The sequence below is a fragment of the Veillonella rodentium genome (assembly GCF_900187285.1).
Classification (GTDB): Bacteria; Bacillota; Negativicutes; order Veillonellales; family Veillonellaceae; genus Veillonella; species Veillonella rodentium.
This window is the reverse complement of the sequence record NZ_LT906470.1, coordinates 1,101,200-1,216,542: the sequence shown is the minus strand read 5'-3', so window position 1 is coordinate 1,216,542 and position 115,343 is coordinate 1,101,200. Positions and strand designations below refer to the sequence as shown.

Below are 115,343 nucleotides of genomic sequence, written 5' to 3'. Positions count from 1 at the left end.
ATGATGCAAGGAACTATCCTATCAACGCTTGCTAGACAACCGACAAATGCGATGCCTAAGAAACGTGATTACACGAAAATTAAGGCAAAGTTTAATGCTATGTTCAACAATCGTCAAAAGTACGTTGCTAAGTGGAAAGATATTCGAGATTATCAACTACCTTTCCTTGGACTGCTTGACGATGAACAAGACCAATCGAAAGTCTACACCGACAAAATAAATAATGGTGTGGCTTGGGAAAGTTGCCAAATATTTGCATCAGGTGTAATGAGTGGCATGACACCGCCTAGTAGAAAGTGGTTCAAGCTGACATTAGAGAATACTGACCTAGCAGCTAATAGTGATGTTAGTAAGGTATTAGATGAACGTGAAGAAATACTCTATGCAGTATTTGCTAAGTCTAATTTCTACAACGTAGTGCATCAAGCCTATATGGAGTTACCATTTGGTCAAGCGCCTATGTCAATCATGCCTGACCCTAAGTTTGGTGTAAGGTTTACATCTTATCCAATCGGTACATATGCATTAGAGTGTGGCAGTAATGGTGAAGTAAACACCTTTGGTAGAAAATACCGCATGACCGCAGACCAGCTTGTTGAAGAGTTTGGGTATGATGCTTGCACCGAACAAGTCAAACGTGAATATGACGATGGCAAAGGTAATGCAACAACTCATGTTGTGTGTTGGTTGGTAACACCTAATAAAGACCGCAACGGAAAACTAGGTAATAAGAATATGCCTTACTCATCCATTTATTGGATAGAGGGGAGTAACTCCGATGATGTACTACGGCATAGTGGTTTTGAGGAATGGTCTATTCCTATTGCTAGACATACCACACATGATCTAAGTGGTTATGGTAAGGGGTGTGCATGGTTCGCACAATCAGATGCACAGATGTTACAACTACTTGAAAAAGACTTAGTAACCGCTATTGAATTAGGTATTAAACCACCTATGAGTGCTACATCCGATGTAATCGGTAGTGTTAATCTATTTCCGGGCGGTGTAACGGAAGTTGATACTGGCGGTAAGGTTGAACCAATATTCAATGTAGGTATTGATGTTGCAAACGTACAAGCTAAGATACAGTTTGTATCTGAAAGCATTAAACGTGCCTATAGTGCTGACCTATTCTTAATGCTAGATAACCTAGATGCTGGACAAATGACCGCACGTGAGGTTATGGAGCGTACACAGGAAAAAATGCAACAGTTAGGTCCTGTAGTTGAACGCTTACAAAGTGAGTTTCTTAACCCAATCATTGAACGTACTTATGGCATCCTAGATAGGGCTGGAATATTTCCGACTATTGATGAACAAACTGCTGAAATGCTAAATGGAATGGATGTAAAGATTGAATACATTTCACCACTAGCACAAGCGCAGAAAATGTCATCTTTGGTGAATATTGAACAGTACTATGCTTTCATAATGTCATTAGCACAGGGCAATGCGAACATCGTTCAGAAGTTTAACTTTGAAGAGGCAGCTGACATTTATGGTGTAAATCTTGGTGTACCAGCTAGGGTTATTCGTTCTAATGATGAGTACCAACAAATCATGGAACAACAACAACAAGCACAACAAGAGCAAGAGGAACAAGCACAAGCCTTACAAATGGCACAATTAGCACCTCAAATGGCTGGAGCAGCTAAACAAGCAACAGATGCAGCCAATGACGGAAACCCAGTAATGCAACAGTTAATGGGTATGGGGGTGTAGATGAAAACAAAACAAGAATATATTCGTGATCGTGATATTGATGCACTTAACCACGTACTAAGTACTGAACTTGGTAGGTGGTTTTTTTGTAGGCTTTTAGACAATACGGACATTCTAAAGCGTTCGTTTACTGGCAATTCAGAAACCTTTTTCAATGAGGGGAAAAGAAGTGTAGGTCTAAAGTATATGCAAATGCTTGGCGCTATCGGTGATGGTGTTGAGGGTGTACTCAAATACCATCAAGCACAACTGGAATATATCAATCAACAGAAACTATTTAAAGATTTAGAGGAAAAAGGTGAATGACTATGGCAGAAGATTTAACGCAAGGCACGAATGATAACACAACGAGTGCAGATAGTAGTACACCTACTACGGATGCTAACACGAATACCCAAGACACAATCTTAGGCGGTGGTAGTGCTGACACAAGCGGTAACCAAGAACCACCTACAGAACCTACTGTGTATGACTTTACACAAGCCTTTGATAGTGGCGAAGTAGACCAAACAATCGCAGCTGACTTTTCTAAGCTACTCAATAGCGTAGGTGCTACGCAAGACCAAGCAGTCGAGATGGCTAAGTTTGGTAATAAGTACGCTACTGATCTTGTAACTGCTTATGAAGAAAAAAGACAAGATGCTTTGATTGAACAGTATAAAGGTTACGCAGAGCACACAAAAGAGGTATTAGGTAATAAATACGATGAAACAGTTGGTAAAGCTGGGGCAGGTATTGAGTTGATTGAAAAGACAATTCCTAATATTCGTGAAATTCTAGCTGAAAATGGTTTGGGTAATCGTATTGAGATTGTCCGTGTATTTGAAAAGATTGCTGATATGGCTGCAGAAGATAATAACGCTGGTGGCGGTCAACCAACTGGCAGTACACAGTCAGAAGATGCAATCAGAAGAAACTTATATCCGAGTATGTTCAAATAAAAGGAGAAAATAATTTATGGCTACAATCGGAACACAAAACCCTACTTTAATTGATTTGCAAAAGCGTATGGATCCTAACGGAAAAATCGCACAAATCATTGAACAATTAAACCAATCTAACGAAATCGTTCAAGATATGACAATGATTGAATGTAACGATGGCACATCTAACAAAACAACTGTACGTACTGGCTTACCTGAGGCTACATGGCGCATGCTTTATGGTGGGGTACAACCTAGCAAATCTACTACAAAACAAATTACCGACACATGCGGTATGTTGGAGGCTTACTCCGAAGTAGATGCTAAGTTGGTTAAATTGTCTAATGACCCTGTGGCATTCCGTGCTACAGAAGATGCTGCATTTGTTGAGGCTATGGGGCAAGAAATCGCACGTACTATTTTCTATGGTGATGAAAGCACACCTGAAAAATTCGTTGGTTTGTCCGCACGTTTCAACACATTAGACCCTAAGAAAGCTGATAGCGCTAAAAACATTATCGATGCTGGCGGTACTGCTAACCTTGCATCTATGTGGCTTGTGGGTTGGGGTCCACTTACTGTACATGGTATCTATCCACGTGGTACAGAGGCAGGTTTACAACAAGAAGATAAAGGTATAACAACAATCACTAAGCCTGATGGTTCTTTATTCGAGGCATATCGCACTCACTTTGAACAAAACATCGGTTTGTGTGTTCGTGATTGGCGCTATGTAGTACGTATCGCTAATATCGATATGAAATCTATTAAAGAAGATATTTCCGCAGGTCCTAACTTAATTAACTTGATGATCCGTGCAGAAGAAAAAATGCAATCTCTTACTGGCTGCCGTCCTGTATGGTACATGAACCAAGAATTGCGTACATTCTTACGTTTGCAAAAGAACAAAGTGCATGGTTCTACAATTACAGAAGATATGGAAATGGGCAAAATGGTTACACGTGCTAATGGTATTCCAGTACGTAAAATCGATGCATTGCTTTCCACAGAAGCACGAGTTACTGCTTAATTAATAGGGGGATAAATATATATGATTATTGATACTCAAAATACATTCTTTTTCAAAAAAGACATTACAACAAACACTAACTCCGATGTAGTGATGAATGGTAATGGTGGCGATGCTGACCCTAACTTATTCCTTGTAATTCGTATCGACAAAACAGTAACAGGCACACCTTTATTTAACGTGTACACTTCTGATACTGAAAACATGGCTAATGCGGTATTATTACATGGCATTACTATGGCTGCTAATGCTCCAGCTGGTACAGAATACAAAGTACGTTTGGCTAATGGTGCTAAGAAATATATCAAAGTAAATGCCAATAATATGACTGGCGGTCAAATCTCCGCATTCTTAACAAGTGGCATTAATATTAAATAAGGTGGTTAATATGGAATACGTTGCAAAAGTAACCCTTTATCATAATACAAAGGGTTTAATTGAAGAGGGAACAACAGTTGAATTTACAAAAGAAGAAGTAGCTGAATACGATAAAGACTACTTCAAAGATTTGTTTGAAACTGTTGGTGCAGAAGAAGTCGCAGAAGTAGAACCTACAGAAGAAACTGTAGAAACTACACCAAAGAAACGTGGTAAAAAAGCGGAAGAAACTGCTGAATAATTGAACGAGGGGGTATTTTGCCCCCTCTTTTTTTATAGAAAGGTGGAAATATGACACCTACTGATATTTGTAATCAAGCATTATCGCTTATCAATGCAGGTAGAATACGTTCCATGACGGAAGAAACAGAACCTGCTAGACAATGCAGATTGCATTATGATCTAACACGTAGAGTATTGCTAGAGCAGTTTGAGTGGAACTTTGCACGAAAGCGTGAACGAGCGGTGCTATCTGAACATAAGATAGATGGTTGGGGTTATGTGTATGCATACCCTGAAAAGTGTGTTCGCATCCTTGCGGTAATTCCACAAGGTGAACGATACCGAGCGGAAAAGCAACGTGAATATGATGTTTACCTAACTGATAACAATACAAAGTACATCGTATCTGATGTGCCATTGATGCATATTGATTATGTGTACGATATAACCGATGCTGATGTAATGAACCCTATATTCGTTAAAGCGTTGGTGTGTAAGATGGCATCTGATTTAGCTATGCCGTTGACTGGTAATAGTGGTTTATTCGACCAATCATACAAGTTATATCAAGCAGCATTACAAGAGGCAAAATCTATGAGCGCAAAAGAACGTAGACTAGATATGCCTTATGTATCTAGCTATTTGAAAGCAAGGAGTTGGTAATATGCAACCGATGTTTATCGGACAAGTCGCATTTACTACAGGCGAGGTATCGCCTGATGTATCTAGTCGATTTGACTTAGAACAATATAAAAGTGCATTACTGCTTGCTGAAAATGCGGTAATCAGACCTTATGGAGCGGTGGCACGTAGGCAAGGTTCGCAGTTTATTGGTTATGCTAAGTACAATGATAAACCTGTTAGACTGTTTGAATTTACCACCAATAAGAACCAATCGTTCATGCTTGAATTTGGTGATAGATATGTTAGGGTGTGGCGAAATTGTGTGTATACAAATGTTGAAGTAGCGACACCATTTGAGGCGGACGTTGTAGGCGAATTAAACTGCATACAAAGTGGCGATGTAATGTTCATTTGTAGCGGTAAATATCCTATTCAAACGCTATCACGATATAGCGATACTGACTGGCGAATGAGTGCATACAAGCTAACTGAACAACCTTATGATGAAATCAATACCGATAATGGACATACATTAACTGTTAATGGCGATACGATCACATCTACAAAAGACCTCTTCACACAAGATATGGTAGGTAGTGTTATTCAGATTGCTTACTATGTAGAGGCGGTACACACTAAGTCCGCTGGCGAAGTTGTAGAGAAAAAGGTTAGAAAAAATTACCTTGGCGGAGAAACAACCGAAAAGACCTATAACAACATCAATTACAATGTTGGCACGTTTAGTACCGATGCAGAATTATCATGGAAATTCACAACGCATGGTACATGGGAGGGTACTGTAAAACTACAGATTTCTAACAACGATGGACAAACATGGAAAGACTACAGAACGTACACATCTAAGAATGACTACAATGTTACTGATACAGGTAAGATAGAGGCTGGAGCAAGGTTAAAATATATCTCCGATATTAAAGGTGGTTCTGTAAATTGCGACTTATCTATCATGCCATTCACTCAATATGGTATCGTTGAGCTTAAAAGCGTAACCGATGCTAAGAATGCAAAGGTTAATGTTCTGAATGGTATTAAAGAGGGTGAACCTAGCCACCAATGGAAGTTAGGCAGTTGGAATAGGGGTAGAGGTTATCCAAAGTTATGCACATTCTATCAAGACCGATTTGTGGTCGCTGCTACTGATAGTAAGCCTAACTATATTTGGCTTAGCCGTACTGGTGATTATCCTAACTTTGGGGTTGAAAAAGTAGGCGGTACAATCACAGATGATAGTGCAATCACACTACCAGTAATCAACCGCAAGATGTATGAAATTAGACACCTTGTACCAGCTAATGACTTGATTGTTTTAACAAGCGGTAATGAATGGATAGTAGATGGGAGCAAGACTATTACACCTACTAACTGTTACCTTAAAACACAAACACAACGTGGTGCATTGAAATGTGAACCACAGTTTATCGGTAATAGATGCGTATTCGTTCAAGAGCGTGGCGGTACTGTTCGTGATATGGGTTACTCTTACGAGAGCGACAACTACACAGGGCAAGACTTAACACTATTTGTTAAGACATTAGTTAAAGGTCATGTAGCGGTAACAAGTGCTTATGCACAAGACCCTGACAGTATTATTTACTACGTTCGAGATGATGGACAGTTGAATTGCTTAACCTACATACCTGAACAAAAGGTGTATGGGTGGTCGCATTTTGTTACAAATGGTAAATACCGATATGTAGAGAGTGTGGCAGAGGGTGAACAAGACACAATCTATTTTGTAGTAGATCGTGTGATTAATAATAAGAATGTGAAATGTATTGAACGTAGTATTCCGTTGTACACAGAAGATAACTCCGATGTGTTCCTAGACTGCTATGTTAAAGTCGATAATTCAATTAAGACCGATTACATCAACGCACCTCATCTAGTAGGGCAAATGGTAGATATAGTAGTTGATGGACAACAAATGCCATCTAGGGTAGTACCACCAACTGGTGTTATTAAATTAGATGGTAAAGCAAATGTAATTACTGTTGGGTTACCATACACTACTAAAATAAAAATACCTAGCGTAGAGCAACAAATAAACGATGGCACGTTGCAATGTAGGTTGGTAACTATAACACGAGTTGCGTTACGTTTATATCGTTCGTATGGTGGCAGCGTAGGTAAAACATTTGATGATGTAGACGATTTAATTTTAAAACCTAAATCGCTATTTACTGGTGATACTGTAATAATATTACCTAAGATAGCAACTAGCGTTAATACAAATACAGAAATTTGCATAAAGCACTCAAAACCTTTCCCATTTAACCTATTAGCGGTTACAAGAGAGGTAGAAATTGGCGGTGGTTTCCCAAATGTTCATGGAATGTAATATTTGCCCCTCTAAGCACGTTTCTTTAATTCGTGATTTATATATCAACTTACGTTCGATAGATGCCTTAGAGGTTAAATATATCAATCGAAAAAATTCAAACTATAGCGAAAAAGACTTTGTAAACGATATTCTTGGGGAAGATTATCAAAGTCGTATTGTTATTGATAATGACAAGCCATTATGTGTATATGGTGTATCGAATGCATCACTAAATGGTATGCATTGCATTTACTTTTTGGGGAGTAAAGATTTTGAACGTAGTTTAACACTACAAAAACAATTCATAAAAGTTAGTAAAAATATCATTGGGGAATGGTTAAAAACTAGGGAAGTACTTTTTAATTATATACACAAAGAAAATCACCGCACCATTAGATGGCTAAAGTCTTTAGGTGCGGTTATTCATTACGATATTAACGATGGGGATATGGTTTTATTCACATTGAGAAAGGGGGATGCGAATGTGTAACCCTATTGCATTAACCGCAGCGAGTATGGTTGGTACATTGTTTACACAACACCAACAAGGTAAGGCGCAAGCTGCAATGTACAATCAACAAGCAAGGGTAGCAGAGGCTAACGCACGCATAAGTGATCGCAAGCAAGAACAGATTGCAGATCAAGCCTTGCAAGAGCGAGATAAAATGTCCGATAAGATGCGACTTATCCAAGGGCAGAATACGGCAGAAACTGGTGCAAGTGGCTTGACTATGAGCGGTACACCATTACAACTTATGGCATCTAGCTATGACGAATACAACAAAGATATTCAGAATTGGGAAACTAACAAGAATAACAGTATCTACAATGAATACCTTAATGGCATGAACTACCGCAACGAGGCAAGCACCGCACGTGCAGCGGCAAGTAACGCTAAGAAACAAACTAGAATGGCAATGCTAGGTACGATATTAAGTGGTGCATCTAGTATCTATGGTTTGAAAGGTCAATATGCAAGTAAGAGCATAGGTAGTGGTAATAATTACTACTCACCAGCTAGTGATGCGCTAGAGGCCGCAGGTATGCCTAAAATGAAATTCGTAACCAAAGGTACTATCAGAAATAATAGGTGGGGTATCTAATGAAGTTAATAGGCTATGATAGTAATCAACGCTTAAACACAATTAATGGCGGTGTACAAGCTAATGTAAATGAAATGGCTTATGGTGGTAACACACAAGGCATGGATAACCTCACAAAAGCCATTGGTGATTTAGGCAACACAATGCTTACAATACAAAAGCAAAAGGAAATGACCGATGTTGTAAATGCAACGAATGAATATAATGCCATGATGAATGATTGGCTATATAACCCTGATAATGGTGCTATGAACCGAAAGGGCGAAAATGCTTTGACTATTCCACTTGATTATCAAAACCAAGAGAAAAGAGCAAGGCAGGTTATATCCGAAAAGTATGGCTTTAAATTCAATGATGCGGTCAATGCTTTTAATAAAGTTGCAGATAATGATATGACTAACACTACAAACACGATCAATAAGTTTGTACGAGGTCAATTTGAAGATAGTGCTATGAAAGCACTAGATATGAATGTACAAAACATATCTAATAATGCGGTAGTAAATGCTAGTCCTGATGCATTCGATGATGCCATGAAACAAGTAAGTGGTAGTGTGGCAGCACAACTATCTAATCTTGGTTATGATGATAATACTATCCGCTTACAGGTTAAGAAAGCACAACAAAACATTGCTACAACCATGATTGAAAAGAAGATGGCTGATGATGATTTAGATGGTGCTAACAAGATTATCAATCAAGTTGCTATGTCAGGCTTAATCGATGAAGAAAAAATCATGGGTTATCGTCAAAAGGTGCGTAATGCATCAATGGTGTTGGCTACATCAGATGATAACAAGATTGATGGTGTCATTGGTGAGTTTGACCCTAATGACCCTGACTTGCTAACTAAAGTAACCAACAAACTATATGATGCTGGTTTTGGTAAAGTTGCTGGCACTACTGGAACTATCACAAAAGAGATGTTCATTAAAGCTGTTTCGGCAAATGAAAGTAGCAATAATGATCATGTAGTAAATGGGGATAGTGGTGCATATGGTCGATACCAGATAATGCCTGAAAATTGGCCTGAATGGAGTAAAGAGGCTGGAATTCCCGGCGCTGATATTTCAGACCCTGAAGCACAACGTAAAGTCGCTACTTATAAATTAAGTGAATATATAGATAAGTATGGTGTAGAGGTGGCTGCAGTCGCTTGGTACGCAGGGGAAAGTACTGCTGAACAATGGGTAAAAGATGGTGCGAAAGCACATGTAAAAGGTAGTGGCGGTGATGGTTGGGATAAACCTCAATATAGCAATGGGAATGAATATCCTAGTATTCGTCAATATGTTGTAAATACATTAGCTGAGATTGGTGGAGGTCAAGCAAGAGAAGAAACACCAGCAGAGGCACAAAAGCGAAAAGATATGATCCAACGTAACGTGGCAACACGCTTACAAGTTATGGCTAAACGTAAAGCACAAATTCTTGAAAACCAAAAAGTAGAGATTGAGCAACGTGTAGCAGCAGCGGTAAGAAATGGTGCGACTGATATTGAAGTTTTGAAGATGCGACAAGATTATGCGGAAACTCATCCTGAATATCAACGAGCAATGCAAGGTCAGTTAAACCAAGCACAAATATCTGTAAACAAAGCAGCTGCCAAAGCATTGCAAGCTAAATCAGCTAATGTTTTAGGTGTTAAAGTTGCAATAGCAAATGGACAGTTTAAGTCTATGGGTGATTTAAACAACTTCATTGGTCAAATGGGTGTATATTTTACACCACAACAGTTAGCAGAAATTAACCATGAATTTGATGAATATTCAAATGGTACAGGGAAGTATTCTCCTGATATGGCTGGCATGAAAAGTAGCATAGAAAACTTGGCTGGTAGAAAAATAGATGGTGTTGAATGGCAAGGGGTATCAACTGCAGTTTACCCTAAAGTACAAGAGTTTAGGGAGAAAAACGGATATGACCCATCGCCAGCACAAATGGCACAATGGGGTGCTGATGCGGTGGCAGAACAAACAATCGCATCAACAGAAACTGGTAAATATTGGGGTGTAGGTAAGTTAGCAAATACCTTTGGTGGTAAAGGCGCTGCAGTATCTTACACGAACGCACAACTAGCATCACAAGGTATGTATGGTTTATATAACACAACTGGTGCAGATGGACAACCATATTATGTGTACAAAGATGCTAGGGGCGAAGAATACACCATTACACCAGCAGAATTAGCTGAAAGGTTAGGACAATAATGAGTGATTATAAGATTACACCTGAACAAGCGACAAATGGTACGTTTGGTGTCAAATCACACGCAAACGTAAGATTTGAGGGCGGTGTTCAACAACAAGTAACAGACAATTCATATGGTAAAGCTATTAGCAATGCAGCTAGTGGTGTTAGTGATTGGCTAACAAAAGACCCATCAACCGCTACAGTTGATATGAATGCTATGAACGCATTAACACAAACTGATGTTACACCGCAACAAAGCGAAAACTTTGTGAATAAAGCTGGTGAAATCTTACAACCTGTAATGCATCGTGCAGAGCAAATCTATTTGTGGAATAAAGCGGACTGGGCGCAATCAGCATATGATAGTGGTGAGGCACTAGGTATTAGTCCTGACCTTATCATGGCAAGCGGTCAAGATGGTATTAGACGAGCAGAGGCAGCGGCAGCACAAATCAATAGAGGTAAAACTCTTAATGAAGTGTATGAGTTGTACCATGAATTAGTTGGTATCAACTATAAAAACTCCGCAGAGGCGATCACTACTCTTCAAAACCTACAATCTGTAAAAGATACGTATGGTGTATGGGATAGCATCCAACAAAGCACATGGGCGATTAACGACCAAATCAAACTAGGCAAAGTGGGTATGGAGTTATCAACTGCTACTGACCCTAAACGTATTCAAGAACTTAACGATGAGGTAGAGCGGTTACAATCTAACTTATCTAAATATCGTAAAGCGGATGAGTACGATGTATTGGAAACGGTAGCTGGTGCAACTGCTAGTCAAGCATACATGATGGCTGCACAAGCTATCATGGGTTCTAATCGTGCTGCAGAGGGTATGGCGTTGGGTGCAGCGGCTGGTGCTATTGCTACTGCTCCAGCTGGTGGTGCTGGTGCTATTCCAGCTGCATTAGCTGGTTTGAGTACTGGTGTTCAGGTTGGTATGGCTGAACAGATGTATCAAATGTCTTTTGGTAACAAATACCTTGAACTTATTCAAAAACGAGATGCAAACGGAAATCAAGTATATTCTAATGAAGAGGCTAGAAAGTATGCTATGTCATACGCTGCTATTGATGCTGGTATCGAATTTGTATCAACTAAAGCTATCGGTAAAAGTATAACTAATGTTGCACCTAAATCAGCGTTAGCAAAAGTAATTACAAATGGCACAACAGATGTTGCAGCAACTTTTGATAGAGGTATTGGTACAACTGTTGCACAAATGGCTAAGAACTCTATTAAAGCTGGTGTACCTGAACTTTTTGAAGAGGGTTTGCAAGATGTAAACGAAAAGGTGCAACACAACCTAACACGCAAGGATAATGACCTAGAGGGTTATTATAGCGTAGGTGATATTGCTATAGGTTCACTAGATGCAATGAAACAAGCATTGCCAGCGGTAATAGGTTTTGGTGCTATTGGTGGTGCAGTAGGTGGTGTGCGTACTGCAAAGGCTTTTCGTGATTTTCAAAAACTAACACCTGAACAACAACAAGCAGCTATCATTGCAGAGCAAAACCGCAACGGCGCAGTTATTATGGATAATGTTCGTAAAGATAGTACTACCAATAAAATCGCAAAAGAAAACCCTGAACTATACGGAAAAATCGTACAAGCACAGGGGGATAAGGTTGGTGTGTCAACTCAATATGTAGATGTAGCGGAATTAGTACAATCTGAAAACGGACAACTTGCTATCCGTGATATGGTTGATAACGGCTTGGTAACACAAGAGGAAGTAAAAGCAGCTATCGAGGCAGATGCACCTGTTGAAATTCCTATTGGTAGTTATGCACAAGTATCAATGAACTTATCCGATGAAACAGTAGATGCATTGAAACGAACCTCTTACTTTACTAGAGGCGGTATGTCATTAGCTACACTAGAACGTGCAAAACAAGAAGTAGATGTTGCTAAATCTGTATTGAAAGATGATACATCTAAACGTGCGGAACGTATCAAGGATGATATTATTCGTAATGAATTTGAGGGTGCAAGTGATATAGATCGTGAAGTACTTAATGAAGTATTGGCAGACCCTACGAACATTAAACGCAACTTTAATAATTTATTGCATACGTTAAAGGAACAATACAGAGAAACCTATGCTAGTGATTTTGACAATGCGGATAAATCTATCAATGATGCGGTAAGTACTGGTATTGAACCACAATGGTTAGTTGATTATAAAGCTAACAATGGCGGTAAAGCACCACGTACCAATGCAGAACGTAGACGAGCAGCATATGAGTATAGCCGAGCAACTACAACGGCAAGCCTTGATGGTAATACTGATGCACTAGCACAATCTGATGCACATTATGCAGATATGGAACATATGTTGATGCAAATCGAAAGTTTAGAGGCAATGAAAGATAAAGTCTTTGAATTGGCGAATAATGACATAGCATTACGGATGCAATTATCTAAAAGTGGATATGATGTATACAACGAAGTAGTTAAAGCTATTAGCGAAAGCACGAATAGAAAACAACGTGAAACTGCAAAAGCAAATGCATTATTGATGGCACAACACGCTGATATAATGGCACAATATATGCGACAAATGGGAAAAGGCGGTTATACTGCTATGGACTATTTGCGTGATAGCGTGCGAATTAATATGAATGCTAAATTAGGAGAAAAAGGCGGATATGCACAACCATTAAATACAAATGTTGACTTAAATCACAGATTACAAGTTGTTGATTTAACAAATCTCCAAACCAATCTGAAAACAGAAAAAGACATAATAGATTTATTTAAAAATACACCACCACAAGCGGTTATGATTGAGGATGGTAATGTTATTGTTTTACCGCCTGATGATATTAATGGTATTAAACATATTCCATATGGTACGCAAAAAGGTAAAAAAATAGCAAATAAAAAAAGAAGAATTGTAGAAGATATTGCAAATATATTGCAACATAGTGTATTGATTGATAGCTCACCTAATAATAAAATTGGTAAATCAAAATCTGGCATGAGCGCTAATCAACGTAAATCGCAAAATAGAAAAAATACTATTGTTAATTACCACAATTTACTATCGGCAATTCGTATTAATGGAAATTATTATGCAGTTAGATTTGTAGCAGAAGAAAAACAAGGACATTTAACAGTAGACCCAAGAACAGTTTATTTATACGATATAATTATGCAAAAAAGCAGTACTACTAGTCGCCCGACTCAGAGTGGCAATAGCCAAGCGGTCGGTCAAATGACCAGTAGTACTGCTTTTGATACTATAAGTATAAAAGACATATTGAATGGAGTCAAGGACGGAAAAGGTGTTTTGTATGTAGATAATAATGGAAATGGCAATTATTACACACAAACATATAATCAAACTGCATGGCATGGTTCGCCACATGACTTTGATGAGTTTGACTTAGGTGCTATTGGTAGCGGTGAGGGCGCACAATTTTATGGTTGGGGTTTGTATTTTGCTAAAAATAAAGAAATGGCAAAAAACTACAAAGAGGTTTTATCTAATGTCCATGAAACGGATAAATCATCTTTATTTAAGGTTGATATTCCTGAAAGCAATAAAATGTTAGACTGGAATCAAACCCTTAACATTCAGCCAAAAGAAATTCAAGAACAAATTATTGATGCTATAAACAGTTTAGATACATTACAGAAAGATGCATTTATAAATGCTTATCGTTCTGATCATTCTTATAATGGTAATAGACACGTTAAAGAAGTTAATGATATTTACCAAGTCTTAGAGACTGATTTAAATTACGTTGGCAAGTATGAAGAAAAAGAAACATTAAATAAAATTGTACAGAGAAATGCTGATAGACTAGCTAAAAAGTATGGTTTTGGTGATTGGGGTAGTGCTGATAAAAATAAGTTAAAAGCTATCATTGGTGATAATTTAGAAAAAGCACGAATTGAGTTAGATGCATTAACACAAGAAGATAATCAAAAAGTTATAAGCTATAAAGATAACATAAATAATCTTTTTAGTGAGGGTAATTCGTTTGGCTTAAATATCTATAAATCACTATCAACTGCATTAGGTGGTGATAAACTAGCATCTGAATATTTGAATGAACATGGTATAAAAGGTATCACATATGAGGGCATAGAAGATGGTAGATGCTATGTAGTGTTCGATGACAAGGCAATAAAAGTCATTGAAAAGTACAACCAATCTATAAACGGCACGACAGAAATCATGAGCGATGGTGAACGCATTATCAGTATTTTCAAAACCGCAGATAGAAGTACATTCTTACATGAAATGGGTCATGTATTCTTTGATGATATTCAAAAGCTAGCATCTATAGAAAACGCACCTGAGCAACTTGTAACTGATTGGAACAAGTTGAAAAAGTGGAGCGGTTGGGTTGATGGTGAAAACGTAGATAATACGAAAGCACACGAAAAATTCGCACGAGGTTGGGAAAGCTACTTGCGAAGTGGTGAAGCACCAGCAAGTGCATTGCAAAGAGTATTCCGTCAATTCTCCAAATGGCTAACTCGTATTTATCGTAGCGTTCAACGATTAGGTGGTGAAGTACCAACTGATATTAAAGATGTTATGGCACGTATGATCGCAACCCAAGAGGATATTGAGTCATATGCAGAGCAACAACAGTTAGAGCAGTTTGAGAAAACTGAACTGTATAAACAACTATCCGAGCAAGACCAAGCACGTATGCAATCCTACATCGCAGATGTTAAGGAAAAAGCAAAAGAACGTGTGATGCGAAAACTCATGAAAGAATTGGACAATAGACCAATTAAAGAATGGGAAGAAGAAAAGGATGCAATACAAGTCGAAATCGAAAAACGATTGATTGAGCAATATCCTATCTACAAAGAGCATCAACGATATAACGTGTTTGGTGAGGGTGCTTTAAAAGATACACAATACAATTCTATTGAAGAGTTAGAGAAAGCGGAAGTAGAACAAACTGGTGCTACATTTAACGATGCTATCAATCAAGAAATGGACAATGCGAAAGCAGAGTTTATGCGTGATAACAACGTAGGTAAAACCAACGAGCAAATCGCAGAAGAAATCTTGCTTAGTACCCAAGGCCAAATGAAACTCACCGAAGAGGAAAGTAAGATTATTCAAAAGTCTACTAATCGTGAATTAGCTAAGAACTGGGAGTTGTTAGAGCGTATTCGTAAACTAGACCCTAACGCAGAAACTATTGATACAGAGTTAAGTGAAATCGAAAAAGAGGTTAAACCTACTAAGTACGATGAGTTGAAAGCTGATAAGAAAAAAGTAGATGCTGCTTTGACTGATACTACTAAGCAATTAGAAAAAGCAGAAGAACGTATCAAACGCTTACAAGATATGCTTAACAATCGCATCAATAACGTACGTTCTATTCGTGGTGCAGGACTTGGCACAATATCAGACTACATGAACCGAGCAAGAAAAGAGTTAGGTGAGTTACCTATCTCTAACGCTATTCAGTTTAAAACGTATCAGAATAAAGCGGTAACTGCTGGCAAGAAAGCAGATAGAGCATTGGCAATCGGTGATGTTGATAAAGCACTTGGCTTTAAGCGTGAACAGATGCTACAACAAGCAAGGGCAAGAGTAGCGTTTGAAAACTTTGAAAAGTCCAAGAAATTGCGATTGAAATTGAAACAACAATTACAACGCATGACTAGACCTAAAAACCCTATTGCTATTGAACCTAATATGCGTTATTTCTATGCACATATGGCATACCAAATGGGTTTAACTAAGTACGATGGACTAGCACCTACAGATGGTTTCGATATGAACACAGTACTATCCGCACTTGATGTGGATGCACTCATTCTTAATCAACAATCTATGGTTCAATTACAACCTTGGATAGCAGAAATGTTCTATGCTAAAACACCTAAATCTTTCAAATCAATCACAATGAATGAGTTGGAAACCTTAGAAGAACTCATGACTGGTATGTATAAAAACGGCAGAAATGAGTATGAGGGTACAACCATTTTGAATGATGAGGGTAAAAGCGTATCATTTGAAAATGCAGTACAAGAAATCATCGGTGAGGCTACAGAAACATTTGGTAGCGCAACTGGTGATGTATTTAACATTCTTAATAACCAAAGCAAAACAGATGCAGTTAGTGGCAAGCTATATGGTTTCCACTTAGCATTAATGAAAGTTGAAACATTCCTAAGACGAATGGGTGGCGGTAAAAATGGGTTCGCAGTTAAATATATCTATGACCCAATCAGTAGAGCAACACAAGCGTTCAATGAACGCAAAGAAGTATCAATGCGTAGATTGGCTAAGGATGTAGGAATATATTCCAAGCGTGAATTATTCGATATGCGTAATGACCACTTATACACAGTTGGTAACTTGTATGGCTTAACAAAAGAGCAACTTATCATGATTGCCCTTAACTGGGGTACAGAAAGCAACCGACAACGTGTAATGGAAACCACAAAAGCAAATGAGGTTGAAATTGAACGTGCGTTCCAAGAACACATGACTGATAAGGACTGGGAGTTTGTAATTCGTACATGGGATCATATCAATTCATTCTTTGAAGAACGTAGTAAGGTACAAGAGGAACTTTATGGAAACCCATTAAAGAAAGTAGAGGGTTTGACATTTACTATCGGTGGTAGAAATATTGAGGGGCAATATTTCCCTATCGTGTATAACCCTAAAGTAAATGCATCCGTAAGTGATAACCAAGTTGAAGATATTGCAAAAACTATGGTTAGTAGTAATGCAGTATGGGGAACTGGTATGAGTGCTACTAAATCACGTTTAGATGTGGTTAAAGATAAATCATTGTTGCTAGATTTTGATGTAATTCCTAATGCAATCACAGAAGCTATCAATCACGTTACTATGCGAAAAGCAGTAACCGATGTTAATAAGCTAATCAGTAACAGAGAATTGCAAAACTACATTGTTGATAAATTTGGTGCAGATACTTACCAATTCTTACGAACTTGGGTTCGTGATAACTGGCAAGATGAGGCAGCTAAAACAAATGATATTGACCGCTTAATTCTTACACTTAAAAAGAATACATCAACCGCAGTCATGGCTGGTCGAGTATCTGTAGCATTGCAAAATGCATTGAACATTCCTGTTGCGTTCTATCGTATCGGTGTAGGTAATACAATTAGAGCCATCAATCATGCTGGTATTGGTTTCTACGGACACGGAACTACAACATATAACAACACTAGAGATTTTGTATTAGGTCAATCAATCTTCATGAGAGAACGTATACAAACTTTAGATAAAGACTTGAAACAAGGCTTATCTATTGCTGGTAAAGGCTTACGTTTGGGTGATACAAATGTTGGTGGTTATAGGGTAGAACAATTAGCTGATATCCGAGATGACATAAATCAAATGGGGTTCAGATTACTTACGGAAACAGACTTTGCATTATCTATTCCTGTATGGAAGTTTGCATATGATCAAAAGCAAGCTGAACTCTTTGGTAAAGAGGGTGTGAGTGCTGAATGGGTAGAGCAACAATCTATTGAAGCTGGTGATAGAGCGGTGCGTGATATATTTGGTAGTGGTGATACGAAAGATGCTGCTGCTATTCAGCGTTCACGTTCCACATTCACTCAATTATTCGTTCCGTTCTATTCTTACGCTAATACACTTTATAACATCATCACAGAGGGCAACTATGCACGTAAGGATAATGGCGATTATGCAAGGTTCGTTAAAATGCTATGGTGGACATTGATTTCACAGGCTATCGGTATGATGGCTTACAAAGCCTTAACAAATGGCGATGATGATAAGCCTGAAGATTTAGCTAAGTCATTTATCGAGGAGTTAGTTTCACAAGGTACTATGGGTGTACCAATCATCCGTGATATGTCAAATATGGCAATGAAATACATTCTAGGTGAAAAGGTATTCAATAAAGGTAATAGCGTTATGGCATTAAGCATCGTTGAGAAATTCTACGATTTAGGCAACGCAATTATGAGCAAAAACAAAGATGGTATTGATGTAGGCAGAAGTTTCAGTCAGTTAGCAAACCGAGCAACTGGTTTTAGCGATACTGTAACTGATGGCTTGTGGACATTAGCTAAATTTGGTTTCACAGATACCGATGCATCACTAGAGGATGCAATCATGGCAGTAGTATTTGATAGACGATTAAAAACTAAAAAAGATAAAAAGAAACATTGATAAATAAGGACTATCCATAATGGGTAGTCCTATTTATATACATTGAAAGGGGATGTTAAATTGACACCAGAAGTACTAAAACCATCTGTAGTGTATCAATGTGATGGGAGAAATAAGAAGTTTATTTTCCCATATGATTTTGTCCAAATCGAGGATGTTAAATTAACTATAGTTGATGAAGATGGTACAGAGGCGGTACAAGTTGGGAACATCGATTATGATGAAAGCACCAAATCGGTAATTTACCCAGCTAATGGGGATGCACTAGCCGTAGGGCAAAAGGTTATCTTGGAGCGTAAAACACCAATCTCACAAGATATGGACTTGCCTGATGAATACCCATTCGAGAATATCGAACACGCAACGGATAAGATTGTACTTATCTTACAAGAAATGAAAGCTGATTTAGATAGATCACTTAAAATTCGTGTAGATAGTGATAAGAATTCAAATGAAGTTGCGAAAGATATTGTTGAGCGTTCTGTAAAAGCAGCTAATGATGCTATGAATGCTATGAATGTAATTAGCGAAAAGTCAGATAAGATTAACGCTAATGCAGACATAATCAACCGATTAGGTGAAGAAATCAAAGCTATTGCATCTACTGTTGATGATAAATTGGCAACGGCTAATACAGCACTAGATACATCCTCAACTAATGTTGCTACTGCTGAACGATTAGTCAGAGATGCTAAGGCATATGTTGGACAAACAACTGTTGATAAACGAGATATTAATGAGTTAGTTAGTCAAGCACGCACGTTAAAAACAGACATTGATAATAAACAAACATCAATCGCAAGTAACGCAATTAAGGCAACAGATGCGGCGAAACGTGCAGAAATGGCAGCCAGTAAAGCGGAACAAATTGCATTGCCTAATGGCGGTGGTTTAATTACAAAAACCGAAGCCGATACAAAGTTTATTCCTAAGGATAGTTTGTATGGCATTGTATCTGTAAAAGACTTTGGGGCGGTTGGTGATGGTGTGGCTGATGATACCGCAGCATTTAAACGTGCTAACGATAATCTTAAAAATAAGATATTGTTAGTACCTAATGGCATCTACAAAATTAATGAACATCTAACTTTCAATACTGTTGATAGTGTCATGGATATGGGTACATACAACAATGTAAAACCATTTTATCCTACTGAAACACCAATGCTTAAAGGTTCATCTAATATTGCCTTTGTGAAAAATATTCAATACGGCGATGAGGTCAACCAATGTCAAGGTTTTACCTACAACGATAAAAAGAATGTATTCGTGTTAGCTTGTATTAGCGGTGATGGTAACAACCAAATAATCTATGAACTCAATTCATCTACGTTTGAGATTGTAGGAACATACAAATTTAATGACCCTGATAAGATGGGGCATTGTAATACTATGTGCTACAACAAGAACACTAATAAGATTTATCTTGCCAATGGCTTAAAAAATGGTAACAACTTAACAGTACTTAACGCAGATACAATGCAATATGAACGTACTATCACATTGAATGAACGTGTATTTAATATTGGATATGACCCAATCACACGGACTTATGTAAGCATCGTACCTATTAGCGGTCAACAACGCTTACGTGAAATCAATCTATACAACGATGATTTTAAGAAATTAAAAACATATCAAGTCGATTATGAATATGATGATTTTAATAACAATGGTGCATTTATGTTAAATGGCTGCATCATGAGTGCAACGCTTGGTAGCTTGGTAGAATGTACACCATTTGGCACAGTTAAACAGATTATTGAAATCAATAGAACTACTGAAATCGAAGATATAGCTTATTACAACGGAAAATTCTATTTTGCAGTTTTAACAGAAAAACCAAACAAGCGACACCAAGTTGATATTTATGTTGGTGATCCGAACAAAGACTATCAAAACTCTATCAACACCGCACGATTGGCAACGTTTGATTATCTCAAACTAACGGGCGGTACATTAAATGGCGCACTTAAAATGGCTAACAACACCTTAATCGAGGGTTATAAACCTGACGGACATGGTGTTGGTATGGCTAAGGTATCTACTAGCGGTAATGTTGAACTTGGCGATAACTCCGTTAATACGTTTATTAAAGGTAAGGAATTTAAACACTATGATGGTACAGATAGTTTCACAGTACTTACTACCAAACATTACGGAACGGCTATTTATAAGAAAAAGGATGTAGACGATAACTTTGTTAAGAAAACCGAAGTAGACCAGTTAGGTTTTCCATATTCTAAAATTGAAACGGCAACAGATTGGAATACATTCACAGAACAAAGTGCTATTGAGATTAATTTTGATGGCGGTGCTAATAACCCACCACGTAGCCACAAACAAGGTATGTTAATCGTAATGAACTTTGGCAAAGGTGCAATGATTGACCAAACATTCCATGCGTTCAATGGCGAAACATACCACAGAATGTTTATGGCGAATACATGGAAAAGTTGGGGAAGAGTACAAACATCCTTGAATAGCCGATTGAAATTGTGGAGTGCTAATGGTGGAAATGAGGTGTATGTTGAATAATGCCTAACTTAAAAGTTAAGAAAGGAAACGATACACTAACATTTGAACTGACTGATAACTTGCGTGATGTAGGCGATAATCGACTACCAATAGTTATTAATGGGAAAACATATTATGCACGATTAGGGGCGGATAAAACCGCCCTTGTGGTGCAACGTACATCGAATGGTAGCAAGAGTTATGTTCAAACAAGCCCTATTTTATTTACTACTTGGAATTGGCAAAAGTACACAAATGATGTTAGAGGAACTGAAAAAATGTTTGTGTATTTACCTAAAGGAAGATATAGAGCCACAGTAAGCGCAAGTCGTAATGAAAGTAATGAGTTTAGCGTTGCTACATCAAAAGACATTGAGGTTAATGTGTTTACTGTAGCAAGTTTCCCTAATCAAAAAGCTATATTTAATGTTGATGGATGGAGAAAAGAAATATTAACTAGCGATAGTAAACTAACCATTAAGATAGAACGAATTGGAGAGTAAGTATGATTGAAGTTTTTCTTCCACCATTTATGGTAGAGGTTTTTAGTGTGAGTGAGGCGGTGAGAATATCACTAGCCATATTTACAAGTGTTGTATTGGTTTTTGTTGATACGTTCTTACGTGTCTTAGTCGAGGCACGTAATTTTAATTTGGCTACTAATAGAGAATTAACCATTAAGAATATGTTCCTTGCAATCATATGGCGAGGATGGGCAAGCGTTGAAGTCGATGGACACCAACGCAGATTTCTAGTAAGCGGAAAGCTACGAGCAGATATGACTAAAAAGCTAGTTAAATCTTATCCGTGGTTATTCCTCTTATCTTTCATTCTCTTAACCTTGCCTGATGTGGATATTCCTATGTTATGTCGCATTGATGTGTTTCTATCTACATTGATGTATCTAGTACCAATCATGGTTGAATTAGCATCGATTGTAGAGAATATGATTGAACTTGAATTTGTAGAAAGTGCATGGTTTCAACGTGCAATGAGTTTGGTTAAAGAGTTGATAGCGTTCGTAAAATCAATAAAGGATGCGATTAAATGAAGATTAATTATGAGGACACTATAACCTTAGTGGCACTTGCAGCCGCATTAATCATGACTATTTATCTTGAACAAAAAGACTTGGCAAGTGTAATAGTTGGTGTATTAGGTGGATATATCGGTGCTACAGGTGGTGTTAAGCGTTCCCAATATATGAATGGGGGCAGCAATGACAAAGAAAAGGAGTAATTAAAATGGCTGAATTAGGACAGTTAAGTGCTGAGTATGAAAGTAATGGAGATCCAGCGTGTGTATCTAGTGGCATCAATGATGCTGGCGGTATCTCTTATGGAACATATCAACTAGCAAGTAATTGTGGTAGTGTTGATGCGTTCCTTGGTTGGGGTTTAAAACAAGGTGGTTTTTATACTGACTATGCAAGAGCCTTGATTGATAGTGGTGAAATCAATTCTGATGGTTTCATTGCTAAGTGGCAAGAGTTAGGTACAGTTGATGCGGTAGGCTTTGAAAAGATGCAACACGATTATATTAAGTCCGCATACTACGATGTAGCGTGTGAGTATCTAAGACAAAATCTTTTTAATGTAGAAAAACATTCTGATGCATTAAAGGATGTTATATGGAGCAGAGCGGTACAATATGGTACTGGCGAAATCGTTAATATGTTCAATGATGCATTAAAGCTAATGGAAAAGGCATTGAATATTGAACTGCCTAACTTATCCTACATCGATGATAAGCGTTTTGATTATGACATTATCGCTGGCATTTATGATACGTGTATGAGCCTTGAATGGAATAGTAGTGCATTAAGAGATAGCCTAAACAATAGATTTGCTGATGAGAAATTCAAAGCGTTAAAAATGCTAATGAAAGAGGTTGAGGGGGTGTAGGTGAATGTTTTATCTACATAAGGTACTAACTTATCTAAAAACACATAAACGCACCATACAGGTCATAATTCCGATGCTAGTATTCATACTCATTTGTATGGGATGCTATCATCTGTATAAACAGAAACAGATTGAAAAGCCTGTTGTGATTACACAGCAACAATCTAAATCACCTACAGAATTGTCAAAAGCAATTCATGTAACGGAACAACAAGCACAAGAAGTTATTTCCATAAAGGAAAGAACTCAACCAGTAGCGACATACTACACGCAAGCGCCTACAGTTGAAGTTGCTGCAGAAAAGGTGAAACAGGATATTGCACATAGCAACCCTAACTTACCTAAAGTGGCCACAGAAAAATCTGATAGAACCGCAGTAGTGGCCAACACAGACGAGCAAAAAGTCGATGTGTATAAGATTAACCTAAACAAAGAACATAAAATAAAAGCTGGTGTTACTGTGATTGATAAGAAAATGTATGAAACTATCGGTTATCAAGCTGGTAGAGTTGAGATGCTAGGGCATTTTGAGGGAACACAATTTAAAGGTGGTAGTGTACTTTATACAGTAAAGGCATGGTGATCTAATCTATCTCCGAGTTGCACGGCTTGCAACAATCAACTGTTAGTTGACAGTTGGGATGTATTGGATGAAAGGAAAATATTATGGCACAAGTATTTACATTCGAGGGAAAAACACATCAATTCACAGAAGATATTCAACCTAACCAAGAGGGGTTATATATGGCAACCTTGGTAGACCAAAACAACGTGCGTTGTGAAATGTGGTTTGTTAATGGCAAGTTGCACCGCTTAGTAGAATTAGATAAATAAAACAAATTGAGGGTAGCGTAATTGCTACCCTCTTTTTTATTTGCCGTCAAAAATTCGTCAAAAAATGAATTTTAAATATTGTGTTTTGTGTAAGTGGTTTTAATAAACCACGATATAAAACTTTGATTATTACAACATATTTTGAAATATGAAATAAATTAAAGAGATATAACCTTTTATGATCGATAAGAACATAGAGACACCGCCGACTGTTGAAAGTCTATATAAGGAAGGGTATTTAACGGAACATGTAAAAACATCAAAAGGTAAGGAATATACCATCAGTTATGAACAGGTAAGCGGTAATACAGGTAAATCTGTCGTCGTTACGGCTCCAAACACACCATGATAGATGGCTGAAATTGTAAAGACGATTGTATGTTGTTAAGTTTCAATAATGTGTAAGTTTGTATTTGTCTGATAAGGATAAGCTTATGAAAGGGACACAGTATATTATCGCTTTAGTTATATATGTAGCATCCATAATGCTCCCTCTATGGTTTTGTACGCAGGCAGTATCTTATATTCACGTTGCTTTATATGCAGTGTTTTCACTCATACTCTTAGCAGGTGCTACCATCGATATGCATTACTATATATTGCCTGATGAAGGTGTAGTTATTCTTTCCATAGGAGGATGTATATACAGCTATATAAATGATTATAGTTTAGCGAATGTTTTTACAGGTGTTTGTGTAGTTGGCCTCATTACATTTCTCATACGCTATATCAGTCACAAGGGATTTGGTCTAGGTGATGTAAAGTGGTTTTGTGCTATCGCTACATGGTTGACACCGTGGGAATTAATCTGTTTCTTCTACATAGCGTTTTGCTCAGGTTCACTCTATCTCTTACTGAGCGGCTATAAGAAACGATATATACCGTTTGGTCCCTTTCTATGCTTTGGCGGCTGGTGTGCATTACACGGTGGAAGTTATATGGAGATATTGTATAGATGGATACTCGTCAGCTTAAAGGTCCTAGGGTAGGTGCTCTACTTGCGGAGTGGGTTATTACCGTCGGTTTAGTAATACTCATTGTCACGCTAACTATGCCTATGATAACGACACCATCTCGTTATACTCTTAATGGAGCTACACAAGAGGTCGTATGTATGATTAAAAAGGTACAGTTATGGTCTATGTTGGGGCATAAGTCCAATCGCTTGGGTCACATGACATTTGTGCTGCATAAGAATAAATATACCATTGCGGAAGATGTGTATCATCATACCGTTGATATACAGTTGCCAACGTCAATTGAAAGTCAAAGGTCCTTGACGACGATTTCCTTTTCTGCTTTCGGTTTACCGTATGATGAGACGGAAATAGTTTTATTAGATAAGGAAAGTGGTGAGAAAAATCGTATCTGGATATCTGTACAAACGGGGCGTATACGGTGGGAGGAAATTCACTGACGCGGGTTTTCTATATGGAGATGCACTTGCATCAGCCATGATTATCCTATTTATTCTGCCCGTCGTATTGTCCGTGTTCTGGTTGGCAAGTCTTTCTGTTCAACGGGCTTATTATTGGGATCATATTTTGCAAGATACTCTTACATATTTGGAAGAAGCTAAGTGTGAATATTATAAAACGGGACATGTTACCGCCGGAGATTATCCGTCACAGTTTGTTATCGGTAACGGTATGAACATAACTTTCAGAAAAGGTGCTGCACTTATTAATACAAAAGGGGTTCCTATGCAGCATATAACCGTACAGGCGTTAGATAACGGGCACATTGTTTATACATTGTGTACGGATATTGAACATCGAAAGTAAGCGTATAACCTATGAGTAGTATGGGTATGATAAATAGGCATTCTATTTTGGGCAGGATATATGAATTGTAAGTATTATGAGAAGGGTCTTAAGAAAAATAAACAAGCAGGCTTTATTTTATACTCGACTGTTATCAGTATAACCATCTCTACAATTATATTGTCGATTCTGTTGAGCGTTATATTTTATGCCGTCATGTGGGATGCCAAGCTGCTCGATAGCGTGTCGATGATGGAGGATGGTCGTTATACACGGCGTGTGGTAGTAGCCCATATAATGTGGAATAAGTTTCCTGTAACGGTTGAGGATGCTAATCAAAGCCTCATGATTCATGATAATAAAAGAACTACATTCACTATTCGTCGACATGCATTGTATCGTAAATTAACTGATGGCAGTTTGCAACCTGTCAGCGGCAGTCGCATTATCGGAACTGCGGATAAAAGACATTTAGATTATACGCGGAATAAGGGATTTGCGATGGATGAGTACGGTGTGGTTCATTTACATTGGTTTATTAATAATAGGTTTGCTAAAGAGAAGTCATATACCGAGGGATATGGCGGTATAGCCGGTTATGAAGTGGCTATAGGTCGAGGGACGCTATTTAATTGGTATATACATGATGAGAATGAGGGCGATAGTGAACACACAGACTTATAATGCGGGATTCATTACATATGTGGCTATACTATCGATGACTTTTTTGTTACTGGTGGCTTTTACCGGGCTTCATATATGTCAAATATGTGAAAGTAATACAATGGATGAATTACATCTTGAAGAGGCTCATTATGCTGCTGAACGGGGAGCGCACTGGTTTGTCGGCTATTGTAAATCCGGGAATGGATGGGATTTTAATGAACCGCTAGTGATTGTTGATGATAAGGATTGCACAATTTATATTGAGGCCGATAAGCGTAAAGATATACCACGACATGTAATCAGTTACGGCAAGATAAAATCATATGAAATTAGCAGCCGTATTCATATGTATGTTACGGTTGATACAAATCATCATATGCATGTAGTTTCTATGAAACCATATTGAGGAGAACATATGAAAGAAAAGAAAAAGGTCCATGCAGGACTATGTGTAACCGATGAGAGAATCGTCGGTGTAACGGCACATATTGAAAATAAAACCATGGTAATTATCGATGCACTTGAAATGAAACGAACCGGTTCCATTGATGAAGATGTAGCAAAATTTATTGAAACTTATGATTTAGATGACGGAGCGTATAGTATTGTCGCGGATATAAAGACACAAATGCATATGGCTGCTTATGATCCGCATGATTTTGATGTGAAAGAATTTATTAAATGGAATGTGGACGACTATTTTGATTTTGACGGAGATTGCTTTCAAATGGATGCATGTCGTCGAGAATATCCGCGACATAATTACTACATGTTCATGGTAGCTGTTGATCGTCATGATTTGGAGTTGTTGAAGCAGGGGATACGGAATACGTATGCACCGGTAGATGTTATTGATGGTTGGCCTATACCGATATGTTACAGTTATATGCAACGCAGTGGAATCATAACCGGGATTGTAGAGCCGGAAGGAATGCATTTATGGGCTTGGTGGAAGGATGTATCTGTACAGGATCTTATCGTTCCTATAACGGAATCAGATATAAAAGAGGCTATTATAAGACTAGAGGAGAAATTACAGCAGTTCGGTATAGATGAAATTAAAGGGGTTCATTTTTATGGAACCGAAGAACTTACTACGAAGGAACACTGTGAATTGAATTCTATTGTAGATATGTATGGCGACATAGAATATATTCCTCTGCTATTGTTAGGTCGTGGTCGGAATCGATGCCAGATCGGATGTCTTGATTGGGATATGGCCATAGGCATGGCGGCAAGGGGGTTAAAGTGGATTGGTCAGGGATGGTAATAATGGATTAATCAATCTTATGCCCCGCTCTTTGCAATGGCACGGTTTTTGGCATAGGTATCGATATTTAGGGTATATATTAAGTGTTGTATTTTTCCTGTTGGGCTGTATATTAATCTATTTATGTATCACTTCATATCAGTCCTATCGGAATCAGGTAGGTCAGTGGTGTGATGTGAAAAATAATAGACAGTATGTAGACATACGGCAAAAGTATGATACGGTAATGTCTTTGCGTAATCAAATATTGCAACGCGATAAAGGTTTTTCACACAATGCCGTTATAATTTGTATATTAGATCTGGCGATGAATCAAGAAATAAGTTTAAATCATCTTGCGTATAAGAATGGGCATATATCCATTGATGGAGAGGGCATAAGTGATGAACGGTGTCGAGCTTTTTTGGACAGTGTTCAACATCGATTGACGAAAATTGAGTGTCATGGAACAGTTAAAGCGAATAAAGGAAAATATACGTTCCATATGGATGGATCTGAAGGCGAGCACAACGCTGCCGGTGGAGAAAATCATGGGGGCGCTTCTGCTTTGGATAATCCTTAGCGGGGGTTGTCTATATGGGCATATATATTTTTATAATCATCAATATTCCATAGCGAAGCAGATGGAGTTATATACTATAAATATGCAGGTTAAATCTGATTATTTAACCTCTGAAGAGGCCGAGTTATTGATGCGGTTTCAATATGGAGATACGTCTTATGAACAGATATTGGAATCTTTGCGGGGTGAACCCTTAATGATTGTGAGTACGGTGGAACATGAAAAGATGCTGGAACTAACATTGCTGGGCAGTACGGAAAGTCTATTTAATTGGTTAAATTCAGTTGAGAAAGCAGAATCCCAACATCATGTAGAAATAGCAGATATTGAGCGGAAGGGTAATGTTGTATATATGCAATGTATGATAAAGTCCGATAAATAGATACAAAAGTCTTTTTTCATTTGTTTATGTTATTATAATTTTATAGATAATGAATAGAAATAGACCCTGGTGAGTTATATCCGAAGGGTCTATCTTTGTTTTTACATGGAATTATAGTAAAATGAAAGATATGAAATGATAAGGGGCTCACTATACATGATAATTAAACGAAATATTATGCTCATCGGTTCTATGGGAAGTGGAAAAAGTCACTTCGGTCGTAATCTGGCGGAACGAAAAGGCTGGCAATTCGTAGATACCGATCGCGTATTGGAAGATCGTTTTGGCTTGCCCATTGCAGATATTTATAAAAAAATCGGAGAAAAAGCATTTCGCCGTGCTGAAATGGATGTTTTAAAAAAGGTATGTTTATATCATGAAGCGGTGATTTCAGTAGGTGGAAACTTTCCGATAGAACATCGCACGTTAAAGATATTGAAAAAATATTCCTATATCATCGGTATTCGCGCAGCACAATTTCGTATTGTAAGTCGAGTTAATCGCCGTATCGGTAAACGACCGACGATGGATTATACAAATGTGAATTCTTTTGTACATGCCATGATACAATCCTGGAAGCCTGTATATAAACAGTGTGACTATGTATTAGATACGACAAACGGTCGAACCTTTGATTTTATGCAGCGAATTGAAAAGGAGCTCGAAACATCTGCGGTACAATTTAAAGCAAGGCGTCGATCCAAAGATAGTACAATTCCATCAGAAGCTATATCCAAACAAGATATACCACGAGGGGGTAATGGATATGAGAAAAATTGCAATATTAACAAGCGGTGGAGACGCACCGGGAATGAACGCAGCCATTCGGGCCGTTACAAGAAAAGCAATTCATGAAGGGTTTCAAGTGTTCGGCATTGAAAGGGGGTATTTGGGGCTCATACAAGAGGCTATATTCCCTCTACAGGCTCGCGATGTTGGCGGAATTATCACTCAGGGTGGTACAATGCTTAAAACGGCAAGGTATCCTGAGTTTCAAGATGAAGCTTTGCAGGAGAACGCTTATCAAATATTGAAGCGTTATGGTATCGATCATCTGATTGTTATAGGTGGGGACGGTTCCATGCGAGGTGCACAGGGCTTATCAAGACACGGTATGTCAACGATGACAATTCCTTGTACTATTGATAATGATATGGGCGGTACGCAATATACCATCGGATTTGATACGGCACTGAATACTGTTGTTGATGCGGTCGGGCATATCCGCGATACATCGAACTCTCATGAGCGGGTAGCCATTGTGGAGGTCATGGGCCGCAAGGCCGGACATATTGCTTTGCAGTCAGGGATTGCATGTGGCGCTGAAATCGTTCTGGTACCTGAGAACCCGATGCCGCTTCATGAAGTTTGCCGCCATTTGAAGGAAACTCAATTGCGCGGCAAGGAGTATAGCGTTATACTTGTGGCAGAAGGTGCCTATAAAAGTGGCGAAGTAAAAGAATTTATAAAAAATCATACGGAATTTGACCCGAGTTTGACTGTGCTAGGTTATTTACAACGTGGTGGCGGACCCTCCGCATTTGATGCGATTTTAGCCGCCCGTATGAGTGAGGTATGTATTAATACATTGATGAGCGGCGTAGATAATCGTTTAATCGGGTATATTGATGGTCATATTCGTACTATATCTTATAAGGAAGCTGAAAAATTGCAGTTTCCGATTAATGAAGAACAATACACTTTGTTGTCTATTTTAAGTAGTTAATGGCCCGAAGGGGCCATTTTTTATCTCAATAAAATTATATTGTGTAAAAGTCAATAGTACTGTATAATTGATTAAAACCGATAGACATAGCCTGATTGGCTATAGATTCTCATGAATATAATCAGTTCTTCATTTTTCTATAAGGAGATAAGAATGAAAGAATTTTTTAGAAAACATCGCAAACGTATTATTACCGGTGCCGTAGTACTATGTGTACTCGGTGGCGGTGCTTATTACTACATTAACAGCGATGATGCGAGTCAATCACAAAAACTATATACTACGGGTAAAGTTGAAAAAGGTGATGTTAAAACAAGTATTTCCGCAACAGGGACAATTAACCCTGTCAACTATGTAGATGTATCCACAAATGTAGCCGGTAAGCTTGAATCAGTACTGGTTAAGGAAAATGACCAAGTTACAGCCGGTCAGGTTATTGCGTATATTGATACGCGTCAATTACAAGCCACTGTCGACGATGCACGTGCAGCAATGTCAAAGGCTGAACTTGATATGAATCGCTATAAAGCCTTGGTTGACCAGAATGCGATTGCGCAACAGAAATATGATGATTCTGTTACTGATTATGAACGTGCTAAGTCTGTATATGATAAAGCTGTAGCTGATTTGAGTGATGCTACCATTACGGCTCCGATGGCCGGTACCGTTGTGGGTACTCCTTTGAAGGCGGGCCAAACGATCAGTACGGGGATTTCGACACAGATGATTATCGCCACGATTGCTGATTTATCTAATTTAGAAATCTATCTCACAGTGGATGAAACGGATATCGGAAATATTAAAAACGGATCGCGTGTTGAGTTTACAGTCGACTCCAAACCTGGTGAGACTTTCACGGGCTATGTATCTGAAATCGCTAAAGGTACAAAGGGTGAATTGGGCAAAACCAGTACGAGTGTAGTGTACTATATCGTAAAAGTTGCCATACCTCAGGATATAGCGGGTAATTTCTTGCCGACAATGACGGCAAGGGCCACTATTTTCGGTGATGATATAAAGAATACATTAGTTGTTCCTCTAACAGCTGTACGTACCGATAAGCAAGGGGAATATGTATATGTTATTAAAGATGGTCAACCTGTGAGAACAGCTGTATCCACCGGCGTAACCGGAGATACGAATGTACAGATTCTCAAAGGCTTGTCTGAAGGTGACGAAATCATCGTGAGCGGTGATGTGACTGCACCGAAGAGTAATGTAGGCGGACCATTCTAAGAGAAGGTGCTTATGAATCAATCAGTAATTGATATACAAGGGATTACAAAGACCTATGTGAATGGCAAATTATCAGTTCCTGTTTTGCATGGCATTGATTTACTTGTCAATAAGGGCGAGTTTATATCTATCATGGGACCATCTGGTTCCGGTAAATCCACCTTTATGAACATTCTCGGCTGTTTGGATCGCCCTACGACCGGTTCTTATCGTCTTAATGGTGATGAGGTTGCCACCTTATCCGATGATGAACTGGCATTTGTGCGAAATAAACAGATTGGTTTTGTTTTCCAAAGTTTTAATCTGCTAACAAAATTAACGGCTCTTGAAAATGTGGCATTGCCTATGATTTATGCCGGTGTAGGCAAGAAAAATCGAAATGAGAGGGCTTCTTCGCTATTACAATCTGTCGGTCTTGGAGACCGTATGAATCATTTGCCGTCCGAATTATCCGGTGGGCAACGCCAACGTGTTGCCATTGCCCGTGCGTTGGCGAATGACCCTTCAATTATTATGGCCGATGAACCGACAGGGAATCTCGATTCCAAGTCGACCATCGATGTTATGAATATTTTTCGTGGTCTTCATGCCGAAGGGCGAACAATTATTCTCGTAACGCATGAACCGGATATTGCAACGTATGCAAGTCGAAATGTTGTTCTCAAAGATGGAATAATTGTAGAGGATTCGATTAATGCAAATATGACTCCGGTAGAGGAGGTGCCTCATGTATAGAGAAAGTTTCTTAATGGCTTGGGCCTCCTTGGTTGCTAATAAAATGCGGTCTATATTGACCATGTTGGGGATCATCATCGGTGTGGCCGCCGTTATTGCATTGGTATCAATCGGTAACGGTGTAAAACAGAACATTCAAGAGTCTATTTCCAGCTTGGGTTCCAATTTACTGGTAGTTATGCCGGGGGCTGCACGTACTCCGGGGGTTAGACCTTCGGCGGGGTCCATGAAGTCCTTAAAACTATCCGATTATGAAGCGATTGCCAAGTTGGACGGTGTGAAAGCTGTCAGTCCGATGACTAATAATTCGTATGTGGTGATTTATCAGAATAAAAACTGGACCACATCCGTGTCAGGTGTTAACTCGAACTTTCAGGATGTAAATAACTGGTCAATGGCATCCGGTCGTTTTTTCTCCGATAAGAATGTGAAAAATCGTGAACGTGTAGCGGTCGTAGGTCAGACGGTGGTGAAAAATCTATTTGCCGACGAAGATCCTGTCGGACAGGAGATTCGGGTTAAAAATATTCCGTTCCGTGTTATCGGGGTTCTCAATAGTAAAGGGAACGGCTCAATGGGGAATGACCAAGACGATACAATATTAATACCTTATACAACCGCAATGGAACGCGTGGAAGGTGTTGATTATCTACGTATGTTGTATGTTGTAGCTAAGGATGATGACGGTATCGATCGATTACAGGCGGATATAGAAAATTTATTACGTGTTCGTCATAATATTAAGGATACAAATCTAGATGATTTTAATGTTCAAAACATGAAATCTATTATGGAAACAGTAGCTGAGACAACCGGGACATTTACATTGTTCTTAGGTGCTGTAGCGGCGATTTCGCTCGTAGTAGGCGGCATCGGCATTATGAACATCATGCTTGTATCCGTAACGGAACGTACTCGGGAAATCGGTATACGTAAGGCTCTGGGGGCGACGTACAGCGTAATTGTTACACAGTTCTTAATCGAGGCCGTCGTTATCAGTTTGATGGGTGGTCTCATTGGTATTGCTTTCGGTATCGGCGTATCGAAATTGATTGGTACGGCATCCGGCATGCATACGGTTATATCCATTCCGACGATTTTCTTATCCTTCGGCTTCTCCATGGCTATCGGGTTAATCTTCGGTATTTACCCTGCTCGTAAAGCGGCCAAATTGAACCCTATTGATGCATTACATTATGAATAAATGATTTACTGTTTACACGGTAGCTATTCGCATATGGTGCGTTGCGTGATACAATAATTACGTAACGCACCATTTTATATTGACGGAAAAGCTTCAAGTTCCACCAACGAAAGAATGTATATGTGTATTGAGTAGAAATAAATTTTATTTGAAACGTATTGTAAATTAAAATGGAGAATCCTATGGCGACGAGCTTATTAGAATATTTTAACGAACTGCGCGAGCAAAATCCTTTTTCTTGGGTGAAGGATTCGGAGGTTACGGCCGTTGAGGCCGGTCATATCGAAATGACATTACAGACGAATACAACGGAGTACTGTAATTTTAGAGGCCATCTGCATGGCGCAGTCTGCATCGGTTTTGCGGATAGTCTGATGGGTTCATCCTGTTTTACCTTAGGAAAATCCGTGAGTACAATCGATATTAACGGCAATTATGTGAAAGCTGTTACAGGCGGTACCTTATTACGCGGTGTGGCCAATGTGGAACATAATGGTAAAATCACTATGGTTGCGACGGCACGTATTTATAATGAACTCGGGGAACTCGTTCACTTGGCAAGGGGGACATTTTATGTTTTGGAAGAAAAGCCGTTGCCTGATTTACCATGGCGTTTTATTGAAGAAGATAACCCTGATTTGGTATAATGAAATTTGAACTTTGTACTATAGGAGGATGCTTGAATGAAAGAAGAACTACAACGGATTAAGGCTGAAGCCCTTGATGCCATCAAAGGCTTGACAGATCAACGATCGTTGCAAGATATACGCGTTAAATATTTGGGTAAAAAAGGCGAAATAACGGCCTTGTTAAAAGGGCTAGGTAAATTATCTCCGGAAGAACGCCCTAAGGCGGGCGCTCTCGTTAATGCCGTGCGTGAAGAATTAGAGGCTAAAATCGATGCGGTTAAGACCCGTATGGAAGCAGCTGAGCTAAATGCCCGTTTAAAACAAGAACGCATTGATATTACGTTGCCTGGTCGTGCACCGAAATCCGGTCATATTCATCCTTTAACTGCAGTTAATGAGATGATTGAGGACTTCTTTATGAAAATGGGATATACCGTTGAAGAGGGGCCGGAGATTGAACAGGATTACTATAACTTTGAATGCCTTAATTTGCCGAAAGATCATCCTGCACGCGATATGCAGGACTCCTTCTATATTACAGAAAACTTCCTGTTACGTACTCATACCTCTCCGGTACAAGCTCGTACAATGCAACGCCATGAACCGAACAGCCCAATCCGTATGATTGCGCCCGGTAAGGTATATCGTTGGGATTACGATGCGACGCATTCCCCGGTATTCCATCAGGTGGAAGGGCTTATTATCGATGAGCACATTACATTTGCCGACTTGAAAGGGACTCTTGAATCTTTCTTACGTCATATGTATGGTGATGAAACAAAGGTACGCTTCCGTACAAGCTTCTTCCCGTTCACAGAACCATCAGCCGAGGTGGATATTTCCTGTGTTATGTGTGGCGGCGAAGGCTGTCGTGTATGCTCCCATACCGGTTGGCTTGAAATCTTAGGCTGCGGCATGGTTCATCCTGATGTGTTGCGCATGAACGGTTATGATCCTGAAAAGGTCAAAGGCTTTGCCTTTGGTATGGGCGTAGAACGTATTGCTATGCTTTTATACGGCATTAACGATTTACGTCTATTCTTCGAAGATGATGTACGATTCTTGGAACAATTTTAGGAGGAACTCATGAAAGCAAGCTTACAGTGGATGAACGAATACGTGCCTGTGGATATGACTCGTCCTGCCCAGGAATTGGCCGATGAGTTGACACAAGCGGGTATTCCTGTAGAAAATGTCATTGCTATGGATAAGGGCATTAAGAAAATATATACCGGTAAAATCGTTGAGATTACTAAACATCCGGATGCGGATAAATTACAAGTATGCCAAGTAGAATGCCTAACAGAAGACGGTGAACCTGTTACAAAGCAAATCGTAACGGCCGCTACTAATGTTGCGGTAGGTCAAATCGTTCCTGTAGCATATCATAAATCCCGCTTAGCGGACGGTACGGAAATTAAAAAGGGTAAATTACGTGGTGTCGTATCTGAAGGTATGTTCTGTTCCGTTGCAGAATTCGGTATCTCCAGTGACTTAGTGTTACCCGAAGAAGCGCAAGGCATTTACATTTTTCCGGAAAATACGCCAATCGGTCTTGATGTAAAAGACGTATTGGGTCTGAATGATATAGTATATGAATTTGAACTTACCGCAAACCGTGCAGACTGTTTCTCCATGGTCGGCTTATCTCGCGAGTTCGGTTTGATGACAAATCAAAAAGCGTTGTTTCCCGTTATCATGGTAAAGGAAAACGGTGAATCTATCGAAGGTAAAGCTTCTGTATCCATTGAAGCGGATGATCTTTGTACCCGTTTTACATCTCGTATAATTACAAATGTGACCGTTGAACCGTCTCCGTTGTGGATGCAAAACCGCTTGCGCAACAGCGGTATTCGTCCTATCAATAATGTAGTAGACGTTACAAACTACGTTATGTTAGAACTTGGTCAACCTATGCATGCCTATGATTATGATCATGTAAAAGGCCATCAATTAGTGGCGAGACGTGCTAAAAATGGAGAAATTCTAGTTACACTTGACGGCTCTGAACGCGAATTAAACGATTCCATGCTCATTATTGCCGATGCGGAACGTCCGGTAGGTATTGCGGGCATTATGGGCGGTTTTGATAGTGAAGTAACGAATGAAACTACTACGGTCATGTTGGAAGCCGCCGTCTTCAATGGCCCATCTATTCGCCGCACGGCAAAAGTTCTTGGCATGCGTTCCGAGGCATCCGGTCGTTTTGAACGCGGTGTAAATCATAAATATACCGCTTATGCTATCGATAGAGCGGCTCAATTATTACAGCAGATCTGCCCTACCTGTAAAGTAGACATGGGTATAATCGATGTATATAAACACCCTGTAGAACAACATATCGTTACTTTCACAGTAGAACAAATCAACGATTACTTGGGAACCGATATATCAAAAGATGAAATGGTTCGTATTTTGACAGCCCTTGAGTTTGTTATTACCGAGGACGGTGAACAGTTGGCCGCTCTCGTTCCGACATGGCGCGGAGATGTGACCGTGATGCCTGATATTGCGGAGGAAATTGCACGTATTCACGGCTATGATAATATTAAACCGACGATTCCTGTTGCGATATTATCCTCCGGCGGTATGACACCTAAAAAAGCTTTGACCAAAAAGGTGACACATGCATTGGCTGATATGGGGATGACGCAAATTATTACCTTTAGTTTCATGCATAAAGATGGGTTAGCTAATATGATGCTGCCTGAAGGGGATAGTCGTTATACAGCGATTCCTATTTTGAATCCTATTTCTGAAGAATTCCCGTATATGCGTACCACATTGGTGCCGGCTGTTATCGAAGCGGCGCAACGTAATATAGCGCAACAAAACAAGGATCTCTGGTTATTTGAAACTGCAAATGTATATGAACCTGAGGCTTTACCGTTAACCGAAGTTCCTCACGAACGCCCTGTGGCCTGCGGTATCTTGATGGGCAAGATAAACCAAGCTGGTTGGAATCAAGCAGAACGCACTACAGATTTCTATGATGTAAAAGGTATCGTTGACGGTTTATTGGCTAAGCTTGGTGTTAAGAGCCATACTGTTAATCGTGGTACCGAGCCATATTTCCATCCCGGGGTAAGCGCTCAATACGTTGTAGACGGCAAAATGATTGCTCAATACGGTGAATTACATCCACAAGTGAGCAAGAATTTTGACTTGCCCGGCAAAGTATATATGTTTGAAATCGACTTGGAAGCGGTGTTATCATTGTCGATTCCGCCATTCCGTTATACAGCTTTCAGTAAATTCCCGGGAACCAGTCGCGATCTCGCTATTGTGACACCCGTATCCGTATCCAGTGATGATGTGTTATCAATCATTACAGAACATGGTGGGGAATATTTAGAAAGTGCATCTGTCTTTGATGTGTATGAAGGGGAACATATCGAGGACGGTTACCGCAGTCTTGCGTACAATTTGCAATTCCGCTCTATGGACGGCACGCTGAATGATGAGGATATTGATGGTAATATTCAAGCTATTATTGATGCATTAGCAGAAATTAACTGCAGATTACGTTAATCTCAAGCAGTATATTGAAAGGGTTTACCGTATGGTAAACCCTTTTAGTACTATAGTTATACCTTTAGTAAGATAGAAAGGACTCTTCATGGAATTATTGGCTCCTGCCGGTACGATGGAAAACTTCATAGCCGCGTTAGAGGCCGGGGCGGATGCAATTTATCTAGGCGGTAAGGGCTTTAACGCACGTGCTCATGCAGCGAATTTCGGTATTGATGAGCTGTCGGAGGCCATCCGTCTGGCGCACATATTGGATGTGTCCGTTTATGTTACGGTAAATATCCTGATTGGTGATTCTGAACTTACGGCTCTTGCTGAGTATTTGAAGGAGTTAGAGCGTATCGGTGTCGATGCTATCATCGTGCAAGACTTGGCTGTGGCTAAATTAGCACAACAGGTGGCCCCTAAGTTGCATCTTCACGGCAGTACGCAGATGACGGCGGCCACACTCGATGCTGTTCGTTTTTATGAAAGTCTCGGTTTTACACGTGTCGTGTTGGCGCGAGAATTGAGCCTTTCAGAAATCGAACATATTTGTAAAAACTGTACTGCGGAGATTGAAGTTTTTGTGCACGGTGCCTTATGTGTGTGCTATTCGGGGCAATGCTTGATGAGTTCTTTCATCGGCGGACGTAGCGGTAATCGCGGTGCCTGTGCGCAGCCTTGTCGTCTACCTTATGAATTGCTGGATTCATCGGGAATGAGCCTATTACCGAAGCATGAAACCTATTTACTGAGTCCCAAGGATTTAAATTATAGTGAGCATATGAATGAACTGGTTGCGGCAGGGGTTACGTCATTTAAGGTGGAAGGACGTATGAAAAAGGTGTCCTATGTTCGACAGGTTATCGGCACATATCGACATATTCTGGATACGGCTCATATGGAATCATCCGATGCTGATGCATTGGCGGCAGGCTTTAATCGGGGATTTTCTACAGATTATTTAACAGATCATGTAGGAAGGTCCATGATGACTGTTGTAGCTCCAAATAATCAAGGGAAACCTATTGGCGAGGCAGTCATTAAAAAGGGACGAGTTCATCTAATTCTTACTGAGCCCATTGAAAAGGGTTCATTACTGAAGGTGATGCAATCATCGGGAGGCATTACATATTATCAAATCGATCAAAACTGGTCGATAATTGATGATAAACATTTTATGGGTAAACCTGACGAAGGCTTTGCAGCAGGACAAGTGTATCTGGCGTCTGCACCTAAATCACAAAAGCAGCGTGGTTTACAGGTTTTTACGGCAAAACTTGAAGTTCATGGATATCTGTCGATAAATGAGGAAAAGGAGCGAGCTTTTACAGAACTCATATTCATTTTGAATGATGGTCGCAGCGTAACTGTATCTAGTGAGTTTGAACCGGTATATGCCAATAATAAGCCCACATCATTAGAAAAAGTCACTGAGCAGGTGGGACGTTTGGGTAATACATTATTTACATTAGGTTCCATGTCGATTCCTGAGGGACCATACATGTGGCCGGCCAGCGTATTAAATACATTGCGCCGTGATGCTGTTGAGGCTCTGGAATCTTTATTAATTAAGAGTCATGAGGATTCATGGGCTGAATTATCCGTAGAGCCCCGAGATATGTCATCCATGGTGGCTAAACAAAGTATTCAATATGACGGGCCTATTATCAGTGCTCGCGTAGACGAAGTGGAAGGTGTGTTAGCCGCTATCGAAGGGGGAGCCAAGAAAATCATTTTCGGTGGTGATCGTTTACGACGAAAACCTTATGAACCACGTGTTTATGATAAGGTTTCAAAGCTTTGTAAAGAGTATGAGGTTATCTGCGTATTTGCTACACCGCGTGTGGTAAAAGATGATGAAGTAGATGCCTATATGAAAACCTTGCAGGCTATGGTCGAGGCCAAACCTGATAGCATTTCCGTTCATGTGCCGCAGGCATTACTGTGGCTTCGAGATTTAAATTATAACGGAGCCATTGAAGCCGATACGGGGCTTAATATATTTAATAGTTGTGCTTTAACAGTATGGCAGGATTTCAATATGAGCAGTATTGCACCATCTTTGGAATTAACTCTGACGCAGTTAGTACAATTGCAAAGGTCTACCATATTGCCCTTGGAGGTGATGGTTCATGGGTATACGGAAATGATGATTTCCGAATACTGTGCTATTGCCGGTTTCGTGGGTACCGGAAAAAAAGAAAACTGTCCTATGCCATGTGTTACTGAAGATTATGCGTTAAGGGATCGAAAAGGGGAGGTTTTCCCGTTGCGTACAGATCCGTATTGTCGTATGCATATCATGAACAGTCATGAGATGGATATGCGTTCTTATGTGCCGGAGTTGATGCGCAAGGGGTTACGTATATTACGTATTGATGGCCGCCATATGGATTCCAATAGATTACGTAATATCGTGGCGGATTATGTGGCCATTCAACATGGAAAGAAACAGGCCCCTCCTAAGAGTGTAGGCAAGGATACGCCTATAACTAGGGGTCATTATTTTAGAGGTATTTTATAAACGAGGTAGTACATTGTTTAACGAAAATGTATTAGACTTTCACCATATAAAAGAACAATTGCAGCAACATTGCAGTTCCAGTATTGCCAAAGAGCTGGCTATACAGATGGAACCGATGACCGATATAAAAGAGATTCAGGAAAATCTTGATGAAACCGCTGAAGCCGTACGGTCGTTACAAACCGAGGTGGAACAGCCATTGGGTGGAACGCATGATATCCGCGAATCCTGTAAGAATAGCCGAAAGGATTTTGTACTCACCCGTGAAGCCTTGTGGGATATTTATTCCACTATAGGGGCTTATAAGCGGATGACGAAGTTCTTTAGAACGAAGTATATGGAGTATCCATTGTTATCTCTTTGGGTGCAGGATATGCCGAATACAGATCGATTAGAACAGCGTTTCAGACGTGTTTTTGACGATAAAGGGGAATTGCTGGATACGGCATCGCCTAAACTGGCAAGTCTCCGTAATACCATCGTTAAAACGCGCGATAAAATCAAGCATGATATACAAGCTATCCTGCATGACAAGGACAATCAAAAGTATTTTCAAGAAGCGATTATCACACAGCGTAATAACCGCTATGTGATTCCTGTAAAGCAAGAATATCGCCAATATTTTGACGGACTCATTCATGACCGTTCCGCAACGGGGCATACCTTGTATATCGAGCCGATGCGTTTGGTAAATTTAAATAATGAATTACAGGAGGCTTTGATTGGTGAAGAACAGGAAGTATTACGTATTTATCGTGAACTTTCAGCCCTTGTAAAACAGCATAGCAATGATTTGATGGATGCCTGTGAAAGAGTATCTCATATTGAATTTGTATATGGCAAGGCGAGTCTTGCCATTGCATATAAAGGTGTGCCCGCCGTTTTGAGCACGGATCGAACTGTAAATCTCATGTGCGCCCGTCATCCATTGATTCCTGCCAATATGGTAGTACCAACAAATATTCAATTGGGTACATCATATCGAATCCTTTTGATTACGGGGTCCAATACGGGCGGTAAGACGGTATCACTTAAGACATTGGGTTTATTAAGCTTGATGAATCAATGTGGACTGTTTATTCCTGCTGATCACGGTTCCATGTTGCCGATATTCCATAATATCTTTGCGGATATCGGGGATGAGCAGAGTATTGAGGCCAGTCTCAGTACGTTTTCCGCGCATATGACGCAGGTTATTTCCATCATCAAACATTGTGGGCCTAATGATCTCGTATTACTCGATGAGCTCGGATCCGGTACGGACCCTGAAGAAGGGAGCGCTTTGGCGGTATCTATTTTGGAATTCTTCCGTCAAAAGGGCGCTCTTATGATGGTCAGCACTCATTATAATGAGCTTAAGAATTATGCCTATCATACTGAAGGCATCGAAAATGGTCATGTGGAATTTGATGAACGCACATTAAAGCCGACTTATCGTTTACATATCGGTGTAGCCGGTAGCAGTCATGCGTTGAGCATTGCCGCGCGGTTGGGACTCCCTAAGGATATCGTGGCTCGTGCATCGGAGTATAAATCGCAATTCGGCAGCCATGAAATGGAGGAAGTTCTTTCCGATTTGAATGAACAATTGCGCAAGGCATCGGAGCGGGAGCGAGCCCTTAAAAAGGAACTCGATGAGACTCGTCGTATGCGGGGGCAATTAGAAAAAGAAAAAAAACAGTTTAATGAGAAGCGAAAGCAGATTTTAGCTAAGGCACAAGCCGATGCGGAGTCCATGAAACGCAGTTTACGCGTCGAAGGGGAGGCAATTATCAAGCAGTTGAAATCTCAATTCTCTGAAACAAATAAGGATAAGAGACAAGCTTCAATTGATGCGGCCCGTAAGGGGATTTCAAATATATATGTACCGGATGCACCGGTGGATGACGATCGCAAAACCTTAACGCCGGATGCTATTAAAGTAGGTCAGGCCGTATATGTGACGACGTTGCGTTCGTTGGGAACGGTTTTATCCGTTAAGGGCAATCGTGTCAATGTAGATATTAATGGACTTACCGCGACCGTTAAGATTAATGAATTACAATCTGCAACACGAGAAGAAGGACATAAGCTTGAACGTGAACAAAGGGCTGCTATCCCTAAGACTAGAAAGCGGATGGGCGGTTCAGCCGTGCAACGACAAAAAGAGGTGCGTACGGAAATCAATATTCTCGGTCAGACCGTAGATGAAGCGACCGTATCTGTGGGCCGATTTATCGACCAGGCGTTGCTGGGTGGCGTTAACCAAGTGCGTATCATTCATGGAAAGGGAACCGGTGCATTGCGCGAAGGTGTCCATCAATATTTACGTACATTACCTCACGTGGCTCACTTTGAAACGGCCGGTTATGATGAAGGCGGTGCGGGGGCTACTAATGTAGTACTTAAATAACTATTATTTAGACTTTTATATCGTTTATTGATCTTAAATTGCAATATGAAATTGAACAGTATCCAAATCTACAATTTTATTAACTTCTTCAAGAAAGACATCCAAAGGGGTTCTATAATTTAGAATCTTGCGTGGCAAATTATTACACCATTGAAGTGTTCGTTGAATTGTTTCCTCCGAAACGGATTTTATTGGCATTCCTTTCGGTATACATCTACGAAGTAAACCATTATGCCTTTCGTTTGATCCACGTTCCCAAGCAGAATAAGGTCGAGCAAAATAAATAGACAAAGTTTCATTTTCTAAATCAGATATCTCTGAAAACTCTAAACCGTTATCTGCAGTTATTGTTTTACATAAGCAGGCTAGATTAACATCTTTAAACGTATTTTTAACCATGCATGCAGTGTTTCTTTTACATCAGTAGCCCGTGCTGATGGACATCGTAAAGCCACATACAATCTGCTTTTACGCTCAAGTAAAGAGATTAAAACATGGTCTGTCTTATCTTTTATTCCACGGATGGTATCTAATTCCCAATGTCCGAATTCCTCGCGCGTTTCAATATTAGGATCACGAAGCTCTATGGATTTACCAAGTTCTCGCTTATGTTTTCTAGAAATAGATTTTCGTTGGGAACGCCGTACTACCAATGGTAAATCAATTGCTTTTATTCCCAATACACCTTTGTGAAGATAATTATATAAAGTTTTAGCACAAACCATTTCATTACGCACAAACAAACCCTTATGTTTAGCATATCCAACAGCAGCCTCAAAGGACCAATGATCATTTAGAACTTTGCTTTCAATCCAATTTATAAAAGATTCTATAGCACCAACTCTCATGGTATTAAAGGAGCCCATACGTTGTCTTTCATAGGTTGCCTGTCCAGAATCAGCTAAATATACAAGTTGCGATTTACCTTGTCGAATTTGAATTACAGTACCGCGTTTTAATTCTGTATAAATAGTTGTTCTGGAACGGCCCAGTGCACGTGAAATTGCAGTAATACTGTCTCCTAGAACGATTCTCTTTTCTAAATAAAATCGTTCTTCGAAGTTTAAGTGTTTGTTTGTGCGTAATGTCGTGTTATGATTATTGTAGTCCATAGTGATTACCTCGGTTATATTTTGATTAGGCACCTAAATCATAACACAAGGTTCACTATGGATTTTTTATTTGTTCAATTTCATTCTACAATTAAGCATAAATATAAAATTAATATAATGGTGAAAATGGTAGCGGATGCGTTGTATCCGCTACCATTTTTATATGAAAGAGAGAAAGGACGGAACAATGTGTTCCGCCCTCTGTGACATCTATGACTTATAGTTGCTTGTATAGTCTAACGATCTTTTTTACTGGATTTTTTTGAGTTCTTAGATGAGTGAGATTTTGAGTCTGAAGCCTCTTCTTTAGACGGCTTTTCTTCTTCTTTCACTTTTTCATCTTTCCTTACCCGTTCAGATGATTGTCGAGTTTCTCTCACTTCTTCCTGTTTAGGTGTTTCTTTTACAGGATTTCGATAACCTTCCTGAACCGCTGACTGTGCGCTGGCAGGGACACTAAAATCGGATACAGGTGTATTGGCAAGTGCATTGCTCATAAATTGAGCCCAGATAATAGCCGGTGTGGTACCGCCTGTGATACCGTGCAATGTTTCCGTACCATAATCATCACCCATCCATACGGCAGCGACTAAGTCAGGCGTATAACCTACGAACCAGGCATCTTTGGAGTCATCTGTAGTACCTGTCTTGCCGGCTACAGGTCGTCCGATTGCTGCATTGCCACCGGTACCGCCATTGATTACGGATTCAAGCATATTGGTTAAAATAGCCGCATCTTTTTCTTCGATAATGCGTTTTTCCTGAATTGAATTTTCCTCTACAATTTGACCGTTTCTGTCTACGATTTTAACGATGGCAGTAGGCTGCACCTTGATACCGCCATTTGCGAGTACACCGTATGCCTGTGCCATTTCGAGAGGTGTTACACCATGTGTTAGACCGCCGATAGCCGTGGACAAGTTGTTATCATTATCAGTGAGAGTAGTAATACCCATATCTTTTGCTAAACGGAGAATCTTAGACATGCCTATTTCATCGGCAATTTTAATAGTCGCTACGTTAACTGAGTGTTGTAGTGCATAACGATATGTAATCTCGCCGTTGAATTCTTTTTCATAGTTCTGTGGACGCCAACCGTTGAAATCGACCGGACTGTCATCGACGATGGAGCCGGGAGTTTTACCGCTTTGAATCGCCGCTAGGTATACAAACGGTTTCATAGCAGAACCCGGCTGACGTTCCGCCTGTGTCGCACGGTTAAAGGCATCATCACCGCGACCGCCGACCATGGCTACGATATACCCGTTATGCGGATTCATGGCCACAATGGCACCTTGCGGTTGTTGTAGACCATTTTGATCATTGTAAAAGCTAGGTAGGTTTTGCATAGCTGCGACAGCTGCATTCTGAGCATTCATATCTAACGTTGTATAGATTTTAAGCCCATCTTTATAGATAGCATCATCACCATATTTTTCAGAAACCTGAGAAATAACATAGTTGATAAAGTATGACGCATTTGAATCTTCATGAGCCTGTTCTTGCTTAGCAATCAGTCCCAAATCGGCTTGACGAGCTTCATCGGCTTGTTCTTGTGTAATATAACCGTATTTAACCATTTGACCCAATACGATCGCCTGACGTTTTTTACTTTCCTCTAAGTTATTGAACGGAGAGTAGTAGTTAGGGCTTTGAGGAAGACCGGCAATGAGAGCGGCTTGAGCCAATGTCAAATCCTGTACATCCTTGCCGAAGTATACATGCGATGCGGACTGTACACCATAAGCACCTTGACCGAAGTAAATTTGATTCATATACATTTCAAGAATTTCTTGTTTTGTATAGTTCTGTTCAATTTTTATCGCTAAGAGCGCTTCCGAGATTTTACGTTTCAGTGTTCTGTCTTGTGTTAAGAACATACCTCTGGCAAGTTGCTGTGTAATTGTAGAACCGCCTTCAGAAACACCGCTATGAATAATATTAACCCATACGGCACGCAAAATCCCGATTGGGTCAATGCCATGATGGGAATAGAAACGAGAGTCTTCTGTAGCGATGAAGGCATCCTGCAGATCTTTCGGTACATCCTTGAGTGGTACCGGTAATCTGTTTTCCACTGAATGGACTGTAGTGATGAGATCACCGTGAACATCATAAATTTGAGATGATGCAGAAGGTCTTACGTTCGAAACATCCGGTAAATTTGATAGAGTGGCACTGATAAAACCACAACCACCACCCGCTACGATGAGTATTATGAGAAGAGTGATAATCCAAAAGAAACGTTTTCTATTGGTTTTCTTCTGTTCAGAACTGCTGCCGCTTGATGCGCGGCGGCGAGCTCTCGTATTTGAGTTGTTACTCATAGAGTCACCTCTTTTTTCCTTAGTAAATATAACGTAAAATCTATTACGCAGTTGTAAATATTATATCATAAATTGCATCAAACCAATACTATATATAATTGTGAAAGTTTATAGTTAATGGTATACTTATAAAATAGTATTTCTAGGAGGATTGTCATGATTAGTGCTCAAGAACAAGTGCGTCAAATTAAACATGGCGTAGCGGATTTAATTAACGAACAAGATCTCGTAAAAAAAATAGAAAGATCTATCAAGGAGAATAAACCTTTAGTTGTAAAGTTGGGCTTAGATCCAACTGCACCGGATATTCATTTGGGCCATACCGTGCCGCTCCGTAAACTTCGTTTATTCCAAGAGTTCGGTCATCAGGTTGTGATCGTTATCGGCGGCTTCACGGCCCGTATCGGTGATCCGTCCGGTAAAAGTGTAACTCGTCCGCCACTTACGAAAGAGCAGGTGCTGGAAAATGCACAAACATATAAAGCGCAGATTTTTAAGGTCTTAGATCCTGAAAAAACTATCGTTCGCGATAACAGTGAATGGTTGGAACAGATGAACTTTGCCGATGTACTTCGCTTGGCGGCTTCCTATACGGTTGCGCGAATGATGGAGCGTGATGATTTCAATAAACGCTTTAAAGAAGGTCGTCCTATCGGGGTTCATGAGTTTATGTATCCATTGATGCAAGGTCAAGATTCCGTTGCATTGCATGCAGACGTAGAATTTGGCGGTACAGATCAAACTTTCAACCTTTTGATGGGGCGTCATTTACAAGAGCTGGAAGGTCAAGAGCCGCAAGTGGTTATCACGATGCCTTTACTAGAAGGGCTTGACGGCGTTCAAAAAATGAGTAAATCTTTAGGCAATTACATCGGTATCGATGAAGAGCCAAAAGAAATGTATGGCAAAGCAATGTCCATACCTGATGAATTGATGATGCGTTATTTCATGCTCGTTACCGATATGTCTATCGAAAATCAGGAAGACATGACAAAGCGTCTCGAATCCGGTGAATTGCATCCGCGTGATGCCAAGATGCAATTAGCACGTACCATCGTTCGTTTGTATCATGGTGAAGAGGCTGCTTTGGAGGCGGAAGAGGAATTCAAACGCGTGTTCCAACAACGCGCTATGCCTACAGACATTCCTGAGTACGCTATGGATGCACCAACAGAACCAATCTTTGTACCACAGTTCTGTACAGATGCCGGTTTGACCGCATCCAATGGTGAAGCACGTCGCTCTATTAAAGCGGGTGCTTTCAAAGTGAACGGCGAAAAATATAACGAAGAAAATATTACTCTTGAAGATGGCATGATTCTTCAAGTAGGTAAACGTAAATTCGTAAAAATTAAATTTAACTAATTTTAACTTCATATAAAACTGTGATGGGGTGCAGAAACTTCGTCACAGTTTTTTTCTATCTATGATATTGATTTTACTATCTGTAAGTTAATGATTATCTTTTACAAGCTAATGTATAATGAAAGTAAATATAAAAATGAACTTGAAACATAAAAAAACATAAAACTTTAATTCAGATATAGTTTAAAGCTAAATATTATTTATAAGCGAATCATACTGACTTGTAAGAGGATCATATAATATGGATAAAAAATTAACTAACTTTTTAGAGCAGCGAGAATATACTGTTCTTACCGATATTGATGTCATAACTGCGGCAGTAGCTGTACCATTATTAGAAATTGATGGAGAGGATCATGTGGTGTTTACTGTACGTAGTAATACGTTGCGACGTCAACCCGGTGAAATCAGCTTTCCCGGTGGACATTGTGAACCTAATGATAAAAGCGGTGCTTATGCTGCCATTCGTGAATGTTCTGAGGAACTAGGTATAGGTTTAGACAAAATTGAACCACTTGGTAATTTAGATTGTTTAGTATCCGCCATAGGTGTAAAACTATATGCCGTAGCAGTACGACTGCATACCGGTCAATTCAGACCGAATATCGATGAGGTAAGTGAGGTGTTTACCGTTCCACTACAGTATCTGTTGGAGATGGAACCTACCGTAGGTCACCTAGATATCGCTACAAGACCTTTGCGTGATTTTCCGTTCCACTTACTAGAGGGTTACAATATCGACTGGAAAATTAGACAAAACTATTCTGTCTATTTCTATCCCTATGAACAATACACCATATGGGGACTGACTGGGCGAGTATTGAAGAATTTTTTGGATATATATAAGGAAGTTCATTCACATAATAATCTCCATAAAAATTGACAGATTATAAATTAAGGTATACTATTTATGTGTAAAAGGTTTAATGTGTTGCACTAATTAATCTAGGAGGTTCTCACATGAATCGAGAAACAGCATACGTACTTTGGTTTGATGAATTACAACGTGAAGATGTTAATTTAGTTGGTGGTAAGTCTTCTTCCTTAGGGGAATTGACATCCTCCACTAATGTACCTGTACCTTACGGCTTTGCTACAACGGCTTATGGGTATCGTGAATTTATGAAAGAAACGGGCTTAGAGGATAAAATTCGGGCTGAACTAGATGCTTTGGATGATGTAGAAAACTCTGCATTATTGCGTGAAGTATGTGCTAAGATTCGCCGTATGATTTGCGAAGAAAAAATGCCTAAGGATTTAGCAAAGGCCATTCGTAAAGCGTATGAAGAATTAGGTAAAAAGGTTAAGGAAAAAGATCCGTTCGTAGCCGTTCGTTCCAGTGCAACTGCTGAAGATTTACCGGATGCAAGTTTTGCAGGACAGCAAGATACGTATTTAAATGTACGTGGAGCCGATGTTATCATCGAAAAAGTAAAAGAATGTTACGCATCTACTTTCACGGATCGTGCAACATATTACCGTGTAAAACAGGGTTTTGACCATATGACGGTTGCGTTGAGCGCCGCTGTTCAGATGATGGTATTCTCTAAAGCCGCTGGTGTTATGTTTACGGTTGATCTTGTAACCGGTGATGACAATAATATTCTTATTGAAGGTTCCTGGGGTCTTGGTGAATATGTTGTACAGGGTACTGTAACGCCTGATAATTTTCGTGTGGATAAAGCAAAAATGGAAATTACGGACCGCATGATCAATGATAAACATGTCCGTCTTGTTCGAAAGGCTGATGGCGACTGCGTTGAAGAGGTTGTTCCGAGTGATGAAGCAAAGTCTCAAGTTATTTCCGATGAGCAGGTATTGGAACTTGCCGAATATGCGAAAGCAATCGAAAAACATTACGGTTGCTACATGGATATGGAATGGGGCGTTGATGAGAGAAACGGAAAAATCTGGATTCTGCAAGCGCGTCCGGAAACCGTTTGGTCCCGTAAACAGAAATCTGATGCACCTCAAACTACAGACATGTCAGCAGCAACAGCTAATCGCGATATCGTTGTAAAAGGGTTACCAGCTTCGCCTGGTAATGCAGCAGGTAAAGCTCATGTTATTATCAATCCTGAGGACATCGATGAGTTCAAAGAAGGGGAAATCCTTGTAACTGCTATGACGGCCCCTGACTGGGTTCCGGCTATGAAAAAGGCGAAAGCTATCGTTACCGATGCGGGCGGTATGACCTGTCATGCATCTATCGTCAGTCGTGAGCTCGGTATTCCGTGTATTGTAGGTACCAAGAGTCGTAGTCATGAAGCGACTACGTCTATTAAAGACGGTCAGATGGTTACGGTTGATGCTACAAATGGTATCGTTTATGACGGTATTGTAGAGGATATCGTCAAGAAACCTGAAGTGCAGGCTTCCGCTGCTGTGGCTACTGAATATGTGCCTGTAACGGGGACTAAGATTTATATGAACTTAGGTGACCCTGATCTAGCTGAAAAATACGGGGTATTACCTTGTGACGGTATCGGTCTTATGCGTGAAGAGTTTATATGGACAACCTTCATTCATGAACATCCGTTACATCTCATTGAAACGGGGCGTAGTGATGTAGCCGTGAATACTTTGGCGGAAGGTATGCGCAAAGTATGTCAGGCGTTGGCCCCTAGACAAGTGGTAGTTCGTTTAAGCGATTTTAAATCCAGTGAATATCGGGATCTTAAAGGCGGAGATAAATACGAACCTCATGAGTCCAGTGCGTTATTGGGGTGGCGTGGCGCATCCCGCTATTATGATCCTAAATATTTACCAGCTTTCAAATTAGAATTGGAAGCTATTAAAAAGGTGCGCAATGAATTTGGATTTAAGAATTTGCAAGTTATGATTCCGTTCTGTCGTACTGTGGAAGAAGCAAAACTTGTAACGGGGTTAATGGCTGAAGAAGGTCTTGTGCGCGGCAAGGATTTTAAGATTTGGCTCATGGCTGAAATTCCTGCCAATATTATCTTGGCTGATCAATTTAATCAATATGTTGATGGGTATTCTATCGGTTCCAATGACTTGACGATGCTTGTTCTCGGCTGCGATCGGGATAATGAAACTGTTCAACATATTTATGATGAGCGGAACTTGGCGGTGCGTAGAGCGATTCATCATCTCATTGAAGTGGCTCATAAGGACGGTAAAACCGTATCTATTTGCGGACAGGCACCAAGCGTATATCCTGAACTTTGTGAATTCCTCGTAAAGAGTGGCATCGATTCTATTTCCGTTAACCCTGATGCAGTGGTTAGTACGAAAAAAATGGTGGCTCAATTGGAACAGCGCATCATGTTAGATGCTATGACCGGTCGCGGCCGTCAGGATTCTGATGAATTAGTGTGGTAATTTCATAGTTAATACATGCGGAAAAGAGGAGACTTTCGGGTCTCCTCTTTTTCTGAATGGAAACATAGGATATAATACAGTCAGAGATGAAAGGGGGTTACCGTGTGAAACTGTCGAAACGACAAGAACAAATTGCTCAGATTGTTCGTGAAGAAGGTCCTGTTACGGGTAGTGCAATTGCTGAGCATTTAGAGGTCACAAGATCCGCATTGCGGTCAGATTTGGCTGTACTGACCATGCTCGGGGTTCTCGATGCTCGCCCTAATGTGGGATATTATTATGTAGGGCTTTCAAAGGAAACACAGACGGCGGAACGTCTGAAATCATTTCGCGTGTCCGATGTGTTATCTCAAGCCGTAGTTGTCAATGATAATACGAATTTATATGATACGATTGTAACATTATTCACAGAGGATGTAGGAACAATTCTTGTCTGTGATGATTCCTATTTAGTCGGTATTGTGTCGCGAAAGGATTTATTACGCGCCTCCATGGGACAAATGGATTCACACACTATGCCTATATCTATGATTATGACCCCTGTGAGCAAGGTAATCGCTGTGGAGCCTACAGATACATTAGTAGAAGCGGCACAGAAGATGATAGATTATGAGGTGGATTCTTTGCCTGTTGTAGTTCGGGAGGACTCGGGGCATAAGAAACGATTAAAGGTCGTTGGCCGAGTATCGAAAACAACTGTGACAAAGATATTTTTAGAATGTAGTATTCATTGAGGTTTCGAGAATGGTAGAAAAGATTATATATGCGATATCGGATTCCCTCGGGGAAACCGCCGAAGCCGTGGCACGTGCCACAGCCAGTCAGTATGATAAAGAACAGATTGAAATTGTTAGAATTCCATATATTGACAGTAAGGATCAAATTGATGAAATTATAGCCGATGCAAAAGAAGGTAACCATGTAATTTGTCATACTATTGTATCCGAGTCGTTACGTAAATATTTACATGAGAAGGTAGCTCAATACAAGATTCCCGCTGTGGATATTATGGGGCCCGTTTTAGAGGCGGTAGGTACGGTAGCCACGACCAAGCCTCGTATGACGGCAGGTATGGTTCATAAACTGGACCAGGAATATTTTAAAAAGGTAGAGGCTATTGAGTTTGCTGTAAAATATGATGACGGTAAAAATCCGTCGGGCTTTGAAAAGGCGGATATCGTTATCATAGGGGTATCCAGAACAAGCAAGACTCCGCTTTCCATGTTTTTAGCATATAAAAAAATTAAAGCGGCTAACTTACCATTGGTACCGGAAGTGCCGTTGCCTGAAGAGTTATTTAAAATTCCGGCAAAGAAAATCGTGGGTCTGATTATTGATCCTTTCAAATTAAATAATATTCGTAGTGAACGGTTGCGCGCTATCGGCTTAGAAGATGAAGCAAATTATGCATCCATTGAGCGTATTCAGGCGGAACTGGAATACGCAAAAGCCGTTATGAGACGTCTACATTGCCAAGTACTGGACGTATCCAATAAATCTATAGAGGAAACGGCTTCCCTTATGATGCAACTCATCGATCGTAACAGTGGACTGGAGGGGAAATGAATATACGGGAACAAATAGAGGAGAGGGAAGAACTGCTCCTGTCTCCTTATGCGGCAAAGAGCCGCGATGCCGTTCGAGATGAGGATGAAGCTCCTGACCCGCTTCGCACAGCATTTCAACGTGATCGGGATCGCATCATTCACAGTAAATGTTTTAGACGGTTAAAACACAAAACCCAGGTATATATTGCGCCGGGTGATCATTACCGGACGCGTATGACCCATACATTGGAAGTAGGGCAGATCGGCCGTACCGTAGCCCGTGCATTACGCCTTAATGAAGATTTAGTCGAGGCTATTGCTATGGGACATGATGTGGGCCATACTCCGTTTGGCCATGTCGGTGAGTATGCCTTGCGCGATATGGTTGGACATTTTAATCATAATGAACAAAGTTTACGAATGGTGGAAGTGTTGGAAAAACATGGAGAACATCAAGGTTTAAATCTCACATCCGCCGTTCGGGACGGTATTTTAGGACATACGGGACCGACGATTCCCGTTACCTTGGAAGGACAAATCATTCGCATTGTAGATCGAATTGCCTATTTATGTCATGATTTCGATGATGCGCAGCGGGCCGGAATGCTACAGGCGGAAAATTTACCGTTAGAGGTTCGTGAGCATTTTGGTATGACTCCGTCCAGTATGATTACCGCTATGGTGGAGGATATGGTTAGAGAATCTCTGGATAAACCGGCTATCGCCATGTCGGATACCGTGGAGATGACGATGAATATATTGCGTAAGTTTATGTTTAAGCATGTTTATCTGGCTCCGGCTCTGATTCCTGATCGAAGTAAAGCCTCTCATGTGGTTAAAAATCTATTTATCCATTTTATGGAACATCCGCGTGACATGGAGGAATGTACTAATCGGGAAGGGTTTTATTCGACCCGTGATGTGGTAGATTATGTGGCGGGCCTTACAGATCAATATGCTATCAAGCTATTTAAGCAGTATTATATTCCTAATATTACTTTGTAATAAAAAAGAAGTTAGTTCATTTGAACTAACTTCTTTTTTAGACTTTGCAGCCTTGAAGAGTACATGTACTTTTTATTTTACGCGCGTGTAATTTTATTAGAACGAAGGCAGCGTGTGCATACATTTACTTTTTTTGTAGCACCGTCTACAACCGCCCGTACTCTTTGAATATTCGGTTTCCAAGTCTTTCTTGTGCGAATGTGAGAGTGACTCACGTTCATGCCGCTAGATGTGGATTTGCCACATACTTCGCAAAGGTTTGCCATAGTTTCCACCTCCAAGCTTAATCTATAACATAACAAAAGTATATTATCATAAAGGTTAGGTTAAAGCAAGTGTTTTATAGTACATATTGCTCTTTTTATGAAATATACTACAATATAAAGTATACTATATATCATATTTTATGATATGACAGGTCTTTTGTACAATGATATGCAAAAATGGATATATCATGCATATCATTTGGAGGTTTAGAGGAATTCTTATGGATGAAAGTTTAACTACGATTAAAGGCGTAGGTCCGGGCCGGGAGAAACAACTACATAAATTGGGCATTAACAATATCACATCCTTGTTAACCTATTTCCCTCGTACCTATGAAGATCGACGAACCATCTATAAGATTGGAGACTTAAAAACGGGAATGACCGGTGGTATTGTTGGTGTAGTATCCAGCATTCAAGAAAAAAGACCGAGGTCCCGTCTATCTATTTTGGATATTGTCATCACTGATGGGACCGGATCGTTAAAAATCGTATTATTTAACCAAGGATATAAAAAGAATTTTTATAAAATCGGACAGCGCCTTTATGCTTATGGAAAGGCCGAGTTTCAATATGGTTCCATGCAGATGAATACTCCTCAAATAGAAAATTTGGGAGAGTCTGCTGAACCGGACCGTGGTATCGTGCCGATTTACGCTCTTGCAGATGGTGTATCCCAATTTGTAGTACGGTCGGCTGTAAGAAATTGGTTTCAATCTCATGAGGCGATGGATGAAATTCTACCCGAAGAAATTTTATCAAATCATCAGTATATGAAACGTTATGATGCATTCAAAGCGATGCACTTCCCTGAATCTTCGGAGCAGTATGAACTGGCCCGTCACCAATTGGCTTATGAAGAGCTGTTTGTTATGCAGGCAGGTCTTGCGTTGTTGAGAAATAAGGAACAACGGAATAAAGGCTTTAAAATGGAACCGAACGGAGTTTTAATAGAGCGTTGTATTGGACAACTACCATTTTCCTTAACCGGAGATCAAGAGCGTGCTTTTCAGGATATTTCCTCGGATATGGAGGATGAAAGACCTATGCAACGTCTGTTACAAGGCGATGTAGGATCGGGTAAGACTGTTGTAGCCATATTGAGTTTAATTAAAGCTGTTGAAAATGGATTTCAGGGGGCGTTGATGGCGCCTACAGAAATTCTGGCGGCTCAACATTATGAAGGTATTCGCAATCTGTGTGATAATTTGGGAATTTCTATTGAACTGTTGACAGGTTCCGCGGGTAAAAAAGAGAAAAAACGTATATATAGGGGGCTGGCCGACGGTACTATTAGTATCGTTGTCGGGACTCATGCACTGATACAGGAAGGCGTACAGTTTTCTAAACTAGGTCTCATCGTCATTGATGAACAACATCGATTTGGTGTCGAACAGAGGGCCAGATTGCAAAAAAAAGGGGAACATCCTCATGTATTGATTATGACCGCTACACCTATACCTCGTACAATGACACTGTCCGTATATGGAGACTTAGCCGTATCTTTAATTAAAGAAATGCCGCCGGGGCGTAAACCGGTCAAAACTTATGTGGTGGATGGTTCGTATACGGAACGATTGCGGACCTTCTTTGGAAAGGAAATGGCAGAAGGCCGACAAGTTTATGTGGTATGTCCTCTCGTAGAGGAATCGGAGAAATTGGATTTACAGGCGGCAGAAGAGTTATATATAGAATTAAAAAATTATTTTTATAAAACTTTCAACGTCGGGCTTATTTATGGGCGCATGAAGCCTGATGAAAAAGAGACCATTATGAATGACTTTTATAATGGTGATATTTCATTGCTCGTATCGACGACTGTTATCGAGGTAGGTGTGAATGTACCGAATGCGACGATTATGTGCATAGAAGGGGCCGAAAGATTCGGTTTATCACAATTACATCAGTTGCGAGGCCGTGTAGGGCGCGGGACGGCACAATCGTACTGTATTTTGGTAAGTGATGCAAAAAATGATTTGACTCGGGAGCGACTTAAATTGATGGAGCAGATACAGGACGGGTTTGAATTGGCGGAACAGGATTTGTTGCTACGAGGTTCGGGACAACTGTTTGGACTGGCTCAATCTGGATTACCTGATCTGCGGGTTGCCAATATTATTAAGGATATCGACATCCTCGTGAAAGCGCGTCAGGATGTATTACATTATGTCGGCGCTTTTGGCATGAATCGGCTTGAATCAGTTATGAAAGTCGAGTTAGAAAAAAGATTTGGTGAAAAATTTCTAAGAATATTGTATAATTAAGAGGTAGAAGTTATAAGTTCATAAGTGGCAATAATATAGATTTTATCTGGCTTTGCCCCTTGTGTAACAGTTCTTCATACCGTATAATAGAACAAACAATTTATTTCTTTCATCTATGGAGGTAACTATGCCACTTATTCATGTAGAGCTCGTTGAAGGGCGTACAAAAGAACAGAAAAAACAGTTAGGTGAAGCTATTACGAAGGCCGCCGTGGAAATCGTTAAAGTTCCGGCAGATGCGGTAAAGATAATCTTCGTAGACATGAAAAAAGATGATTATATGGAAGGCGGCATTTTGCGGTCTGAACGCTAAAGCTACGACTGTCCTACCCGGCCCTTCAGGGCTGGGAGGGTCGTAGTTTTGTTTTATTATACGGGAGGGAAATATGAGAAACGATAAATTCGGTATGCGCGGCTTAACTTTTGATGATGTATTGTTAGTACCTGCTGCATCTGATGTGTTACCAAATGAAGTGGAATTGAAAAGTCATTTGACACGTGATATTACATTGAATATTCCGATGATCAGTTCCGGAATGGATACGGTTACCGAATCGAGAATGGCGATTGCTATGGCTCGTGAAGGGGGTCTCGGTGTTATTCATAAAAATATGTCCATAGAGGAACAGGCACATGAAGTAGATAAAGTTAAGCGCTCTGAACATGGTGTTATTGTTGATCCTATTTATTTAAGTCCGCAGAACTTGCTTTCAGATGCATCTGAAATTATGGCAAAATATAAAATTTCTGGTGTACCTATAACAGAACATGGTAAACTAGTAGGGATCATAACAAATCGCGATATGAGATTTGAAACTGATTTAACTCGAAAAATCGGTGACTGCATGACACGGGAAGGGCTTGTAACTGCGCCGGAAGGGACATCTCTGGAGGCGGCAAAATCTATTTTAAGTGAACACCGTATCGAAAAACTGCCCCTTGTAGATAAAGAGGGTAATTTAAAAGGTTTAATTACTATTAAAGATATTGAGAAAGCCACAAAATATCCGAATGCAGCAAAGGATAGCAACGGTCGTTTGTTGGTCGGTGCTGCCGTAGGTGTATCCAAGGATCTGTACGACCGTTTGGATGCATTGGTGTCTGCTAAGGCGGATGTAATTATCGTCGATACGGCTCATGGTCATTCTGCAGGCGTACTTCGTACACTTAAGGAAATTAAACAGGCATATCCTCATATTCCAGTTATTGCCGGCAATGTGGCGACAGCGGCAGGGACGGAAGCTCTCATAGAAGCCGGCGCTGATGCTGTTAAGGTTGGAATCGGACCCGGTTCCATTTGCACTACGCGCGTTATTGCCGGTATAGGGGTACCTCAGATTACAGCTGTATATGAATCGGCACAAGTCGGTCGCCGTTATGGTATTCCTATTATTGCTGACGGAGGGATCAAGTATTCAGGTGACATTGCAAAGGCTATTGCAGCCGGTGCTAATGTGGTCATGATGGGGAATATCTTGGCCGGCACTGATGAAAGTCCCGGTGAAACAGTGATTTATCAAGGGCGATCCTATAAGGTGTATCGTGGTATGGGCAGTTTGGGTGCCATGAAACTTGGCAGTAAAGATCGTTATTTCCAAACAGAGGCTAAGAAATTGGTCCCTGAAGGAATAGAAGGTCGCGTACCTTATAAAGGTATGTTGACCGATACAATTTTCCAAATGGTTGGTGGTTTGCGTGCGAGCATGGGATACTGCGGATGTCATAACATCCGAGAGATGATTGAGAATACTCAATTTATTCAAATTACAGCGGCGGGATTGAAAGAAAGTCATCCGCATGATGTAAGTATTACCGTGGAAGCACCAAATTATAGTGGTCTATAATGGAGTATTACATTGAGTAAACGTATTTCTGTTTTGTCTGTGCCTATTGATTGTTTAACAATGAATGAGGCGATTCAACGTATTTTACAACTAACTGCGGCGCCGGGGCTACATTTAGTGGCAACGGCTAATGCAGAAATGGTTATGTTGGCAAATGAAAATCCTACATTGCATACCATATTGAATAATGCTAGTCTTGTCGTACCGGATGGGGCTGGCATTTTATGGGCTGCAGAGCGTAACGGTGAACATGTACCGGAGCGTGTGACCGGTGTGGATGTAACGAAGGAATTATTTAAGGTTGCGGCGACTCACCAAATTCCTGTATACTGCTTAGGGGCGGCACCAGGTGTTGCTCAGCGAGCAATTGATAATTTATCTGCTGAAGTCGGCCCTTTGAATATTGTCGGAATTCATGATGGATTTTTCGATAGCATAGAAGAACAGAAAATCATAAAAGCCATTGGTGATTCCAAAGCCAAGCTTGTATTTGTTGCTTTAGGTGTTCCAAAACAGGAACAATGGATTTCAGAAAATTTGAGTCATCTCGATGGTGTGGTTGCCATCGGTATTGGTGGATCATTTGATGTTCTGGCCGGTAATATTCCTCGGGCTCCACATTGGATGCAGCAAAATCGACTTGAATGGTTGTATCGCCTATATTTAGAACCTAAACGGATCGGCCGAATGTTGGCTATTCCTAAGTTTATGTGGACGGTTATTAGAAATAAATAGAGGAGTGTTGAATTGTGCCTACAGGACCAATTATAAAAGAAGGGTTCCCGCTGATTGGTGCTATGCTCGTTCTTTCAGCGGTATTGGCGTTTTTTGGATATTATATTATTGCTATTATTCCTTTTATCTTGGCTTTATTCTTTATTAATTTTTTTAGAAATCCAAAACGCGTTATCCCTCAAGATCCGGATTTAATTCTATCCCCTGCGGATGGTAAAATCATGGATATTTCAGATGTTTATGAAGATATATATCTACATCGGGAATGTAAGAAAGTTACCATATTCTTATCCGTATTTGATGTACATGCCAATAGAGCACCTATCGGAGGAAAGATTACATATCGTCATTACACGATGGGAAGTTTTTTGCCTGCCTTTAAAGAAGATGTAGGTTTTGAAAATGAACGACATACAATTTGTATCGAAAATGATCGTACTGCTGTGTTGGTAACACAAATTGCAGGGCTTTTAGCTCGACGCATCGTATCTTGGACAGATCTTGACAGTATGCTTGAGCGAGGACAATTGTACGGAATGATAAAATTCGGTTCTTGTACGGAGCTGTACATGGACAAGGATGTAGAGTTGTTCGTGGAAAAAGGTCAACATATTACGGGTGGAGATACCGTTATAGGGAGGTTGCGTCGTGAATAAGTCTGTTATTCCTAATCTATTCACCGCTGCTAATTTAGTATTTGGTGTTATCAGTATCACTTTCTCTGCTACAGGAGATTCTTTTGCGGCAGCTATATGTATTTTGCTTTCTTTGGTCGCAGATGGCCTTGATGGTCGTGTGGCACGTGCATTGGGCGTAGCGGGCCCTATGGGACGCGAGTTGGATTCTTTATCCGATGTGGTCGGATTTGGTGTGGCTCCTGCCTATATGTTATATACGAAGGAGTTATTCGGTTTAGGTTGGGTAGCGTATATACCACTTTTGGTATTTGCCGTTTTAGGGGCCTTTCGCTTAGCTCGTTTTAACATTAAAACTGATGAAGTTCATGGATATTTTGAGGGGTTACCGATTCCTGCGGCCGGCTGTTTAGCGGCAACGTATGTATTGTGTGGTGTGTCGGTTCCTCAGCTTGTACTTGCGGTAGCCATGATTTGTGTGGGGATTCTCATGGTTAGCGAAGTAAAATATCCTGATTTTAAAGGTCATAGTGCGGTGCGCATTAACTACATCGCAATTGCCGTTACATTGGCTTTTGTAGTAGCATGTCTCGTGTATGACTGGCATACATGGGCTGTTATGATTTTTGCCGGGTATGTGTTGTTTGGGCTTTGTAACTCGGCCATAAATATAGTGCGTAAATAGGTGTGTGGAGGATATTAGTATGAATTACCTACTGGATCTATTATTGATTCCTATGCAGGTAATAATCGTGATTTATACGATTTATTATTTTGTACTAGCCGTTATTGGTATGTGGCGGTCACGGGTACATAAAAATTACACACCGAAGAATTCTTTTGCCATTGTGGTATGTGCACATAATGAGGAAGCTGTAGTGGGAGAGCTGGTAAAAAATTTACGCAGCTTGGATTATCCTGATGAACTATATGATATTTTTGTTGTAGCTGATAACTGTACCGATAAGACTGCAGAGGTTGCGGAAGCTGCAGGTGCCAATGTGCATGTGCGCGTCAACAGAGATGAAGTCGGCAAAGGGTATGCCATGGGATGGATGTTTGACCGCGTTGAGAAAATGGATACCCATTATGATGCATTTCTTGTTTTTGATGCCGATAATTTAGTACATCCTCAATTTATGTTAGAAATGAATGATCATTTAGAGAAGGGCGAGTCCGTTATTCAAGGATATCTTAACTCTAAGAATCCTACAGATTCATGGGTGGCAGGAACATTTTCGATTGCCTTCTGGATGGTTAATCATATGTGGCATCTGGCAAAATATCGGGTTGGCTTATCTACTGCTTTAGGTGGAACCGGCATGTGTATTCGTACGTCTGTTATCAGAGAATACGGGTGGGATTGCAACAGTTTGACGGAAGATATGGAGTTTTCCATGAAATTATTGACTCATGGTGTTCGTACCTGTTGGGCTCATGATGCTATTGTTTATGATGAAAAGGTGACGACCATGATGGCATCTTGCCGGCAGCGTTTACGATGGGCACAAGGCCAGTTTGATTGTGCAGGGCGGTATATACCAAAACTGTTTGCTATAGGCATTAAAACGGGAAATCTTATGATTTTGGACGGTATATTCCAGGTGAGCCAACCGTATTTCTTATTGGTGACTACTATATATTTAGTGTTATCTTATATTAATGCGTATATACCTATTTATACCAATATTCTGTATCAGATTTTGCCGATGTCTGTATGGACAATCATCGGTGTAGGACAATACCTGTTCCCGCTTGTAGTATTGTTAAAAATTAAGGTGCCGCCTAAGATCTGGTTCTATTATTTGTTATATCCTTTATTTGTATATTCGTGGATTCCCGTTAATATTTTGGGCTTCTTCAGACGGCATAATAAGGTGTGGTCTCACACGCAGCATACACGTGCGGTAGGCTTATATGATGTCAAATTGACTCGTATGGGCGATATGAATAAAAAGTGCAGTAAATAGACTTTTCAGGAGTAGATATGCATATTTTAATGTGTAATGATGACGGTATATTAGCCGATGGCTTACGTAACTTGGCTGATTATTTAGGACAGTTTTATCGTATTACCGTCGTGGCACCCGCTATGGAGCAAAGTGCCAAGTCACATGCATTGACTACGGAAAATCCTTTAAAGTTAGATGCATATAATGGCGAGGATGAAAATCCTCGCCTCTATGCACTAACAGGGACTCCGTCGGATTGTATGAAATTCGGTTTGAGTTATTTATTAACGGATGATATACCTGATTTAGTTGTCTCAGGTATTAATCATGGCTTCAATTTAGGTTCCGATGTGCTGTATTCAGGAACAGTATCCGCGGCTATGGAAAGTTGTTTTTACGGTATTCCCGGATTGGCATTATCCGTGGAGCGTTACTCCCCGGAAAGAGCGGAAGAGATGCATCCATTTATTCATGATTTGATAGAAAAAATCTATGTATCCGGTCAGTTTACGGGATTGTTGAATGTGAATTTTCCACTAAGAGGTCTATGTGATTGGGATCATTTTAAAATAGTGAGTCAAGGCTTACAAACATATAGTAATATCATTGATGCACGTATTAATTCGAGAGGTCAGGATTATTATTGGTTAGCCGGTGAACTGGATTATGGTGCGGAGGCTGTTCCGACTGATGTGGAATATGCTCGAAAGGGTTATATCACTGCTGTAGCTTTGACATGGAAACAACAATCCGATTCGGATATGGAAGCTGTTCAAAAAATTTTATATAAAAAATAAAAATATATTGACATCAATTGGGCGTTTAGGTATAATTACAAATGTTCCGAAATGCCGGAGTGGCGGAATGGCAGACGCACTTGACTCAAAATCAAGCGGGTAACACCGTGTGGGTTCAAGTCCCACCTCCGGCACCAAACTTAGGCGGTAAGGCTTTATGTCTTGCCGTCTATTTTTATATATTAAATTCTTATATATTTCATTGAATTTATTAGTTTTTATTAGTTTTTATGTTAAATGCGTTATTTTGAATTTAATAAGGAGTATTTATGGATCAGGCAATTTTAGATTATATTAATACGTTAATAATGATGCCGACTGTGGAGCGTCGTGTATTAGAGGTTCAAACACCTATGTCGTTAAAGTTATTAGCAACAGTACCTTTAAACGAAGGCGTTAATCAATGTCAGGGGTTTTGTTATAATTCGAAGAAAGATGTATTCGTGTTAGCATGTATTAATGAAGAGAGTACAAAACAGATTATTTATGAACTGGATCCTAGCAATTTTAACGTTGTAAATCGTTATGAATATAAAGATAAAAATAATTTAGGACACATGAATACATTGACCTATAATCCGAAGACGAATAAGCTCTATACCACCAATGCGATAGTTAATGGTTATATGGTGACGCCCATCAATGCGGATACATTACAGGTGGAAAGTCCGATTAAACTGAGCGATAAAGTTTTTAATCTGGCTTATGATACCGAATTGAATCAATTTGTATCCATTTTACCTTTAACCAATACATATCGAACTATTAATTATTATGATGCACGGTTTAAACGATTACGTTCTGCTAGAATCAATGCCCAACATAGCAATCTAAATAATAATGGGGCTTATGCCCATAATGGCAGTACCATCTTTACAACTTTGTCGTCATTTGTTTTTGTAAATAAAGGTGGTGATGTTCAAAGTATTATGCCATATACCAGCGGTATGGAGGTTGAAGATATGGATTATCGGAAGGGGATCATGTATGTAGCCGTAAATTATAAGGGAAAGGTGCAGATTTACGGAGTTCCTAAATTACCGTTTGATACACGGGCATAATCTATTGCTATATTTGAATATGTTGATAATCGATTATCTAGTATATAATAATTAGTAATATATAGATTTACATATTGCTATGAATTTATTTTATATTTTATGATTGCCTCATAGAATTAACTTTGTTATAATGAACGGGTCAGATATATTATAGGTATTATGAATATAAGATGATCTGACACCATATAAATTTCGATCCTGTTGTACCAATGGGGTCGGAATTTTTTTTTCTTCTATTATACGTGTATAATGAAATTATTAGTGTATATAGGAGGCATATATGAGGCTAGGTAATGATATTATTGAAATTAAACGTATTACCGATGCGATTAATAAATCTGACCGGTTTCTTGAACGTCTATTTACGGAGGCTGAAATAGCATATTGTGAAAGTCGTAATAAAGGAAAATATGAATCTTATGCGGGCATATATGCGGCAAAAGAGGCTTTTCTGAAGGCCTTAGGAACCGGATTGCGCAAAGGTTCCTGGTTAGATATAGAAATAGCCCATGATAATTTAGGGGCACCTTTCATTCGTTTACAAGATGTATTTAAGGAAATATATGATGAGACAGGATACAAGAATATTCTCGTATCTATCAGTCATTGCCAATCATATGCGATGAGTACGGTTATTTTTGAAGGAGATTAGCATGCACATATTGACGCGAGAAGATGCACAATATATTGATCACATTGTTCCTACCGCTTTTGATATTCCTTTAGAGCTATTAATGGAAAATGCCGGCAGAGGTCTCGTAGATGCCTTGTGGGGAAATTATAATTTGCTTCAGCTGGATGAAAACAACATGCAGGGGCGTTTTGTGTTATTCCTTTGCGGTTGCGGTAATAATGGTGCGGATGGACTGGTTGCGGCACGTCATCTTATGGAACAAGGTGTACCTGTACGCGTTGTGCTTTGTGGGAATCCTGATAAGGGAAGTACTCTCTTTCAGAGTCAGTTAAAACGATGTAAGGTTATGGGATGCAGCGTGGAGGTATACGATGATTTTAATGATTGGAGTCAGGCCGTCGTTGTTGTGGAGGGCTTGGTAGGTACCGGACTGGAAGGTGTATTACGAAGTTCGACAATAGAGATTTTGCATGATATTGATATCATGAGAACTCAATATGGATTTGATGTATGGGCTATTGATGTACCTGCCGGCTTGGATGCGACGACGGGCCAGATTTCTGAAGGCACTTTAGCCTGTGATTATACGGTTACCTTCGGTGCAATGAAGCAGGGGCTATTGCTTTATCCGGGAAAAAATGTCGGAGGAGTTTGTATTGTTGCTCCTCTAGGAGTTCCTTGGCAGCAGATGATAGAGGATAGATATAAAACATTTACCATTGATAACGAATTAGCTGAGCTATTAATAGAGTATCGGTCCGATACGGCTCATAAAGGTGTAAATGGTAATTTGCTCATTATCGGCGGCTCACAGGATATGGTCGGGGCTCCTATATTGGCCGGTGAAGCTGCTGTTCATAGCGGCGCAGGTAAGACTACATTGGCTGTACCTGAAAAGATACAGAAAATTGTGCAAGACCGCATTATTCCTGAAGTTATGGTTACCTCTATAACGGATGATATGAGTGATTTATGTCATCAACGTAATGTTGTTGCCATCGGCCCGGGTTTGGGACGTACCGATGAGGTAAAAACACTGGTTCAATCTGTACTTACTACGTGTGATAACCCTTTGGTGTTTGATGCAGATGCATTATATGCAATGGGGCATATAGGTATTGTAAATACAGATGCCTTGATGTCAGGCGATTTTAATGAGTTATACTCTGTGTCAAAATCAATACCATTATGTGTGATGACGCCTCATTTGGGGGAATTCAGTCGCCTTATCGATATGCCTGTAAAGTGGATTGAACATAATTACGTAATAGTGGCTCGAGCTTTTGCAATGGCTCATAATGTTGTTCTTGTGTTGAAAGGTATACCATCTTTGGTGGCTTTACCGGATGGAACTGTATATATCAATACTATTGGAAATTCCGGAATGGGAACAGGCGGTATGGGAGATGTATTAACAGGGATTATTTCCGCTTTTATCAGTCAGGGGTATTCATTGCAGGATAGTGCTGTATTAGGCGTTTATGTACATAGCCGTAGTGCCGATCTCTTATCTGATAACAAGCCTTGGGGATATACGCCGAGTGACGTAAGTCTCCATATCGGACAGGTTATTGGTGAATTGTTGGGAGAACGGAAATGACATATAAAATACAACGCTTATTAACCTTTCTATTGCTTTTATGTATTCCGGTTCTTGCCATTGCCGGATGCAAGTCGACAGATGTCGCCAATGCGGCAACCAATACTGTAATAACATCATCTAAGGAATATTCAATCGATACGAAAACGACGACACCTGAGGGGCATCTTGATATATATATGCTCGATATCGGTCAAGGTGATGCCATTTTGCTTAAAATAGGTGATGAGTACAGTATGATTGATACAGGTGATATAGAACATCGTGAGAATATCGTGGCTCAACTGAAATCAATGGGGGTTACGAAGCTTAAAAATGTAATTATTACCCATCCCCATGCAGATCATATGGGCGGATTCTTGGCAATTACGAAAGCAATGCCTATTGAGCATGTTTATGATGACGGTATCACCGTAGATAACAATATGTATAAAACTTATGAACGATGGATTGAAAAAAATAAGATTCAACGTTCGACTTTAAAAAATGGTGATGTGGTGGATTTTGGACATGGGGCTGTCTTTGTAGTTTATGCGCCGTGGAATGAAACGCTTACCGATAAAAAAGGAGAGCCGGATCTTAATAATAATTCGATTGTAGGAAAATTGATTTTCGGCAAATTTTCAATGCTCTTTACGGGCGATGCAGAAATACAAGAAGAGAAAAAATTGGTGAAAGAACTGAATTCCAAGCTCTTTGCACGTATTTTGAAGGTAGGACATCACGGATCTCGCACGAGCAGTTCGGAAGATTTTTTGAAATCTATCAAGCCGGAGAGTGCATTAATCTCAAATGGCATGTATAATAAGTATGGTCATCCTCACGATGTGACATTGCGTCGTTTGCAGGAAAACAATATTGCTATTTACCGTACGGATACGATGGGACGTATTCACATTAGTACGGATGGGAATGAATGGCAAATTACTACAGAGAGGTAGGATTGATTTTGATTTGTAGAATATAATTCTTATGATGTGTTTTACATAAGGGTTCTATGTATAATCAATATACTAGTCTTCATCTTTGTATGAAATAATCTATTTATAATCTAATATTAGTTTATCGATAGATTGGAACGATGAGACTTTGATAGACAAAGCTTTCGTCGGCTCATCTCTATGGTTTGGACACAATGTATGTCAGTTAGATTGGAGTGAATGTATTGCGTAAACTATTTTTTATTTGCCTTGCAGTCTTAATGGTTATACCCCTGTTATTGACTCAGGCAAAGGCGGCTAATCTTGAGGATGCTCGATGGGTGACAAGAACGGATGCACCAGCACCATACGTACGTATAGTTATGGATTTATCCACGCCTGTAAAAGCAGCCGCATCGATTAGCAAGGATGGGAAAACGACGACGGTTACCTTGAAAAATACCAAGTTGAAAACAGCGAAACGGAATATAACGATGGATTCCAGTATTGCTAATTCAGCTCAATTTTCTCAAGTGGGTAAAGATGTAACCGTAACGATTACAACACCTTCTGCCCTTGATACTGGTGATGTAAAAGTCTTTTCCTTGAAAAAAGATACGGTTAATAAAAAGCCGTATCGCATCGTTGTAGATGTACAAAAGAAAGGGGCCGTATCTAAGCCTGTTTATTATGGCAAGAAACCGTCACCTTCCGCACATCCGGCAAAGAATCTGCCTGGTGGTTCCGGTAAGTACTCTACATCGGGAGGTCTTTCCGGTAAAACTATTACTATCGATCCAGGTCATGGTGGTAGTGATCCGGGTGCTATCGGTCCTCATGGGGTACAAGAGAAGAATATCACATTGCCGGTTTCCAAATATTTGAAAGCCGCTTTGGAATCTCGTGGTGCCAAGGTTGTTATGACTCGTACATCCGATGTGGATGTATATGGTCCTAATGCGAGTGGTGTTGATGAATTGGGTGCTCGTGTTAATGTTGCGAATGCTAATAATTCCGATGCATTGGTTAGTGTTCATATCAATTCGTTTAATAATCCAAGTGTTGGTGGTATTGCTACATACTACTATAGCAAGACTGGTAATGATTTGCGATTGGCTCAAAAGGTACAATCTCAAATTGCTAATACTCCTGGTTTTGGCGGAGACCGCGGTAGTCAAGAAGGCAATTTATATGTATTGAGACATTCTAATATGCCTGCAATTCTTGTTGAACTCGGTTTCATTTCAAATCCTAATGAAGAAAAGGCATTACAATCGCCACAAACACAAGAGGATTTTGCAAAACGCATTGCCAATGGTATTGCGAGCTACTTTGGAGGTTAATGGATGAAGTTACGTAAGCAAGTTTTATCGATCCTCTGTATTGGCATTCTCGCTTTTGCTGCAGGCTGTGGACCGGAACAATCACCGACTCCAGGTAAAAGTGAACCTGTACAGGAGTCAAAGATAAATAAGGATGCAGAAACAACAAAAACATCGAATGAGAAGGTAAAAATGGTATTCTTTGTTCCTACGGAAGATGGCTCCGGTGTTAAACAGAAAACTGTTGATATGGAAGCTAATAAGGTAACTCCAAAAGCAGCATTACTTGCAATGTTGGAAGCCGACCGAGCGCAACAGTATCCGGTATTCTCCAAGGATGTGGAAATCAATTCTGTTACGGTTAAGAACGGTATTGCTTCTGTTGAGGTCAATAAAGCCTTTGTTGCAGCCAAAGGTGGAGATTTAACAGTTAAATTACAAATGGCGGCGATTGTTAATACGTTGACGTCATTTGATAATATTAACGGTGTTCTCTTTGTGTCCGACGGGAAAAAGGTGGATACAATAGGCGGTTTTGATACAAGTGAACCGATAAAACGAATGAATGATCTTATTAAGAAATAATAGGAATCAGCACAAAATAGCAGGCAGTCGATAATATATCGACTGCCTGCTATTTTTGTTGACTTTATTATATGTTACAATACAAAGAGTACAATAATCGGAAATTAGGTGATGGGATGCAATTAAAACAGGTAGGAGAATTTAATTTCATACGTCATATTCAGAGTGATACCGTTTATAATCCGGATACGGTAATTCAAGGTATTGGTGATGATTGTGCCATTTACAATACTTCTGAGCATGTGGATCAGTTAATCAGTACGGATACAATGGTGGAAGGAGTTCATTTCAGCTTTCATTATATGATGCCCTATGATGTGGGATATCGCCTCATGTCAGCTAATTTAAGTGATATTGCTGCAATGGGGGGAACGCCTAAGCAAGTGGTTTTGTCTGTAGCTGCACCGGATTATATAGATACGGATATATTGGCTGAAATCTATAGAGGTATTAAAGATCAATGTAAGAAGTATGGCGTTAATATATTAGGTGGTGATACAGTACGTATCGAAGGACCTATGGTTTGGACAGTAACCATCATCGGTGAAGTACCGCAAGGATGTGCCGTATTACGTAGCGGAGCTCAAATCAGCGATGTGGTGGGCGTGACCAATTATTTAGGATATGCCGCCACCGGATTGAGTGCACTTATGTATTCACTGGATGGATATACTATGACCAAGATCGGGCATCAACGGCCGGAACCACAGGTTTTCTTGGGACAGAGATTACGAGACCTTGGGGTTCACAGTATGAATGATATCAGTGATGGTCTTGCCAGTGAGCTTAATGAAATTGCATCGGCCAGCTCGGTATCTATTGTTATTGAGGAAAAGGCGATTCCCTTACATGCGGAAACATATGCTTTAGCTGAACATCTACAGACTAATCCCGTAGATTATGCACTGTATGGAGGGGAAGATTTTCAGCTTGTCTTTACTGCACCGAAATCTTTAGTTCCTCAACTACAGGATATGGACGGTATTTCATTAATTGGTGAAGTGTTGTCGGGACCGACCGTTGTACAGATGGTAACGCCGGATAAAACGGTTAAAACTATTGAAGCGAAAGGATATAATCATTTTCATGAATCATAAAGCTCGGGTTCGATTAGAAACTCATTCGGTAGAAGATACACAGGATTTTGGTAAAAACTTGGGGAAATGGTTAAGAAAAAAAAGAGATTCGTTATGCGTAGCACTCGTCGGCGATCTGGGGACAGGCAAGACTCATCTGGCGCAAGGGATTGCTCAGGGATTCGGTGTAACGGAAGAGATTACAAGTCCTACCTTTGCAATTATGAATACATATACCGCAGAGTCCGGTCCCTTATATCATTTTGATGTGTATCGTTTAGACGATGTAAGTGAACTTGAAAACATCGGATTTTATGAATATACAGAGGAGCAGATCTCTATTGTAGAATGGGCGGACAAGTTTCGTGATGAATTACCGGATGAAACTTTGTGGATTAATTTAAAGACCATCGATGATATGAGTCGCTCGATTATACTTGATAGCGATCATCTTGAAGTGGATGATTTGTTGGAGATAGGAGGCCATTATGTGGTTGGGAATTGAAACGAGCTCTCTTGTTTCAAGTGTTGCATTAATGGATGAAGAACGCCTTGTAGGTGAACTAACCGTACAAGCCGGATTGACTCATTCCGAACAGTTGGTGCCGCATATCGATATGCTTTTACAATCGACACAGGTGACAAAAGATATGTTGAAAGGAATAATGGTCAGTATCGGCCCCGGATCTTTTACAGGGCTGCGAATCGGTATGGGAACGGCGAAGGCGATGGCTTATGCCTTACAGATTCCTTTGTATGGCGTTATGACTATGGATAGTCTGGCTCGTAATATTCCGTATACGCATTATACAATCTGTACTGTTGTGGACGCTCAAAAAAAACATGTCTATGCAGCCTTATATCACTATGAGGCAAATCGTTTACTTCGCACCGAGGATCCTTTTGTCGTTGAGGCGGTTAATTTGATTAATTGCTTTAGAGATTCTAAGGAGAAGGTTATTTTCATCGGAGACGGTATCAAACGTATCGAAAAACTGTTAGATGAAAGTGATACAAATTGCATGATTGCCGATATAATGAGAAGAATTCCAAAGGCGAGCTCCTTATTGCTGTCCGGAAAAGAATTGGTGGATAAGAATTTTATATCGGATCCGATGGATATGGTTCCTTATTATATCCGTCGCTCCGAAGCCGAGGTTTTATGGGAGGAACGCCATAAGGATAACCCGGATATGCTATCTCAAAACCTTTCTGTTATCGTGACGGAAGCGGCAGGAGCAGAATGATGGATATTCGAATGGCTACCATAGAAGATGCACAGGTTATCTATGAAATTGAACAAGTATCCTTTTCTGTTTCATGGAGCTTAGAGTCTGTTGCGTCTGAGTTAGAAAATACATCGAATAAGCTGTATATGGTGCTGTCTGAAAATGACAGAATTATCGGATATGGTGGTGTTTGGCTTGTTCACGATGAAGGACAGATTACGAATATCGCCATTATTCCCGAAGTTCGGTGCAAGGGCTACGGTACTCAATTGATGGCGTGTTTAATTGATGCATGTGTTCAGCGAGGAATGCAGGAAATCTTTCTGGAGGTTCGAATTTCAAATTTATCGGCCTTGGCCATGTATAGAAATTTAGGATTTACCGTAAAGGGGATACGTAAAGACTATTATTCGGAACCTAAGGAAGATGCATATATCATGTCTCTCGTTACAAAGGAAATAGAATGAGTATATATACATTAGCATTGGAAAGCAGCTGTGATGAAACATCGGCGGCAGTCCTTAAGGATGGTCGCACCGTTTTATCAAACGTTATATCCAGTCAAATTCCAATACATAGAAAATTTGGCGGCGTTGTACCTGAAATTGCTTCCCGCCATCATATCGAACAGGTAATCCCCGTTATCGATCAGGCATTGAAAGATGCACAGGTTACATTGAAAGATATTGATCATATCGGTGTGACATACGGTCCCGGATTAGTGGGAGCTTTGCTGGTCGGTGTTGCAGCGGCAAAGGGATTATCCTTTGCAACAGGCATTCCCTTGGTGCCGGTGCATCATATGGAAGGGCATATTTTTGCTAATTTTTTGGCGAATCCTGATCTAGAACCACCATTTTTAAGTCTTGTCGTATCCGGTGGACATACGATGCTTGTTCATGTGAAAGGGTATGAAGAATTTCATATTTTAGGACAGACTCGAGATGATGCAGCGGGCGAGGCGTTTGATAAAATTGCTCGCGTGATGGGCTTTCCTTATCCGGGAGGACCTCATATTGATGCCCTTGCTGCTACAGGCGATGAAAATGCTATTGAGTTTCCGAAGGCGTTGAGCGAACCCGGAAATTTTGAATTCAGTTTTAGCGGTTTAAAGTCTGCGGTCCTCAATTATCTTAACAGTAAACAGCAGAAAGATGAACCTGTTAATCAAGCGGATGTGGCGGCATCCTTTCAAAAAGCCATCGTTGATGTACTGGTGGAAAAGACGAAGGATGCGGCGCATACATTGGGGGAAACTCGTATCACTATTGCCGGCGGAGTATCCGCAAATAAAGGTTTGCAAAGCGCATTAGAGAATATGTGTCACGAGGAAGGGTTCACCTATTATAAACCTCACAAGATTTTATCTACGGATAATGCGGCTATGATTGGATGTAGAGCCTATTACATGGCTAAGGCCGGAAAATTTAGCGATCTTACATTAAATGCGAAACCGAGTGTTGAAATCGGTTATGTGTCTTGGAAAGAGGATTAATTGTGGATATCGGTCAGGATATTTTGAATGAAACCCCATTGGGACCATCACAAACAGCATTACTTAAGCATATCAGCACACTTATATCCTTTGGCGAATCTGTAACCCGTCAAAGGATACAGCTTTTTACGCCACTTTTAAGATCCTCTTATGAGGACAGCGATAAGGACGGTATTAATATGCTCTGTATCATGCGTAATGATACGGAGATCGTGACGCGTCGGACAAAGAGTTCTTATTTATGGCGGAATATGTTTGCTAAGGGAAGCCCTCAATGTGGAGCCGTTGAAACCAGCCGGGAACATGTTTTTCCCATTGCCGATAATGGGGGGCGAATCATCGGAGGTATTTCATTTACTTTATCTACCTCCGTTCAACCTGATCAATTTGAACGGGAGTATATCTTATCGGATACGATGCATCGGCTCATGTTGACTGCGACAGATGAACAGATACAGTCCTATGAACCTATATCGTATCTGGACGGACTTATTATATTTGATCATACTAATACAATTATTTACGGCAATGAAGCCGCTTTACAGCTGGTCGATATATTGGGATTTAATCGTCGTCTCATCGGTTCATCAATTTACGGGGGGACCTTAAAAATTTCCGCTATACAGCAGGTATTAGGGAACAGGACTGTATACACCAGTGAAGAGATCTATCAGGATATGGTCATTCGTCAGCATATGATTCCTATTGCCATGGGGCGTAATGAAACGAGGTGTTTTTTAGTCCTCCATGATTGCACCCGTGAAAGTAAACAGCAGCAGGAGCTGCTCGTAAAAAATTCTATCATAAAAGAAATTCACCATCGTGTAAAAAACAATCTGCAGACGGTAGCCGGGCTTTTGCGTATGGAGGCCCGCCGGTCGAATTTACCGGACGTAAAACAAGCTTTGCAGGAAGGGATCAATCGCATTGAAAGCATGGCATTAGTTCATGATATAGTGTCACATTATGATGAGGATTATATCGGGGTACGCTCCATATATGATGAGTTGTGTCGATTATTAAGACTCAGTATGGCCCGTCATAATCAAATGGTAACTTTTACTTATGACGGAGCGGATATATTAATTTCCTCATATGTGGCCAGCTATGTGTCACTCATTATTAATGAATTGATTACAAATAGTCTGGAACATGGTTTAGACGGTGAAAGCGGAAATATTCATTTAGCCGTCGATGAAACGGATGATGAAATCATCATGACCTTCAGTGACGACGGTCGGGGATTACCAGAAGATTTTGATATAGGATCTAATAAGCGATTAGGATTGACAATTATTAATAATCTAGTCATTCATGAATTAAACGGATCTTTACGCATAGTGAATTCACAAAAAGGTGTGACTGTTACGATTCATATGAAAAAGGAGAAGTAAATGCGCATAGCTATTGTAGATGATGAATCCCTTATTCGTATGGATTTACGGGATATATTGGAGTCTCAAGGCCATGAAGTGGTAGGGGAAGGCTCCAATGGAATAGAAGCGATTCAATTATGCAAAGATCATCATCCTGATATTATTTTAATGGATGTAAAAATGCCTGAGTTGGATGGTATCGAGGCGGCCCGACAGATCGGTTTTCATCATTATGCACCGGTTGTGTTACTCACGAGTTATAGCCAACAGGATTTAATTGATAAAGCCCGTGAATCGGGAGTGTATGGTTATTTAATCAAACCGTTGCGGGAGGACCAGTTGATGCCTACCTTGGAAATGGCGTTAGGACGTTTTAAATCCGATGAAAACTTAAGAGAGCAGATGGTTCAATTGGAACAATCCTTGGAGGAGCGCAAGTTTATTCAGAGAGGGACAGGAATTCTTATGGAACTATATAAAATTTCAGAGGAAGAGGCCTATGGCCGTATACGAAGTCTAAGTATGAAGCAACATATGTCTATAGTAAAAACCTGTCAATGCATCATTGAACAAGTTAATAAATCAGGGAAAAACTAAAAAGTCAAAAAATCAAAAAAAAGTCTTGCAATTATTTTAAGTTAGGTTATAATAATACTTGTGATTAGCACTCGACGCCTTTGAGTGCTAATAAGTGAATGAGATTAAAAAGGAGTGACATCATATGTTAAAACCATTAGCTGATCGTGTTGTTATTCGTTTAGTAGAAAAAGAGGAAAAAACGAAGAGCGGTATTTTTCTTCCTGATACAGCAAAAGAAAAACCTCAAGAAGGTGAAGTTGTAGCTGTAGGTTCCGGTAAACTATGTGATAATGGTCAACGTGTAGCTCCGGAAGTTAAGGTTGGCGACCATGTTATGTTCGCGAAATATGCCGGTAGCGAATTAGAAATCGATGGCGCTACTCACTTGATTATCAGTGAACGCGATATTCTAGCAATATTATAATAGGTTAAATATTTATTAGAAACATTATATTTGAGTATTTATATAGTGCTTTCACAAATATATATTTCTGTTGCATTGGATAGTCCAATTATGTAGGAGGTAATACATATGGCAAAAGAAATCTTGTTTAACGAAGAAGCTCGTCGCGCTTTAGGCCGCGGCGTTGATCAATTGGCGGATGCTGTAAAAGTTACATTGGGACCTAAAGGCCGTAATGTGGTATTAGATAAAAAATTCGGTTCTCCCACAATTACAAATGACGGTGTAACGATTGCCCGCGATATTGAGCTACCGGATCCATTTGAAAATATGGGGGCTCAACTGGTAAAAGAAGTTGCTACCAAAACTAATGATGTAGCAGGTGACGGTACTACGACTGCCACTGTATTGGCTCAAGCTATGATTCAAGAAGGTATGCGTAACGTAGCAGCCGGTGCTAATCCGATGATTTTGAAAAAAGGTATTGAAACCGCTGTAAAAACATTGGTAGATGAAATCAAAAAACGTTCCATTAAAGTTTCCGGAAAAGCGGAAATCGCTCAAGTCGCAAGCGTATCCGCGGCAGATGAAGAAATCGGCGGTCTGATTGCGGAAGCAATGGAAAAAGTCGGCAACGACGGCGTTATTACTGTTGAAGAATCCAAAGGTTTACAAACGGCATTAAATGTAGTAGAAGGTATGCAATTTGACCGTGGCTACATTTCTCCATACATGGTAACCGATCCTGATCGTATGGAAGCTGTTATGGATAATCCGTATATCTTGATTACGGACCGTAAGATCGGCGCTATTGCGGATATGTTACCAACACTTGAAAAAGTGGTAAAAGTAGGTAAAGAACTTCTTATCATCGCTGAAGATGTAGAAGGTGAAGCATTGGCTACATTGGTAGTAAACAGATTGCGTGGTACATTTAAAGCGGTAGCTGTTAAGGCGCCTGGCTTTGGCGACCGTCGTAAAGCTATGCTTGAAGATATCGCTATCTTAACAGGTGGTACTGTAATCACTGAAGACATGGGTCGTAAACTTGACTCTGTAGAGCTTGAAGACCTTGGTACAGCCCGTCAGGTTCGCATCAGTAAAGATGAAACAACGATTATCGATGGCGTAGGTGATAAGAATGCAATCGCTCAACGTGTTAGTCAAATCCGTGCACAACTGGAAGAAACGACTTCCGAATTTGACCGTGAAAAATTGCAAGAACGTCTTGCTAAATTATCCGGCGGTGTGGCTGTTATTGAAGTAGGTGCCGCTACAGAAGTTGAAATGAAAGATAAAAAACTTCGCATCGAAGATGCATTGAATGCTACACGTGCCGCTGTTGAAGAAGGTATCGTAGCCGGTGGTGGTACTACATTCATCGATATCATCCCTGCATTGAATACATTGGAAGCGACAGGTGATGTTCAGACCGGTATTAACCTTGTAAAACGTGCTGTAGAGGAACCTGTTCGCCAAATCGCATACAATGCAGGCCTTGAAGGCTCCGTTGTTGTTGAAAAGGTTAAAAATACAGATGCTGGTATCGGCTTTAATGCATTGACTGAAGAATATGTAGATATGGTAAAATCAGGTATCGTCGATCCTGCGAAGGTAACACGTTCCGCACTTCAAAATGCCGCATCTATCGCATCGTTAGTTTTGACTACAGAAACTATTGTTGCTGATAAGGTAGATGAAAATGCTGCAGCACCTGCAATGCCTCCTATGGGTGGTATGGGCGGTATGATGTAATATCAGCTGCTAAAACTCTTTAGTTAATCTTACAATACCTCTAATGAATTAAGATTCCTATACTCTTATATTCATTAGGGGTATTTTTTTGATTTTCTATGTATTAGTTGAATAATTTTGATTGTAAATTCTTGTGTTAATAGTTGACATCGATGAAATTGATTTTGAAAGTTTAGTATGTTATAATTCTATAGAATTTTATATGAGTCTTGTTTGACAAGTAACATTATTTTAATATATACTGAATATATTGAAATTTATCTATATAATAGAGAAAGAGGTGTTACTGTGTTAAACTTTATATTCAAAAGTAAACCTAATTATATTAACTTTGGTTTGTTTATCTATCGTCTAGCATTGGGGATTTCCATGTTTTATCATGGCTATTTAAAATGGCTTAGCGGCTCTCAGGGATTATACAAGGTAGGTGCCATGTTGGCTCCTTTAGGTGTATCCGGCGGCTATGAAATGCTGGGAACCGCGGCTGCACTTGCTGAAATGATTGGCGGTATTCTCATTGCGGTAGGATTATTTACACGCATTGGTGCTATTCTGCTTGTAGGCACTTTAGCAACGGCTACCATTATTAATCTGAACGGCAGTTTCTTTGGCTGGGATTATCCGTCTCAACTTGGCTTCGGCGCTATTATGTTGTTCTTTGCCGGTGCAGGTCGCTATAGTTTAGATAAAGCTTTGTTTAAATAGTAATTGGGATATAAAGGCTCATCGTTGTAATGAGCCTTTTATTTTATAGAGAGGTTATTATGAATACGAAAACAGTTCCGTTTACAGCTGAACAGTTGGAAGCCATTATCGCTGACTATCCGACACCTTTCCACATCTATGATGAGGAAGGTATTATTAACAATATGAAATCCTTCATCAATGCATTTTCCTGGAACAAGGGGTTCAAACAGTATTTTGCCGTAAAAGCTACCCCGAATCCATACATTATGCGACTTCTGCAAGATTTGGGCGTCGGTGCGGATTGTTCCTCGTTGGCGGAGTTATTGCTGTGTGAAAAGGTGGGCATAAAGGGTCATGATATCATGTTCACATCCAACGATACGCCATATGTGGAATATAAAAAAGCATTGGAGTTAGGGGCTATTATCAATTTAGATGATATTACACATATAGAATATCTTGAAAAGAATCACGGGTCTTTACCCGACACATTTTGTGTACGTTATAATCCGGGCTCTTTGAAAGAAGGTGGCAATACAATTATCGGTCTTCCCGAGGAAGCTAAATACGGTATGACGCGTGATCAAATATTTGAGGCCTATGAGCAATTAAAGGCGAAGGGTGTTAAACACTTCGGTTTACATACGATGGTTGTGTCCAATGAATTGGATATCGACGGCCTTGTAGGTACTGCGGAAATCTGCTTTAATCTAGCTGTAGACATCAAAGACAAACTTGGCATTGATGTTGCGTTTATCGATCTTGGTGGCGGTGTAGGCGTTGCGTATAAACCGGAGGACACACCTGTTGATTTTGAACGGTTAGGCCAACGTGTTCATGATGCATATGACAGGATTATTAAAGGCAATGGTCTCAATGACATCGCCTTGGCATATGAATGCGGACGCATGGTAACAGGTCCATTCGGATACCTTGTATCTACAGCAATTCATAAGAAGGATATATATCGTCATTATATCGGGCTTGATTCCTGTATGGCCGATCTTATGCGACCTGCATTATACGGGTCATATCATCACATTACAGTCATGGGTAAGGAAAACGAACCAAAGGATCATGTATATGATGTGACAGGATCTTTGTGTGAAAATAATGATAAATTTGCTATTCAACGGAAATTGCCTAAAATCGATATAGGTGATCGTATCATCATTCATGATACGGGGGCTCATGGACATTCGATGGGTTTTAACTATAATGGTAAATTGCGCTCAGCTGAATTACTCCTGCATAAAGATGGTTCTGTTACGCAAATCCGTCGTGCCGAAACATATGATGATTTATTCCGTACATTAGATTTTTCCAAGTTATAATTTAATATTGAGAATCGAATAGGATGAGAACGAATACCAATAAAAACGTATCAATATATGTAATACTTGATATTCTTTTAATTCCAGTATATTTTAGTAGGAATATCTTGCTATCATTTAGATAAGAATGTATAATGAGTGTAGATTGTTATGCACACACTTGCTAAGTTGGCGAGAAATACGGCGGTATCCACGTTAGTGCGTACCGCCTTTTTATATGTGTCATTATATATGTTTTACATAAATAGATGTATATATCCTGTAATGGCAATATACATAATAAGAAGGAGTGAACATTTTGGCTGAATTACTTCAGGTAAAAGACTTAAAGGTATCTGTCGAAGAAAAACAGATCTTGAAGGGGATCAATTTAACAATTAATAAGGGTGAAATTCATGTCGTAATGGGGACAAATGGTGCAGGCAAATCCACTTTGGCCAATGCCATTATGGGAAATCCTACATATACAGTGGATGAAGGCTCTATCATTTTTGACGGTAAGAATATTACGGAAGATGCCGTAAATGATCGTGCTAAAGCAGGTATCTTTATGTCCTTTCAGAATCCGATTTCCGTTCCGGGGATTACTGTAGAAAACTTTATCCGTACAGCTAAATCCACAATTACAGGTGAAAACGTACGGGCGTTGGCGTTTAAAAAAGAGTTGAAAACCAAGATGGATGAATTATCTTTTGATACATCTTATGCACAACGTTATGTAAACGAAGGGTTTTCCGGCGGTGAACGCAAGAAGAATGAAATCCTTCAAATGTCCATTTTGAATCCTAAATTGGCGATTCTTGATGAAACCGATTCCGGCCTTGACGTAGATGCGGTTCGTGTCGTATCTGAAGGGGTACAGCGCTTTCACAATGAAGATAATGCTGTATTGATTATCACGCATCATAACCAAATTTTACAAAAGTTGAAACCTGATTTTGTTCATGTTTTAATCAACGGTAAAATCGTTAAAACCGGGGATGCTTCTCTCGTGCGTGAAATCGAAGAAAAAGGTTATGACGCATACAAATCATTAGCATAGGAGGCACTATGGAACAAAGAAAGAAAACCCAAGTGGCGGATATGGACCGCGGTGTCTACGATATAAAGAATGATTTTGAATATTCCTATATTTCGGATACCGGTTTGACGGAAGATATTATCCGGGAAATTTGGGCCAATAAAAATGAACCTGAATGGATGCTCGAGTTTCGTTTGAAGTCTTTGGACATCTATAATCGCATGGGGATTCCTAACTGGATCCCGGATATTTCCGGCTTGGATATGGCAAATATTCATACTTATGTTAAGCCGAAAGTTGATATGAAAGAGAACTGGGACGAAGTTCCGGAAGAAATTAAAAGCACATTTGACCGCCTAGGTATTCCGGAAGCGGAAAAAACATCTCTTGCGGGCGTAGGTGCTCAGTATGACTCAGAGGTTGTATACCACAGTATTCAAGAAGACCTTGTTAAACAGGGGGTTATATATACCGATATTGAAACGGCTCTTCATGAACATGAAGAAATCGTAAAAAAATACTGGATGACCTTGATTCCTCCTACGGACCATAAATGGGCGGCCCTTCATGGCGCCGTTTGGTCAGGCGGTTCCTTCGTATACGTTCCGGCTGGCGTACAGGTAGATATTCCGTTGCAGTCCTACTTCCGTCTGAATGCGCCGGGTGCAGGTCAGTTTGAGCATACGATGATTATCGTGGAGGAGGGGGCAAAGCTTCACTTTATCGAAGGTTGTTCCGCTCCTAAATATGATGTATCCAATCTTCATGCGGGTGCAGTGGAATTGTTCGTTAAGGATAATGCCACATTGCGTTATTCTACAATTGAAAACTGGTCTAAAAATATGTATAATCTCAACACGAAACGTTGTGTTGTAGGCAAAGGCGGGACAATTGAATGGGTTTCCGGTTCCTTCGGATCCAAGGTATCCTGCCTGTATCCGATGAGTATTCTAAACGGTGAAGGTGCTCATGCGGAATTTACAGGTGTAACATTTGCCGGTGAAGGACAATTCCTTGATACAGGATGTAAAGTAGTTCATAATGCACCATATACGACAAGTAATGTAAACTCTAAATCCATTTCCAAATCCGGTGGCGCTGCAATTTATCGCGGCCTTTTGAAAATCGGGCCAAAGGCGGAACATGCAAAGGCTACTGTTTCCTGTGAATCGTTAATGCTTGATGCTGAATCTCAATCGGATACAATCCCGGCTATTATCGTTGAAAATGATAATGTGGATTTAGGTCATGAAGCTAAGATCGGTCGTATTTCCGATGAGGCGATTTTCTATCTCATGACTCGCGGTATCAGTGAAGAAGAAGCTCGTGCAATGCTTGTTCGAGGTTTCGTTGAACCGATTTCTAAGGAATTACCGCTTGAATATGCGGTTGAAATGAACAATCTAATCAATCTTGAATTAGAAGGTTCTATCGGTTAAGGAGGAATTATGAGCGAATTACTATTTAATGTACTCCCTAGACCGACATTCAGATGGTTGCGTGTCAATCATACTGTAGGATCTTTAGCGGGAGAAGACAAAGCCGTACAGTCGATTGTTGTAGAGGCGAATAAAAATATACTTTCACCACTGTCAAAAGGAATACCGTTGATGAATGGTTCTTATGAAGGTGCTAATAGAGAAGCGGTACAGGAATTAGTTGATAAGGCGGAAGGGTATGCTATTCATGTTCCTGCAAATGCTAAAGAGATTGTTGGCATCCGTATCGACGCATCCCAACGCGTGGCGAATCGCTTTCAGTTTATCGTCGAAAACGGCGCTGAATTAGAAGTTCAATTTTATGTAACCGGTTCCGGTCATGAGTTGACAAATGTTAGTTACTTGAGTGAATACGATGTAAAAGACTCCGCTAAGGTTGTAGTGAAAAAGGTGAATCTTTTACCTGAGCATGTACAACATATCGAACATCGCTATACTAAATTAGAAGACCGAGCCGATGTGGAATATATCAACATCGAAATCGGCGGCAGTGAAAATTTCTTGAATTACTATCATGATTTAGTGGGCCAGGAATCTTACATCGTCCACGATATCGCTTATCTTGGTAATAAAGAGCAGAAATTTGATATTGCTATGGTGATGAGCCATGGCGGTAAGAAATCTTTCAGCGATATTCATAATTTAGGCGCTCTCAGCGGTAATGCTAAAAAATCATTCCGCGGCACACTGGATTTCCTTAATGGAGCCACTGCATCTGAAGGTGCGGAAGAAGATACGTGCTTATTGTTAGATCCAACTGTAAAATCGGTTTCTTTGCCGCTTTTGTTGTGTAAAGAAGATAATGTAGTTGGTAATCATGCGGCGAGCGCAGGTCAAATCGACCATAATAAATTGTTCTATCTTATGAGTCGCGGCTTCAGTGAAACTGAAGCGAAGCATATCATCGTAGAATCTATGATTCGTCCGATTATAGATCGTATTGGTGATGAAGCGATTGAAGAAGCGGCATTAGCGGCTGTACGTAATAAAATTTAAAGAGGCGTTTTATGAGACCTATTGCAGAAGCATATAAAGATTTTCCTATATTACATAAAGAGCATAATGGGCACCGCGTCATCTATTTGGATAGCGGTGCGACCGCACAAATTCCACAAGTTGTAGTGGACCGTATTGTTGAACACATGACACAGCATAACGGTAACCCTCATCGCGGTTCTCATATCTTGGCCATCGAAGCGTCCGAAGCTTATGAGAATGCTCGTGACCGAGTGGTGGAATTCATCAATGCCCGTGAACGGGAAGAGGTCATTTTTACCCGGAACAGTACGGAATCGATGAACTTGATTGCCCACAGTTACGGTCTTCATAATGTAAAAAAAGGTGATAAAATCATCATTACCGTTGCGGAGCATCATGCTAATCTTGTGACATGGCAATATGTGGCCGAACAAACAGGGGCTACATTGGAATATATGTATCTTGATGAAAGCGGACATTTAAAGGATGGTGAAATCGATAAGATTGATGAAACCACTAAAATCGTTGCTTTTGCGCATATAAGTAATGTGCTCGGTATGGAGTTTCCGGTGAAAGAATTGACGGAAAAGGCCCATTCGGTCGGGGCTGTTGTCGTCCTTGACGGGGCACAATCCACACCGCATAAGAAAATCGATGTACAAGAGTTAGATTGCGATTTCTTTGTATTCTCAGGACATAAAATGTGTGCCTCTCAAGGCATTGGGGTATTATACGGCAAGCGTGATCTGTTAGAAGCGATGCCTCCATTCCTTTTGGGCGGGGACATGATTGAGTATGTAAAAGAGCAGACTACGACATTCAACGAATTACCTTATAAATTTGAAGCCGGTACACCGAATGCGGACGGCGCGGTGTCACTTCATGCCGCCATTGATTATCTTGAATCCTTCGGAATGGATGCTATCGAGGCTTATGAAGAGGAATTAGTTTCCTATATCTTACCTAAGATTGTGGAATTACCGCATGTTCATATAATCGGCTCCCAAAATCCTAAGGAAAAACATGGTGTAATTGCTTTCACAGTGGATGATGTGCATCCTCATGATGTAGCAACTATTCTGGATTCAAAGGGAATTTGCGTACGTTCCGGTCATCATTGTGCACAACCTTTGGGCGCATTCTATAATGTGTCCGCATCTACACGGCTAAGTATGTACTTGTATACGCGTAAGGAAGATTTGGATGCCTTCCTTGACGTATTGAAGACTGTTCGTTCAGTCATGGGCTTTAAAGATTAGGAGAAGCGATCAATGGAAATGGATCAACTCTATACGGAACTTATTTTGGAACATAATCAGGATAAGCGTAATAAACGTGAATTATCTGAATTTACAACATCCGAGCATGGGCATAACCCAAGTTGCGGTGATGATTTAACATTGCAGGTCAATGTAGAGGATGGCATCATTAAAGATGCGGCTTATACGGGATCCGGATGTGCAATCAGTCAGGCCTCCGCCTCTATGATGATTGATATTATCAAAGGTAAATCTGTAAAGGAAGCATTACGTTTGGTAGAAATTTTCTTGGGCATGATAAAAAAAGAAGTGACCGATGAAAATGAGTTGGAAGAATTAGAAGATGCGATGGCACTGCAAAATATTTCTAATATGCCGGCACGCGTTAAATGTGCTGTTCTTGCATGGCATACATTAAAAGAGGCTCTGAAGAAATAATATGAAGAAGACGATATTGTTTGATTTAGATGGGACATTGACGGATTCTCAGGAAGGGATTCTAACAAGTGTCAAATTCGCATTAAACCATTTCGGTTATCCGATCCCGGATGAGCAAACATTACTTCTGTTTTTGGGACCGCCGTTGGTAGATTCTTTTCAGGAACATTGTGGACTAACTTATGAGCAGGCTGAAGAAACATATAAGAAGTTTCGTGAACGCTATGGTACAATTGGTAAGTTTGAAAATAAGGTGTATCCCAATATTGTAGATTTGCTTGCTAAATGTCAGGCGGAACAATATACCATCGTTCTGGCTACGGCAAAACCGGAACATTTTGCAAAAGAGATATTAGATCATTTTGAATTAACACCTTACTTTGATGTGATTGTCGGTGCTGATTACGAATCCGGTTTATTGCATAAGAAAGAGATTCTCGAAAAGGCTCTTGCTCTTTGCGGTAATCCGCTAACAGATACAAATGGTCGTCGACTGGCGTTCATGGTAGGTGATAGAAAATACGATATTGAAGCAGCTAATGAACTTGGTTGTATTTCTATCGGTGTCACTTACGGTTACGGTACGGAAACGGAACTGAAAGAAGCGGATGCGGAATATCTCTGTGATGATGTAGATGAAATCGCTCAAGTTCTCGATCTGGAAGAGATGCTTGTGCGTAGATAAGTAAAAAGAAAAGAGATTGTTACCTTTTGGGTAGCAATCTCTTTTTGTATATTGAAACAATATTTATTTATGCAATCCGCTTTTCTTGGCGATGGTTTTTATCATCTTAGCGCTTTGTTTTTTTAGCTTTCCGCCGGTTTGCTTTAATTGAATACGCGTGCGTGATACTCGGCCCAGTGTGGTGATTTTGGTTTTCCGACGAGGTTTCATATCTCGTTCGTTGCCGAAATCTCCGCGTTGCACACTGGTCGCCTTGACCTTTTCCGCTCTGAAAGATTTGCGCAATGCCTTCATGATCAGCGTGAGCGGCAGAGATTGTTCAAATGAATATAAATCTACGGCTACATAGCCCAATGCAGGATAGATGTGCAAGGTAAAATGAAAATTAGGTGCCACAGAAAGAAGGGCAATTTCTTCATCCATAACCTGACAACTGATTTCATCCACATCTATATCCGCCAGATCAAATGCGCTGGCTACGCTTTCCTGTACAGAGGTTGCTGATGAGATTGCATCTTCATCACAGGAATATAAATCAATTAATAGTTCTTGTCCTAATGCTTCTGCCATGGTACACCTTCTTTCAAAATATGTCTCATATATTATACATATTATTTCTGTATAAGTCTATTTAATATAGAAGGTCAAAAAATATCTGACCTTTATTGACAAAGGTCAAATAGTCAAATATAATAGAAATATCATAAAGAGCAAAAAGACAAAGAGGTGTTATAAATGAGTATGATAGCTGATAAAATAGAAAAATTTATATTGGAAAAAATGAGACAGGAACAAGAAAAGCTGATTTTAAAACGAAACGAGTTGGCCGATGAACTGAATTGCGCACCATCCCAGATCAGTTATGTGTTGAGTACCCGATTTTCCAATGAACGAGGCTTCGATGTCGAATCGAGACGCGGTTTAGGCGGTTACATACGCATCACAAAATTAAATCAGAATCAATCGGATTCGTTGCCGGCCGTAACGACATATCGTATCTATGAAGGTCCTAATACAGTGGAACGCTTGATCGATATACGCGATGTAGATCAGTCTTTGTTTCAATTACTTCAGGTGAATAAGATTACGAATCGAGAAGCGCAGATTATGCACAATTCCTTTGCCACATTGATTGAGCATGTGGATATTGAAAATAGAAATGAAGCAATTCGTCAATTGTACGCCACCATGGTGGACGCATTGCGGAAGGAGTGATGCTCTATGTTATGCGATCATTGTAAAAAAAATGAAGCTACTGTTCATATGACAAATATCATAAATAATAAAAAAACAGAACAACATTTATGCAGTTCGTGTGCTAATGAGTTACAACAGGAAGGTAAATTATCTCCATATAGCTCGTTTATGAATGATATGTGGGATAACAGTTTCTTTACGAATGATTTCTTTAAAAATATGGTATATCCTGACAATTTGTTGAAATCACATCAGTCAAAGCGCTGTCCTCAATGCGGTATTACATATGATGAATTTAATCACGTCGGTAAATTCGGCTGTGGGCAATGTTATGACACGTTTAGTGATGAAATTGAACCGTTGTTACGACGTCTGCAGGGCAGTTCCGATTATGAGGGATCCGTGCCTAGTCGGGGGACAAATGTATTCAAGGCTAAACATGAAGTTAAGCGATTGCGTCACCAACTGGATAATGCAGTGCAAGCGGAAAACTTCGAAGAAGCAGCCGTATTGCGGGATAAAATTAAAAATTTGGAAAACATTATTGATGGACATAAGGAATAAGGAAAGACATTATGATAGATACTATATTAGACTCTCCGTTAAGTCAATGGTTACGTCATGATTCTAAGGAGTCGGATCATATCGTTATATCCAGCCGGATTAGGCTTGCGAGAAATTTTGACGGCTTATTATTTACAAATCGCAACGACCAAGTATCTTTAGAAAAGGTTAATGCCATTTCACGCGGTTTGTTACAGTCTTTAAAAGATGCCGATGGACATCAATATTCCAATATCAGCCTTGAACAGTTGAGTCAGTATGAGCGAGCTGTGCTGGTTGAAAAGCATTTAATGAGTCCCGCTTTAGAAGAAAAGTTACCCTATCGTAGCTTAGTAGTTTCCGATGATGCTTCTATCGTTATTATGGTTAATGAGGAAGATCACTTACGGATTCAATCTATGGCTCCGGGCTTGAGTTTACAACAGGCTTATGATCATGCTGTGCAAATAGATAAAGCCATCGAGGCAAAACATCCTTATGCGTTTGATGAACGTTTCGGTTACTTGACGGCATGTCCTACGAATGTGGGGACTGGCTTACGGGCTTCCGTTATGCTGCATTTACCGGCGTTAACCATGTCCGGACGCATTACGCGTCTTGTGCGAAGTATCGTTCAGTTGGGCTACTCCGTACGAGGCCTTTATGGTGAAGGTTCCGATGCATTAGGTAATATCTACCAGATTTCTAATCAACGTACGATGGGGATTAGTGAAGAATCCACTATTGAACAGCTTTTAAAAATTGTGGAGGGGATCATTGCGGAAGAACGTAAATCCCGTCAAGCGCTGATGCATAATGATAAAGAATCCTTAGAGGATGTGCTATGGCGTTCATATGGCGTTCTGCAATATGCGCGACGGGTCAGCGGTAAGGAGGCTTTAACCAAGCTCAGCGATATTCAATTAGGTGTCGATTTAGGTATTCTACCTGATTGGGGGAATGATACGTTTAATGAACTAGTAGCGATTACACGTCCCAATTTTCTCTGTAAATATGCGGGCAGTGAAGAATTAAGTGATTTAGAACGTGATAGTTATCGGGCTAAGGTGATTAGACAGAAACTTTCACAATAATAAAATGTATGGAAATAATATAAATGACGTACAGAATAATATAATATACAGAATAATTTGTATATCGATGATGTTCATCGTTAACATTATCGTTTCTATAGATGTATGCCGAATAGGCATGAGAAATCTCCATTAAGTTTGGGATGATACATTTATAAAGAGAATGTTAGATTAAAAATGATTGATGAGGTGATATTTATGATGCAACGTTTTACGGATGATGCACAACGGGTTCTTTCCTTCGCTCAGGAAGCAGCCTTGGAATTAGGCCACGATTATGTGGGAACAGAACATATACTCGTAGGCCTTACGAAGGTGAAAAACGGTGTTGCCGCAAAAGCACTTAACGATTTAGGTGTAACGACGGAGGATGTACTTGAAGACGTAGTCGAACAAGTGGGACGCGGAAATAAAGAGCCTAATTCCGTATATATGACACCTCGTGTTAAACATGTGTTGGAACTTGCCATTGAAGTGGCGAATCGCATGAATCATAACTATGTTGGGACGGAACATATTCTGTTGGGTTTACTCAGCGATGGCGGCGGTGTAGGTATCGCCATCCTGCGGGATATGAATATCCGTAACAATGATGTGGTTGATGCTATTCGCAAAATTCTCGGTTCTTCACAAAACGGTGAACCGGGTGGTCAAGATGGATCTAATAGTAATGGTCAACTTGGTGATTTAGCCGATTTTGCCACAGATCTTAATGAGTCGGCAAAACAAGGTAAAATCGATCCTGTTATCGGACGTGATAAAGAAATTCAACGTGTCATTCAAATTCTTAGTCGCAGAACCAAAAATAACCCTGTCCTTATCGGTGAACCGGGCGTAGGTAAAACGGCGATTGCTGAAGGGTTGGCACAACGTATCGTGAATGGTAATGTGCCTGAAATTTTGCGTAATAAACGGATCATTTCTCTTAGTATCAGTGCCATGCTCGCAGGCGCAAAATACCGAGGTGAATTTGAAGAACGGTTGAAAAAGGCTATCGATGAGGTCCAAAAACATGATGACATGATTGTCTTCATCGATGAAATTCATACCTTGGTCGGTGCCGGTGCAAGTGAAGGCGCTATGGATGCGGCGAATATTTTAAAACCGGCCTTGGCGCGTGGTGAATTCCAGGTTATCGGTGCCACAACGCTCGATGAATATAAGAAACATATTGAAAAGGATGCGGCTTTAGAACGTCGTTTCCAACCTGTTCAGGTGGGAGAACCGTCTGAAGAGGATGCTTTGGAAATCTTAAAGGGGTTACGGGATCGCTATGAAGCATTCCATAAGGCTAAGATTACCGATGAAGCCTTGGAAGCGGCTGTTACATTATCAAGTCGATATATTACGGACCGTTTCTTACCGGATAAAGCCATTGATGTGGTTGATGAAGCGGCATCCAAAGTGCGTATGAAGGTATTCTCCGCGGCGCCTGATGTCAAGGTTTTGGAAGATCAGCTTAACAATGTAAAGAAGGAAAAAGAAGCGGCTGTAACGGCGCAGGATTTTGAAAAGGCTGCCAAGCTTCGCGATGAAGAACAACGCATCGCAAAGGAAATTGATGATAAGAAATCGGAAGCTAAAGAGACGAGCGACAAGAAACTGGTTGTTACAGAAGAAGATATTGCAGTTGTAGTAGCACAATGGACGGGTATTCCCGTTTCAAAAATTGCGGAAGAAGAGTCGCAAACCTTACTTCATTTGGAGGATGAACTTCATAAACGCGTTGTGGGTCAGGACGATGCGGTTACAGCTGTAGCTAAGGCTGTACGTCGTGCGAGAGCGGGCCTTAAAGATCCGAAACGTCCTATCGGTTCCTTCTTATTCTTAGGTCCTACGGGCGTTGGTAAAACCGAATTGGCGAGGGCTTTGGCAGCATCGTTATTCGGGGATGAATCAGCCATGATTCGACTTGATATGTCAGAATATATGGAAAAACATACCGTATCGCGCTTAGTCGGTGCGCCTCCGGGATATGTGGGATATGAAGAAGGCGGTCAATTGACTGATGCCGTCCGTCGTAAACCATATAGCGTCATCCTGCTCGATGAAGTAGAAAAAGCCCATGCGGACTTTTTCAATATCTTGTTACAGGTTCTTGATGACGGTCGACTTACAGATAGTCAAGGTCGTACAGTAGATTTTAGAAATACAGTTATCATCATGACAAGTAACTTGGGGGCTAAAGCGTTACAGAAGGATTCCCCGGAATTGGGATTCTTGGCGGCAAAGAAAACGGATGCCGTGGTAAATGAAAAGAAACCGATCGACTTTGAGGAAGCTAAGAAGGCTGTTCTAGATGCGGTAAAACGTCATTTCAGACCGGAATTCCTAAATCGTATCGATGAAATGATTGTATTCCATCCATTGACAGAATCCGATTTGGAACACATTGTTACGATTTTGATGAGCAGTGTTATAAAACGTCTTGAAGAACGCGATTTACATTTGGATATTACACCGGAAGCGATGAAATTACTCGTGAAAGAAGGTTCCGATTTCGCTATGGGTGCCCGCCCTTTGAAACGTGCTATTCAACGTTTGATTGAAGATCCTGTATCCGACCTTATCTTGAAAGGTGAAGCTGTGGAAGGTACGACCATCAAGGCTGATGCCAAAGGTGACGAACTTCTTGTGACTGTGTAATATAATCCAATAGATTATGCGGTTATTTATAAGCTTTCATATAAAATATAGAGCTTAAATGGTATACTATTAGATGATAATAGTTGACCACTTGTAGTAAAATTATGCACAAAGGTCATGAATGATTATCATTCATGACCTTTTTTATATCTATCGCGAAAGTATCTGAGGGGTTATGGCAAAAGCAAAATCTGTATTTTTCTGTCAAAATTGCGGGGCCGAATCGTCAAAATGGATGGGACGATGTCCGCAATGCGGTGAATGGAATACTCTGGTTGAGGAAATTGTAAAAGAAACGAAGCATAGTCGTACGCCGGGTCGCAGTATCGGACAGCAGTCTGTAAAACCGACGGCATTACCGGATATCGAGCTATCCTCCATTGTACGCATATCGACGACCTTTTCTGAAATTGACCGCGTTTTAGGGGGCGGCATAGTACCGGGTGCATTGATGCTGATCGGTGGAGATCCGGGTATCGGTAAATCGACTTTACTTTTACAGGTATCGCAACAAATTGCCGATACGGTGGGAACCGTTCTGTATGCATCGGGTGAAGAATCACAATTACAACTAAAATTACGTGCCGAGAGATTACATATCAACGGTGAACGACTACAGGTCATAGCGGATACGGATTTGGATCACATTCTGGATCAAGCGGATTCATTGATGCCGTCATTACTTGTTATTGATTCTATTCAGACAATGTATACTGCGGATATTGATGCTGCACCCGGCAGTGTCAGTCAAGTGCGCGAATGCACGTCACGCTTACTCAGGTTCTGTAAAGAACGCAATATTCCGACGGTTATCATCGGACATGTAACAAAGGATGGAAACATTGCGGGACCTCGAATGCTGGAGCATATGGTTGACGTAGTACTTTACTTTGAAGGCGAACGATCGTATCAATTCAGAATTTTGAGATCCATTAAAAATCGTTTTGGTTCCACATCCGAAACGGGAATTTTTGCGATGGTGGAGGAAGGTTTACAGGAATTATCCAATCCATCTGCCTCTTTACTGGCGGAGCGCTCCGATGAAGAAAGCGGCAGTGCCGTTATGATTTATCTTGAAGGGGTTCGCCCGATTTTAGTGGAGGTGCAAAGCTTAGTGGTGACTACCGCATTCGGTATGCCTCGAAGGACGGCTATCGGCTATGATTTAAATCGACTCATCGTATTGCTGGCGGTCCTTGAAAAACGTTGCGGTTTTACACTTGGTAATAAAGATGTATATGTAAACGTCATCGGGGGCCTTAAGGTAAATGAACCCGCCTGTGACTTATCTATGGCGGTGGCGATTGTGTCTAATTTAAAGAATCGCATTGTACCGACAGATATGGTTATACTCGGTGAAGTAGGTTTGACAGGCAATGTTCGAAGCATACCGCGCATCGAACAGCGCATCAACGAGGCGAAGAAATTAGGCTTTACGAAGTTTATTATTCCTGACGGTAATTATAAACAGATCAAGGATAATGATAAATCCATTCAGATTCGCGGCGTCAAATCTATTACAGAAGCGATGCAGCTGGTATTTTCTTAATTAGGAGGTGATTTGATGATTTATCGCATTTTACGTTATGTTATTGCCATTCTTGTGGGCACGGCCGCCTACGTCGGAATGGACACATTAGCACCGATTATTGATCCGTATTTGGTATTACAATTTGAGATTTTCGGGGATATGTCATTGACCGTTGCTCGACTTGGAGTTCTGATTTTCGGTACGGTTCTAGGTGTAATTATTGGGTATTTGATTTCATCATTTATTTTAAAACAAGGTTTAGTTGTCTCTAAACGTTTGGAACGGGTTCTTTCACACATTCCGAACCAAGAATTAATTGCAGGCACCATCGGTTTATTATTCGGTCTTATTATTGCAAATTTAATCGGTGTCGCATTTAATCAGGTACCTATAATCGGACCTTATATTCCGATCATTTTGAGTGCCATTTTTGGGTATAGTGGACTTAAAATTATGGCTCGCAAGGGACCTGAAATCTATCTGAACTATGTACAGCAGTGGCGTGAGGATGGGCCTAAGAAACCGGGTCGCTTTAAAATGTTTTCCAACCATAAAAATGATAAATCTGAAAGTACGCCGAAATTATTAGATACATCCGTAATTATTGATGGCCGTATCAAGGAATTATGTGGAACCGGCTTTATCGAAGGCCCTCTTGTGGTACCTCTTTTTGTATTGAATGAATTACAAATTATTTCGGATTCCGCCGATGCTACAAAGCGCAATCGAGGTCGTCGCGGTCTTGATATTTTGAAGGAGATGCAGGATGCTAACAATGTAGCGATTGAGGTTGTCGAAGATGATTACGACGATTTAACCGAGGTGGATTCTAAATTGATGCGTCTCGCCCTCGATAAGCAGTGGAAATTGATGACTAATGATTTTAACCTCAATAAGGTTGCCCGCGTTCAAGGAATTACAGTTTTGAATCTTAACGAATTGGCGAATGTACTAAAGCCGGTTCTCATTGCGGGCGAATGGATTCGCGTTCAGATCATGAAAGAGGGGAAGGAAATTCATCAAGGTGTGGCCTATCTCGATGATGGCACGATGATTGTCGTTGAGGATGGCAGACCGTACGTGGGTCAGTCTGTGGAGGTCATGGTTACATCGATTTTACAGACGAGTGCAGGTCGCATGATTTTCGCTCGCGTCGACGGGGGACAACATGGACAAGGAAATTAGCTGTATCGTTCTAGCCGCCGGTGCAGGTCGGCGTATGGCATATAAGGAGAATAAAATATTCATCCCTTTGGGAAACTGTTCCATTATTCAACGTACCTTACAACAGGTGGCAAAGATTAAAGGTCTTGGTGAAATTATTCTAGTGGTCGCTGACGGTGAAGAGAAGTATATGGCGAATCATATAGATTCTCTTGATATATCTGTACCTATACGAATCGTAACAGGCGGTGCGGAGCGTCAGGATTCCGTAGGCTGTGGTCTTAAGGCTGTATCTGAGAAGAGTTCGATTATTCTTGTGCATGACGGAGCCCGTCCTCTGGCAACGACAGATATGTTTGATTCCGTTGTTGATGCGGCTCGTAAATATGGGGCCGCCACGGTAGGTGTGCCTGCAACGGATACAATCAAGCGTATCGATAAAAACCATAAAGTTGTCGAAACATTGATACGCAGTGAGCTTTATCAGATCCAGACGCCACAAGGCTTTCAAAAAGAACTATTTCAGGAGGCCTATCAAAAGGCGAGCGATGATGCATTCCTTGGAACGGATGATGTGTCTCTTGTCGAATATTTAGGTAAGCCGGTACATATTGTAGATGGTGATTACTGTAATATAAAGGTGACGACCCCCAATGATATCGCTGTGGCAAAACGATATTTGGGGATTGAGGAGAAGCGTATGCGCGTTGGATTCGGTTATGATATTCATCAGTTAAAAGCAGGGCGTCCTTGTATATTAGGCGGTGTTCACATCGAATCGGATGTGGGACCTGACGGACATTCCGATGCGGATGTGCTCATTCATGCGCTGATGGATGCCATGTTGGGGGCTGCGGGACTTCGTGATATCGGTTATTATTTCCCGCCGGAAGATGATCAATATAAGGGGATTTCAAGCCTGCTTTTACTGGAAAAAGTGAATTCCTTATTGAAAGAACAGGGCCTTGAAGCCTATAATATAGATATTATGGTTATTTCTGAAACACCGAAACTAAAGCCTCATATCGATGATATGAAGGCAAACTTGCAATCGGTGCTACATATGCCATTAGAACGCATTAGTATTAAAGCGACAACCAATGAGATGTTAGGCGCTATAGGTCGCCGTGAAGGCATTGCCACTCAGGCTGTCGTTTCTGTATATGAAGGAGAGGTTTTATAATGAGTTCCATGAAAGTTCGTTTTGCTCCAAGTCCTACGGGGCCGTTTCATATCGGTGGTGCCCGTTCCGCATTGTTTAACTGGCTATTGGCGCGTAAGGAAAAAGGGACATTCGTATTGCGCATCGAGGATACGGATTTAACCCGTTCTACTCGTGAAAGTGAGGAAAACATCAAAGCCTCTTTGAAATGGCTAGGCATGGATTGGGATGAAGGTATCGATGTGGGCGGTGACAACGGACCGTATCGTCAGACAGAACGTTTAGAACTATACAAAGCGGTAACACAACGTCTATTGGATGAAGGCAAGGCTTATGAATGTTACTGCACACAGGAAGAACTTGAAGAAGTACGTCAAGAGCAGATGGCGCGGGGGGAAACACCTAAATATAACGGTCATTGTGAACATTTAGACGAAGAGACAAAAGCAAAATATATTGCGGAAGGCCGCAAACCGACAATCCGTTTGCGTGTTCCGTTGAACAAGACCTATACCTTTGATGATATGGTACGTGGCCATGTATCCTTTGAATCCAACGGTGTGGGTGACTTTGTTATCGTTAAATCTGACGGTATTCCCGTATATAATTTTGCCGTAGTCATGGATGACCACATGATGGGGATTACCCATGTTATTCGGGCGGAGGAACATTTATCCAATACGCCTCGTCAGATGGCTATTTATGAAGCTTTAGGATGGGATATTCCCACATTCGGTCACATTTCTCTTATCCTCGGCAAGGATTATAAGAAGATGTCCAAACGTCATGGAGCCACATCGGTAGAGCAATATAAACATTTAGGCTATTTACCGGAAGCTCTGGTGAACTTTTTGGCATTGTTAGGCTGGGCTCCGGAAGGGGAAAATGAATTCTTCACGCCTGATGAATTAATTGAGGCCTTTTCTATGGATCGGGTGGCTAAAAATCCGGCCGTATTCGATATCGACAAGTTGAACCATATCAATTTTCATTATATGAAGAACTTAACTGATGAAGAACTGTTCCATCTCTGCTTACCTCATTTAAAGGAAGTAGGATTGGCTCCTGATAGTTTAAATCAAGCGGATATAGATCATTTGACATTGTTATGCTCCACGTTCCGCGATCATATCAGCTTTGGTGCACAAATCAAGGATCATGTGGGTATGTTTATGGTGGATACGGTGTTCCTTGAAGAAGGTCACGAAGAAGAATTACGTGCCGTTTTGAATGAAGAATCCGCTCCGACTGTATTGACTGCATTCCGTAATGCTTTGTCCGCATTGGATGAAATTACGCCGGATGCCGTGAAAGCAACTATCAAGGCCGTCATGAAGGAAACGTCCTTAAAAGGTAAGTTTGTATTCATGCCGATTCGCGTTGCCTTAACAGGTCAAATGCATGGGCCGGATTTGAATAATATCGTAACGTTACTCGGTAAAGAACGATGTTTACATCGCTTGGATTCTGCAGGGAACCTTACAAAATAATACTTAAGATAATATGGTATTAAGAAGCCTCTTATGAACATATAGTTTATAAGAGGCTTTCTTGTGTTACCGTTATATATTTGCTATAATTATCGGCGTGTTTTATTTGATTTTTTTGAAAGTGAGTGTATATAATGCAATTTGTTCATTCCGTGAATCGTCTATTTAATAGCTATTTGTCCTGGATTGTACTGTTAACGGCTGTTATAGCCTATTTGTTACCGAATCTATTTGCATGGATGACACCGTATGTGGCATATATGTTACAATTTGTCATGTTCGCAATGGGATTGACATTGACAGCGCAAGTTTTTATTGATGTATTTAAGCAACCTTTAAAGGTTATCTTAGTTTCTGTCATTCAATTTTTATGGATGCCTCTAGCAGGTTTCTTGGTTGGCATAGCATTTAATTTTCCTCCGGAAATAGCTATCGGATTTATTTTATTAGGCGCCTGCCCGGGCGGCACCGCATCCAATGTTATGACCTTCTTGGCTAACGGTAATGTGCCGCTGTCCGTATCGGCTACGACAGTATCAACCTTATTGGCACCGGTGTTAACTCCATTATTCGTGGTATTATATGCAGGAGCTACGTCGTCGATTGAAATAGCGTTTATGCCAATGTTTATTTCAATCATAAAGATTGTATTGGTTCCGATCATCTTGGGTATAGTATTAAACTATTTTATTGGTGTAAAGATTGAACCGGTTAAATCCGTCTGTCCTACTATTGCCGCTATCGCTGTATTGCTTATCTTGGCGGCGGTTACAGCTGTCAATCAACAACGTATCGCCGAAACGGGCTTCATTATTTTTATAGCTTGTTTAGTACAGAATTTAAGCGGTTATGTAGTGACGTATGTGGTGTGTAAACTACTCAGTATCGATGTTTCTTCTCGGCGCGCTATGCAGATTGAAGTGGCAATGCAGAATTCAGCATTATCCGTGTCTCTAGCCATGAAACACTTCACACCTCAAGCGGCTGTGGCCGGTGCGGTATTTTCTATTATTCATAATTTTACAGGATCTATTTTTGCCGGTATATGCCGTAAGCATGATGATCGGGAAAAGTTGGAAAAAGCATAATTTGACAGATATTGTAAAACGATGTTAATCCTCATTCTCGAATGACCGTATCGTGTTTAAAAAGGTATGCATATGGTCTTCGCGGGTGAGGATTTGTCTTATTATCATTGACATTATATAGCGTAATTGGTACAATTATTACATATTTAAATAGGTTATATATCAATAGCTGAGACTGAAAGAAGTACTCTACAACTAACTTTTTAGCGAGAACCGATGGTGGGAGGGTTTAAGGATAGGTAGATGAAATGCATTCACGAGCTGACATTCCGATTATAGGTAGGTTTGTCCGGTCACGCGCCGTTATGCGTCGAGTGGGTATGAACGTACCTAACAGAGTGGAACCGCGGACCATCGTCTCTGTATGAGATGAGAGGTCTTTTTTATTTTATAAAAGATGGAGGCATCGGCAACGATGAGAGAAATTACAGTTTATAATACTATGACGCGTCAAAAAGAGGTGTTCTCTCCTGTGACACCGGGGGAAGCCAAGATGTATGTATGTGGTGTAACACCATATAATCATCCTCATATCGGCAATGCGCGTCCGTTCGTAACATGGGATGTAATCCGCCGGTATATGAAGCATGTAGGCTATAAGGTTACATATGTGCAAAACTTCACCGATGTGGACGATAAAATCATCAATACATCCAATGGGGAAGGTGTATCCTGGGATACTATTGCAAATCGTTATATCGACAGTTACTTTGAGGTGATGGATGCACTCGGTGTACAGCGTGCAGATATTTACCCTCGCGTGTCCACACATATTGATGATATCATCGCCATGATTAGCACCTTGATTGAAAAGGGGTATGCATATGAACTTGACGGCGACGTATATTACAGCGTTGAAAAATTTGATCATTATGGCGAATTATCCGGTCGTACATTAGATGATATGGAAGCCGGTGCTCGTATTGAGGTAGACGGACGTAAACATAATCCGATGGATTTCGCTTTATGGAAAGCGGCTAAACCGGGAGAGCCGTACTGGGAAAGTCCGTGGGGCAATGGCCGTCCCGGCTGGCATATCGAATGTTCCGCCATGAGTCAGAAATATCTCGGTACGGAATTTGATTTCCATGGTGGCGGCAGTGATTTGATTTTCCCGCATCATGAAAATGAAATCGCTCAGTCCGAAGGTTGTTCCGGACAACATCCGGCAGTACGTTACTGGCTGCATAACGGGTTTATCACCATTAACTCCGAAAAAATGTCGAAATCTCTGAATAACTTTTTCTTGGTAAAAGATATTTTAGAGCAATATAGTCCGGATGCTTTGCGGTACTTCTTGTTGAGTACCCATTATAGAAGTCCGTTGGATTTCTCCGATGAACGTCTTGAAGAGGCTAACAAGTCTTTGGAACGTTTAAGTACAGCTATTGAAAATCTATTGTATTTGGAAGGCTGTGAAGCGGGCGAATGTGATGAAGCGCAACGTTTATTAGCTCGAGCGAAGACGTATGAAGAAGAATTTGAAGCCGCTATGAGCGATGATTTTAATACGGCATTGGCTACATCGAGCATGTTCGGCCTGGCAAAAGAAATCAATATTTATTATCAGGAGGTTTCAAGCCGCAACGGCGTTGTATGTCAAGAGGCTATTGCCGAAGTAAAACGCATATTTAAATTCATGACGGAAATTATCGGTGTTCTTGAAAAGGCATGGGAAGGTAATACCGGTGCTAATGCAGCAGAATATGGAGAATTGATGCAAGTTATCCTGTCCGTTCGTCAGGCTTGTCGAGATCAAAAACAATGGGCATTGGCGGACTGCATCAGAGATCGTCTATCGGACATCGGTATTGTTATTGAAGATTCTCCTCAAGGGGCACGGTGGAAAAAACGTGAAGTTTAGACAATTTCAGTTCTTAAGAAATGAAGCCGTTAAAAAACTACATCAGTTAAATAAAGAACCTATGCATTTACGCAGTCGTACAATTGAGGAAGCCCTTGGCGCGGATGCGGTGATGCTCGCCTATATCGGAGACGCCGTATACTCAATGTACGTTCGTGAACGCGTGGTGCAGATGAATATTTCTAAGATGCAGGTATTGCACACCATTGTGACCGAGTTTATCTGTGCAAGGTCTCAGGCAAAGGTCTTGCAGACGTTGGAGACTACTTTCACGGATGATGAACAGGCTGTAGCGAGACGGGCCAGAAACAGTCATGTGAATGTCCCTAAAAGCAGTTCTGTTCAGGAGTATCGCAGCAGTACCGCTTTTGAAGCGGTTCTGGGATTTCTGTATGAAACACGTCAGGATGAACGTTTACAAATGTTGATGCGTGAAGCTTTTTCCGCGACTTTACAAGGTATGAATCATGGATAATTACATCGTAGGCCGTAATGCGGTCAAGGAAGCCCTTAAAAGCGGGCGCTCCATTCAACGCATTTTGGTCAGTGAGGATAAGGTTAAAACAGGGCTTGCCGATATTGTGGGCCTTGCAAAATCTCAAGGAATTGAGGTGCGACCTACACCGATTAAGCAGATGAATAAGTATGAATTCGATGTGCCTCATCAAGGTGTTATCGCTTTCGTGTCCGCCGTACAATTCAAAGAGTTAGGTGAAGTATTGCAAGAGACAGACCATGAAGTGCCGTTACTGATTCTTACGGATGGTGTGGAGGACCCTCATAATATGGGGGCAATTATTCGAACGGCCGAATGTGTCGGTGCTACGGCGGTACTCATTCCGAAGCGACATAACGCACCGATTAATGCCACCGTAGCCAAGACCTCAGCCGGTGCTATAGAACAAATTCCACTTGTCCAAGTCGGTAATGTGGCGCAGACGGTTAAGCAATTACAAAAGCAGGGCTTTTGGGTTCTGGGGGCCCATATGGAAGGAGACCGAACCTTGTACGAAGCTGACATGACGGTTCCTACGGTTCTCGTTATCGGGAATGAAGGAAAGGGCATCAGTCGCGTCGTAAAGGAAGCGTGTGATTTTCTCGTTACAATTCCGATGTATGGTCGTCTAAATTCTTTGAATGCATCCGTAGCGGCAGCTGTTCTCATGTATGAGGCTGTACGACAGAGACAAACTAAATAGTTGAAAATCATAGATGCTTTCAGTATAATAAACTATATTGGGTTTTCTCTCGTGATTGTAAGGAGGAGCACACTATGAAGACGATTCATACACGCAAGTCCGATTACAATTTCAAAGAAATGACCGATGAACAAGTTGTGGTCATTGCTCAGGAAGAGCAAAATGAGTTTGCAATCGATTATATAGTCAATAAATATAAGAATTTTGTTCGTGCTAAGGCTCGTTCCTATTTTCTCGTAGGGGCCGATCGCGAGGACATCATCCAAGAAGGAATGATCGGGCTTTATAAGGCTACTCGTGATTTTAAACAAGACAAATTAGCATCATTCAGGGCTTTTGCTGAACTATGTATTACAAGGCAAATTATAACGGCTATCAAGTCCGCTACGCGCCAGAAACATGCACCGTTAAACTCCTATATATCATTAAACAAACCTGTTTATACGGAGGAATCGGAGCGAACTTTGATTGAAATGCTGTCTTCCGCAAAGGTTACAAATCCGGAGGAACTGATTATCAGCCGAGAGGAACTGGATGATATTGAGCGCAATATCGGTCATATTTTGAGTGATCTTGAGTGGGAGGTTTTGGAAGGTTATCTTGATGGACGATCTTACCAGGAAATGGCGAAGGTCACAGAGCGCAGCGTTAAATCGATAGACAATGCGTTACAAAGGGTTAAACGTAAATTAGAGAAGTATTTAGAGCATCGTGTATTGGACTCCGTCGGAGTCTCACAGGAAGGAAGACAACAGTGACAAATATTTTTATGGTCCTAGAAATAATCGTATCCGTATTATTAATTGTGGTTGTAATAGCACAGAACAGTAAGAGCTCCGGTATGGGTGGTGCCGTATCCGGTGCCGCGGATTCCTCATTTGGCGGTAAGGAACGAGGTTTAGACGGTTTCTTGTCAAGATGTACGATTATATTGGGGATTATCTTTGCTGTGTTGAGCTTAGTATTAGGAGCAATGATTAATCAATTCTAATGATGAAAGCCTGCATTGCAGGCTTTTATTTTTTATGTTAAAGGATGTGGAGTCTTGAAGAAGAAAGTATTAGAGTTTTATAAATCCATAGAACCACATGCATATCATATCGAGGATGCCGCTGTAGATAATAATATTAGGGGCGGCAAAGATTTGGAGCGGTTTATTCGGGCTGCTCATAGCCTTGAAAAAGAAGGGGGTTTGCAGTCTATACGCCCTGATGTATATATGTACCAAGAACAACACTATGATGAATATGAAGGAATATATAAGGGGTATCGTAAATCTTTCGGATTTGTCATCATGCCTGAAGGGGAAGATGATATTTATATTCCGGAAAAATATAAAGGTACCGCCATGCATAATGATAAGGTACGTGTTCGCGTTATTCCGTCCACCTATATCAACCACAAGCGGGAAGGTTTCATTGTAGATATTATCGAACGTGCTAATGAAACGATTGTCGGCACCTATGATCGGCAACAGAATTTCGGCTTTGTCGTACCGGATGATGAAAGAATCGGTACAGATATATTTGTAGCACTTGAGAACACCCTGGATGCTCGTAGCGGGGCCAAGGTACTGGTAAAAGTTACAAAATGGCCGGAAGGGGATAAAAAACCGGAAGGGGTCATTACGGAGATTCTCGGCTATAAGGGGGATGTGGGCCTTGATATCAACTGTATCATGGCGAATCATAAGATCCCGTTCTCATTTCCTGACGATGTAATCAAGGCCAGTCAGCGCATCGATACGGTTATTCATGATGATTCAAAGCGATGGGACCTCAGAGATTTACAGATGGTTACCATAGATGGTGAAGATGCAAAGGATCTGGATGATGCCGTAAGCGGGCGAAAGCTGCCGAACGGTAATTACGAACTGGGTGTTCATATTGCGGATGTCAGTCATTATGTAATATCCGGTCAGGCCATCGATAAAGAAGCCTATAAACGGGGCACCTCCGTATATTTGGTAGACCGTGTCGTACCTATGCTGCCGGAGGTGTTATCAAACGGTATCTGCAGTTTAAATGCGCATGAAGATCGATATGCTATGACCTGTATGATGGAAATTGATGAAGCAGGTCAAGTGGTAAACTACCGTATTAAACCTTCCATTATCAACGTAGGACGGCGTTGCAGCTATAAAGAGGTCTACAAGGCTTTGGCAGAAGACATTATTCCTCCTGATTTGTCGGATTTTATGCCAATGTTACGGGATTTAGCGGAGATTGCGAATATCCTTAACCGTATGCGTCGTCAACGTGGTGCACTGGATTTTGATTTTCCTGAGTACAAGGTGTTACTTGATTCGGAAGGTACGCCATTGCGCATTGTTAAACGTGACAGAACCTTAGCTGAGCGCCTCATTGAGGAATGCATGCTCATCGCCAACGAAACGGTAGCCACCCATTTAAAGGATACACATCGGGCATCTGTATATCGTATTCATGAAATTCCTAACGAGGAGAAATTATCACTCTTTCAAAAGGTTCTCAACTATCTAGGTGAAAATCTCTTTCTCGGTGCTGATGGTGTTACACCGCGAGATTTTCAAAAAATTCTCGATACGGTAAAGGGAAAAGATATCGAACAAGTTGCTCAGATTATGGCGTTGCGATCTATGCAGCAGGCTAAGTACAGTGTGGAAAATGTGGGCCATTTCGGCCTGGCATCCACCTGTTATACGCATTTTACATCACCGATCCGTCGATATCCGGATTTAATGGTGCATCGTCTATTGAAAGCCGATATGCACTGGCCTAACGGATATAGTAAACGAGATGTGGATGAGGAATTTTTAGTACGTGCTGCGGAACATTCATCGATTCAGGAACAGGTCGCGACTGAAGCGGAACGGGAAACGACGGACTTGAAGAAGACTCAGTATATGGTTCCTTTTGTAGGTGAGGTATTTACGGGTATCATTTCGAGTATCACATCTTTCGGTATGTTCGTGGAACTCGAAAACGGTATTGACGGTCTCGTTCATATCAGTATGATGACGGATGATTATTACTCTTTTGACGAAGAGCATTTCGTCCTTGTAGGCAAACGGACCGGACGCATATATCGATTAGGGGAAACCGTAACGGTAACTTTGGTGAAAGCCGATGTAGAGAAGAAACAGATTGATTTTGTTCTCGGAGAAGTTGATAATTTGACGGCGATTCAGGAACAACTGAACAATGATTCGGATTACGGTGATTCCCGTAGAAGTAGAGGGGCTCGCAAGTCGGGCGGATCCAAAACGAAGGGGCGTAGAAAGCAGTCTTCTCGTAAGAACGGTTCCGGTCGCTCGAAATATGATGCTTTCAAAAGTAAATCTGGTAAAGGTAAATCAAGCCGTAAGAAATCTCATAAAACATCGAAACGAAACGGTTCAAAAAAGTCTAAGGGAAAACGTAAACGATAGGAGGCCATATGGCAAAACAAGCAAATCCGTCGCTTATTGCTGATAATCGTAAGGCGCGTCATGATTTTAACATTCATGAAACCTATGAAGCGGGCATTGCTCTGACGGGGACGGAAATTAAATCCATTCGGCAGGGAAAATTGAACTTAAAGGATAGTTTCTGTCGCATTGATAAGGGAGAACTGTTACTTTACGGTGTGCATATCAGTCCTTATGAGCAGGGAAACCGCTTTAATCATGATCCTGAACGGACTCGGAAGTTATTGATGCATAAATCGGAAATCAATAAATTGCACGCGCAGGTGAAGGAAAAGGGATATTCATTGGTGCCGTTAAACTTTCATTTCAGTCGTGGTTATGTAAAGGTTACGGTCGGTCTCGTAACGGGCAAAAAACTTTACGATAAGCGTCAGGATATGGCGGAACGTGATGCGAAACGCGATATAGAAAAACGTTTGAAGGAACAGCAGAAATATTGATCTTACAGCGATGTGCTGTTCTGTAGCTTATTGTTAACTGCATTTCATAATTTGAGATGCAGTTTTTTCTTGTATAATTATGATTCTCTAATTATAATGTAAACTGTAATAATAGTTTGTGGTTAACATTATCTGGGTAGAGGAGATTATCATGAATCAGAACATCAGGTACATTACGGAAATCGCAATTTTAACGGCTATGATCACTGTGTTGGGGGCAATTAAAATTCCAAATGTTATACCGGGCATAGAATTTCAACTGTCTGCACCTTTGGCGGTGGCAATTTGCGCCGTATTCGGATTTAAGAAGTACATTATCAGCGGTTGTTTATCGAGCTTAATAGGTTTGTCACTGGGGACACAAACCATATTGAATGTGATGATTGCTATGCAGTTCAGACTGATTGTAGGGTTGATTTTGTGGGTATGTCATAATCATATAGTCGGCATTATCATATCCGGCCCTATCGCATCGGTTTTAGCAAGACTATCGCTATCTCTATATATCGGAAAAGCGGCGTTGCCAATGATCGGATTGGCCGTACCGGGTATGATTTTTACCGTTATTATGGCCCCTGTATTCGTGAAAGTATTCCAGAAAATTCATAATCAGGTACCTCAACATCACTCCGTAAAAGGGAAGGTGTTATGATGAAACCCTTATATAGCATACGTATGCGTGCTGCTCAAGGAGGCCCTCATGAATCGGGAGGACATCATATTTCCGGTGCAGAGCGTATCGTTACGATGGATCAGGTAGGGGCTGTGGCGCAGTCTTTAGCTGATCGAGCTTTACATCATAGTAAAGGGGTTGCTGATTTTATCAATATCACTGTTGATCTTGTACCGACGGATTCCATACTGCATATCCCCGTGTTGGACGTAGAGGAGTATGAAACCTCCGACGTATCCGATGCGCGTTTACTGGCAAAGAAACTTTTGAGCAAAACTGAAATTACCTCTATGTCCGTGGATAAAGGGGTATCTCTATTATGTGGCTTATCAACATCTATGCGCGGCGCTATGTTGATTGATTCCGTTTCTGGGGAACGCCTTGATGAAGGGCCGCGAGGCGTGCGTGTCAGTCATATGGATACTTGCTCGGATCTCAGTATGTACAATATGAATGAACATATGCGCGAGGCTCTGGTATTAGCCTCGAAGGTACAATCCTGTGAAGGTATTGTTGGTGAATTGTGCTGGTCCGATGACCCGGATTATACGATAGGCTATGTCGCCTGTAACGGTGTATATCATCGCCTTCCTCATATGAAAGAAATGGATTCATCCATAGGAGGGCGTATCTTTTTTGTTAAACCGGGAACAGATGTATCAAAATTAGTCGCTTATTTGGAGTCTGCTCCAGTATTAGTTGAATGGTGAGAAGATGTATGAATACTTTCAACAACAATTAACAGATAAAGAAATTAGTCATAATTTCAGAACTATTAAAGAGTATCATCCCATAGATGCAGTGCGTGTAGTGTATGATGATAGAGAGTATCTGATGATGGCCTCGAATAATTATCTGGGTCTGACCTTTGACAGCCGCGTACAATCTGCGGCTATAGAAGCCGTACAGAAATATGGGACCGGATCCGGCGGGGCTCGTCTTGTATCGGGCACATTTCCTCTGTTTACAGAGCTGGAGAGAGCCATTGCAAAGTTTAAATATTCCGAGAGTGCCTTGATTTTTAATACGGGGTATATGGCGAATGTAGGGACGATAGCCGCCTTGTGCGACAAAAACAGCATTGTCTTCAGTGATGCTCTAAATCACGCCAGCATCATTGACGGTTGTCGTCTAAGTAAAGCTGCTATACAGACGTATCGACATTGTGATACGGAGCATTTAACATATCTACTCAACAACGTACCGAAGGATACGCATAAGTTGATTGTTACGGATGGCGTATTCAGTATGGATGGTGATATTGCACCGTTGGATACGCTATATGAATTGAGCCGAGAATATAATGCGCTGATCATGGTCGATGACGCTCATGCTACAGGTGTTATCGGCGAGGGGCACGGAACATCAGCCCATTTTGGCTTGGACGGACTTGTGGATATTCAGTTGGGCACATTGAGTAAAGCATTGGGTTCCGTAGGCGGATATGTGGCTGCGTCCAAGATCATTGTTGATTATCTCGTCAATTTCAGTCGTAGTTTTATATTTTCAACGGCATTATCACCGGCTGATATTGGCGCGGCCTTGGCGGCGCTTAATTTGATTGAAACCGATATTGATATTTATGAACGACTGCAGGCTAATGTGGCTTATATGGCTCGAGCATTAGGAACATTCGGTATAGAGTCAACGGATACGACACCGATATTTCCGATTATAATCGGTAAGAACGAAGATGCCTTGGCCGTATCTCATTCACTTTGGAAATCCGGTATTATCGGAACCGCTATCCGTCCGCCGACGGTTCCTGTCGGTGAAAGCAGAATCAGACTCACCGTGACTGCCGCACATACTAGAGAACAGATCGATTATGTGTGCAGGTCTTTGCAACAGGCTATGAGCAATATTTAATGGCTTAAATTGACAGTGCGTATAAATAGGCTTATAATTATTTAACCGACGCACGGGGATGTAAAGGTTTCGACAGGGGTGCGTGTGGTATAGATAGCGGGTCGGCGTTCCATGGGGCCGTAAAACGGTGGGAAAACATTTAAACGCAGAAGAAAATTTTGCATTAGCTGCATAAGCTACGTCCCTCATACTTGTGCCTACCAAGTGTGAATGGACGTCAAACAGTAGGCTGGCCTAATTTAGTCGTTCATATGAATTAGGCGAGACAATATGAACTGGGGTTGTGTAGCTTGTCTGTGAGCGATAGCAACCTGAGACTTAAATCATAGACTGTGCTCGGAGAAGTCTATATGGCAACACTTCTGGACAGGGGTTCGACTCCCCTCATCTCCACCAAATAAAAGGCCTACATTTATTTCTTGAGAAATGAGTAGATGCTTACAGATAAATTAGTGATTTTTCGGCTATAATAGATAGAGAACAGCCGATTAAGTGGTTCTAAAAACCGCCTAGGTAGATTCTTAGGCGGTTTTTTGTATAATAAGAACCATTTTATTATTAATAGGTGGTAAAAAATTTGAGGGGTGATAGTTTATGGAAATTTTACTTATGTCATATTTAGCGGGAACAGAAAGTATAACAAAAAAGTATCTTTCAAAAATGGTTTCGAATAAAATAATTTTTATTCCTACTGCCGGAAATGTCGAACCATATACTGGATATATCGATGAAGGTATTGAGATGCTGAGATTGCTAGGGTATGAAGTTGAAATTATTGATATTACCAAATTTGATGAAGGCTATTTAAAGGATAAAATTTTAAAGGCGGAATGTATATGTATATCCGGTGGGAACACCTTTTATTTATTGCAGGAAATAAATAAGAAAAATCTTATAAAGGTCCTTGTTAAAAGAATCAAAGAAGGGGCATTCTATATCGGTGAATCCGCAGGGGCAATCATTATGTCTGAGAATATTGAATATAATCACATAATGGATGATAAAAGTATAGCCTCTGAATTAGATGATTATGCAGGGTTAAATGTATTTGATCATTATGTTCTGCCGCATATAGGAGAGTATCCATTTGAAAAAACTGCTCAGAAAACATTAGATACTTATCAAGATAAGATATCATTAGTGCCGATAAACAATAATGAAGCAATTTTAGTGAATGATAATGGTTATACGGTATTAAATGAAAGCAAATAAAGTAAACTAGTGATTTATGATTTTATATTCTTGAAAGTTATAAGTGTTCACATTTAAATATTTAATGTCAATGATTTTTACCATTTTTATTGCATGCAATGGAAGAGTGTTTATTTAGATTTTATCTGTGGTTTACTGTATTCAGAAAGTCCTTATAAGTTGACTTCATAAATAGAATAAAGTAAAATATATTGAGATATCTGTGAATTTCTACGCTATAAATAATTAGTTTCGTAAAAAGGAGTATGGTAATGAAGTTTCGTTATTCCCGTATGTTGGTGGCTCTCGTGATGTCGGCTGTTATGGTTGCAGGTTGCGGCAACGAACAACAGCAGTCCGGTGACGTGGCTGTCAATGCATATAAAATCACTGCCGGTGATGCACAGGTGGACCAGACTTTCAGCGGTACTGTCATCGCTGAAAATTCTGTGGCCGTTCATGCCCGTGTAACCGGTTATGTAGTGGAAAAATATGTAAAAGGTGGAGAACAGGTTGTAGCGGGACAACCGTTATATCGGATTGACTCCCGTCAATATGAAGCCAGTCTGGCCAATGCAGAGGCACAGGCTGCGCAGGCCAATGCTACATTGAAAAATGCCGAGGTTGATTTGCAGCGCTATGAAAGCCTGGCTAAAGAAGATGCCATTGCGCAGCAACGTGTAGATACACAGCGCAGTACAGCGGAGCAGGCTAAAGCGGCCTATGATGCGTATGAAGCGTCCGTCAAGATCGCTCAGGATAATTTGGGGGATACCATCGTATATGCGCCGTATTCGGGCACATTACGCATGGATGATGTGGATCTGGGGACTTTTATACAATCCGGGTCCACCACATTGGTGACTATCGATTCTATTGACCCGATTTTTGTTGAATTCAGCATGACGGAGCAGGAATATCTCGATTTCATGACGAATCGATCCGGTGATGATACAAGCGGTACCGATCTTCAGTTAAAACTGGCTGACGGTCAGGTATATGGTGAAATGGGGACAATCGTACAGGCTGCGAAGAGTCTTGACAACTCCACCGGCAAACTTGTGTTGAAAGCGTCCTTCCCGAATCCTAATCACCTGCTGTTACCCAACATGTTTGCGACGGTAGTTTCACCGGGTGAAAAATTAAAGAATGCTATCCTCGTTCCATCCCGTGCAATTTTGCAAATTATGGATAAGAACTTCATCTATGTAGTCAATGCGGACGGAGTTGTCGAACAGAAAGCTGTTGAACTCGGCGGTACTACGGGGGGGAATACTATCGTCAAGTCCGGTTTATCCGCAGGGGATACTATTATCGTTGACGGTTTAACCAAAGTTAAGAACGGCGTGAAGGTAAATCCGACAATGCTTACAAAAGAGCAGTTGAAGGCGACAAAATAAGAGGAGGCTAGATCGTGTCGAAATTCTTTATCAATCGACCTATCTTTGCCATCGTAGTAGCCATCGTTATTACGTTGGTAGGTCTCATTTCCATGATGAACCTTCCGATAGCTCGATATCCGCAAATTTCTCCGCCTACCGTTCGTGTTAATGCCACTTATACCGGTGCTACGGCACAAGTCGTAAACGATACGGTGGCCAGTGTTATTGAAACACAAATTGTAGGCGTACAAGATATGGACTATATGACGTCCAACAGTTCCAGTAGCGGCAGCTATTCCTTGACGATTCAATTCAATCAGGGAACCGATGCCGACATGGATACCGTTAATACTCAAAACCGTGTGCAGGCGGCACTTTCACAGTTGCCGTCCGAAGTGCAGGCCGTAGGGGTTACGACCACAAAATCGTCCGGTGACATGGCGCTGGTATTTTCTCTGAATTCCCCTAACAGCACGTATAACTCAACATTTCTTAAGAATTACGGTACCAATTATTTGATGGACGCCATTAAATCCATCAAGGGCGTAGGTTCCGTACAGGAATTCGGTTCCGACTACGCGATGCGTGTCTGGTTGGATCCTGCGAAGATGCAAAAGCTGGGTGTCACCATTTCCGATGTCACCGCAGCAATTAAGGCTCAAAATCTGCAGGCCGCTGCAGGTACGGTTGGGCAGAACCCGACAAACGGACAGCAGGCCTTCCAATATCCGATCAAGATTGAAGGGCGTCTTGTAACGCCGGAACAATTCGGCGATATTTCGTTGACAAATTCTCAAGGCACGGTACTTCACCTGAAAGATATTGCACGGATTCATATTGGTGCGGAGGATTATAATTTTAAATCCAAGACGAATCATAAGGAAGTGGCGGGTTTTGCGATTTCCTTGCAGAATGATGCGAATGCTCTTGAAACAATCGCCAATGTAAAGAAGGTTCTGGAAGAGCAATCCAAATCATTCCCTCCTGATATGGAATACCACGTTGTCGTTGATAATACGAAATTCGTAAGCGCATCCATTAATGAAGTCGAGCATACCTTCTTTGAAGCGTTGCTGCTCGTATTAGTCGTAGTGTATGTGTTTTTACAGTCGTGGCGTTCCACAATCATCCCTATGATTGCCGTACCTGTATCGTTGCTCGGTACATTCGGCGCATTCGTGATATTGGATTTTTCCATTAACACGTTGACATTATTTGCCATGGTGCTGGCGATCGGCCTTGTCGTCGATGATGCCATCGTTGTGGTGGAAGCTGTTGAATACGAATTAAAATATAACGGGCTGCCTCCGAAAGAAGCGGCCATTAAGGCGATGGAAAATGTGCAGGGACCTGTTATCGGTATCGCTTTCGTATTGGTTGCCGTATTCGTGCCGGTAGCTTTTATGGGCGGTATGACGGGGATTCTGTACAAACAGTTCGCTTTGACTATCGCCGTATCCGTCGTTATTTCCGCCGTTATCGCTCTCGTATTGACACCGGCGCTTTGTGCGACCATGTTGAAGCCTCATGTACCGAATGAGCATGAAAATTGGGTACATCGTCAATTGAATAAATTTAATGCGGGCTTGGAGCGTTTCAGCAACTGGTACGGGTTTCAACTGGCCCGTTTAAGCCACCGTTTGAGCTTAACAATTATCACGCTGCTTATATTTGCAGGCGGTACGGGTCTTGTGTTTCATTTTTTACCGACCGGGTTTGTGCCGGACGAAGATAGCGGTTATTATATGATTGCCGTTAACGAACCGCCAGGGGCCACATTGGACCGTACTATGGAAACCCTTGAAAAGGTTGCATATTTCCTTGAAACTTCTGACGGTATTCATGATAATTTCCAGGAGGTCTTCACCGTCGCCGGTTTCGACCTTTTGGGGGGCGGTCAGAAAAGCAGTGCCGGTGTTATCTTCGCCACATTGACGGAATGGGATCAGCGTACACGTGCCGATCAATCCGTTAATGCCATGATCGGCGCCACTTTCGGATTTGCCGCTAAAGGGGTACCGGAAGCGACGATTATCGCTCTGAACCCACCGTCCATTCCGGGGCTTGGCAACACCGGTGGTTTCAGTATGTATATCATTAATAAGGCGGGGGACAGTCCGCAAGTTATGGCCGAACGGGCTAATGAATTCTTGGCGGAAGCCCGAAAGAGTCCGGCCATTCAAACAGTATATACTACATTTGACACATCGACACCATCCTTACAATTTGATATCAATCGTGAGAAAGCGGCTCAAGATGGTGTCGCTTTGTCCGATATTTTCACCACATTGCAAGGTTTTTACGGCAGTATCCAGGTCAATGACTTCACTACGTACGGTAAAAACTACAAGGTAGTGGTGCAGGCTGACGATATGTACCGTCAAAATGCGGATAATCTCAATATGTTGGCGGTTCGTAACAGCAATGGCGCGATGGTTCCGGTATCCAATTATATTACAAAGGAACAGACCGGTATGCCTTCCAGCATTTCTCGTTTCGATAATGCGATGGCCGTACAGATCGGCGGTTCTCAAGCGAGCGGCTATTCTTCCGGTGATGCTATCGATGCATTGAAAGCGGCGGCGGAAAAAACATTACCACAAGGTTATACTTACGACTGGGCGGGTCAATCCCGCGAAGAATTGAAAGCCGGTTCTCAAACCGTGATGATTCTCGGTTTAGGGCTTGTTTTTGTATTCTTGATTTTGGCCGCTCTGTATGAATCTTGGAAGGTACCGTTCGCCGTATTATTCTCCGTACCATCCGGTATGATCGGTGCATCATTGATACCGTTCCTGTTGAACTTTACCGGTAAATATAGTTTGGCTAATGATATTTATATGCAGATCGGCTTGCTTACATTGGTGGGGCTGGCGGCTAAGAATGCGATTCTGATTATCGAATATGCTAAAATTCGTGTTGATGAGCGCGGAATGAACGTTGTCGATGCGGCGATTGAAGCTGCAAAGATACGTTTGCGTCCTATTTTGATGACATCCTTCGCGTTTATCCTCGGTGTATTACCGTTGGCTGTATCTACTGGTGCCGGTTCCGGTGCCCGTATATCAATGGGGATTACCGTAGTTGCAGGGATGACGACGGCAACATTGTTCGGTATATTTATCATTCCGATGTTGTTCATCATCATTGAAAAACTTGGGCCCGGCTTGTTGACTAACCGTAAGAAAGACCATGAATAAACATCTTTAATATTTTGTATATTATGATGGTTTAAAACACGCCACTACGTAGTAGTGGCGTGTTTTTTTGTGTGAATTATGATATAATGAATAAGTTAAAAATCGGATTGACTTAAGTCAATGAAGTTATATATTTATTGATAAAAGAGGTATAGTATGAGTGACGTAAAAACATATGTAGCAGGCCATAAAAGTCCGGATACGGATTCTATCTGTTCCGCTATTTCCTTTGCTAATTTTTTGACACAAATGGGGACACCTGCCACACCTGTATGTGCTGGTGAGGCGAATAAGGAAACTAAATATGCATTGTCCCATTTTGGCTTTGAGCATCCTCGAATCGTTACAAATTGGGAGGCATTTGCACCTAACGGTGGAAATTTATATTTAACAGATCATAACGAATCAAAACAAATTATCGATGGTTATAAATCGATGAATATGTGCGGTGTTATTGATCATCATCGTATTGGTGACTTTGAAACGGATGGACCTGTATTTATTCGTATGGAACCGGTAGGATGCACTAATACGATTTTGACTAAGTTGTATGTAGAAAATAATCAGGATATTCCCAAGAATATTGCCGGACTGATGTTGTCTGCCATTATTTCTGATACCGTATTGTTCCGTTCTCCTACATGCACGGAAACAGATAAGAAAATGGCTCATAAATTAGCTGAAATTGCCGGTGTTGATATTGAAGCATACGGTCTAGATATGTTGAAAGCCGGTGCGGATATTTCCGATTTGACGAATGATGATATCGTTCGTACGGATATGAAAGAATTTTCCGAAGCGGGTAAAACAATTTCCATCGGTCAAATTTCCGTTATGGATACGACCGATGTTTTGGCTAAGCAAGATGAATTAGTCACTGCTTTGGAATCTCTTCGCAACGCTAATAATTATGATGCATCGTATATTATGATTACGAATATTCTTGATGAAAGTACAACATTATTGTTCAGCGGTGATGTTGATGCCGTTGTAAAAAATGCATTTGGGAAAGATATAAAAGATAACTCCGTATTCTTGCCGAATACAATGTCTCGTAAAAAACAAATTGTACCGCCGATTTTGGGGGCTATGAAATAAGATATGTAAAATGAGAACGTTGCTATGCAACGTTCTTGTTCTCTATGTAATATAGTAGATTACATTTAACATTAAAGATTAGACTTAAGATCATTTAACATTTTACATAATATCTAATTATATTGATTAGATATTATATTATAGGTTAAGTCTATATATATATAGGTTAAGTCTCTCTATATATATGAAAATAGATTGAATCTGATTTTAGATTTAATCATTAAGGGCTTTTGGGGGTATTCTGATGAATTCGTTATTAACAGGTTTGAATAAAGAACAACAAAAAGCGGTACAACATACGGAAGGCCCTTTATTGATTCTTGCAGGTGCCGGATCGGGTAAAACAAAGGTGTTGACGGTTCGAATTGCTCACCTATTGGCACAAGGTGTCAATCCTTACGAAATTTTGGCCATCACTTTCACTAATAAGGCGGCTAAGGAAATGAAAAGCCGTGTGGAAGGTCTTGTAGGTGACGTGGCTAATCGTATCTGGCTCAGTACGTTTCACAGCTTCTGTGCTAAGTTTTTACGTTTCGAATTAGATAATTTTTTAGGTTATAACAGTAATTTTACGATTTACGATACATCGGACTCTCAGGTTGTCGTTAAGGCCGCATTGAAGGCGTTGAACCTTGATGATAAATATTATCCCGTGGGGGCTATGATTGCTGCTATTTCAGATGCGAAGAATAAATTACAGTTCGCATCGGATTATCGTAAACAGGCACGTGACTTTTACCAGCAAAAGGTAGCGGATGTATACGAATATTATGAGAAAGAACTACGCAAGAATAATGCATTGGATTTTGATGATTTATTGCTCGTAGCTGTTAAATTATTGCAGACAAATGCGGCGGTTCTCGATAAATACAGCAAGCGTTTTCGATATGTCATGATCGACGAATATCAAGATACGAACCATGCTCAGTACTTGTTGGCGTATTTATTGTCTTCGCGCTGGAAAAATATCGCCGTCGTAGGTGATGCTGACCAGAGTATCTATGCATGGCGCGGGGCGGATATTCAAAATATTCTGGATTTCGAAAAGGATTATCCGAACTGTACATCCATAAAATTGGAACAGAATTATCGATCTACTAAAATTATTCTCGATGCGGCTAATGCGGTTATCGATAATAATGAAGGACGACCTGAGAAAAATTTGTGGACCGATAAGGTGGATGGTCTTAAAATCCAGCATTTTACGGCTCAATCCGAACATGAAGAGGCGGCTTTCATCGGCGATACGATCACTAAAAAACATGATGTTCATGGTGTACCATATGGAGATATGGCGATTTTATATCGTACAAATGCTCAGTCCCGTGTACTTGAAGAAGCGTTGATAAAACGGGCCTTGCCATATACGATGGTGGGGGGGACAAAGTTCTATGATCGCAAGGAAATTAAGGATGTATTAGCCTATTTACGGGTTTTATATAATCCCTTCGATGATCTCAGTCTGTTGCGGATTATTAACGTTCCAAAGCGAAGTATCGGGGCTACTACGGTATCTAAGTTGCAGGAATATGCTCGTGCTAACGGGACATCTCTATTTATGACATTGACCCAATTACACCTGGTTGATTCTATCAAGGGTAAGACAAAAGAAAAGCTGGAAGAATTCGGTATTCTAATTTTCACGTTGGTCGCTGAAATGGATGATAAATCTGTTTTAGAAATTTTAGAATCTATTTTAGACAGGACAGGGTATCTTGAACAATTAGAAGAAAGTACGGATCCGCAGGATCAGGCGCGTGCTGAAAATATCGGTGAACTGTTGTCTGTGGCAAAAGATTTTCAGGATACAAATCCCACAGGTACAGTAGAAGATTTCTTGGAGCAGGTGGCACTTGTAAATGATGTGGATTCTTTTGAACAGGAAGAGTCGAAGGTTACCTTGATGACATTGCATGCTGCTAAAGGTCTGGAATTTCCCATCGTATTTTTGTGTGGCTTAGAAGAAGGATTATTTCCTCATAGCCGGACATTGATGAATCCTGAGGAAATTGAAGAGGAGCGTCGTCTTGCTTATGTGGGAATTACGCGAGCGGAGAAAGAGCTATTTATTTCTAATGCAACGACGCGCACCGTATTCGGCCGTACAAGCAGTTATTTACCGTCCCGTTTTATTGATGAGATTCCGGAGGAATTAGTCGATTCGTTACGAGCTAAACGAAAGGTACCTGACGATATTAAGCGTCAGGTGCCTCAGCATATGAGCGTCACCAGCCGCCCTGTAACAAAACCGATTGTTCGAAATGAAGTCATTGCCGACTGGAAGATTGGTGATACCGCAATTCACAGCAAGTGGGGGAACGGTAAGGTTATCGGTGTTGCCGGAGAGGGGGCCGGTATGAAATTGACCATCGAGTTTCCGACGCAAGGGGTGCGCGTGGTAATGGCGAAGTTCGCACCAGTGAAAAAAGGATAACCCCCTTTTTTATATAGATTTTCTCAATATAAGAATAATTACATATCACCAATTTTGAAGCAAGGTTATGTAGTTAAACATAAAAGGATAGAGTATGAATCCGAAAAATAGAATTGAAGAATTACAGAAAGAGTTGACTCATGCGCAGTACTTGTACTATGTGAAGGATGCGCCTGTAATGAGTGATTATGAATATGATACAAAATATCGTGAGCTCGTTGATTTGGAAACTGCACATCCCGAATATATTGTGCCGTCATCTCCGACTCAGCGCGTAGGTATGAAGGTGGAAGGCTCTTTTGAAAAGGTTGTTCACGGTCGTCCCATGTTGAGCTTGTCCAATGTTTTTAATGCTGATGAAGTACGAGGATTCGCTCAGCGTGTAGAAAAGGAATTGGGTCATAAACCGTCCGCTTATGTGGTGGAGCTTAAAATTGACGGTCTCGCTGTGAATTTACATTATCAACACGGTATGTTTGTACGTGCCGTAACTCGTGGTGACGGTCGTGTCGGTGAAGATGTAACGGCTAATGTACGTACCATTAAGTCCATACCCTTATCTCTTGAAAGTGCACCGGATTTTATCGAAATCCGCGGTGAAGCGTATATGCCTCATAGTGAATTTAAACGCATTAATGAGGAGCGTGATGAGGAAGGCTTGCCGACCTTTGTAAATCCCCGCAATGCCGCTGCAGGTTCTCTGCGTCAACAGGATCCGGCAATCACGGCCAGTCGGAATCTTGCATTTTTCGCCTATGCAATCGGCTCTGAAGAAGGGGCGGGTATTCGTAGTCAAGAGGAACTGTTACACAGTTTGGAGAACTTTAAGTTTTCCGTCAATCCTCACTATCGGATATGTAAGACAATCGATGAAGTTATCGAAGCCATTGAGTATTGGAGCGAAAAGCGTCACGAGTTACCA

General features: G+C 40.7%; 103 protein-coding genes, 1 tRNA gene, 1 other RNA gene, 2 pseudogenes and 1 other annotated feature (2 of these 108 running past the window's edge). Of the genes and pseudogenes, 103 read left to right on the top strand and 4 right to left on the bottom strand.

The genetic code is table 11. From position 1 onward, the window contains the following. On the top strand, position 1 holds a 1-nt sliver of the coding sequence (locus tag CKV62_RS05505; protein WP_157728918.1) for a hypothetical protein. The gene continues 179 nt to the left of window position 1, outside the view; just 1 of its 180 coding nucleotides falls inside the window; its start codon lies off the left edge, out of view; the stop codon is cut by the window's left edge — 1 of its three bases falls inside, at position 1. Next, positions 1-1,725 carry a portal protein gene (locus CKV62_RS05500; protein WP_095066062.1) on the top strand — a complete coding sequence of 575 codons (1,725 nt, stop codon included), beginning with the start codon at positions 1-3 and terminating at the stop codon, positions 1,723-1,725. The genes CKV62_RS05505 and CKV62_RS05500 overlap by 1 nt, the downstream gene beginning before the upstream one ends. After that, positions 1,726-2,031, top strand: a complete 306-nt coding sequence (locus CKV62_RS05495) for a hypothetical protein (protein ID WP_095066061.1) — start codon at positions 1,726-1,728, stop codon at positions 2,029-2,031. Between the two features lie 2 nt (positions 2,032-2,033). Further along, positions 2,034-2,666, top strand: coding sequence for a hypothetical protein (locus CKV62_RS05490; RefSeq protein ID WP_157728916.1), 633 nt, complete (start codon positions 2,034-2,036; stop codon positions 2,664-2,666). 16 nt (positions 2,667-2,682) lie between these two features. Continuing rightward, entirely contained in the window at positions 2,683-3,678 is a 996-nt protein-coding gene (locus CKV62_RS05485) for a major capsid protein (protein ID WP_095066059.1), read from the top strand. Between the two features lie 21 nt (positions 3,679-3,699). Beyond that, entirely contained in the window at positions 3,700-4,056 is a 357-nt protein-coding gene (locus tag CKV62_RS05480; RefSeq protein WP_095066058.1) for a hypothetical protein, read from the top strand. Between the two features lie 10 nt (positions 4,057-4,066). Beyond that, positions 4,067-4,297, top strand: coding sequence for a hypothetical protein (locus CKV62_RS05475; RefSeq protein WP_095066057.1), 231 nt, complete (start codon positions 4,067-4,069; stop codon positions 4,295-4,297). A 50-nt stretch (positions 4,298-4,347) separates the two neighbouring features. Further along, positions 4,348-4,941 (top strand): phage connector family protein, encoded by a 594-nt coding sequence (locus CKV62_RS05470; RefSeq protein WP_095066056.1) that lies wholly within the window; start codon positions 4,348-4,350, stop codon positions 4,939-4,941. 1 nt (position 4,942) lies between these two features. Next, positions 4,943-7,261, top strand: coding sequence for a phage tail protein (locus CKV62_RS05465; RefSeq protein WP_095066055.1), 2,319 nt, complete (start codon positions 4,943-4,945; stop codon positions 7,259-7,261). Continuing rightward, on the top strand, positions 7,251-7,733 hold the full coding sequence (locus CKV62_RS05460; RefSeq protein WP_095066054.1) for a phage protein Gp13 family protein: 483 nt from the start codon (positions 7,251-7,253) through the stop codon (positions 7,731-7,733). The genes CKV62_RS05465 and CKV62_RS05460 overlap by 11 nt, the downstream gene beginning before the upstream one ends. Continuing rightward, entirely contained in the window at positions 7,726-8,346 is a 621-nt protein-coding gene (locus tag CKV62_RS05455; protein ID WP_095066053.1) for a virion core protein, T7 gp14 family, read from the top strand. The genes CKV62_RS05460 and CKV62_RS05455 overlap by 8 nt, the downstream gene beginning before the upstream one ends. Then, positions 8,346-10,556 (top strand): transglycosylase SLT domain-containing protein, encoded by a 2,211-nt coding sequence (locus CKV62_RS05450; protein ID WP_095066052.1) that lies wholly within the window; start codon positions 8,346-8,348, stop codon positions 10,554-10,556. The genes CKV62_RS05455 and CKV62_RS05450 overlap by 1 nt, the downstream gene beginning before the upstream one ends. Further along, positions 10,556-18,718: a hypothetical protein gene (locus CKV62_RS05445; protein WP_095066051.1), complete on the top strand. Its 8,163-nt coding sequence runs from the start codon at positions 10,556-10,558 to the stop codon at positions 18,716-18,718. Before CKV62_RS05450 ends, CKV62_RS05445 begins: the two co-directional genes overlap by 1 nt. 60 nt (positions 18,719-18,778) lie before the next feature. Beyond that, on the top strand, positions 18,779-21,256 hold the full coding sequence (locus CKV62_RS05440; RefSeq protein ID WP_095066050.1) for a glycosyl hydrolase family 28-related protein: 2,478 nt from the start codon (positions 18,779-18,781) through the stop codon (positions 21,254-21,256). After that, positions 21,256-21,738: a hypothetical protein gene (locus tag CKV62_RS05435; RefSeq protein ID WP_095066049.1), complete on the top strand. Its 483-nt coding sequence runs from the start codon at positions 21,256-21,258 to the stop codon at positions 21,736-21,738. Before CKV62_RS05440 ends, CKV62_RS05435 begins: the two co-directional genes overlap by 1 nt. Before the next feature lie 2 nt (positions 21,739-21,740). Further along, complete coding sequence (locus tag CKV62_RS05430) at positions 21,741-22,286, top strand: hypothetical protein (protein WP_095066048.1); 546 nt, start codon at positions 21,741-21,743, stop codon at positions 22,284-22,286. Continuing rightward, complete coding sequence (locus CKV62_RS05425; RefSeq protein ID WP_095066047.1) at positions 22,283-22,474, top strand: hypothetical protein; 192 nt, start codon at positions 22,283-22,285, stop codon at positions 22,472-22,474. The genes CKV62_RS05430 and CKV62_RS05425 overlap by 4 nt, the downstream gene beginning before the upstream one ends. A 5-nt stretch (positions 22,475-22,479) precedes the next feature. Further along, positions 22,480-23,139, top strand: coding sequence for a VgrG-related protein (locus CKV62_RS05420; protein WP_095066046.1), 660 nt, complete (start codon positions 22,480-22,482; stop codon positions 23,137-23,139). A gap of 145 nt (positions 23,140-23,284) precedes the next feature. Then, positions 23,285-23,722 (top strand): hypothetical protein, encoded by a 438-nt coding sequence (locus CKV62_RS05415; protein ID WP_231968299.1) that lies wholly within the window; start codon positions 23,285-23,287, stop codon positions 23,720-23,722. A gap of 83 nt (positions 23,723-23,805) precedes the next feature. Continuing rightward, a complete protein-coding gene (locus CKV62_RS09430) occupies positions 23,806-23,973 on the top strand; it encodes a hypothetical protein (RefSeq protein WP_157728914.1) in 168 nt (55 codons plus the stop codon). Positions 23,974-24,148: 175 nt separating this feature from the next. Next, a pseudogene (locus CKV62_RS05410) lies at positions 24,149-24,322 on the top strand (competence type IV pilus major pilin ComGC); the annotation flags it as partial. An 85-nt stretch (positions 24,323-24,407) separates the two neighbouring features. Continuing rightward, positions 24,408-24,962, top strand: a complete 555-nt coding sequence (locus tag CKV62_RS05405) for a prepilin peptidase (RefSeq protein ID WP_095066045.1) — start codon at positions 24,408-24,410, stop codon at positions 24,960-24,962. A gap of 125 nt (positions 24,963-25,087) precedes the next feature. After that, on the top strand, positions 25,088-25,390 hold the full coding sequence (locus CKV62_RS05400; protein WP_231968297.1) for a hypothetical protein: 303 nt from the start codon (positions 25,088-25,090) through the stop codon (positions 25,388-25,390). Then, complete coding sequence (locus CKV62_RS05395) at positions 25,326-25,757, top strand: hypothetical protein (RefSeq protein WP_231968296.1); 432 nt, start codon at positions 25,326-25,328, stop codon at positions 25,755-25,757. The genes CKV62_RS05400 and CKV62_RS05395 overlap by 65 nt, the downstream gene beginning before the upstream one ends. 60 nt (positions 25,758-25,817) lie before the next feature. Further along, on the top strand, positions 25,818-26,420 hold the full coding sequence (locus CKV62_RS05390; RefSeq protein ID WP_095066042.1) for a hypothetical protein: 603 nt from the start codon (positions 25,818-25,820) through the stop codon (positions 26,418-26,420). Next, the gene (locus CKV62_RS05385) at positions 26,401-26,808 is read left to right on the top strand and encodes a hypothetical protein (protein WP_095066041.1); all 408 of its coding nucleotides are present in this window, start codon (positions 26,401-26,403) and stop codon (positions 26,806-26,808) included. The genes CKV62_RS05390 and CKV62_RS05385 overlap by 20 nt, the downstream gene beginning before the upstream one ends. 9 nt (positions 26,809-26,817) lie before the next feature. Then, positions 26,818-27,672 (top strand): hypothetical protein, encoded by an 855-nt coding sequence (locus CKV62_RS05380; RefSeq protein WP_095066040.1) that lies wholly within the window; start codon positions 26,818-26,820, stop codon positions 27,670-27,672. Between the two features lie 226 nt (positions 27,673-27,898). Beyond that, complete coding sequence (locus CKV62_RS09565; RefSeq protein ID WP_231968295.1) at positions 27,899-28,234, top strand: hypothetical protein; 336 nt, start codon at positions 27,899-27,901, stop codon at positions 28,232-28,234. A gap of 82 nt (positions 28,235-28,316) precedes the next feature. Then, complete coding sequence (locus CKV62_RS09480; RefSeq protein WP_231968294.1) at positions 28,317-28,616, top strand: hypothetical protein; 300 nt, start codon at positions 28,317-28,319, stop codon at positions 28,614-28,616. Positions 28,617-28,772: 156 nt separating this feature from the next. After that, a complete protein-coding gene (locus CKV62_RS05365; RefSeq protein ID WP_095066038.1) occupies positions 28,773-29,471 on the top strand; it encodes a shikimate kinase in 699 nt (232 codons plus the stop codon). After that, a complete protein-coding gene (locus CKV62_RS05360) occupies positions 29,428-30,342 on the top strand; it encodes an ATP-dependent 6-phosphofructokinase (RefSeq protein WP_231968409.1) in 915 nt (304 codons plus the stop codon). Before CKV62_RS05365 ends, CKV62_RS05360 begins: the two co-directional genes overlap by 44 nt. A 153-nt stretch (positions 30,343-30,495) precedes the next feature. Beyond that, positions 30,496-31,578, top strand: a complete 1,083-nt coding sequence (locus tag CKV62_RS05355; protein ID WP_095066036.1) for an efflux RND transporter periplasmic adaptor subunit — start codon at positions 30,496-30,498, stop codon at positions 31,576-31,578. 12 nt (positions 31,579-31,590) lie between these two features. Further along, positions 31,591-32,313: an ABC transporter ATP-binding protein gene (locus CKV62_RS05350; RefSeq protein ID WP_095066035.1), complete on the top strand. Its 723-nt coding sequence runs from the start codon at positions 31,591-31,593 to the stop codon at positions 32,311-32,313. Then, on the top strand, positions 32,306-33,517 hold the full coding sequence (locus CKV62_RS05345) for an ABC transporter permease (protein ID WP_095066034.1): 1,212 nt from the start codon (positions 32,306-32,308) through the stop codon (positions 33,515-33,517). The genes CKV62_RS05350 and CKV62_RS05345 overlap by 8 nt, the downstream gene beginning before the upstream one ends. Before the next feature lie 182 nt (positions 33,518-33,699). Continuing rightward, positions 33,700-34,164 carry a PaaI family thioesterase gene (locus CKV62_RS05340; RefSeq protein ID WP_095066033.1) on the top strand — a complete coding sequence of 155 codons (465 nt, stop codon included), beginning with the start codon at positions 33,700-33,702 and terminating at the stop codon, positions 34,162-34,164. A 36-nt stretch (positions 34,165-34,200) separates the two neighbouring features. Then, positions 34,201-35,223, top strand: coding sequence for a phenylalanine--tRNA ligase subunit alpha (pheS, locus tag CKV62_RS05335; RefSeq protein WP_095066032.1), 1,023 nt, complete (start codon positions 34,201-34,203; stop codon positions 35,221-35,223). 9 nt (positions 35,224-35,232) lie between these two features. Beyond that, positions 35,233-37,677: a phenylalanine--tRNA ligase subunit beta gene (gene pheT / locus CKV62_RS05330; RefSeq protein WP_095066031.1), complete on the top strand. Its 2,445-nt coding sequence runs from the start codon at positions 35,233-35,235 to the stop codon at positions 37,675-37,677. Positions 37,678-37,765: 88 nt separating this feature from the next. After that, positions 37,766-40,186 carry a U32 family peptidase gene (locus tag CKV62_RS05325; protein ID WP_095066030.1) on the top strand — a complete coding sequence of 807 codons (2,421 nt, stop codon included), beginning with the start codon at positions 37,766-37,768 and terminating at the stop codon, positions 40,184-40,186. 13 nt (positions 40,187-40,199) lie between these two features. Next, positions 40,200-42,578 (top strand): endonuclease MutS2, encoded by a 2,379-nt coding sequence (locus tag CKV62_RS05320; RefSeq protein ID WP_095066029.1) that lies wholly within the window; start codon positions 40,200-40,202, stop codon positions 42,576-42,578. Positions 42,579-42,611: 33 nt separating this feature from the next. Here CKV62_RS05320 and CKV62_RS05315 read toward each other — a convergent pair. Then, positions 42,612-43,690, bottom strand: a pseudogene (locus CKV62_RS05315) (IS30 family transposase). Positions 43,691-43,926: 236 nt separating this feature from the next. Further along, positions 43,927-46,017: a transglycosylase domain-containing protein gene (locus tag CKV62_RS05310; protein WP_095066028.1), complete on the bottom strand. Its 2,091-nt coding sequence runs from the start codon at positions 46,015-46,017 to the stop codon at positions 43,927-43,929. A gap of 156 nt (positions 46,018-46,173) precedes the next feature. On the opposite strand from CKV62_RS05310, the gene tyrS reads away from it, so the two are divergent. The 6 genes from tyrS (at position 46,174) to CKV62_RS05280 (ending at position 53,279) form a co-directional block, all read left to right on the top strand. Continuing rightward, positions 46,174-47,382 (top strand): tyrosine--tRNA ligase, encoded by a 1,209-nt coding sequence (gene tyrS / locus CKV62_RS05305; RefSeq protein WP_095066027.1) that lies wholly within the window; start codon positions 46,174-46,176, stop codon positions 47,380-47,382. Positions 47,383-47,623: 241 nt separating this feature from the next. Continuing rightward, entirely contained in the window at positions 47,624-48,265 is a 642-nt protein-coding gene (locus CKV62_RS05300; protein ID WP_095066026.1) for an NUDIX hydrolase, read from the top strand. Between the two features lie 77 nt (positions 48,266-48,342). Next, positions 48,343-50,727: a phosphoenolpyruvate synthase gene (gene ppsA, locus CKV62_RS05295; protein WP_095066025.1), complete on the top strand. Its 2,385-nt coding sequence runs from the start codon at positions 48,343-48,345 to the stop codon at positions 50,725-50,727. Between the two features lie 104 nt (positions 50,728-50,831). Further along, positions 50,832-51,461: a transcriptional regulator CcpN gene (gene ccpN, locus CKV62_RS05290; RefSeq protein WP_084214611.1), complete on the top strand. Its 630-nt coding sequence runs from the start codon at positions 50,832-50,834 to the stop codon at positions 51,459-51,461. Positions 51,462-51,471: 10 nt separating this feature from the next. Further along, positions 51,472-52,293, top strand: coding sequence for a pyruvate, water dikinase regulatory protein (locus CKV62_RS05285; protein ID WP_095066023.1), 822 nt, complete (start codon positions 51,472-51,474; stop codon positions 52,291-52,293). After that, positions 52,290-53,279, top strand: a complete 990-nt coding sequence (locus tag CKV62_RS05280; RefSeq protein ID WP_095066022.1) for a deoxyguanosinetriphosphate triphosphohydrolase — start codon at positions 52,290-52,292, stop codon at positions 53,277-53,279. Before CKV62_RS05285 ends, CKV62_RS05280 begins: the two co-directional genes overlap by 4 nt. A 77-nt stretch (positions 53,280-53,356) precedes the next feature. On the opposite strand, the gene rpmB is transcribed toward CKV62_RS05280, so the two are convergent. Then, the gene (gene rpmB / locus CKV62_RS05275) at positions 53,357-53,545 is read right to left on the bottom strand and encodes a 50S ribosomal protein L28 (protein ID WP_005386334.1); all 189 of its coding nucleotides are present in this window, start codon (positions 53,543-53,545) and stop codon (positions 53,357-53,359) included. Positions 53,546-53,766: 221 nt separating this feature from the next. Here rpmB and recG point away from each other — a divergent pair, with 221 nt between their 5' ends. From recG to CKV62_RS05115, 32 genes are all read left to right on the top strand, one after another. Beyond that, a complete protein-coding gene (recG, locus tag CKV62_RS05270; protein ID WP_095066021.1) occupies positions 53,767-55,809 on the top strand; it encodes an ATP-dependent DNA helicase RecG in 2,043 nt (680 codons plus the stop codon). Between the two features lie 127 nt (positions 55,810-55,936). After that, positions 55,937-56,122 (top strand): 4-oxalocrotonate tautomerase, encoded by a 186-nt coding sequence (locus tag CKV62_RS05265; RefSeq protein ID WP_095066020.1) that lies wholly within the window; start codon positions 55,937-55,939, stop codon positions 56,120-56,122. A gap of 73 nt (positions 56,123-56,195) precedes the next feature. Next, complete coding sequence (gene guaB / locus CKV62_RS05260) at positions 56,196-57,653, top strand: IMP dehydrogenase (RefSeq protein WP_095066019.1); 1,458 nt, start codon at positions 56,196-56,198, stop codon at positions 57,651-57,653. 12 nt (positions 57,654-57,665) lie between these two features. Continuing rightward, the gene (locus tag CKV62_RS05255) at positions 57,666-58,388 is read left to right on the top strand and encodes a WecB/TagA/CpsF family glycosyltransferase (RefSeq protein ID WP_095066018.1); all 723 of its coding nucleotides are present in this window, start codon (positions 57,666-57,668) and stop codon (positions 58,386-58,388) included. Between the two features lie 14 nt (positions 58,389-58,402). Continuing rightward, positions 58,403-59,044, top strand: a complete 642-nt coding sequence (locus tag CKV62_RS05250) for a phosphatidylserine decarboxylase family protein (RefSeq protein WP_095066017.1) — start codon at positions 58,403-58,405, stop codon at positions 59,042-59,044. Further along, on the top strand, positions 59,037-59,708 hold the full coding sequence (pssA, locus tag CKV62_RS05245; protein WP_095066016.1) for a CDP-diacylglycerol--serine O-phosphatidyltransferase: 672 nt from the start codon (positions 59,037-59,039) through the stop codon (positions 59,706-59,708). Before CKV62_RS05250 ends, pssA begins: the two co-directional genes overlap by 8 nt. Positions 59,709-59,727: 19 nt before the next feature. Continuing rightward, positions 59,728-60,993, top strand: a complete 1,266-nt coding sequence (locus tag CKV62_RS05240) for a glycosyltransferase family 2 protein (RefSeq protein ID WP_095066015.1) — start codon at positions 59,728-59,730, stop codon at positions 60,991-60,993. 17 nt (positions 60,994-61,010) lie between these two features. Further along, positions 61,011-61,772 carry a 5'/3'-nucleotidase SurE gene (gene surE, locus CKV62_RS05235; protein WP_095066014.1) on the top strand — a complete coding sequence of 254 codons (762 nt, stop codon included), beginning with the start codon at positions 61,011-61,013 and terminating at the stop codon, positions 61,770-61,772. 53 nt (positions 61,773-61,825) lie between these two features. Continuing rightward, positions 61,826-61,909, top strand: a tRNA-Leu gene (locus CKV62_RS05230). A 132-nt stretch (positions 61,910-62,041) separates the two neighbouring features. Continuing rightward, entirely contained in the window at positions 62,042-62,833 is a 792-nt protein-coding gene (locus tag CKV62_RS05225; protein ID WP_095066013.1) for a hypothetical protein, read from the top strand. A gap of 280 nt (positions 62,834-63,113) precedes the next feature. Next, a complete protein-coding gene (acpS, locus tag CKV62_RS05220) occupies positions 63,114-63,485 on the top strand; it encodes a holo-ACP synthase (RefSeq protein ID WP_095066012.1) in 372 nt (123 codons plus the stop codon). Between the two features lies 1 nt (position 63,486). Further along, positions 63,487-65,067, top strand: coding sequence for an NAD(P)H-hydrate dehydratase (locus tag CKV62_RS05215; protein WP_095066011.1), 1,581 nt, complete (start codon positions 63,487-63,489; stop codon positions 65,065-65,067). Then, positions 65,064-66,008, top strand: coding sequence for a ComEC/Rec2 family competence protein (locus tag CKV62_RS05210; protein WP_095066010.1), 945 nt, complete (start codon positions 65,064-65,066; stop codon positions 66,006-66,008). The genes CKV62_RS05215 and CKV62_RS05210 overlap by 4 nt, the downstream gene beginning before the upstream one ends. Before the next feature lie 224 nt (positions 66,009-66,232). After that, complete coding sequence (locus tag CKV62_RS05205) at positions 66,233-67,330, top strand: N-acetylmuramoyl-L-alanine amidase family protein (RefSeq protein WP_095066009.1); 1,098 nt, start codon at positions 66,233-66,235, stop codon at positions 67,328-67,330. A gap of 3 nt (positions 67,331-67,333) precedes the next feature. Beyond that, complete coding sequence (locus tag CKV62_RS05200) at positions 67,334-67,894, top strand: GerMN domain-containing protein (protein WP_095066008.1); 561 nt, start codon at positions 67,334-67,336, stop codon at positions 67,892-67,894. Positions 67,895-68,010: 116 nt separating this feature from the next. Then, the gene (gene thiL / locus CKV62_RS05195; protein ID WP_095066007.1) at positions 68,011-68,991 is read left to right on the top strand and encodes a thiamine-phosphate kinase; all 981 of its coding nucleotides are present in this window, start codon (positions 68,011-68,013) and stop codon (positions 68,989-68,991) included. After that, a complete protein-coding gene (gene tsaE, locus CKV62_RS05190) occupies positions 68,981-69,475 on the top strand; it encodes a tRNA (adenosine(37)-N6)-threonylcarbamoyltransferase complex ATPase subunit type 1 TsaE (RefSeq protein WP_095066006.1) in 495 nt (164 codons plus the stop codon). Before thiL ends, tsaE begins: the two co-directional genes overlap by 11 nt. Next, positions 69,459-70,217, top strand: coding sequence for a tRNA (adenosine(37)-N6)-threonylcarbamoyltransferase complex dimerization subunit type 1 TsaB (gene tsaB, locus CKV62_RS05185; RefSeq protein WP_095066005.1), 759 nt, complete (start codon positions 69,459-69,461; stop codon positions 70,215-70,217). The genes tsaE and tsaB overlap by 17 nt, the downstream gene beginning before the upstream one ends. After that, entirely contained in the window at positions 70,217-70,666 is a 450-nt protein-coding gene (gene rimI, locus CKV62_RS05180) for a ribosomal protein S18-alanine N-acetyltransferase (RefSeq protein ID WP_095066004.1), read from the top strand. The genes tsaB and rimI overlap by 1 nt, the downstream gene beginning before the upstream one ends. After that, entirely contained in the window at positions 70,663-71,694 is a 1,032-nt protein-coding gene (gene tsaD / locus CKV62_RS05175) for a tRNA (adenosine(37)-N6)-threonylcarbamoyltransferase complex transferase subunit TsaD (RefSeq protein WP_095066003.1), read from the top strand. Before rimI ends, tsaD begins: the two co-directional genes overlap by 4 nt. 2 nt (positions 71,695-71,696) lie before the next feature. After that, complete coding sequence (locus CKV62_RS05170) at positions 71,697-73,088, top strand: sensor histidine kinase (protein ID WP_095066002.1); 1,392 nt, start codon at positions 71,697-71,699, stop codon at positions 73,086-73,088. Beyond that, positions 73,089-73,667 carry an ANTAR domain-containing response regulator gene (locus CKV62_RS05165; RefSeq protein ID WP_095066001.1) on the top strand — a complete coding sequence of 193 codons (579 nt, stop codon included), beginning with the start codon at positions 73,089-73,091 and terminating at the stop codon, positions 73,665-73,667. Positions 73,668-73,791: 124 nt separating this feature from the next. Continuing rightward, complete coding sequence (gene groES, locus CKV62_RS05160) at positions 73,792-74,073, top strand: co-chaperone GroES (protein WP_038115255.1); 282 nt, start codon at positions 73,792-73,794, stop codon at positions 74,071-74,073. Between the two features lie 108 nt (positions 74,074-74,181). Next, on the top strand, positions 74,182-75,807 hold the full coding sequence (gene groL / locus CKV62_RS05155; protein ID WP_095066000.1) for a chaperonin GroEL: 1,626 nt from the start codon (positions 74,182-74,184) through the stop codon (positions 75,805-75,807). 288 nt (positions 75,808-76,095) lie between these two features. Next, positions 76,096-76,512, top strand: coding sequence for a DoxX family protein (locus tag CKV62_RS05150; RefSeq protein WP_038115249.1), 417 nt, complete (start codon positions 76,096-76,098; stop codon positions 76,510-76,512). A 59-nt stretch (positions 76,513-76,571) separates the two neighbouring features. Next, positions 76,572-77,828: a diaminopimelate decarboxylase family protein gene (locus tag CKV62_RS05145; RefSeq protein ID WP_095065999.1), complete on the top strand. Its 1,257-nt coding sequence runs from the start codon at positions 76,572-76,574 to the stop codon at positions 77,826-77,828. 298 nt (positions 77,829-78,126) lie between these two features. Beyond that, on the top strand, positions 78,127-78,870 hold the full coding sequence (gene sufC / locus CKV62_RS05140) for a Fe-S cluster assembly ATPase SufC (protein WP_095065998.1): 744 nt from the start codon (positions 78,127-78,129) through the stop codon (positions 78,868-78,870). 8 nt (positions 78,871-78,878) lie between these two features. Further along, positions 78,879-80,288 carry a Fe-S cluster assembly protein SufB gene (sufB, locus tag CKV62_RS05135; protein WP_095065997.1) on the top strand — a complete coding sequence of 470 codons (1,410 nt, stop codon included), beginning with the start codon at positions 78,879-78,881 and terminating at the stop codon, positions 80,286-80,288. Between the two features lie 9 nt (positions 80,289-80,297). Then, positions 80,298-81,344, top strand: coding sequence for a SufB/SufD family protein (locus CKV62_RS05130; RefSeq protein WP_095065996.1), 1,047 nt, complete (start codon positions 80,298-80,300; stop codon positions 81,342-81,344). 11 nt (positions 81,345-81,355) lie between these two features. Continuing rightward, positions 81,356-82,585 (top strand): SufS family cysteine desulfurase, encoded by a 1,230-nt coding sequence (locus CKV62_RS05125; protein WP_095065995.1) that lies wholly within the window; start codon positions 81,356-81,358, stop codon positions 82,583-82,585. 12 nt (positions 82,586-82,597) lie between these two features. Then, entirely contained in the window at positions 82,598-83,023 is a 426-nt protein-coding gene (gene sufU / locus CKV62_RS05120) for a Fe-S cluster assembly sulfur transfer protein SufU (RefSeq protein ID WP_095065994.1), read from the top strand. 1 nt (position 83,024) lies between these two features. Beyond that, complete coding sequence (locus tag CKV62_RS05115; RefSeq protein ID WP_095065993.1) at positions 83,025-83,708, top strand: HAD hydrolase-like protein; 684 nt, start codon at positions 83,025-83,027, stop codon at positions 83,706-83,708. A gap of 63 nt (positions 83,709-83,771) precedes the next feature. Here the strand turns inward: CKV62_RS05115 and CKV62_RS05110 are convergent, their stop codons facing one another. After that, positions 83,772-84,278, bottom strand: coding sequence for an S-adenosylmethionine decarboxylase family protein (locus CKV62_RS05110; protein WP_095065992.1), 507 nt, complete (start codon positions 84,276-84,278; stop codon positions 83,772-83,774). Between the two features lie 165 nt (positions 84,279-84,443). On the opposite strand from CKV62_RS05110, the gene CKV62_RS05105 reads away from it, so the two are divergent. The 26 genes from CKV62_RS05105 to ligA all read left to right on the top strand — a co-directional run. Continuing rightward, positions 84,444-84,923: a CtsR family transcriptional regulator gene (locus tag CKV62_RS05105; protein WP_095065991.1), complete on the top strand. Its 480-nt coding sequence runs from the start codon at positions 84,444-84,446 to the stop codon at positions 84,921-84,923. 6 nt (positions 84,924-84,929) lie between these two features. After that, positions 84,930-85,469: a UvrB/UvrC motif-containing protein gene (locus CKV62_RS05100; protein ID WP_095065990.1), complete on the top strand. Its 540-nt coding sequence runs from the start codon at positions 84,930-84,932 to the stop codon at positions 85,467-85,469. Between the two features lie 11 nt (positions 85,470-85,480). Beyond that, positions 85,481-86,542 carry a protein arginine kinase gene (locus CKV62_RS05095; RefSeq protein ID WP_095065989.1) on the top strand — a complete coding sequence of 354 codons (1,062 nt, stop codon included), beginning with the start codon at positions 85,481-85,483 and terminating at the stop codon, positions 86,540-86,542. 198 nt (positions 86,543-86,740) lie between these two features. Further along, positions 86,741-89,188: an ATP-dependent Clp protease ATP-binding subunit gene (locus CKV62_RS05090; RefSeq protein ID WP_095065988.1), complete on the top strand. Its 2,448-nt coding sequence runs from the start codon at positions 86,741-86,743 to the stop codon at positions 89,186-89,188. A 175-nt stretch (positions 89,189-89,363) separates the two neighbouring features. After that, on the top strand, positions 89,364-90,737 hold the full coding sequence (gene radA / locus CKV62_RS05085) for a DNA repair protein RadA (RefSeq protein ID WP_095065987.1): 1,374 nt from the start codon (positions 89,364-89,366) through the stop codon (positions 90,735-90,737). A gap of 15 nt (positions 90,738-90,752) precedes the next feature. After that, positions 90,753-91,904, top strand: a complete 1,152-nt coding sequence (locus tag CKV62_RS05080; protein WP_095065986.1) for a PIN/TRAM domain-containing protein — start codon at positions 90,753-90,755, stop codon at positions 91,902-91,904. Continuing rightward, a complete protein-coding gene (gene ispD / locus CKV62_RS05075) occupies positions 91,888-93,066 on the top strand; it encodes a 2-C-methyl-D-erythritol 4-phosphate cytidylyltransferase (protein WP_095065985.1) in 1,179 nt (392 codons plus the stop codon). Before CKV62_RS05080 ends, ispD begins: the two co-directional genes overlap by 17 nt. Next, a complete protein-coding gene (gltX, locus tag CKV62_RS05070; protein WP_095065984.1) occupies positions 93,066-94,535 on the top strand; it encodes a glutamate--tRNA ligase in 1,470 nt (489 codons plus the stop codon). Before ispD ends, gltX begins: the two co-directional genes overlap by 1 nt. 134 nt (positions 94,536-94,669) lie before the next feature. Continuing rightward, a complete protein-coding gene (locus tag CKV62_RS05065) occupies positions 94,670-95,623 on the top strand; it encodes a bile acid:sodium symporter family protein (RefSeq protein ID WP_095065983.1) in 954 nt (317 codons plus the stop codon). 162 nt (positions 95,624-95,785) lie between these two features. Beyond that, positions 95,786-95,988 (top strand) — a binding site (T-box leader). A gap of 50 nt (positions 95,989-96,038) precedes the next feature. Then, positions 96,039-97,487 carry a cysteine--tRNA ligase gene (gene cysS / locus CKV62_RS05060; protein ID WP_095065982.1) on the top strand — a complete coding sequence of 483 codons (1,449 nt, stop codon included), beginning with the start codon at positions 96,039-96,041 and terminating at the stop codon, positions 97,485-97,487. Further along, positions 97,477-97,962 (top strand): Mini-ribonuclease 3, encoded by a 486-nt coding sequence (locus tag CKV62_RS05055; protein WP_095065981.1) that lies wholly within the window; start codon positions 97,477-97,479, stop codon positions 97,960-97,962. Before cysS ends, CKV62_RS05055 begins: the two co-directional genes overlap by 11 nt. Beyond that, a complete protein-coding gene (gene rlmB / locus CKV62_RS05050) occupies positions 97,955-98,686 on the top strand; it encodes a 23S rRNA (guanosine(2251)-2'-O)-methyltransferase RlmB (protein WP_095065980.1) in 732 nt (243 codons plus the stop codon). The genes CKV62_RS05055 and rlmB overlap by 8 nt, the downstream gene beginning before the upstream one ends. 74 nt (positions 98,687-98,760) lie before the next feature. Further along, positions 98,761-99,444 carry an RNA polymerase sporulation sigma factor SigH gene (gene sigH / locus CKV62_RS05045; RefSeq protein WP_095065979.1) on the top strand — a complete coding sequence of 228 codons (684 nt, stop codon included), beginning with the start codon at positions 98,761-98,763 and terminating at the stop codon, positions 99,442-99,444. 11 nt (positions 99,445-99,455) lie between these two features. After that, complete coding sequence (secG, locus tag CKV62_RS05040) at positions 99,456-99,677, top strand: preprotein translocase subunit SecG (RefSeq protein WP_038116018.1); 222 nt, start codon at positions 99,456-99,458, stop codon at positions 99,675-99,677. 54 nt (positions 99,678-99,731) lie between these two features. Next, a complete protein-coding gene (gene rnr, locus CKV62_RS05035; RefSeq protein ID WP_095065978.1) occupies positions 99,732-102,095 on the top strand; it encodes a ribonuclease R in 2,364 nt (787 codons plus the stop codon). Positions 102,096-102,103: 8 nt separating this feature from the next. Continuing rightward, complete coding sequence (gene smpB, locus CKV62_RS05030) at positions 102,104-102,574, top strand: SsrA-binding protein SmpB (protein ID WP_095065977.1); 471 nt, start codon at positions 102,104-102,106, stop codon at positions 102,572-102,574. A gap of 151 nt (positions 102,575-102,725) precedes the next feature. Continuing rightward, positions 102,726-103,226: a hypothetical protein gene (locus CKV62_RS05025; protein WP_095065976.1), complete on the top strand. Its 501-nt coding sequence runs from the start codon at positions 102,726-102,728 to the stop codon at positions 103,224-103,226. Continuing rightward, positions 103,226-103,957: a 6-carboxyhexanoate--CoA ligase gene (locus tag CKV62_RS05020; protein ID WP_095065975.1), complete on the top strand. Its 732-nt coding sequence runs from the start codon at positions 103,226-103,228 to the stop codon at positions 103,955-103,957. The genes CKV62_RS05025 and CKV62_RS05020 overlap by 1 nt, the downstream gene beginning before the upstream one ends. 4 nt (positions 103,958-103,961) lie before the next feature. Further along, entirely contained in the window at positions 103,962-105,116 is a 1,155-nt protein-coding gene (gene bioF / locus CKV62_RS05015) for an 8-amino-7-oxononanoate synthase (RefSeq protein ID WP_095065974.1), read from the top strand. 54 nt (positions 105,117-105,170) lie between these two features. Beyond that, positions 105,171-105,512: a transfer-messenger RNA gene (gene ssrA / locus CKV62_RS05010) on the top strand. Between the two features lie 198 nt (positions 105,513-105,710). Beyond that, complete coding sequence (locus CKV62_RS05005; RefSeq protein ID WP_095065973.1) at positions 105,711-106,328, top strand: Type 1 glutamine amidotransferase-like domain-containing protein; 618 nt, start codon at positions 105,711-105,713, stop codon at positions 106,326-106,328. 251 nt (positions 106,329-106,579) lie between these two features. Next, the gene (locus CKV62_RS05000) at positions 106,580-107,707 is read left to right on the top strand and encodes an efflux RND transporter periplasmic adaptor subunit (RefSeq protein WP_095065972.1); all 1,128 of its coding nucleotides are present in this window, start codon (positions 106,580-106,582) and stop codon (positions 107,705-107,707) included. A gap of 14 nt (positions 107,708-107,721) precedes the next feature. After that, the gene (locus tag CKV62_RS04995) at positions 107,722-110,889 is read left to right on the top strand and encodes an efflux RND transporter permease subunit (protein ID WP_095065971.1); all 3,168 of its coding nucleotides are present in this window, start codon (positions 107,722-107,724) and stop codon (positions 110,887-110,889) included. Positions 110,890-111,045: 156 nt separating this feature from the next. Next, positions 111,046-111,987 (top strand): manganese-dependent inorganic pyrophosphatase, encoded by a 942-nt coding sequence (locus CKV62_RS04990; RefSeq protein ID WP_095065970.1) that lies wholly within the window; start codon positions 111,046-111,048, stop codon positions 111,985-111,987. A gap of 244 nt (positions 111,988-112,231) precedes the next feature. Beyond that, positions 112,232-114,421, top strand: a complete 2,190-nt coding sequence (gene pcrA, locus CKV62_RS04985; protein ID WP_095065969.1) for a DNA helicase PcrA — start codon at positions 112,232-112,234, stop codon at positions 114,419-114,421. A gap of 94 nt (positions 114,422-114,515) precedes the next feature. Beyond that, positions 114,516-115,343: the 5' end (the start) of an NAD-dependent DNA ligase LigA gene (ligA, locus tag CKV62_RS04980; RefSeq protein WP_095065968.1), read on the top strand. The gene runs 1,170 nt beyond the window's last position; the window shows 828 of its 1,998 coding nt (coding positions 1-828); its start codon is at positions 114,516-114,518; the stop codon falls past the right edge of the window.

Coding starts and splice junctions, on each gene's coding strand:
- CKV62_RS05500 (WP_095066062.1), top strand. CDS start 1: ATGATGCAAGGAACTATCCTATCAACGCTTGCTAGACAACCGACAAAT.
- CKV62_RS05495 (WP_095066061.1), top strand. CDS start 1,726: ATGAAAACAAAACAAGAATATATTCGTGATCGTGATATTGATGCACTT.
- CKV62_RS05490 (WP_157728916.1), top strand. CDS start 2,034: ATGGCAGAAGATTTAACGCAAGGCACGAATGATAACACAACGAGTGCA.
- CKV62_RS05485 (WP_095066059.1), top strand. CDS start 2,683: ATGGCTACAATCGGAACACAAAACCCTACTTTAATTGATTTGCAAAAG.
- CKV62_RS05480 (WP_095066058.1), top strand. CDS start 3,700: ATGATTATTGATACTCAAAATACATTCTTTTTCAAAAAAGACATTACA.
- CKV62_RS05475 (WP_095066057.1), top strand. CDS start 4,067: ATGGAATACGTTGCAAAAGTAACCCTTTATCATAATACAAAGGGTTTA.
- CKV62_RS05470 (WP_095066056.1), top strand. CDS start 4,348: ATGACACCTACTGATATTTGTAATCAAGCATTATCGCTTATCAATGCA.
- CKV62_RS05465 (WP_095066055.1), top strand. CDS start 4,943: ATGCAACCGATGTTTATCGGACAAGTCGCATTTACTACAGGCGAGGTA.
- CKV62_RS05460 (WP_095066054.1), top strand. CDS start 7,251: ATGGAATGTAATATTTGCCCCTCTAAGCACGTTTCTTTAATTCGTGAT.
- CKV62_RS05455 (WP_095066053.1), top strand. CDS start 7,726: ATGTGTAACCCTATTGCATTAACCGCAGCGAGTATGGTTGGTACATTG.
- CKV62_RS05450 (WP_095066052.1), top strand. CDS start 8,346: ATGAAGTTAATAGGCTATGATAGTAATCAACGCTTAAACACAATTAAT.
- CKV62_RS05445 (WP_095066051.1), top strand. CDS start 10,556: ATGAGTGATTATAAGATTACACCTGAACAAGCGACAAATGGTACGTTT.
- CKV62_RS05435 (WP_095066049.1), top strand. CDS start 21,256: ATGCCTAACTTAAAAGTTAAGAAAGGAAACGATACACTAACATTTGAA.
- CKV62_RS05430 (WP_095066048.1), top strand. CDS start 21,741: ATGATTGAAGTTTTTCTTCCACCATTTATGGTAGAGGTTTTTAGTGTG.
- CKV62_RS05425 (WP_095066047.1), top strand. CDS start 22,283: ATGAAGATTAATTATGAGGACACTATAACCTTAGTGGCACTTGCAGCC.
- CKV62_RS05420 (WP_095066046.1), top strand. CDS start 22,480: ATGGCTGAATTAGGACAGTTAAGTGCTGAGTATGAAAGTAATGGAGAT.
- CKV62_RS09430 (WP_157728914.1), top strand. CDS start 23,806: ATGGCACAAGTATTTACATTCGAGGGAAAAACACATCAATTCACAGAA.
- CKV62_RS05405 (WP_095066045.1), top strand. CDS start 24,408: ATGAAAGGGACACAGTATATTATCGCTTTAGTTATATATGTAGCATCC.
- CKV62_RS05400 (WP_231968297.1), top strand. CDS start 25,088: ATGATTAAAAAGGTACAGTTATGGTCTATGTTGGGGCATAAGTCCAAT.
- CKV62_RS05390 (WP_095066042.1), top strand. CDS start 25,818: ATGAATTGTAAGTATTATGAGAAGGGTCTTAAGAAAAATAAACAAGCA.
- CKV62_RS05380 (WP_095066040.1), top strand. CDS start 26,818: ATGAAAGAAAAGAAAAAGGTCCATGCAGGACTATGTGTAACCGATGAG.
- CKV62_RS09565 (WP_231968295.1), top strand. CDS start 27,899: ATGTCTTTGCGTAATCAAATATTGCAACGCGATAAAGGTTTTTCACAC.
- CKV62_RS09480 (WP_231968294.1), top strand. CDS start 28,317: ATGCAGGTTAAATCTGATTATTTAACCTCTGAAGAGGCCGAGTTATTG.
- CKV62_RS05365 (WP_095066038.1), top strand. CDS start 28,773: ATGATAATTAAACGAAATATTATGCTCATCGGTTCTATGGGAAGTGGA.
- CKV62_RS05360 (WP_231968409.1), top strand. CDS start 29,428: ATGAACGCAGCCATTCGGGCCGTTACAAGAAAAGCAATTCATGAAGGG.
- CKV62_RS05355 (WP_095066036.1), top strand. CDS start 30,496: ATGAAAGAATTTTTTAGAAAACATCGCAAACGTATTATTACCGGTGCC.
- CKV62_RS05350 (WP_095066035.1), top strand. CDS start 31,591: ATGAATCAATCAGTAATTGATATACAAGGGATTACAAAGACCTATGTG.
- CKV62_RS05345 (WP_095066034.1), top strand. CDS start 32,306: ATGTATAGAGAAAGTTTCTTAATGGCTTGGGCCTCCTTGGTTGCTAAT.
- CKV62_RS05340 (WP_095066033.1), top strand. CDS start 33,700: ATGGCGACGAGCTTATTAGAATATTTTAACGAACTGCGCGAGCAAAAT.
- pheS (WP_095066032.1), top strand. CDS start 34,201: ATGAAAGAAGAACTACAACGGATTAAGGCTGAAGCCCTTGATGCCATC.
- pheT (WP_095066031.1), top strand. CDS start 35,233: ATGAAAGCAAGCTTACAGTGGATGAACGAATACGTGCCTGTGGATATG.
- CKV62_RS05325 (WP_095066030.1), top strand. CDS start 37,766: ATGGAATTATTGGCTCCTGCCGGTACGATGGAAAACTTCATAGCCGCG.
- CKV62_RS05310 (WP_095066028.1), bottom strand. CDS start 46,017: ATGAGTAACAACTCAAATACGAGAGCTCGCCGCCGCGCATCAAGCGGC.
- tyrS (WP_095066027.1), top strand. CDS start 46,174: ATGATTAGTGCTCAAGAACAAGTGCGTCAAATTAAACATGGCGTAGCG.
- CKV62_RS05300 (WP_095066026.1), top strand. CDS start 47,624: ATGGATAAAAAATTAACTAACTTTTTAGAGCAGCGAGAATATACTGTT.
- ppsA (WP_095066025.1), top strand. CDS start 48,343: ATGAATCGAGAAACAGCATACGTACTTTGGTTTGATGAATTACAACGT.
- CKV62_RS05285 (WP_095066023.1), top strand. CDS start 51,472: ATGGTAGAAAAGATTATATATGCGATATCGGATTCCCTCGGGGAAACC.
- CKV62_RS05280 (WP_095066022.1), top strand. CDS start 52,290: ATGAATATACGGGAACAAATAGAGGAGAGGGAAGAACTGCTCCTGTCT.
- rpmB (WP_005386334.1), bottom strand. CDS start 53,545: ATGGCAAACCTTTGCGAAGTATGTGGCAAATCCACATCTAGCGGCATG.
- recG (WP_095066021.1), top strand. CDS start 53,767: ATGGATGAAAGTTTAACTACGATTAAAGGCGTAGGTCCGGGCCGGGAG.
- CKV62_RS05265 (WP_095066020.1), top strand. CDS start 55,937: ATGCCACTTATTCATGTAGAGCTCGTTGAAGGGCGTACAAAAGAACAG.
- guaB (WP_095066019.1), top strand. CDS start 56,196: ATGAGAAACGATAAATTCGGTATGCGCGGCTTAACTTTTGATGATGTA.
- CKV62_RS05240 (WP_095066015.1), top strand. CDS start 59,728: ATGAATTACCTACTGGATCTATTATTGATTCCTATGCAGGTAATAATC.
- surE (WP_095066014.1), top strand. CDS start 61,011: ATGCATATTTTAATGTGTAATGATGACGGTATATTAGCCGATGGCTTA.
- CKV62_RS05225 (WP_095066013.1), top strand. CDS start 62,042: ATGGATCAGGCAATTTTAGATTATATTAATACGTTAATAATGATGCCG.
- acpS (WP_095066012.1), top strand. CDS start 63,114: ATGAGGCTAGGTAATGATATTATTGAAATTAAACGTATTACCGATGCG.
- CKV62_RS05215 (WP_095066011.1), top strand. CDS start 63,487: ATGCACATATTGACGCGAGAAGATGCACAATATATTGATCACATTGTT.
- CKV62_RS05210 (WP_095066010.1), top strand. CDS start 65,064: ATGACATATAAAATACAACGCTTATTAACCTTTCTATTGCTTTTATGT.
- CKV62_RS05200 (WP_095066008.1), top strand. CDS start 67,334: ATGAAGTTACGTAAGCAAGTTTTATCGATCCTCTGTATTGGCATTCTC.
- thiL (WP_095066007.1), top strand. CDS start 68,011: ATGCAATTAAAACAGGTAGGAGAATTTAATTTCATACGTCATATTCAG.
- tsaE (WP_095066006.1), top strand. CDS start 68,981: ATGAATCATAAAGCTCGGGTTCGATTAGAAACTCATTCGGTAGAAGAT.
- tsaB (WP_095066005.1), top strand. CDS start 69,459: ATGTGGTTGGGAATTGAAACGAGCTCTCTTGTTTCAAGTGTTGCATTA.
- rimI (WP_095066004.1), top strand. CDS start 70,217: ATGGATATTCGAATGGCTACCATAGAAGATGCACAGGTTATCTATGAA.
- tsaD (WP_095066003.1), top strand. CDS start 70,663: ATGAGTATATATACATTAGCATTGGAAAGCAGCTGTGATGAAACATCG.
- CKV62_RS05165 (WP_095066001.1), top strand. CDS start 73,089: ATGCGCATAGCTATTGTAGATGATGAATCCCTTATTCGTATGGATTTA.
- groES (WP_038115255.1), top strand. CDS start 73,792: ATGTTAAAACCATTAGCTGATCGTGTTGTTATTCGTTTAGTAGAAAAA.
- groL (WP_095066000.1), top strand. CDS start 74,182: ATGGCAAAAGAAATCTTGTTTAACGAAGAAGCTCGTCGCGCTTTAGGC.
- CKV62_RS05145 (WP_095065999.1), top strand. CDS start 76,572: ATGAATACGAAAACAGTTCCGTTTACAGCTGAACAGTTGGAAGCCATT.
- sufB (WP_095065997.1), top strand. CDS start 78,879: ATGGAACAAAGAAAGAAAACCCAAGTGGCGGATATGGACCGCGGTGTC.
- CKV62_RS05130 (WP_095065996.1), top strand. CDS start 80,298: ATGAGCGAATTACTATTTAATGTACTCCCTAGACCGACATTCAGATGG.
- CKV62_RS05125 (WP_095065995.1), top strand. CDS start 81,356: ATGAGACCTATTGCAGAAGCATATAAAGATTTTCCTATATTACATAAA.
- sufU (WP_095065994.1), top strand. CDS start 82,598: ATGGAAATGGATCAACTCTATACGGAACTTATTTTGGAACATAATCAG.
- CKV62_RS05115 (WP_095065993.1), top strand. CDS start 83,025: ATGAAGAAGACGATATTGTTTGATTTAGATGGGACATTGACGGATTCT.
- CKV62_RS05110 (WP_095065992.1), bottom strand. CDS start 84,278: ATGGCAGAAGCATTAGGACAAGAACTATTAATTGATTTATATTCCTGT.
- CKV62_RS05105 (WP_095065991.1), top strand. CDS start 84,444: ATGAGTATGATAGCTGATAAAATAGAAAAATTTATATTGGAAAAAATG.
- CKV62_RS05100 (WP_095065990.1), top strand. CDS start 84,930: ATGTTATGCGATCATTGTAAAAAAAATGAAGCTACTGTTCATATGACA.
- CKV62_RS05095 (WP_095065989.1), top strand. CDS start 85,481: ATGATAGATACTATATTAGACTCTCCGTTAAGTCAATGGTTACGTCAT.
- CKV62_RS05090 (WP_095065988.1), top strand. CDS start 86,741: ATGATGCAACGTTTTACGGATGATGCACAACGGGTTCTTTCCTTCGCT.
- radA (WP_095065987.1), top strand. CDS start 89,364: ATGGCAAAAGCAAAATCTGTATTTTTCTGTCAAAATTGCGGGGCCGAA.
- CKV62_RS05080 (WP_095065986.1), top strand. CDS start 90,753: ATGATTTATCGCATTTTACGTTATGTTATTGCCATTCTTGTGGGCACG.
- ispD (WP_095065985.1), top strand. CDS start 91,888: ATGGACAAGGAAATTAGCTGTATCGTTCTAGCCGCCGGTGCAGGTCGG.
- gltX (WP_095065984.1), top strand. CDS start 93,066: ATGAGTTCCATGAAAGTTCGTTTTGCTCCAAGTCCTACGGGGCCGTTT.
- CKV62_RS05065 (WP_095065983.1), top strand. CDS start 94,670: ATGCAATTTGTTCATTCCGTGAATCGTCTATTTAATAGCTATTTGTCC.
- cysS (WP_095065982.1), top strand. CDS start 96,039: ATGAGAGAAATTACAGTTTATAATACTATGACGCGTCAAAAAGAGGTG.
- rlmB (WP_095065980.1), top strand. CDS start 97,955: ATGGATAATTACATCGTAGGCCGTAATGCGGTCAAGGAAGCCCTTAAA.
- sigH (WP_095065979.1), top strand. CDS start 98,761: ATGAAGACGATTCATACACGCAAGTCCGATTACAATTTCAAAGAAATG.
- secG (WP_038116018.1), top strand. CDS start 99,456: ATGGTCCTAGAAATAATCGTATCCGTATTATTAATTGTGGTTGTAATA.
- smpB (WP_095065977.1), top strand. CDS start 102,104: ATGGCAAAACAAGCAAATCCGTCGCTTATTGCTGATAATCGTAAGGCG.
- CKV62_RS05025 (WP_095065976.1), top strand. CDS start 102,726: ATGAATCAGAACATCAGGTACATTACGGAAATCGCAATTTTAACGGCT.
- CKV62_RS05020 (WP_095065975.1), top strand. CDS start 103,226: ATGAAACCCTTATATAGCATACGTATGCGTGCTGCTCAAGGAGGCCCT.
- bioF (WP_095065974.1), top strand. CDS start 103,962: ATGTATGAATACTTTCAACAACAATTAACAGATAAAGAAATTAGTCAT.
- CKV62_RS05005 (WP_095065973.1), top strand. CDS start 105,711: ATGGAAATTTTACTTATGTCATATTTAGCGGGAACAGAAAGTATAACA.
- CKV62_RS05000 (WP_095065972.1), top strand. CDS start 106,580: ATGAAGTTTCGTTATTCCCGTATGTTGGTGGCTCTCGTGATGTCGGCT.
- CKV62_RS04990 (WP_095065970.1), top strand. CDS start 111,046: ATGAGTGACGTAAAAACATATGTAGCAGGCCATAAAAGTCCGGATACG.
- pcrA (WP_095065969.1), top strand. CDS start 112,232: ATGAATTCGTTATTAACAGGTTTGAATAAAGAACAACAAAAAGCGGTA.